Source organism: Cohnella pontilimi, from assembly GCF_005049045.1.
GTDB classification, from domain to species: domain Bacteria; phylum Bacillota; class Bacilli; order Paenibacillales; family Paenibacillaceae; genus Cohnella; species Cohnella pontilimi.
The window spans coordinates 57,672-173,014 of the sequence record NZ_SUPK01000003.1; the positions used below are offsets into that span (position 1 = coordinate 57,672).

Annotated in this window: 103 protein-coding genes, 5 tRNA genes and 1 pseudogene (2 of these 109 cut by a window edge); 21 read left to right on the forward strand and 88 right to left on the reverse strand. The window is 50.4% G+C overall.

All coding sequences use genetic code 11. The features are described from left to right. The 3 genes from E5161_RS07090 to E5161_RS07100 form a co-directional block, all read left to right on the forward strand. A protein-coding gene (locus E5161_RS07090) for a hypothetical protein (RefSeq protein ID WP_136777031.1) crosses the window boundary here: on the forward strand, positions 1-1,647 show its 3' portion. It extends 87 nt beyond the left edge of the window; the window shows 1,647 of its 1,734 coding nt (coding positions 88-1,734); its start codon lies beyond the left edge, outside the window; its stop codon occupies positions 1,645-1,647. Between the two features lie 119 nt (positions 1,648-1,766). After that, on the forward strand, positions 1,767-2,723 hold the full coding sequence (locus tag E5161_RS07095; RefSeq protein ID WP_169306604.1) for a phytanoyl-CoA dioxygenase family protein: 957 nt from the start codon (positions 1,767-1,769) through the stop codon (positions 2,721-2,723). Positions 2,724-2,762: 39 nt separating this feature from the next. Next, the gene (locus E5161_RS07100) at positions 2,763-5,180 is read left to right on the forward strand and encodes a penicillin acylase family protein (RefSeq protein ID WP_136777033.1); all 2,418 of its coding nucleotides are present in this window, start codon (positions 2,763-2,765) and stop codon (positions 5,178-5,180) included. Positions 5,181-5,230: 50 nt separating this feature from the next. Here E5161_RS07100 and E5161_RS07105 read toward each other — a convergent pair whose 3' ends face one another. The 5 genes from E5161_RS07105 to E5161_RS21275 all read right to left on the reverse strand — a co-directional run bounded on the left by E5161_RS07105 (position 5,231) and on the right by E5161_RS21275 (position 7,688). Next, positions 5,231-5,599, reverse strand: coding sequence for a GIY-YIG nuclease family protein (locus E5161_RS07105; RefSeq protein WP_246042138.1), 369 nt, complete (start codon positions 5,597-5,599; stop codon positions 5,231-5,233). A gap of 13 nt (positions 5,600-5,612) precedes the next feature. After that, positions 5,613-6,092: a DUF6530 family protein gene (locus tag E5161_RS07110; RefSeq protein ID WP_136777034.1), complete on the reverse strand. Its 480-nt coding sequence runs from the start codon at positions 6,090-6,092 to the stop codon at positions 5,613-5,615. A 121-nt stretch (positions 6,093-6,213) separates the two neighbouring features. Beyond that, positions 6,214-6,726 carry a hypothetical protein gene (locus tag E5161_RS07115; RefSeq protein ID WP_136777035.1) on the reverse strand — a complete coding sequence of 171 codons (513 nt, stop codon included), beginning with the start codon at positions 6,724-6,726 and terminating at the stop codon, positions 6,214-6,216. Next, the gene (locus E5161_RS07120; RefSeq protein ID WP_136777036.1) at positions 6,723-7,004 is read right to left on the reverse strand and encodes a hypothetical protein; all 282 of its coding nucleotides are present in this window, start codon (positions 7,002-7,004) and stop codon (positions 6,723-6,725) included. The genes E5161_RS07115 and E5161_RS07120 overlap by 4 nt, the downstream gene beginning before the upstream one ends. Before the next feature lie 204 nt (positions 7,005-7,208). Further along, a complete protein-coding gene (locus E5161_RS21275; protein ID WP_136777354.1) occupies positions 7,209-7,688 on the reverse strand; it encodes a CBO0543 family protein in 480 nt (159 codons plus the stop codon). Between the two features lie 176 nt (positions 7,689-7,864). Between E5161_RS21275 and E5161_RS07130 the strand changes: the two genes are divergently transcribed. Both E5161_RS07130 and E5161_RS07135 read left to right on the forward strand, forming a co-directional pair. Then, positions 7,865-8,992: an amidohydrolase family protein gene (locus E5161_RS07130; RefSeq protein ID WP_136777037.1), complete on the forward strand. Its 1,128-nt coding sequence runs from the start codon at positions 7,865-7,867 to the stop codon at positions 8,990-8,992. Further along, positions 8,989-9,402 (forward strand): Rieske (2Fe-2S) protein, encoded by a 414-nt coding sequence (locus E5161_RS07135; RefSeq protein ID WP_136777038.1) that lies wholly within the window; start codon positions 8,989-8,991, stop codon positions 9,400-9,402. The genes E5161_RS07130 and E5161_RS07135 overlap by 4 nt, the downstream gene beginning before the upstream one ends. 97 nt (positions 9,403-9,499) lie before the next feature. On the opposite strand, the gene E5161_RS07140 is transcribed toward E5161_RS07135, so the two are convergent. From E5161_RS07140 to E5161_RS07235, 20 genes are all read right to left on the reverse strand, one after another. Then, positions 9,500-11,257 carry a hypothetical protein gene (locus E5161_RS07140; protein WP_136777039.1) on the reverse strand — a complete coding sequence of 586 codons (1,758 nt, stop codon included), beginning with the start codon at positions 11,255-11,257 and terminating at the stop codon, positions 9,500-9,502. Positions 11,258-11,279: 22 nt separating this feature from the next. Then, entirely contained in the window at positions 11,280-12,398 is a 1,119-nt protein-coding gene (locus E5161_RS07145) for a hypothetical protein (RefSeq protein WP_136777040.1), read from the reverse strand. Further along, positions 12,395-13,756: a hypothetical protein gene (locus tag E5161_RS07150; protein ID WP_136777041.1), complete on the reverse strand. Its 1,362-nt coding sequence runs from the start codon at positions 13,754-13,756 to the stop codon at positions 12,395-12,397. The genes E5161_RS07145 and E5161_RS07150 overlap by 4 nt, the downstream gene beginning before the upstream one ends. A gap of 33 nt (positions 13,757-13,789) precedes the next feature. Beyond that, positions 13,790-14,266 carry a hypothetical protein gene (locus tag E5161_RS07155; protein ID WP_211246704.1) on the reverse strand — a complete coding sequence of 159 codons (477 nt, stop codon included), beginning with the start codon at positions 14,264-14,266 and terminating at the stop codon, positions 13,790-13,792. Between the two features lie 15 nt (positions 14,267-14,281). Further along, the gene (locus E5161_RS07160) at positions 14,282-16,216 is read right to left on the reverse strand and encodes a hypothetical protein (RefSeq protein WP_136777043.1); all 1,935 of its coding nucleotides are present in this window, start codon (positions 16,214-16,216) and stop codon (positions 14,282-14,284) included. Beyond that, a complete protein-coding gene (locus tag E5161_RS07165) occupies positions 16,213-17,757 on the reverse strand; it encodes a baseplate J/gp47 family protein (protein ID WP_136777044.1) in 1,545 nt (514 codons plus the stop codon). Before E5161_RS07165 ends, E5161_RS07160 begins: the two co-directional genes overlap by 4 nt. After that, complete coding sequence (locus E5161_RS07170; protein ID WP_136777045.1) at positions 17,738-18,199, reverse strand: GPW/gp25 family protein; 462 nt, start codon at positions 18,197-18,199, stop codon at positions 17,738-17,740. Before E5161_RS07170 ends, E5161_RS07165 begins: the two co-directional genes overlap by 20 nt. 34 nt (positions 18,200-18,233) lie before the next feature. After that, positions 18,234-18,620, reverse strand: a complete 387-nt coding sequence (locus tag E5161_RS07175; RefSeq protein WP_136777046.1) for a PAAR domain-containing protein — start codon at positions 18,618-18,620, stop codon at positions 18,234-18,236. A 35-nt stretch (positions 18,621-18,655) separates the two neighbouring features. Then, a complete protein-coding gene (locus E5161_RS07180; protein WP_136777047.1) occupies positions 18,656-19,354 on the reverse strand; it encodes a phage baseplate assembly protein V in 699 nt (232 codons plus the stop codon). A 3-nt stretch (positions 19,355-19,357) separates the two neighbouring features. Beyond that, positions 19,358-20,317: a hypothetical protein gene (locus E5161_RS07185; RefSeq protein ID WP_136777048.1), complete on the reverse strand. Its 960-nt coding sequence runs from the start codon at positions 20,315-20,317 to the stop codon at positions 19,358-19,360. Between the two features lie 12 nt (positions 20,318-20,329). Further along, a complete protein-coding gene (locus E5161_RS07190) occupies positions 20,330-20,917 on the reverse strand; it encodes a hypothetical protein (protein ID WP_136777049.1) in 588 nt (195 codons plus the stop codon). Positions 20,918-20,939: 22 nt separating this feature from the next. Further along, a complete protein-coding gene (locus E5161_RS07195) occupies positions 20,940-21,566 on the reverse strand; it encodes a DNA circularization N-terminal domain-containing protein (protein WP_136777050.1) in 627 nt (208 codons plus the stop codon). 3 nt (positions 21,567-21,569) lie between these two features. Further along, positions 21,570-22,673 carry a hypothetical protein gene (locus tag E5161_RS07200; protein WP_136777051.1) on the reverse strand — a complete coding sequence of 368 codons (1,104 nt, stop codon included), beginning with the start codon at positions 22,671-22,673 and terminating at the stop codon, positions 21,570-21,572. Beyond that, a complete protein-coding gene (locus E5161_RS07205; protein ID WP_136777052.1) occupies positions 22,654-23,508 on the reverse strand; it encodes a hypothetical protein in 855 nt (284 codons plus the stop codon). Before E5161_RS07205 ends, E5161_RS07200 begins: the two co-directional genes overlap by 20 nt. 3 nt (positions 23,509-23,511) lie before the next feature. After that, complete coding sequence (locus E5161_RS07210) at positions 23,512-23,898, reverse strand: hypothetical protein (RefSeq protein ID WP_136777053.1); 387 nt, start codon at positions 23,896-23,898, stop codon at positions 23,512-23,514. Between the two features lie 20 nt (positions 23,899-23,918). Then, positions 23,919-25,370: a phage tail sheath protein gene (locus E5161_RS07215; protein ID WP_136777054.1), complete on the reverse strand. Its 1,452-nt coding sequence runs from the start codon at positions 25,368-25,370 to the stop codon at positions 23,919-23,921. A 1,571-nt stretch (positions 25,371-26,941) separates the two neighbouring features. Beyond that, positions 26,942-27,487 (reverse strand): hypothetical protein, encoded by a 546-nt coding sequence (locus E5161_RS07220; RefSeq protein WP_136777055.1) that lies wholly within the window; start codon positions 27,485-27,487, stop codon positions 26,942-26,944. A 10-nt stretch (positions 27,488-27,497) separates the two neighbouring features. Further along, positions 27,498-28,973, reverse strand: coding sequence for a TolB-like translocation protein (locus tag E5161_RS07225; protein WP_136777056.1), 1,476 nt, complete (start codon positions 28,971-28,973; stop codon positions 27,498-27,500). Positions 28,974-29,297: 324 nt separating this feature from the next. After that, on the reverse strand, positions 29,298-30,227 hold the full coding sequence (locus E5161_RS07230; protein ID WP_136777057.1) for an ROK family protein: 930 nt from the start codon (positions 30,225-30,227) through the stop codon (positions 29,298-29,300). A gap of 14 nt (positions 30,228-30,241) precedes the next feature. Then, on the reverse strand, positions 30,242-31,993 hold the full coding sequence (locus tag E5161_RS07235) for a class I mannose-6-phosphate isomerase (RefSeq protein WP_136777058.1): 1,752 nt from the start codon (positions 31,991-31,993) through the stop codon (positions 30,242-30,244). 182 nt (positions 31,994-32,175) lie between these two features. Between E5161_RS07235 and E5161_RS07240 the strand changes: the two genes are divergently transcribed. Beyond that, a complete protein-coding gene (locus tag E5161_RS07240) occupies positions 32,176-33,081 on the forward strand; it encodes a helix-turn-helix transcriptional regulator (protein ID WP_136777059.1) in 906 nt (301 codons plus the stop codon). A gap of 56 nt (positions 33,082-33,137) precedes the next feature. Here the strand turns inward: E5161_RS07240 and E5161_RS07245 are convergent, their stop codons facing one another. From E5161_RS07245 to E5161_RS07320, 16 genes are all read right to left on the reverse strand, one after another. Continuing rightward, a complete protein-coding gene (locus tag E5161_RS07245) occupies positions 33,138-35,756 on the reverse strand; it encodes a glycoside hydrolase family 38 N-terminal domain-containing protein (RefSeq protein WP_136777060.1) in 2,619 nt (872 codons plus the stop codon). Between the two features lie 9 nt (positions 35,757-35,765). Then, positions 35,766-36,704, reverse strand: a complete 939-nt coding sequence (locus tag E5161_RS07250) for an ROK family protein (protein WP_169306606.1) — start codon at positions 36,702-36,704, stop codon at positions 35,766-35,768. Positions 36,705-37,003: 299 nt separating this feature from the next. Then, positions 37,004-37,759, reverse strand: coding sequence for an alpha/beta hydrolase (locus E5161_RS07255; RefSeq protein ID WP_136777062.1), 756 nt, complete (start codon positions 37,757-37,759; stop codon positions 37,004-37,006). Positions 37,760-37,774: 15 nt separating this feature from the next. Then, positions 37,775-41,512 (reverse strand): discoidin domain-containing protein, encoded by a 3,738-nt coding sequence (locus tag E5161_RS07260; RefSeq protein WP_169306607.1) that lies wholly within the window; start codon positions 41,510-41,512, stop codon positions 37,775-37,777. A gap of 201 nt (positions 41,513-41,713) precedes the next feature. Then, positions 41,714-42,547 (reverse strand): carbohydrate ABC transporter permease, encoded by an 834-nt coding sequence (locus tag E5161_RS07265; protein ID WP_136777064.1) that lies wholly within the window; start codon positions 42,545-42,547, stop codon positions 41,714-41,716. A 1-nt stretch (position 42,548) separates the two neighbouring features. Beyond that, positions 42,549-43,475 carry a carbohydrate ABC transporter permease gene (locus tag E5161_RS07270; RefSeq protein ID WP_169306608.1) on the reverse strand — a complete coding sequence of 309 codons (927 nt, stop codon included), beginning with the start codon at positions 43,473-43,475 and terminating at the stop codon, positions 42,549-42,551. Positions 43,476-43,593: 118 nt separating this feature from the next. Then, positions 43,594-44,898, reverse strand: a complete 1,305-nt coding sequence (locus tag E5161_RS07275) for an ABC transporter substrate-binding protein (RefSeq protein ID WP_169306609.1) — start codon at positions 44,896-44,898, stop codon at positions 43,594-43,596. A gap of 605 nt (positions 44,899-45,503) precedes the next feature. Beyond that, entirely contained in the window at positions 45,504-46,754 is a 1,251-nt protein-coding gene (locus E5161_RS07280) for an ABC transporter substrate-binding protein (protein WP_169306610.1), read from the reverse strand. A gap of 110 nt (positions 46,755-46,864) precedes the next feature. Continuing rightward, positions 46,865-48,490 (reverse strand): response regulator, encoded by a 1,626-nt coding sequence (locus tag E5161_RS07285; protein WP_136777068.1) that lies wholly within the window; start codon positions 48,488-48,490, stop codon positions 46,865-46,867. Next, positions 48,468-50,300, reverse strand: a complete 1,833-nt coding sequence (locus E5161_RS07290) for a sensor histidine kinase (protein WP_136777069.1) — start codon at positions 50,298-50,300, stop codon at positions 48,468-48,470. Before E5161_RS07290 ends, E5161_RS07285 begins: the two co-directional genes overlap by 23 nt. Positions 50,301-50,398: 98 nt before the next feature. Continuing rightward, a complete protein-coding gene (gene pgmB, locus E5161_RS07295; protein ID WP_136777070.1) occupies positions 50,399-51,064 on the reverse strand; it encodes a beta-phosphoglucomutase in 666 nt (221 codons plus the stop codon). Then, entirely contained in the window at positions 51,048-53,414 is a 2,367-nt protein-coding gene (locus tag E5161_RS07300) for a glycoside hydrolase family 65 protein (RefSeq protein WP_136777071.1), read from the reverse strand. The genes pgmB and E5161_RS07300 overlap by 17 nt, the downstream gene beginning before the upstream one ends. A gap of 36 nt (positions 53,415-53,450) precedes the next feature. Next, on the reverse strand, positions 53,451-54,263 hold the full coding sequence (locus tag E5161_RS07305; RefSeq protein WP_136777072.1) for a carbohydrate ABC transporter permease: 813 nt from the start codon (positions 54,261-54,263) through the stop codon (positions 53,451-53,453). Between the two features lie 3 nt (positions 54,264-54,266). Continuing rightward, the gene (locus E5161_RS07310) at positions 54,267-55,166 is read right to left on the reverse strand and encodes a carbohydrate ABC transporter permease (RefSeq protein WP_136777073.1); all 900 of its coding nucleotides are present in this window, start codon (positions 55,164-55,166) and stop codon (positions 54,267-54,269) included. 211 nt (positions 55,167-55,377) lie between these two features. Beyond that, positions 55,378-56,205, reverse strand: a complete 828-nt coding sequence (locus E5161_RS07315) for a phytanoyl-CoA dioxygenase family protein (RefSeq protein ID WP_136777074.1) — start codon at positions 56,203-56,205, stop codon at positions 55,378-55,380. Next, complete coding sequence (locus tag E5161_RS07320; RefSeq protein ID WP_211246705.1) at positions 56,202-57,056, reverse strand: sugar phosphate isomerase/epimerase family protein; 855 nt, start codon at positions 57,054-57,056, stop codon at positions 56,202-56,204. The genes E5161_RS07315 and E5161_RS07320 overlap by 4 nt, the downstream gene beginning before the upstream one ends. A 192-nt stretch (positions 57,057-57,248) precedes the next feature. Between E5161_RS07320 and E5161_RS07325 the strand changes: the two genes are divergently transcribed. Beyond that, positions 57,249-58,127 (forward strand): helix-turn-helix domain-containing protein, encoded by an 879-nt coding sequence (locus E5161_RS07325; RefSeq protein WP_246042139.1) that lies wholly within the window; start codon positions 57,249-57,251, stop codon positions 58,125-58,127. 91 nt (positions 58,128-58,218) lie between these two features. Here the strand turns inward: E5161_RS07325 and E5161_RS07330 are convergent, their stop codons facing one another. The 5 genes from E5161_RS07330 to E5161_RS07350 form a co-directional block, all read right to left on the reverse strand. Beyond that, entirely contained in the window at positions 58,219-58,710 is a 492-nt protein-coding gene (locus tag E5161_RS07330; protein WP_136777077.1) for a hypothetical protein, read from the reverse strand. 38 nt (positions 58,711-58,748) lie between these two features. Beyond that, positions 58,749-59,750: a hypothetical protein gene (locus tag E5161_RS07335; RefSeq protein ID WP_136777078.1), complete on the reverse strand. Its 1,002-nt coding sequence runs from the start codon at positions 59,748-59,750 to the stop codon at positions 58,749-58,751. Positions 59,751-59,828: 78 nt separating this feature from the next. Beyond that, a complete protein-coding gene (locus E5161_RS07340; protein ID WP_136777079.1) occupies positions 59,829-60,107 on the reverse strand; it encodes a hypothetical protein in 279 nt (92 codons plus the stop codon). After that, positions 60,094-60,669, reverse strand: a complete 576-nt coding sequence (gene lepB, locus E5161_RS07345) for a signal peptidase I (protein ID WP_211246706.1) — start codon at positions 60,667-60,669, stop codon at positions 60,094-60,096. Before lepB ends, E5161_RS07340 begins: the two co-directional genes overlap by 14 nt. Before the next feature lie 330 nt (positions 60,670-60,999). Next, a complete protein-coding gene (locus tag E5161_RS07350; RefSeq protein WP_246042140.1) occupies positions 61,000-61,878 on the reverse strand; it encodes an aldo/keto reductase in 879 nt (292 codons plus the stop codon). A gap of 180 nt (positions 61,879-62,058) precedes the next feature. Between E5161_RS07350 and E5161_RS07355 the strand changes: the two genes are divergently transcribed. Both E5161_RS07355 and E5161_RS07360 read left to right on the forward strand, forming a co-directional pair. Further along, a complete protein-coding gene (locus E5161_RS07355; protein ID WP_136777081.1) occupies positions 62,059-62,832 on the forward strand; it encodes an SDR family NAD(P)-dependent oxidoreductase in 774 nt (257 codons plus the stop codon). 954 nt (positions 62,833-63,786) lie between these two features. Then, positions 63,787-63,858, forward strand: coding sequence for a DUF1232 domain-containing protein (locus E5161_RS07360; protein ID WP_136777356.1), 72 nt, complete (start codon positions 63,787-63,789; stop codon positions 63,856-63,858). A 447-nt stretch (positions 63,859-64,305) separates the two neighbouring features. Here E5161_RS07360 and E5161_RS07365 read toward each other — a convergent pair whose 3' ends face one another. The 7 genes and pseudogenes from E5161_RS07365 to E5161_RS21080 form a co-directional block, all read right to left on the reverse strand. Further along, on the reverse strand, positions 64,306-68,346 hold the full coding sequence (locus E5161_RS07365; protein WP_136777082.1) for an FtsX-like permease family protein: 4,041 nt from the start codon (positions 68,344-68,346) through the stop codon (positions 64,306-64,308). After that, the gene (locus tag E5161_RS07370; RefSeq protein ID WP_342773848.1) at positions 68,343-69,035 is read right to left on the reverse strand and encodes an ABC transporter ATP-binding protein; all 693 of its coding nucleotides are present in this window, start codon (positions 69,033-69,035) and stop codon (positions 68,343-68,345) included. Before E5161_RS07370 ends, E5161_RS07365 begins: the two co-directional genes overlap by 4 nt. A gap of 54 nt (positions 69,036-69,089) precedes the next feature. Then, a complete protein-coding gene (locus tag E5161_RS07375; protein WP_136777083.1) occupies positions 69,090-69,656 on the reverse strand; it encodes a TlpA family protein disulfide reductase in 567 nt (188 codons plus the stop codon). Further along, complete coding sequence (locus E5161_RS21380) at positions 69,653-70,210, reverse strand: MauE/DoxX family redox-associated membrane protein (protein WP_136777084.1); 558 nt, start codon at positions 70,208-70,210, stop codon at positions 69,653-69,655. The genes E5161_RS07375 and E5161_RS21380 overlap by 4 nt, the downstream gene beginning before the upstream one ends. Continuing rightward, positions 70,210-72,018 (reverse strand): ABC transporter ATP-binding protein, encoded by a 1,809-nt coding sequence (locus E5161_RS07385; RefSeq protein ID WP_136777085.1) that lies wholly within the window; start codon positions 72,016-72,018, stop codon positions 70,210-70,212. Before E5161_RS07385 ends, E5161_RS21380 begins: the two co-directional genes overlap by 1 nt. A gap of 305 nt (positions 72,019-72,323) precedes the next feature. Then, positions 72,324-72,695, reverse strand: coding sequence for a hypothetical protein (locus tag E5161_RS07390; protein WP_136777086.1), 372 nt, complete (start codon positions 72,693-72,695; stop codon positions 72,324-72,326). Between the two features lie 734 nt (positions 72,696-73,429). Next, positions 73,430-73,603, reverse strand: a pseudogene (locus E5161_RS21080) (transposase); the annotation flags it as partial. A 43-nt stretch (positions 73,604-73,646) separates the two neighbouring features. Between E5161_RS21080 and E5161_RS21385 the strand changes: the two are divergent. Next, positions 73,647-73,883 carry a transposase gene (locus E5161_RS21385; RefSeq protein WP_425456468.1) on the forward strand — a complete coding sequence of 79 codons (237 nt, stop codon included), beginning with the start codon at positions 73,647-73,649 and terminating at the stop codon, positions 73,881-73,883. A 361-nt stretch (positions 73,884-74,244) separates the two neighbouring features. On the opposite strand, the gene E5161_RS21340 is transcribed toward E5161_RS21385, so the two are convergent. Next, positions 74,245-74,427 carry a helix-turn-helix domain-containing protein gene (locus E5161_RS21340; protein WP_342773849.1) on the reverse strand — a complete coding sequence of 61 codons (183 nt, stop codon included), beginning with the start codon at positions 74,425-74,427 and terminating at the stop codon, positions 74,245-74,247. 151 nt (positions 74,428-74,578) lie between these two features. Between E5161_RS21340 and E5161_RS07410 the strand changes: the two genes are divergently transcribed. The 5 genes from E5161_RS07410 to E5161_RS07430 all read left to right on the forward strand — a co-directional run bounded on the left by E5161_RS07410 (position 74,579) and on the right by E5161_RS07430 (position 79,341). Further along, positions 74,579-74,839 carry a hypothetical protein gene (locus E5161_RS07410; protein ID WP_136777088.1) on the forward strand — a complete coding sequence of 87 codons (261 nt, stop codon included), beginning with the start codon at positions 74,579-74,581 and terminating at the stop codon, positions 74,837-74,839. After that, positions 74,829-75,659 (forward strand): hypothetical protein, encoded by an 831-nt coding sequence (locus E5161_RS07415; protein WP_136777089.1) that lies wholly within the window; start codon positions 74,829-74,831, stop codon positions 75,657-75,659. The genes E5161_RS07410 and E5161_RS07415 overlap by 11 nt, the downstream gene beginning before the upstream one ends. Positions 75,660-75,776: 117 nt before the next feature. Next, the gene (locus E5161_RS07420; protein WP_136777090.1) at positions 75,777-77,273 is read left to right on the forward strand and encodes a tyrosine-type recombinase/integrase; all 1,497 of its coding nucleotides are present in this window, start codon (positions 75,777-75,779) and stop codon (positions 77,271-77,273) included. A gap of 14 nt (positions 77,274-77,287) precedes the next feature. Next, the gene (locus E5161_RS07425; protein ID WP_136777091.1) at positions 77,288-78,397 is read left to right on the forward strand and encodes a tyrosine-type recombinase/integrase; all 1,110 of its coding nucleotides are present in this window, start codon (positions 77,288-77,290) and stop codon (positions 78,395-78,397) included. An 11-nt stretch (positions 78,398-78,408) separates the two neighbouring features. Continuing rightward, complete coding sequence (locus E5161_RS07430; RefSeq protein ID WP_136777092.1) at positions 78,409-79,341, forward strand: tyrosine-type recombinase/integrase; 933 nt, start codon at positions 78,409-78,411, stop codon at positions 79,339-79,341. Positions 79,342-79,408: 67 nt separating this feature from the next. Here E5161_RS07430 and E5161_RS07435 read toward each other — a convergent pair whose 3' ends face one another. Next, positions 79,409-79,702, reverse strand: coding sequence for a hypothetical protein (locus tag E5161_RS07435; protein WP_136777093.1), 294 nt, complete (start codon positions 79,700-79,702; stop codon positions 79,409-79,411). Positions 79,703-79,910: 208 nt separating this feature from the next. Between E5161_RS07435 and E5161_RS07440 the strand changes: the two genes are divergently transcribed. After that, positions 79,911-81,074 carry a tyrosine-type recombinase/integrase gene (locus E5161_RS07440; RefSeq protein ID WP_136777094.1) on the forward strand — a complete coding sequence of 388 codons (1,164 nt, stop codon included), beginning with the start codon at positions 79,911-79,913 and terminating at the stop codon, positions 81,072-81,074. A gap of 204 nt (positions 81,075-81,278) precedes the next feature. Here the strand turns inward: E5161_RS07440 and E5161_RS07445 are convergent, their stop codons facing one another. The 4 genes from E5161_RS07445 to E5161_RS07460 all read right to left on the reverse strand — a co-directional run bounded on the left by E5161_RS07445 (position 81,279) and on the right by E5161_RS07460 (position 83,561). Beyond that, a complete protein-coding gene (locus E5161_RS07445; protein WP_136777095.1) occupies positions 81,279-81,458 on the reverse strand; it encodes a hypothetical protein in 180 nt (59 codons plus the stop codon). Positions 81,459-81,707: 249 nt separating this feature from the next. Further along, complete coding sequence (locus E5161_RS07450) at positions 81,708-82,292, reverse strand: DUF4238 domain-containing protein (RefSeq protein ID WP_136777096.1); 585 nt, start codon at positions 82,290-82,292, stop codon at positions 81,708-81,710. Next, complete coding sequence (locus tag E5161_RS07455; RefSeq protein WP_136777097.1) at positions 82,264-82,689, reverse strand: DUF4238 domain-containing protein; 426 nt, start codon at positions 82,687-82,689, stop codon at positions 82,264-82,266. Before E5161_RS07455 ends, E5161_RS07450 begins: the two co-directional genes overlap by 29 nt. A gap of 113 nt (positions 82,690-82,802) precedes the next feature. Next, entirely contained in the window at positions 82,803-83,561 is a 759-nt protein-coding gene (locus tag E5161_RS07460) for a hypothetical protein (RefSeq protein ID WP_136777098.1), read from the reverse strand. 506 nt (positions 83,562-84,067) lie between these two features. On the opposite strand from E5161_RS07460, the gene E5161_RS07465 reads away from it, so the two are divergent. Continuing rightward, complete coding sequence (locus E5161_RS07465; RefSeq protein WP_136777099.1) at positions 84,068-84,262, forward strand: hypothetical protein; 195 nt, start codon at positions 84,068-84,070, stop codon at positions 84,260-84,262. Between the two features lie 509 nt (positions 84,263-84,771). Here the strand turns inward: E5161_RS07465 and E5161_RS07470 are convergent. The 10 genes from E5161_RS07470 to E5161_RS07515 all read right to left on the reverse strand — a co-directional run bounded on the left by E5161_RS07470 (position 84,772) and on the right by E5161_RS07515 (position 94,709). Beyond that, positions 84,772-87,021 carry an N-6 DNA methylase gene (locus E5161_RS07470; RefSeq protein WP_136777100.1) on the reverse strand — a complete coding sequence of 750 codons (2,250 nt, stop codon included), beginning with the start codon at positions 87,019-87,021 and terminating at the stop codon, positions 84,772-84,774. Between the two features lie 4 nt (positions 87,022-87,025). Further along, the gene (gene hsdR, locus E5161_RS07475) at positions 87,026-89,377 is read right to left on the reverse strand and encodes an EcoAI/FtnUII family type I restriction enzme subunit R (RefSeq protein WP_136777101.1); all 2,352 of its coding nucleotides are present in this window, start codon (positions 89,375-89,377) and stop codon (positions 87,026-87,028) included. Further along, the gene (locus E5161_RS07480; protein ID WP_136777102.1) at positions 89,377-89,601 is read right to left on the reverse strand and encodes a helix-turn-helix domain-containing protein; all 225 of its coding nucleotides are present in this window, start codon (positions 89,599-89,601) and stop codon (positions 89,377-89,379) included. The genes hsdR and E5161_RS07480 overlap by 1 nt, the downstream gene beginning before the upstream one ends. Positions 89,602-90,110: 509 nt before the next feature. Next, the gene (locus E5161_RS07485) at positions 90,111-90,515 is read right to left on the reverse strand and encodes a hypothetical protein (RefSeq protein WP_136777103.1); all 405 of its coding nucleotides are present in this window, start codon (positions 90,513-90,515) and stop codon (positions 90,111-90,113) included. A 568-nt stretch (positions 90,516-91,083) separates the two neighbouring features. Beyond that, positions 91,084-91,968, reverse strand: coding sequence for a ComEC/Rec2 family competence protein (locus E5161_RS07490; RefSeq protein ID WP_136777104.1), 885 nt, complete (start codon positions 91,966-91,968; stop codon positions 91,084-91,086). Next, entirely contained in the window at positions 91,965-92,717 is a 753-nt protein-coding gene (locus E5161_RS07495; protein WP_136777105.1) for a hypothetical protein, read from the reverse strand. Before E5161_RS07495 ends, E5161_RS07490 begins: the two co-directional genes overlap by 4 nt. 280 nt (positions 92,718-92,997) lie before the next feature. Further along, positions 92,998-93,489, reverse strand: a complete 492-nt coding sequence (locus E5161_RS07500) for a hypothetical protein (RefSeq protein WP_136777106.1) — start codon at positions 93,487-93,489, stop codon at positions 92,998-93,000. 932 nt (positions 93,490-94,421) lie between these two features. After that, positions 94,422-94,507, reverse strand: a tRNA-Leu gene (locus tag E5161_RS07505). 48 nt (positions 94,508-94,555) lie between these two features. Then, positions 94,556-94,631 (reverse strand) — tRNA-Lys (locus E5161_RS07510). A gap of 3 nt (positions 94,632-94,634) precedes the next feature. Continuing rightward, a tRNA-Glu gene (locus tag E5161_RS07515) sits at positions 94,635-94,709 on the reverse strand. A 221-nt stretch (positions 94,710-94,930) separates the two neighbouring features. Here E5161_RS07515 and E5161_RS07520 point away from each other — a divergent pair. After that, positions 94,931-96,244, forward strand: a complete 1,314-nt coding sequence (locus tag E5161_RS07520; protein ID WP_136777107.1) for an NAD(P)/FAD-dependent oxidoreductase — start codon at positions 94,931-94,933, stop codon at positions 96,242-96,244. A gap of 84 nt (positions 96,245-96,328) precedes the next feature. On the opposite strand, the gene E5161_RS07525 is transcribed toward E5161_RS07520, so the two are convergent. The 3 genes from E5161_RS07525 to E5161_RS07535 all read right to left on the reverse strand — a co-directional run bounded on the left by E5161_RS07525 (position 96,329) and on the right by E5161_RS07535 (position 97,095). Beyond that, positions 96,329-96,417, reverse strand: a tRNA-Ser gene (locus E5161_RS07525). Positions 96,418-96,420: 3 nt separating this feature from the next. Beyond that, positions 96,421-96,496: transfer RNA gene (locus tag E5161_RS07530), tRNA-Asn, on the reverse strand. Between the two features lie 116 nt (positions 96,497-96,612). Beyond that, on the reverse strand, positions 96,613-97,095 hold the full coding sequence (locus tag E5161_RS07535) for a SprT family protein (RefSeq protein WP_136777108.1): 483 nt from the start codon (positions 97,093-97,095) through the stop codon (positions 96,613-96,615). Positions 97,096-97,273: 178 nt separating this feature from the next. Here E5161_RS07535 and cmpA point away from each other — a divergent pair, with 178 nt between their 5' ends. Next, positions 97,274-97,420, forward strand: coding sequence for a cortex morphogenetic protein CmpA (gene cmpA, locus E5161_RS07540; protein ID WP_136777109.1), 147 nt, complete (start codon positions 97,274-97,276; stop codon positions 97,418-97,420). 206 nt (positions 97,421-97,626) lie between these two features. Here cmpA and E5161_RS07545 read toward each other — a convergent pair whose 3' ends face one another. The 8 genes from E5161_RS07545 to E5161_RS07580 form a co-directional block, all read right to left on the reverse strand. Continuing rightward, a complete protein-coding gene (locus tag E5161_RS07545) occupies positions 97,627-98,283 on the reverse strand; it encodes a nitroreductase family protein (protein ID WP_136777110.1) in 657 nt (218 codons plus the stop codon). 165 nt (positions 98,284-98,448) lie between these two features. Next, positions 98,449-98,922, reverse strand: coding sequence for an Rrf2 family transcriptional regulator (locus E5161_RS07550; protein WP_136777111.1), 474 nt, complete (start codon positions 98,920-98,922; stop codon positions 98,449-98,451). A 110-nt stretch (positions 98,923-99,032) separates the two neighbouring features. Then, entirely contained in the window at positions 99,033-101,216 is a 2,184-nt protein-coding gene (locus E5161_RS07555; RefSeq protein ID WP_136777112.1) for a Tex family protein, read from the reverse strand. Positions 101,217-101,351: 135 nt separating this feature from the next. Continuing rightward, on the reverse strand, positions 101,352-101,702 hold the full coding sequence (locus E5161_RS07560) for a type II toxin-antitoxin system PemK/MazF family toxin (RefSeq protein WP_136777113.1): 351 nt from the start codon (positions 101,700-101,702) through the stop codon (positions 101,352-101,354). A 4-nt stretch (positions 101,703-101,706) separates the two neighbouring features. Beyond that, complete coding sequence (locus E5161_RS07565; RefSeq protein ID WP_136777114.1) at positions 101,707-101,988, reverse strand: CopG family ribbon-helix-helix protein; 282 nt, start codon at positions 101,986-101,988, stop codon at positions 101,707-101,709. A gap of 142 nt (positions 101,989-102,130) precedes the next feature. After that, entirely contained in the window at positions 102,131-103,312 is a 1,182-nt protein-coding gene (gene alr, locus E5161_RS07570; RefSeq protein ID WP_136777115.1) for an alanine racemase, read from the reverse strand. Between the two features lie 155 nt (positions 103,313-103,467). After that, positions 103,468-104,610 carry a LolA family protein gene (locus E5161_RS07575; RefSeq protein ID WP_136777116.1) on the reverse strand — a complete coding sequence of 381 codons (1,143 nt, stop codon included), beginning with the start codon at positions 104,608-104,610 and terminating at the stop codon, positions 103,468-103,470. Positions 104,611-104,760: 150 nt separating this feature from the next. Further along, a complete protein-coding gene (locus E5161_RS07580; protein ID WP_136777117.1) occupies positions 104,761-105,213 on the reverse strand; it encodes an SRPBCC family protein in 453 nt (150 codons plus the stop codon). A gap of 128 nt (positions 105,214-105,341) precedes the next feature. Between E5161_RS07580 and E5161_RS07585 the strand changes: the two genes are divergently transcribed. Both E5161_RS07585 and E5161_RS07590 read left to right on the forward strand, forming a co-directional pair. Beyond that, positions 105,342-106,163, forward strand: coding sequence for a helix-turn-helix domain-containing protein (locus tag E5161_RS07585; protein WP_136777118.1), 822 nt, complete (start codon positions 105,342-105,344; stop codon positions 106,161-106,163). Positions 106,164-106,251: 88 nt separating this feature from the next. Continuing rightward, entirely contained in the window at positions 106,252-108,180 is a 1,929-nt protein-coding gene (locus E5161_RS07590) for an ABC-F family ATP-binding cassette domain-containing protein (protein ID WP_136777119.1), read from the forward strand. Positions 108,181-108,230: 50 nt separating this feature from the next. Here E5161_RS07590 and E5161_RS07595 read toward each other — a convergent pair whose 3' ends face one another. The 8 genes from E5161_RS07595 to E5161_RS07630 all read right to left on the reverse strand — a co-directional run. Beyond that, entirely contained in the window at positions 108,231-109,010 is a 780-nt protein-coding gene (locus E5161_RS07595) for an SDR family oxidoreductase (RefSeq protein ID WP_169306612.1), read from the reverse strand. A gap of 64 nt (positions 109,011-109,074) precedes the next feature. Beyond that, the gene (locus E5161_RS07600) at positions 109,075-110,073 is read right to left on the reverse strand and encodes a C45 family autoproteolytic acyltransferase/hydrolase (protein WP_136777121.1); all 999 of its coding nucleotides are present in this window, start codon (positions 110,071-110,073) and stop codon (positions 109,075-109,077) included. 3 nt (positions 110,074-110,076) lie between these two features. Continuing rightward, complete coding sequence (locus tag E5161_RS07605) at positions 110,077-110,982, reverse strand: AraC family transcriptional regulator (protein WP_136777122.1); 906 nt, start codon at positions 110,980-110,982, stop codon at positions 110,077-110,079. A gap of 394 nt (positions 110,983-111,376) precedes the next feature. Beyond that, positions 111,377-112,465, reverse strand: coding sequence for a Gfo/Idh/MocA family protein (locus tag E5161_RS07610; protein WP_136777123.1), 1,089 nt, complete (start codon positions 112,463-112,465; stop codon positions 111,377-111,379). Continuing rightward, positions 112,462-113,457, reverse strand: a complete 996-nt coding sequence (locus E5161_RS07615) for an AraC family transcriptional regulator (protein WP_246042142.1) — start codon at positions 113,455-113,457, stop codon at positions 112,462-112,464. The genes E5161_RS07610 and E5161_RS07615 overlap by 4 nt, the downstream gene beginning before the upstream one ends. Further along, complete coding sequence (locus E5161_RS07620; protein WP_136777124.1) at positions 113,454-114,440, reverse strand: Gfo/Idh/MocA family protein; 987 nt, start codon at positions 114,438-114,440, stop codon at positions 113,454-113,456. Before E5161_RS07620 ends, E5161_RS07615 begins: the two co-directional genes overlap by 4 nt. A 157-nt stretch (positions 114,441-114,597) precedes the next feature. Then, positions 114,598-115,320: an amino acid ABC transporter ATP-binding protein gene (locus tag E5161_RS07625; RefSeq protein WP_136777125.1), complete on the reverse strand. Its 723-nt coding sequence runs from the start codon at positions 115,318-115,320 to the stop codon at positions 114,598-114,600. After that, positions 115,313-115,343, reverse strand: the final stretch of a protein-coding gene (locus tag E5161_RS07630) for an ABC transporter substrate-binding protein/permease (RefSeq protein WP_136777126.1). It continues 1,457 nt past the right edge of the window; only the last 31 of its 1,488 coding nucleotides appear in the window; the start codon falls outside the window, past its right edge; the stop codon is at positions 115,313-115,315. Before E5161_RS07630 ends, E5161_RS07625 begins: the two co-directional genes overlap by 8 nt.

The following is a 115,343-nucleotide window of genomic DNA, read 5'->3' on the forward strand; positions in this document are numbered from 1 at the left end:
GCCGTACGTACCGACTTTGATCCGTCGAAGGCGGGCTCAATGGGCCCTCCGATTATTCCTAACACTCCAGCCGACGGAAAAGCTGATCTGACGCTGGCGGATTACGTGAGTATTGTCGTCACCAACGCTGCGGGGAAAGAAGTCGCCCAATTTAATTCGGCCGGAGCAAACAGCGAGAAACTTCGCCTTACCGGTGACTCCTACATGGCCAACTGGAAAGTATCCGACCCGGGTCAATATCAGCTCACGATGTACGTCAACGGAATAGCATCGAAAAGTCTAGATCCTATTTCCGTTACCACTCAAGCTTACTTAACAAAAGATAAAACCGTCCCGATTAAAGTGCGCGTGCAAAATAACCCGATTATTCGAGCGCGCCAACTGAATCTGCAGGGCAAGCCGCCTGTTCAGATTGCCGGGGCTCTCAAGAAAGAGTTCAACCTAAAGCCGATCGACAGTGCAGAAATTCTTCTTTTGGAAGCCTTCACTTCCGTACATGCAGCACAGGCCCTTAAAGATGTCTATAATCAAAATGCTCAGCAAGCCGCGCAAATTCTCAAGGACTTAAACAGTTCCGCTGTGGATGTGGCAACAGCTCTTGTACAGGTATTCGCGGAGCAGCCCGGTTCCGTCGCTGTCATCCTGAAAAGTCTGAATTACTCGGCAAATGAAATCGCAGTCGCATTCTACTCTCTTGGAATCAGCGTGCAAGACATCATTCATGGACTCAAAGATGCAGGCTATGCCGTAGATCAAATTGCCGGCGCACTTTCCGCTGGACTTCAACTCGGCGACCAGCAAGTTACCGGAGATCTCAAGGAAGCCGGTTACAATGCAAACGAGATTACCTACGCTCTGTCCGTGGGGCTCGGTTTCGTCGATCAGCACGTCACGAATTTGTTGAAAAACTTCTTCAACGCTAATGAAATTGCGGGAGCGCTCAACACTGTCCTTCATGTAGCGGAAAAAGGGATCGTCGCTTTGCTGGACAATGCCGGATTCTCTCTCCCGACGATTGCAGGGGCCTTGCAGACTACTGGAACGGCGCCGCAAGCGATCGCCAAAGCTCTTAGGGATAACGGAATCCCTGTTGAGGATGTTGCGTCCGCCCTGCAAATAGGGCTGAACGTGTTACCGAAAACCGTGGCGGGTATTTTGCGTGATATCGGAATACCGGTTGAGGATATTGCACGTGCTCTGCAAGTCGGACTTCACCAATTACCGGAATCGATTGCCGCGACTTTGCGTGATATCGGCATCCCTGTTGACCTAATTGCGTACGCCCTACAAAAAGGACTTAACCTTGTGCCGGAAATCATCGCCACGACTTTACGCGATATAGGGGTACCCATTGACGATATTGCTTCGGCCCTTCAAAAAACGTTTAACTTCGTACCGAGCCAAATCGCCGGCATTTTGCATGATATGGGAATAGACCTGAAAGGCATCATCAACATCCTCAATCAGCTTTACAGCTATCTAACCATTCAAAGTATCATCCCCCTATTGGTTGGACTGCCTGGAGTTACCGGCGCGCTTCTAGCGTCAACTCTTCAACAACTCGGTTATGCGGCTGATTTTATCGGCGATTTGCTCGATGATTTCTTTGACGGCATCGGGGACATTCTGGATGACATTTTCGGTTGATGGACACAACTTCAGTTTGCATATTGAATATCAAAAGAGGGATGCGGCGTCCCTCTTTTCTTTCATTCTTTACAGCATTATAATGTAAGCGCAACCAAAGTATGAAAGGAGCGGAGAACATGCGGTCAACAACCTGGCGCCGGACAGTAACGGTCGAGGAATATGTAGATTACCACAAAAACGGATTTCTGATCGTGAAAGGGCTATTGCCGGAAAAAGATACGGAGAAATTGCAAATCGTAACCGATGATATTTATCACGGCCGCACAAACCTCGACCATCTCGACCACATCCATGATTGGATGACGGATGAGCAGAAAATGGAACGGTGGGCTTCGGCGAGGGTTCACCAGTTGCACCGGGAGACCGAGGCAGGCGAATGGGGGCTCTTGCACCCCCGTGTGCTGGATGTTCTGGAGGCGCTGATCGGACCGGATGTTCTCGCTTTGCAATCGATGCTCTTCTTCAATCCGCCGGGGAAAGGCGGACAAGGGTGGCACCAAGATTCTTACTATATCCAGACTCAGCCGGACACCTTAATCGGCGCATGGATTGCACTGGATCGTGCGGATCAAGAGAACGGCTGCCTGTGGGTCGCGCCAGGCTCCCATCATGAGCCGGTCTATCCTCCGCAGAAGCGGTGGGCGGACTATGTCCATGCGGATGAAAAACAAATTCAAGGCTTGTATACGGCCGAAAACGCCAGTCATACCGACGATTCCATCAACAATTTGTCCAACGTGGCCGCAAAATACGGCGAGGCGGTTCCGGTCGTTCTGGAACCGGGCGATGTGCTCTTTTTCCATTCCCATCTGCTGCACCGATCCTACCGCAACGAAACGAAAGACCGTTTCCGCCGTTCGTACGTCACCCATTATTGCAACGCCCGCTCGTGGGTTCCGTGGGACGGTTCCAACGCGAATCATATTTTGGCCCGCGGCCGATCGCATTTACCCTATGCGGCACCGAAATTCGGCACACCGGTGGAATTTACCCCCGAGGCGGAAGGCCTGTCGGATCAGGGAACCAAAATGGTCGCCATGCCGGACGGCGGGATGGGAAAAATCGAAATGTAGACCCGCCGATAAACAAATCCATTTTCGAGGAAAGTGACCATGGAAGAGACCCCGGTAACCCAGCCTGTACCTCAAAAGGCTCTCAAAAAGAAAAAACGGTGGCAGCGAGTATTATGGGGAAGTGCACTGGTTCTTCTGCTCTTAGTCGGAGCTGCAAGCGGATTTGCCTACTGGATCGTGCGCGGCAGCCTTCCGGTCATGAAGGGGACATTGGAGATCGCGGGACTGGAGCATCCGGTATCGGTCTGGCGAGATTCGAACGGTGTTCCGCACATAGAAGCTCATAATGAGCATGATTTATATATGGCGCAAGGCTTCGTCACGGCACAAGACCGGTTATTTCAGATGGATTTGAGCAGAAGGCAAGCATCCGGGCAGCTAAGCGAAGTGATCGGCGAACAGACCTTGGAACGCGACAAATTTTTTCGGGCGTTCGGCTTGAGGCGTGCGGCGGAAGCTTCGCTGGCGAAGTATTCCGCCGAGGCGAAAAATGTGTTGGCGTGGTATGCACAAGGCGTCAATGACTACATAAAAATGGCCAAAGACTCGGGCTCTCTCCCGGTGGAGTTTCGAATTTTGGGGTATACACCTACGGATTGGGGACCTGTCGATTCTCTTGCGATCGGTAAATATATGGCGTACGATCTCGGGGGTCATTGGCAGGGGCAAGTTTTCCGCTATCAGCTTTTGCAGAAGGTGTCGAAGGAGATGGCGCTTGAACTGTTCCCATCCTATCCGGAAGGCGGAGCAACCATCATCCAGGCGGCAAGGGACAATCCGGTGGACCTGCAGGCTACAGTCGCGGCCGCCGCAATCCCGGATCCGTTCAACGGAAGCAATAACTGGGTCATTTCGGCACAAAAGTCCGCGTCCGGTAAGCCCATGCTAGCCAATGACCCGCATTTGGGTCTAAGTACGCCGTCCATTTGGTATGAAACGCACCTGCAGGCTCCCGATCTTCAGGTGAGCGGCGTTATTTTCGCCGGCGTCCCCGGTATCATTGTCGGACACAATGAGCATATCGCGTGGGGAGTTACCAATGTCGGGCCGGACGTTCAGGATCTATATATCGAGAAAAGGAATCCGAACAATCCGAATGAATTCGAATATAGGGGCAAGTGGGAGTCCGCCAAGCTGTATCACGAACAAATCAAAGTGAAAGGCGCGCCCCCGGTTGACTATCCAGTCGCTGTCACCCGGCATGGTCCGATTATTTCGGAATTCGCAAATGATCATCAGCCTGATACGGCGCTGGCGTTACGGTGGACGGCGCTCGACGCGACAACAGAGCTTGAAGCGGTGCAGCGGTTCGGCAAAGCCCACAATTGGGACGAATTCAAAGAGGCGCTGACTTATTTCGATGCCCCCGCACAAAATTTCGTCTTTGCCTCGGATGACGGAACGATAGCCTACCGAGCGAACGGTAAAATTCCGATCCGGAAAAATGGGGACAGCCTGCTGCCTGTTCCCGGCTGGACGGATGAATATGAATGGACGGGATATATCCCCTGGGATGAATTGCCGACCACGGTAAACCCGCCTAAAGGGTACATCTCCACCGCGAACAATAAAGTGATCGACGACAGCTATCCTTACCATATTTCCAACAGCTGGGCGGAGCCATACCGGCAGACGCGCATTCAGCAAGTGCTGGACAGCAAGCAGGTTCTTCAGATCGAAGATCTGCAGAAGCTCCAATTCGATCGGCACAATTTATTGGCGGAGGAGTTTCTGCCGGGCCTGCTGTCAGCGGTTCAGAAAAAAGGCTCCCTTCGCCCGATCGACCAAGAGGCTTTCGATTTGTTGAAAGATTGGAACAAGCAGGATGATCCGGAACAAGGCGGACCTTTGGTATTCGCGCTTTGGATTTCACAACTCGAGGAAGTGATCTTCAAGCCTGAAGTGACGGATGAAATGATGAAAATGTTCGAAGACAAAGCAATCGTCCGGGACGAGCTTCTACGCAAGTCACTAGCAGGTAAGAAAGAACCGTGGATCGATACCAAAGGCGGAATCGAGGCAGTTGCCTTGCGCTCCTTCCAGTTGGCGGTTGATGAGGCGGCCGACCGTCAGGGCAAGAAGACGGCCAAGTGGCAATGGGGCAAGTTCCATCGGGTCGATTTCGCTCACCCGCTCGGCGCGGTTAAGCCGCTGGACTTGTTTTTTAATGCCAAAGCGGTTCCCATGGGCGGAAGCCGAGCCACCGTCGGCGCGGCCGGCTGGAACAATGAAACCGGAGAAGTCACGCACGGCGGCGCCTGGCGCACCGTCATCGATCTCGCGAATCCGAGAAAGTCGTTCAATGTCGTCGGGCCGGGTCAGTCAGGACATTTGCTGAGCCGCTGGTATCACGACCAGGTCGACGAATGGACGACGGGAAAGTACCACGAAACCAGTATGGACCCAGATGTTTACCGCAAGGACGGCTACCATTTACAGCTGTTACCGCGCGGCTGAGTAACAAACCTTGCTCCTGGACTAGGTGACCAACAAGCCGTCCGATTCCCTTATGGCGTCGGCGGCTTGTTATAGCCTTTGTCCCCGTAGGGCTGAAGCTTTGCAAACCACGGCTTCAATATTTTCTTTAGCTCCCATCGCATATCTGTCACTTCATCGACTGCCTTCTGCTCCAATACTTCATAGACGAAAACATCGGCGCCCATGTCTTTCCAATCTTTCTGCAGTTCAGCGTTGACGAATCTGCCCATATCCAGTTGGGCTTGGATACTCATCCATTTGTTTTTCAAATCGGGATAGCTTTTGATATAGATTTTGCCGTTTGCCTTGTTCGTGATTTGAATGACGCCCATATAAGTCTTCAACTGCTTGTAGGCTTCCAGCAACTCTTTGCGTCTGCTTCTATCCAGCTCCTTCACTCCCTCTCTCGTACTAATAACCCATATCCTTTAAAATTCTTGATAACGCGCGCAGCCGTTCCCCGATCAGCTCATCGTCATCACTCAGCGCCTGGCTGAACAGCTTGATGTCCTCCTTGATTTTGTCATTATCCGTACATACGGCCACAGTCATGGCATCCCCCTGCAAACCAACCCGGTCGATGATCGGCTCTTGAGGATCATAAAGATCTTGATATTTGTAGGCTTCGCGAAAATGTGCCATTGTCCGGCAAATCAGAATGGACAAATCAAGTACACGATGAAGCGGAAGCTCCTCCGATTGCCGCGACCATTTTTCCCCTGTGTATCTCCATACTTTAGCCGAAATATCGACTTTTCCCCGATCATTCCACTGTGCTAATCCAAGGGAAAGACCTTTGGCATCCGAGCTGCCGGCATATCGGCCATCCACCTGTTCATAATTTTCTGACACCACAACCGGTTTATGTTTTAACGTTGTCGGTATTTTCATTTTTTCGCTTCTCTCCGTTTACTAATTTACTAATTTACTAAAATACTAAATCATCATATCCTGTATCTCATCATTCGTCAATTTGTTGTTTGGTCTATCATGCTTAAAATAAAAAAAGCCGCTATCTTGCGGCTTCATCCCGCTCATTCGAGCGGACATTATGGTATCGATGAAAAAAGGCGATCCAACACGATTGAACAATCAAGTAAATTGGAAACGAATAAGCTAGTTTATATCCGTGCAGATAGTGGAATACACCCGTACGGACAGCCAACCATTCCAATCCCACAGCTGTCAAAGACCAGATGAGTATATAAAGAGGAATATGGGAAGGTTTGGGCCGGATACGATCGTAGATATAAAAAAACAAGTAGCTCATAGGTCCATAAGACAAGTACGATAAAAAATCCATAAACTGAAACGCGGATTTATCGTTTACATCGTAATAACTGACAGGTTCAACACTTAGGGAATGGTCAAAGAAAAAACCGCTGTAAACGCCGCACATAAAATAAACGATCGTGTTTTTTGTTGGAAACCGCTTCGGCAAGAAGATGACCAAGGCCATTCCCACACATAAACCGCCAATAATAAACCATTCGTTCGTATTGAACCGGTTGTCGTAAACGATCATGGCGCCTGCACTTCTTTCCGGTCCACACGGAGAATGAACCACGTCATGATTCTCGAAAACAAGATGTACCCGCTAAACATTACGACGGATTGTAACATGTTCCAATGTGGAGTTTTCATGATGCCGAGTCGTTCTTCTAACCCATGCATCGCAATTAACGAGAGCAGGATCACGAGAGCCATGGCCCATTTTAAATATTTCCACGGATATAACAAAATATTGGACGAAATGATGAGAACCAGCGGAATCATAATTAAACGGTACACCAGATCCGCCATTGATTTCTCAACACTTCTGTTCACTTCGATCCAATGGAGATTTAAATGAACAACCGTAAAGATGCTGAGCTCAAAAATTGTATTTATAAAGTACAAAAACACCATATCCAATTCGGACATTTTCTTGGGAATAAGCGAAAAGATAATCATTACACACCATGTGATGAATACGAATATCGCCAGTGCCATTTTTCCCACCCCAAGTTACCAGCTGTATCCTTTTCCACTTTTTCTGTATACCCAAAGAAAATAGACCCTGGAAATCAAGAAAGTCAAAAACAAGGTGATCCACGACCAATACGAATTCCAATTCAGATAGTCGATCAATTTGGTATTACGTTCAATGATGACTTCTATAATCGTCATAACAGTAGGGAATCCGATAATCCAACCTGCTTTCATCCACCTGTTCCCTGCCGGAAACTTCAAATTATAAACGACACACAAAGCTGGATAGATGAAATATTCGAACGAAAAGCTTGTAGCGTCAGCTTTGATAAACTCGCGGACCGGGTACTGAATAAGCCCCAACTCCACAACAAGCAGTCCAACGCTCCAAGTGATCGTCTGTAAGAAGAAGAAGATCACCGATGCCTCGCGAAGTTTGTCCTTGCGAACCGTAAATATGAGCAACAGTGCAGAAATTAGGTTAACGGATATGAGAATTATACGGTCAAGTATCACTTCGGACAATCAGTGGTTCCCCTTTTACAGGGACAACAGCCCCTGAAAATGTACCCTCCAACTTTTATAATGTTTGCCACTCGGACGTCGATTTATTCTGCCTGTAAGGGGCAGCCGATATTGACCGATTATCCTAATGGATTTAATATGATTAAAACTCTAGAAGGAGAAAAGCCATGGCAGCGAAGAATGAACAGCATGACATTATTGATTGCGATGTGCACCCCGTATTGACCGATTTCAATGAATTGATTCCCTACTTGGACGAATCGATCCAACAGTACATGAACATCGGCAAATTTTCTAAGGGAGCCTTGGACAAGCAAAACAGCGGTTCTTTTCGCTTCCCGGCATCTAATTACGCCAATCCGCTGCCCGTTCCTTTACGAGCGGATGCGTTTACGCCTGCAGGAGGTTTGCCGGGTTCGGATCCGCAATTCCTTGCCAAGGACTTGTTCGATCGGTTAGGCACGAAATACGGAATTCTGAATATCGGTCACGGTACGATGTCGGCTTTCCATAACGTAGAAGTAGCAGCGAAATATACGTCCGCGGTCAATGACTGGCTCTATGAAAAATGGGTAAAAAGCGATACCCGTTACCGGATGACCATGGAGGTCACACCGCTTGATCCGGAACTCGCAGTCAAAGAAATCGAACGGATCGGCAAACGGCCGGAGATTGTCGGTATCAACATGCATTGCGTAAACATTCCTCTTGGAAAACGGCATTATTGGCCCATATACGAAATTGCTGAAGCCTATAATCTTCCGATCATGCTGCATCCCGATACGGAAGGAACAGGAGAGTATGCGGCCCAATTTGGCGTGGGGCCAGCCTCCACTTACATGGAGTGGCACACGTCGCTGGGTCTAATTGGACAACGTAATGTGATTAGTCTGGTTTGCGACGGGGTTTTCGAACGCTTTCCGAACCTGAGAGTGAACTTCCTCGAATACGGGTTCTCCTGGGTCGCCGCTGTCATGTGGCGGATGGACAAGAACTGGAAGGCCCTGCGTCATGAAGTCCCTTGGGTGAAAAGGCTTCCCAGCGAATATATAAGAAGCAATATCCGATTCGGCACGCAGCCGATCGAGGAACCCAACCGTCCGAAAGATTTGGTCGAGCTGATTCAGATGATCCAGGCAGAGGACTTGCTGCTCTTCTGCAGCGATTATCCGCATTGGGACGGAGACGAACTCGACCGTGCGTTTCTGCATTTCCCCGAAGATTTGAAACGGAAAATTTACTATGAAAATCCTCTTCGTTCATTCCGGTTTGGAGAGGCGGGAGAGCGATCATGAGCTCCAAGATCAAACACCGGCTGGTCGTCAGCCCCTCTTCCGATCTTCAGGAAGGGCAGCGTCTGCTCATTGAAGTTAACGGTTCGGAAATCGGAATCATTCGTGCGGAAGGCAAATGTTACGCGTTTCGCAACGCCTGTCCCCATCAAGGAGTTCAGATGATTTACGGTTCAGTGACCGGCACGATGCTGCCGTCAGATCCCCATCAGTACGTATACGGTCAGCACAATGAAATCATCCGCTGCCCGCTTCATGGTTGGGAGTTTAATTTGCAGACGGGAAAAGCCGTCTTTTCGCCCAGCGTCTCCATGATCAAGTATGACGTGCAAGAAGAAGACGGCTCCATCGTGCTTTACCTCGATAAATCGCCGGAACGAGTCGTGAGAAAATCGTTTCACTGCGTTTTGTAAATGGTGTTCAAAAAGAAGGCATCCCCTGAAGCGGGGTAACCAGCTTCAGGGGATGCCTTCTATGCTTGCTGCGGCTATTCGTTCGTGTTTACAACTACTACTGCTTAATGGGATGGTACAGCTTAACTTCCGCCGTAAGACTGCCTTTCATGGAGGAAGTCACAACAAAAGCGAATTCCTGCCCGACCGGAGGTACCGGCAGATGAGGCCATTCCAGATCCGGCGCCGTTGCGGCAGGACCGGTGAAGAAAGCCTTCCGCTCCAATCCCGGCTGATGACTGGGGGAGATCCGCACGGCCGCGCCGTACTCTTCGGGCAACGGGACGAGTTCCAGGTCCATGACCCAGAATGATGCTTGACGATTGAAGTTCTGCTGCTCCCATGTACTTGAACGGGCCAAATTCCGAAAAAGCGATGCTCCCGTCTCTCCCGCTCTCGCAGGAACCCGTCCGGCCGCGCTTTCCCCCGCTCCCATGTGGCAGAGAAGCGTTCCTTCTGCTCGTCCTGCAGCGACGACGAACAACGACTGCGTCATGAGCGCCCCGTCCAAGTAAGCCGGCGGATCGAACGCCGCTCGGAACCAGAAGACTCCTTCCTTCAGAATATAGGACGCCGAATCCGCGGGCAGCGCCGTTACCGCCCGGGCGATCAGCTCGTCGCTTGGGGCCAAGGGATTACCGACGGCCTTCGCGATCCGAAGCTCGATTTTCTCTTCGGTTGTCGGTACCGAGGGCAAGCAAAGCCAAACGGCCGACACCTGCCGCAATTCCGTGATTTCCGGTCCTTCGGCAAGCAAGAAAGACTGGGCGACCTCCAGCTTTTCTCCCGTTCTGACGCAGAAGTCCCCCGGGGCATCTACCAAATTCCGACGTATGCCGCCAGCCAGTTTCCCCGACACCGCAAGCCGCACGTCTGCGATTTGTTTCTTGAACGGCCATGGGACGGGCACTCGTGCCGGATGAAAGGGGTTGAGAGGAATAGATATCGGTGCACTCGATTGATATCGGCCCCAGACGCCTTTGATTTCGATGTCCGCCAAGCCGTCGGTCATGGATGTTAATTTCAACTGGACGCGTACGAATCCGTCAGCCGATGGTTTCGCCCGCTGCCATGCGGCGTATATCTGGCCCGCCAAATCGCGTGAGACGACCGTTCCGTCTTCGGTCATTTCCGACGGAATGACCTGAACCGGGCTGTCGTCCACGATCGCGATCCCGATGCGGGCAGGCAAGCTTGGGGACCGGAGCAGCATCTTCATGCTGCCCGTCTTCGGTTTGGACACCCGGACGGAATCCGTTCGCCAGCCGACCTGCTTATAGCCGAAGTAGTCTTTCTTTTCGGACAGATTGGCGGGTACGTTGAGTTCCGAAGAATAATACCCGTTTTCTTTTTTCTCGAAAACCGCCGTTTGGCCTTTCTTCGCCGTTCGAATGGCCAATACATCGATAGGCGTCAAGGACGGCAGAAGAATCTCCGTTACCTGCTGGTCTCCTTTGTCGCTATCACCCGATCGAACGGAGCCCCAGTAAGATTCCGCCATGTTCCTTTCCAGTTTCCTGGCGGTTACCGCAACCGAGAAGGAGCTGAAATACAGGTCGCTCGAGCCTTGCAAGGTGAGAACGGACGGCAAATTCGCCTTTAAGGTCATGCCTTGGAATACGGTTTGCGGCGCGTCCAGGTTCAGATCGGCAGCCGTTACCCGACTGGGCGTATCATTCCATAGTTCTTCTTGATGCGCGAGGGAATACGCAATGGGGTCTGTAACTTGGAGGATGCCTTCGATGATCCCGTATTGCTGTTCGTTGTCCAGAACGGATTTATCCTTTTTAACGGAGGAAGCTTGATTGCCTGCCATCGGCCGTCACCTCGATCTTCGTTCATGCCGTCATAATCACTCCGAAAGGCACTGTCTCCCTTCGCTCCGGCTTCAGCAGCGCAGCGACCGGGAGGGCGAGCATCGCGATTCGCTCGGACAGGCTCTGGGAGCGCAACGCCTCGTTCAACAGGGCTTGCTCCGCCGCTTCGGGCGTTAGAAGCGCTTTGGCCGGCAAAGCGGAAAGCTCCGGATCCAACCGATAGGGCATCATGATCGATGCCGCCCTCCTCCGGAAAATCGCCATATCCGTTAATTGCACGAGTCTGATCCGCTCGGCTTCCCCGGCGGTGCGAAGCTTGGCGGCGATCTCGGCCATCCTTGCTGAGCCGAGCCGTTCCAGGTCGCCAAGCGCCAATAAGCCGTACTCGCCCAGTTCCGCGACTGCAGGGCCGGACAAGTCGGCAAAATAGTCCAGCGGGAGGGATTCCGCCAGAGCGTAGGTCGTCGTGTGGACCGGTACGTTGTCGGCGTCCAACTGATGCTCGATCTGCAATACGCGTCCACCGTTCAACGCAGCCGGGCTGAGCCGGAACGTGCAGACGGCCGCAAGCGGAATGTCCCACTGCCGCAGCCCTTGGCCGTTCGTCGGCTCGATCGCCGCTTCGCCCGGCTCTACCGAGATCCAGCTCAGCTGCGCTTTCCTGGTGCCCTGCGCCGCTGAAGTCCCGCCGGCCGGGCGGCGTCCCTGCGCATCGACCAACGCAGGCATCGCGCCGATATCCGGGGCCGGACCCGGTCGTTCGCGAAGCAGGGAGAGCAGGGTCATTGCCGCCAGATCCACCCGATGAAGGTGCGCTTCCGAAGGCGCGACTTCGCGGCCGGCGGCCGCGCCGAGCACGTTCTCCTCGCCGACCACGCGAAGCTTCATCCGCACGTCCATCTGCAGCGAAGCCCCTTGCGTGACCGGCGCCGGCCCCAGATCCCGATTTTCCCGAAGCGGAGTCAGCCCCTCCGCGCGAAGGGCTAGTCCCACCTCGCCGGCGCCGAGCGCGGCTTCTCCCGGAAGATCCGCGGCGCCCGCGAAAGTCCGAACCGGCCCGTACAGCCCGCACTGATCCTTCAACGAATCCAGCTGCCCCTTCATCCAGGCCAGCAAATGCTCCTCCATCGCCCGGATCATGGTACCGCCAACTCCCCGTGGATGACCAAGTTAAAGTTCGCTATGTCCTCGAGCTTGCTGTCCATTGTCATGAAAGTAAATTCCACGTAGCTCTCACTGCGATTCAATACCATCGGGATCAGCGGTTTCGGAATGTCCCTCGACTCCGGCGTGATCGAGACGACGTAGACCGAAGGGCTGCTGTAGGGATTGGAGAACGTAACCCGGACGCATGGGCGCCCTTTCGCGTCCTTCATGCGGATGACGGACTCCACGTTGCGGCTCGTTCCGGTCCAATAGCCCGCCGGAAGCAAATGCGGATTGTTGAGAAAATCGAACACTTTGTCCTTGCCCACGTTCAAGAGGGCGGCGGCGGAGACGTTTTCTATGCCGTAGTTGTAGAGCATTCTATCGATCGTCTTGACCGTGTCGGCGCTCGGTTCGATGCCGGGCTGGAACACGATCTGCTCCTTTTTGTCGTTGAACGCCACGTTGCCCCCGGTACCCGGATTCAAGACAATGGTGTCCTTTGCCAAATCTCCGACGTGCAGCGCGGCGGGATTGATCTCCATCGAGACGCGGCTGCGCTCGAGCAGATTGGCGGATGTCCCGAAATTCAAGGCGAGCGGCATATCCGTGCCTGCCTGAAGCTGCGACAATCCCGCTTCCTTCTTGGTTTCGGCCGCCATGAAGCTCATCTTCGCCATTCCCGCCTCTTCCGGTCCTTCTTCGGGCACGGAACCGGCACTGGCCGTCCCCATGACCCTCGTGTTCAAGGACATCGTCTTGAGCGGCTGCGATTTCGTAAGTACCGGAGTGCTGATCGTATCGATGATCTGATATCCCCCGTCGTCCCGCAGCCGCTTGACGTCCAGTCCGTATTCGCGGATCGGCGCGACGTCTTCCGTCAGCCATTTGTACCAATTGCCCGTATCGACCGGAAAAGCCAGACTTCCTTCCACGTAGGTGCAGTAGCAATAAGTCGTCGGTCCTTCTCGCGGCGCGTTCAGCAGCGCTTTGACCTCATCGGACAGCTTATCCTGCGTGACGTTGCCGTTCTTGATCGCGGCGGTCGTTACGGAATCTTCCGATAAATGCTTGGACCGGATTTCCTTGCCGCGGATCTCGCTCTCCCCGACGGAGCCGGACTCGAGATGGCCTTTGCCGATCGCGTTCGGGGCGATGTGGATGCCTTTGACCGCTTTGTCGGCAATGGCTTCCGATCCGATTCGCTTCCCTTCCAGGTCCCCTGCGTGCGTATGGTTCAAAATACGGCTCAGCAATTGCGTCTGCGCGAGGTTCAACTCCTCGGCGGTCAGCGGCTGGCCGGGTTGGAACGAGACCGGGATTTTCGCCCCGGCCGGCAGCGTGTCGCTCATCGACCGTGCCTCCTCTCAGCTGCGTTGCCGCGCTTATTCCGTAGCCTGGGCGAACGAAAGCATCCAGTTCATGGAGAGCACTTGACCTTTGCGAACCGGAGTGGCTTCCTTAAGCCGCACCCGATTGTAGAGCGTCTTGAATTCCGTGCCGTCCACGAGGCAGATGAGCTCCAGCCCCGCCTCCCGGATCTGCCGATCCTTGTCCGCCTCCTTGAAACTTCCCGACAGCACGACGTTCCCGCTGTCTGACTTGACCCGCTCGACTCTGAGAGGCTCGATTCCGTCCGGCTCGTACAGCTCGGTCAGATCCGGAGAATTCTCCTTCTCGCTAATGCCGGCGACGATGGCGAAGGAAGGTTCCTTCGCTTCACCCGACATCAGCTTGGCGATCAAGGCGCGTCCGCCGTCGACCACGGTATTGAAAGCTACGGTGCGCGAGACGAGCTCGTTGCCCGGATCGAAAACCTCGATCACCACTTTGCCTCGAATCCCAATCGCATCTTGCGTCATCACGACAGCTCCCTTCTATCTTTCGTCTTTGATTGCGAGTTCGACCTGGTCATGCAAAATCAGCTTTTCGATAAACGGATCGGCGATTGTCGGATTCCCATCCCCGAGATTTGTCACGTTCACCATGACCTCGTCCCTCGGCAGCAGCTTCTCTGCCAGCTCGAGATGGGCGGGTTCGATCTCGACGTCCACGATCTGCGACGTAACGGAATCCGCCAACAGCAGCTTTTCCGCCAGCTCGAGATGGGCAGGTTCGATCTCGACGTCCACGACCTGTGCGGTAACGGAATCTGCCAACAGCAGCTTCTCCGCCAGTTCGAGATGGGCAGGTTCGATCTCGACGTCCACGGCCTGTATGGCGGCTTCATCGGTCAATAACAGCTTTTCGGCCAGATCGACCAGGATCGGTCCGGTTACTTCCACCGCAACCTCATCCGACAGGCGCACGGCATCCGTCATGAGAACGGGCTTGCCGACTTTGATCATAACCGAATCCACGGGCAGCAGCGTCTCGGACAAGGCGGCTTTGCGGTTTCCGCCTTTCACGGCTGTTTCGAGCTTGTCCGCCGGCCGGATCGTCTCCCACAAGGAAAGGTTGGGAGACTGCTCTTTCGGGGGCGAAGGCATGACCATCTTCCCGAGATCGTCTTGGTCTACGTAAAGGACCCCCGCCAGCTTCAGCCGTTCGATCTGCTCGCGGAACCATATTTTGCGGCGGTCCTTCCATTGCTTCAGCCGATCCTTCTCCTTCGGGTCCGCTCCCTCCGCGTCCCAGAGCAGCTTCTCGTCGAATTGGACGGTGAACGTGGCCAGACGGCGGCCGATCCACCAGAAGGTGAGCTCGGCAGGCCCTGATGCCGCGTTCTGGGGCATGACGCGCAGTGTTGAATGCTCCAACGCTTCAGCCAGTTCCGGTGCCACACCGTCCATCTTTATGCCGCGCATCAGTCGCCAGCGCGAAGTCCCGATCGTCACCAGTGGTGGCCACGGAATGCCGTCGTCCGGTACGGGGCGCAGCGAGCCGGGAGGTCCAGGCACTTGAGGCATGTCAGCATCGCGGCGGTGCTCTGTATGCCACTTGAGCACGTGAAACGGCTTGGCCGCTTCGCCGCTCAGCAGCTCCGCCTCCCCGTCCCCGGTCAGCCCCCCCGTCCCGTATAGGAGGTTCGGCGCGGGCTGGCCTTCATGGAGAAGAGGCCCCGGCAGAGTCGAGGGTCCTGCTAAGTCCATGACCTTGTATTCATTCAAATCGACCCGGAGCGTAGCCCCGGGGGGAATAAACCGGTTGACAAGCACCAGCCGCCGCAAATCTTGATTCACGACGACCGGAAGCACGACGGGGTGGCTCCCGGCCTTGATATCGATGATCGGGTCCGGCCCCGTGCCTTCGATATATCGGCCTTTCTCGTCGATCGAGGGCAGCTCGCCATACATGTTGTTCTCGACAATCCACTTATAATCCGGCGCGTTCGCGTTTACATAGCGAGTCGTCAATGGCAGGTCGACGACCTTGGCGGAAATCCAAGGCTTCTGATCCGAGGTCCCTCGGCTATAATCGCCGGTCGTGGCGTAACGATCGCCTGCGGACGGCGGCCGCTTCCCGAGCAGATGAAGACCGTACGCCGCTCCAAATAGCTCCAGCATGCCGCCCGCTGTCGCCGCCCCTTGCAGATAGAGGCGGGCGAGCAGCCGGACGCGGGCGCGAAAGGCCTCGAGCTCTTCTTCCGGCCACGGCGCCAGCTCGAACAAAGCGGCAAGCCGTTCGGCATCGCCGAGGTCGTTCAGATGCTCCAGGAACCGGGAGTTCATCACCTGGAGCGCGGTCCGCTCCAATTCGCCAAGCGCAGACGACAGAGACCGGGTGAAGATGAATGCCGCACTCTCTTCGCCCGCCCGGCGGTAGGAGCTGGGAAGGTTCCGGAAGACGCGTTCTTCCGACTTATCCGTCATGTCGGATCCCTCCATGACGGGCCTTGCGGATCAGGCTGAAGTACGTCGTCCGGGCCGAGTTTGAACACCTGCCCGTCTTTCAAGGTCACTTCCCCTCCGGTGAAGCTGCCCTTGATCTCGAGCTTGATGCCGGCGCGGGGGATTTTATTGCCGTCCGGCACCCCTTGGGCGACATCGGCCGCCTCTTTCCAGGACAATTCGCGGTTACCGCCGGCCGCGTTTTTCTCCCTCAGCCAGTTCTCGATCGCGCGGGATACAGCCGACCTGACGGACTCTTTCGGCCGATCGGATACGGTCACTCCCGCGGCAAACTCGACGATCAGCCGCACGAGCAGCGTCGATTCTCCTTCGAAGGCGACGGCCACAGGCGGCCCGGTCCGATCGAGCACGAGCCTCTCGAGCTCCTTCATGTCCCGGTTCGGGATTTCGCCCCTCGCCGGATAAGGGGTCGACACATTGTTCTCCAAGAGGCGGACCTCGGAACCTTCGGCGATGTCGAGCACCCCGTCGATGTTCAGCATCTTGGCCAGCATCGGGTTCCACAGCAGCTTCTTGCCGATCGCCAGCGTACCGGCTGCGTCGGCGACGGCATCTTGGACGGCCCGGCGTATCGTTTCCCTTTTCTCCGGGGAGATATTGGACGACACCAGCTTCAGCTTCAAGCTGAACGACATCGGCGTTTCCGAGATTCCCCGAACCTTGACCCAGATGCCCGGCCCTTTCGACGCGTCGATCGCGCTCCGGACGGCTTCGTAGGTCTCCGTGTTGCTCAGGTCGCCGTCCGTCACGTCCACCGCCACTTCCAGTTCCCCGGGATGCAGGACCGGGAAGCCGGCGCTGTTCGAATCGCGGAAAACGACGCTGCTCACTTTGCCTGTCGCCAGTATCGCCCGCTCAATCGCCTTATAGGTCCCTCCGCCAGCCGCGTTGATCAATCCTTTTACCCGCTTGCGCAAGTCGGCGTCCGTCTCCTGGTATCCCCGGGGATTCGTCGAGCGGGGAATGACGACGGAGGCAATGCCCGCGAGTGAGGAGATCTGGGTCGTCTGCTCCAGATCGTCCTTGCTCAGCAGCACGGATTCGACCGGCTCGCCGGGGGGAACGTCGCAAGCGATCGGAACGGTGACGACGGACTGGCCTGCCTGAAGCTCGGCGTTCTGCGAAGTTCGGTAGGTCAATGCTTTGCGGCGCTTCGTCTCGATTAGAAGCTCGGTGTCTTTCGGGATCACGATGCGTCCGCGGACGCGGGGGTCCCGCTCGAACACGGCTTCGCCGATCGCTTGCATGCCTTCGATCCGTTGCTGCCCTAGAATGGCGACCAAGTGGTCCAGCGCTTCGCCCTCTGCCGTGTCGATATAACCCCATTCGTAAATCTTCTGAAGCCTTGCGTATGCTTCCGCCATCTCCAGGGCGAACGCTTCCGCCAAGGTGCGGACGACGCTTCCCGGATTCACGTCCGTCAGAACGCCGCCGTTCTTCAGTCGCCGAACCAGATCGTCTACGATCGTCTCATACGTTCGTTTATCTAAAGGCGGCTGCATCCGGTATCGCCTCCGTCTGCCCCGGATCAAGGGCGAAATTCGCGGACATCGCGATCGGATCGTTCTGACCTGCCGGCCGAACGGAAATCGCGATCATCAGCGTGCCGGGAGCCGTGGGATCGGCCTCAATCTCGAGGCGGCTCACTTCGGCGACGCGGGGCTCCCGGCGCAATGCTTCCCGAATATAAGCCCGCGCCAAGGCGATCGTCTCGGGCGTCGCCAGCCTTCCGATGAGCAGATGAAGCCTGCTGCCGTAATCCGGATGGCCGAGATGGGTCAAGTCGCCCATCGGAACGCCGAGTCTCATCCATAGCGCCTGCTCCAAGTTGTCTAGTTCGGCAACGGTTCCGAAGTCACCCCCGTGCGGCTGCACGTAGAGCGCGCTTCCCAGCGTCAGGCGGTGTGAGAGCTGTATGTCGGTGCCGAAGCCCGTTCTGTCCATTTTCACACCTCAAATGTCCCTATGGTATTGACGGTTATCCGATCATCACAGTGCCGGCGGCAATGACGGTCCCGACCGGAAGATCCGCCGGATCGTTGCACGTCAACGCGGTATCGCCTTGCCTGGCGGCAGGCATCCCGTTGATGAACACCGAGCCGCTGCCTGCCATGATTCGTCCTTTGTTGGCAGGGGGCTTCTGAAAAGGCCCGCCTTGCGGGATGTGCGGGGGCATGTTGTCCGCCGTCGAGCCCAGCATCGCCGCGGGCACCCCCCCGATGTTGACGTTACCCGACAGCCCGCCGGTCAGCATGCCCATGAAAGGGTGCGGCAGAGGCAAGGGCGTGCTGAAAGGAGGAATGAGCACGATATGGGTGTCGGTAGCCGCGACTTGATCGTTTTGCTTGGCGGCCGGCATTCCCATCTTCCTTCTCTCCTTTCCGAATTCGCTCGCAGATGTCAGTTCAGGTTCACGAGCGAACCTTTCAATTCGGCGATGCCATTGGCGTTCAGCTTCAGCGTGCCGCCGGCCTTGATCTCCACGTTGCCCGAGGCGGAAAAGGACAGGTTGCCGTTTCCATTGACCGTGACGTCTCCGCCGTCCGTGGCCGCGATCGTCGCGCCGGACGTCTTGAGCGTCGCTTCCCCCGCGTCGGAATCGATCGTCAGGGATAGCGGACCGACGGTTGCTTCCACCTTTTTGTCGGTCACCGTCAGCGTCACATCGGAAGGCAGCCGGACCGTCCAGTACCGGGAGCCGTTCTTGCCGCCTTTGGCCGCAACCTCGATCCGGTCGGATTCCCCGGCATCGGGCGGGAGGAAGGTGATCAATTGGCCTTGCTCGTACGAAGGCGGACGCAGCGCGTCGCTATAAAGGCGGCCGCCCACGATCGGCTGATCGGGATCGCCGCCGGCGAAGTGCACCAGCACGACGTCGCCGATGGCCGGAGGCGCGACCGTGCCCAGATGATCGGTTCCGATCGGAACCCCAGTCAGCACCAGGTCGCGCCCGCGCAGACGAACGTCGCAGCCGTAATTTTCGTTGTCCGAGGGACCGGAATGCCCTTTGACGGCTTCCACGACCCCAATATGGCTCGGGATCTGCCGCGCCAACTCGTCGCGAATCAGTTCCCGAAGCAAGCCTACGATGTCCGACACCGCTTACCCTCCGATTCCGTGAAGATCAAGCCTGGATACCAGGCCTGTCGCGGCGCCCCATCGCAGCTCGACGCCGACGACCCTCGCCGGGCCGTCCCCCTCGCCGAAACCGGAGAGGAGAATGACTTCCCCGAGATCAGCCGGGGGAGCAGCGGCTATCGTCAACGTCCGCCGCTTCCGGGCTTCTGCCAGCCGCATCTTCTCGTAGGCAAAAGCTTGGGCCGCGTCCGCCGCCGTCTTGATCCCGGGCATGTGCACGGGCGGCTTGGCGTCGCCTGCCGTGATCCCCGACAAGGATTGAAGCACCCACGAATGCGCGTCGCTGCCGCGCAGGCCGAGCGCGCCGTCGCCGGACACCGCCCCGCCGGCCGGCTCATCCGGATCGTCGTCCGCGCGGAATCCGATGACGGAATCCTGGGGACGGAGGATGACGCCGCCGGGCACCGGCAGCGGCATCCTCACGCGAAGCTTGCCTTCGACATCCGTGCCCGCCATCATGCCCGACATCCGCGCCAGACGGAGAATGTGGTCCATCGCGCTCTGATTGCTCATCATGGCGTAAGACGGCAGCAAGGCACCGGGACCTTCCACGGAAGCCTCGACCCCCGCTTTTTTACAAAGCTCGGTTATCGCTTGCCGTGCGTTGCCGGACGCGATCGACTCGTCGATCCGCAGCCGCGTGAGCGGCCCCGTCGCTTCTTCGACGATCAGCCGGGTCCCATCCGGCCATTGCCGCGAACGCAGCACCCGCCCGGTAAAAAGCCGGCGGACCGGTCCCGCGCCGGAGCCGCCTTCGATCAGCACCTTATCGCCTGCGGCGGGCGGTTCCGCAGCGGACGAGCATTCCAATTCGGCTTGGCCGGCCGGCCAGGCCGCGGAACGGCACATCCTGAGGTACGAGAGCGGCAACGGCGGAGCGCCCGGAAGCCCGGCCAAGCTCCTGACGTGTACGATCGGGCGCATCTCGCACTTCCTTTAAACCGTTTTCAAGGTTCTTCCGAGCAATTCGATCGATGCTGCCGCGAAAGCCGTGAAGTCCACGATACCCTCTCCAAGTGCGGCAAGATCGGCGATTTTATTCAGGGGTCCCATGATCTCGTCCGTCTGGGGCGTGGATCCCGTAACGGCCCCGACGACGCCGGCGATCGCAGGGATAAACCCGAAGTTGCCGGCAGCCGCAGGCTGAAAGTCATAGGCGGGATCTGACGAATGGGCGCCGTTCAAGCGCTTGAACGCGTCGAGCCGGGACTGCACGCCGAGTTCGTCGGCCTGCTTCTGAATTTCCTGGAGGACTTTCTCCAACCCAGTCATTGCGGTTGTGATCGCTTGCGAGACCGCACCGGTCGGCACGTCTTTGAGAAGTGCACCGATCGTCGTTTTCAGATCGGCGTAGACTGTCAGACCTCTCATATAGCCTGGAATATCTGCCACCGCGTTGCTTCCCCAGATTTGGTTCTCGTCGAATGCGCCGCCCGTGATAACCTCGTTCATATGCACAAGAGCCGCGTTTACATCCTTCAGCTTGTCCGGGAGTGCGTTTTTCGTCGCCGTACGATCTGCCATATTAATAACTCCTCCTTTTGTTTTAGCCGGTGTACGCTTTAATGACGCTGCCGGCAGCGCTTAACAATTCTTCGAGTCCTTTCAGGCCTTGGGCCAATTCCAAGGCATTCTCCGCCAAGGCGGCCGCGTCCTTGACGGCGTCCATTCCTTGCTCGATGGCGGCGGCCGCCCCTTCGAGCGTGCCTAGAAGCGCCGCCGCTTCTCCCATGGCTGCTGATGCCGCGGCGTCGACCGCCGAAGCGATGTCCTCCAGCGCTCCGGCGTCGAAGCCCGAAATCGGCGGCGGGGGCGGCACGTAACGAATAAGCTCCAGCTGGTACTCGTAATAGTGGACGCGGCCCGGAGGCTGGAGCACCCGGAGCGCAACGACCATCACCTGCTCGATGTTCGAGGCGACCGCCGCGCTGGCCGCGAAATCCTGCGGCTCGCCGGACTGCATGGCCATGCGCAGCTGCTCGAGCCGGCCGTCGGCTTCTTCGCCCACCGCGACGCCGGTCAAGCGAATGCGGGCGGCAGCCATCCCCATATCCTGCACGAGGTCGCCGTCTTCTCCAGGCCAGCCATGAACGACGAGCTTGCGGCTCTCGTCGATGACGATGCCGGTCACGAGATCGAGCTCCAGATCGCCGATTACAACCGCTTCCGCCATCGCTTACCGCTCCTTCAGCACCAAGCCGTGTCTTAACGCATCAGTCCGCAGGATGTCCGCGAGCAACTCGCGCAGCCGCGTCTCCTCCAGCAGGTCCGATAAGCCCGGTCCGGATCGCTCCGGCACCGCCGATCGCATTCGGCCATCGGCATCGTACGCTGCCGAGGAGGTGGACCATGCCGCTTGCCCTTCCGACAGGAAGGCCGCGTCCGGAATCGAGACGTTCAAGGCGGGCTCATGCCGGGATTCGCTCCGCGGCGACATCGGCCGTTCGTTATCGATATCGGCCGACCGATGAAAAGGGATAGCAGGTGGGCTCGCCTGCCCGTGCCATTCCCCATCGCCCTTCGGCGTCCGCCAACTAGCCTGCGCCCCTAACGAAGGCCGCCGATCATCGTGACCGGCGAGCTCGCGTAAATACGCGGATGTCGGTCCGAACGGCGCAGCCGGTTGCGTCGTAAAGCTTTCGATCCGTCCCGGCAGTCCGGATAACCGAGGAGCGCCTTCCTCACGAGCGGGCGCCGTGAATACGCGCGGGTCCGAATGACGGCTCATCGCCGCCAACGACTGTGCCGCAAAGGCAGCTCCCGCTCCCGGGACCGCGCTATTCGTCCAAGCGCCTTCCCTGCCGGTCGCCTGCCCATCACGCGACGAGGGAAGGTCTGCCTTAAAACCGTCCGCACCCGTCGTTTCCGCGAGCAGCGTCCCGTCCATCGCTGACCTAACCTGCTCTCGCTCGGCAACCGGGGACCGGAGGAAGCCGTATCCCGGATTCATGTCCGCGGGCAACGTCTCGCCGTGACCGCCAACCCGCCTCGCCGAACCGACGTGACCGCGGACGATGCGCTCGCTTCGCCGCGCTCTCCTTCCGGCGGTTTCAACCAGCTTCTCGACCGGCCCGTTCGAAGCCGGCGGCTCCAGTTCGACCGCAAGCTCAAGCGGCTGCGGCTCGACGTCGGGTCCGTGCTCCTCCTGGTTCCGCGTTCCGCCGCGCCCGAGCAGCCGAACCGCCTTAAGCCTTCGTTCCTCCGCACTCGGCATCGTCCATTCGAAAAACCGCCGCAGCTCCTCGCCCAAATGCGGAAATTCATTCTTCGAGGATAACAATCCGTGTCACCCCCGTATCCGACGACGATGACGGCAGGCTATTGACGCCTGTGCCTTCCGAATGAGCAGCCGCCGCGGCTTGGCGTTCCAATACCCGCAAGCCGGCCAGCAAGCTCTCGCCCATCCGGGCGTTCATCGGCTCGATCTGCTCCGGACTCCAGCGGAAAGCGCGGCACAGCCGGATCATAGCCAAGTCAGGATGGTCGATGCCCGACCGCAGGCAAGCCGCCGCCGTATCCTCGTAATCGGGGTCGACCCCGTTCAACCGGTCCAGCTCGCGCATGACGGTCTCTCCGAGGGGAACCGGCCATTCCGCCGGATCTGCGCCTTCTCCGCCATCTTCCCACGTGACGCAGGCGGCAATCATGAGTTTCTCGTACAGGCCGAGATCCAGCCGGACCCGGCCTTCTTGCAGCTGCAGCGATCTGCGCAGCGCGTCGTTCCGCTCCCCGAACGTCCACGGCTTGAGCAGAAGCCTCATTCCGTCCGCTCGGATCTTCGTCCCCCGGCCACACGGCTCCACAGACAGCCGAAGCGCCTCCCGCTGCCCGGCGATCATCGCCAGCGCAGCAGCCAACAGCTTGTCGCCATCCGGGGCAGGCAGCTCTCGAAGGTCCTTGCGGGTAATCGCACTGCCCTCAGCCGCGCGCACGCAGACCAACAAGCATTCCTCGAGCAGAAGCCGCGGATCCGCCGGTCCTTGCCGGTCCGAAGAAGCCCGATCCAACGCCGCCTGCCATTCCGTCCATCGTGGAGCCTCGACGATGAAGATTCGGCCGTCCGCTTCCACCTCGGTCCGGGAGAGAACCGGCGCATCATTTTCGAACTGCCGCATGACTTACTGCTCCCGCGTCGACGAGAACTGATAGATGACCTCGACGACGCCGCCGGCGGACAAGCCGAAGCTCTTGCCGTGCAGCTGGCACTCGTCCAGGGTGATCAGCTTCGTCCCTTCGCCTTCGGGCGTATCGTATTTGATCGAGGCCATGATCTGGAACGAGCCCTTCGAGACAAGGAGCTGCTCCAGCTCGTCGCTGGCGGATCGCACCCGCAAAGTGCCGTTAATCTTGGTCATGCCGTACACGATTCCGACCCGCTCGTCCGTCCCGATCGCCGAAACGTCCGAATAGGACTTCACGGTCTGGAAGGCGATCTCTTGAAGTCCTTCGAGCGCCTTGCCGTTGACGAGCACATTGCTGCGGTTAGCCGTAAGAATCGTCGCCAAGTCTCACACCTCCTTGTACGCTAGAACGCTTGAACCTTGAGTGTGGCGTAAATGTAGTCGATGGCGCGAACGGGACGAATCGCCGTGTCGATTCGCACGATGCCGGCGGCAAAATCGTCCGGAAGAGACTCCACGGAAACGGCGAACGCCGGAAGAGGGTTTTTGCCGGTCGACTTGACGATCGCTCCCTCTTTTTCCATGCGTGTGAACGCTTCGTTGATCCGCTGCCGCAGAGCCAAGCGCTGCTCCTCGGTGTTCAGCAGCCCGATGAAGTCTTGCGCGATATTTTGCACTTGACGGACGGCACGGTCCGCTACGCGGGTGACGTTGATCTGCTCGCTGTCGGTCGAGATTCCCTTGACGACGGCGATGCCTTTGCGCGGCAATTCGTCCACGGCGCAGACACCGGAGCTGATCAAGGCAATCAGGTTACTGTCGGTAAAATCGAACGTCAGCTCGCTGACTCCGCCCAGCGTCTTGAACGTCGGCGACTCGAAATATCGCAGGCCGGCGATCATGCCGATCACGGATCCCAAATAACCATTCGGCGCCACCAAGACGAACCGGTTGCTCGGCAGACGCGAGGCCATCTTCTGGGCAGTCCGGATATCCGGATCCTTTTTCGCCTCCGACTCGTTCTCCACGAGCTGTCCGAAGCCGATCCGGTTGCGGGCGATCTTGCTCATCCGCTCGCAATGCGAGAGCACTTCGGCGTATACGGCCGTCGCCTTGTCAGCGTTCGTATAGCGATGGCTCACCGTGACCATGTCGATTTCGGCGAAAGCCTCCAGTCTCTCCAACTCTCGGATATAATCGGCCGGTTCCGGGTCGCTGCCATGCGTCAGCTTGACTTGAGCCGCTTGAGGGTTGTTGTTCGTCGGAAGCACCTTCGTCGGAAGACTCGAGAACGGCTTGAGCGCTGCACGAAGAAATGCGCTTTCCTCGTTAATGACTTTGACGAAGTACCGGTCATGGTCATTACGGCCGGACAAGTTCCGGAACGTCTCCGCCGGCTTGTCGTCCTTGTTCTTGAAGGGGTAAAAAACCTGCACCTCAACCAGCTCGTCCGCGCCGTCTCCGACGGGCGTCGTGAAAGCCCGCACCGCGATCCGGTTGCCCCATTCGCCGCCGGCTCTTGCGCTGAACTCCACCTTGGCGGTAGCCGCCCCGGCCGTCACGCCGATTTCCGCCTTCGCCTTGACGGCCTTGTCATCCGGAATGTTCGCCACGACGACCTGATTGAGACCCGCCGCGAACGCCTGCTGCACCTCCGGCATCGCCGCCAGGCTGCCCGCTCCGAAGCCCCTCTCCTTGTCCCTGAACTCTTGCAGGGATCCGAACGCTTGAAGGGTCTCACCCCTCCGGTCAATCTCCGTGCACCCGACGATTCCGAGCACTCCGGTGGCGCCGAGCGGCCTCGGCACCAGCTCTCGGATCACCCTGATTTCCACACCGGGAATGATCAGACTCATACCCTCGCTCCTTTGCTGGGAGTTGCGTTTCTCCCGGACTAGGTCGACTCTTTTGAAGTGGTTATGAATCTTGTTGCATGTTGCTACAGTATGTATCCACAAGCAATATTATGGATATGCATGGTTGATATTTCCAATATGTCTTCATGCTTAATTCGCGCGCGGGACGGGTTGATGTTTTTTTGCCACGAGTCTTAAGGATTCGGCTTTTTTAGACGAATTTGCGAGTCATTATGACAGCGGCAAGAGGGGAGAGAGTAGTTAGTTGGGAGCAGATTTGCCGATGGGGAGGCCGACTAAAGATCTATCACACGAAATGAGAAATAGGGAAAGCCAAAATCAAAAAACATCAACTTGAGATGAGACATGAAAAACGGCCGTTCAGGAGCCTAATCCTGAACGGCCGTTTTCGCTTTGTCTTTCAATCGAACTCTGCAACAATGGGAAGATGGTCGGAGGCAAGCGTTTCGACGACCTCGGTGCCAAGAAGACCAGACCGCTAGAATAAAAAATGTAATCTCCTCTAACATAAGGTCGGTCGGCCGGAAAGGTATACTCGTCATGGCGCCCGGCGAAACAGCAGCGTGCTGCTATTTGCCAGTTGTTCGTCACCTGATCGACGAAACTAAGTAGCAGCGTGCTACTATGTGCCGGTTGTTCGTCACCTGGTCGACGAAATAAGTAGCAGCGTGCTACTATGTGCCGGTTGTTCGTCACCTGATCGACGAAATAAGTAGCAGCGTGCTACTATGTGCCGGTTGTTCGTCACCTGGTCGACGAAATAAGTAGCAGCGTGCTACTATGTGCCGCCGACCCTACCATGTACATCCCTAAGTCACTCACACTATCTTACAACGGCGCCCGTCCCGACCACGCTCATCTCTTAGTCAGACACACTAACTTACAGCGGCACCCGATCCGACCACGCTTCGGAGAGATCGTCAAGCTAACAAAGGTACGGTCATAATCGTAAAAATATTAGGAGGTGTTCACTATTAGGACAGTACAGAAATACAGGAGCTAAAACGGTGGGTCTAATCCTGGCTGTTATTCTGTTGATCCTTGATGTCGCTTATATCATCTTGCGAATTCAGGATTATTATTTGATCTTACTACAATCCACTGATCATACTAATCCGATCGCTTTAAATATTTTAACTCTTTGTCTGATTGCATTATTAACAAAACGAAACTGGATATTCACTTTGCCTATATGCCTTATTCCATTTCTTTTATTCGTAATTTATTTAATACCAATACACGAGCCGAAATTTGAATATTTGGAAGCGCCAAATAAAACGGAGACGTTAATAATAAAACATTGTAGCGCTTCTTTGGGGGAAACTTCCTACGTTTATGTATTTTATAAACAGGTGGATAACAACGGACTGATAATGAAAAAAAAGTGAATCAAGACCTCAGTTTTATGGTCCCTGCAAGAGAAAAGATCAACAACGACAACCAAGTCTTAGATATGGATAATGCTAAATGGATAACAGAATAGAAAGTGGTTTTCCCATCAAGAGACGGAGAAAAGGAGATTGTGGTGGAATAACGGTACTCTCGTAAAATCAGGCATTTGTTATGAAACCGTTAAAGATCCAAGAATCTTCTCCCTTAACAAAATACAACTCGATTGTTGAATGGCTATCGTCCCAATAATAAGCAAATCCAACAATGATCTCACTTTCTCCATTCATGTAAGTAGAGAAACGGTATTCCAAATTGCCTAACTCTATTGGTTTCAAAAGCTTTGGGGCGATGATCTTTCCGCCATATGGAAAGTAAACTCTGTTTTCGAACTTACTAAACGTGACATTTGGGGCTGATATGGATTTAAGGTAGTCAAAATCTTTTTGTCCCATCGCATGAATAATTTTAAAAGATAAATTTAATGTCGATGACAGATTAACAATGTACCGCTCGTTGGAATTCTGATCATCACTGATTTTTGCTTTAAGAGTATCATTCTCTGCGCGAATTCTTTGAAGCTCCATTTCCTTACTTTCTTGAGTGGTTGGTCGGGGCACATTCGATTCCATTGATTTATAACTTTGGTAGGCCGATATCATAAGTAGGATGAGGATCGGTAAAAGGAACGCTGGATTCATCTTCATTGTGTTCCACCTATTTCGTTTTTAGCTTCAACGAAGTGGTATACACATTTTTGCTGGCTTCTTCAATATAGAACAACTTACCGTTCTCGACTGCTGCGCTGCTCACGACATCGGAGGTTTTGAAAATGGCCTCGCCGTTCAGATCATAAACGATCAACGTGTAAGGAGTATTAGCTTCTTTAACGAAAATGCACAAGGCATAACCATTATCTTCAGTCAACGACGCAAGTTTGGAGCCGGGATTTAAGCGTTCCTCAGGTCCGCCTTCTATAGGCAATCGGTAGAGATCACCGTCATTGTTTAAATACACCGTTTTGCCGACAATCGCAAAATTTGTTGCTTTGAGGTCGCTCACCCGTGTAGTCTCGTTGGTTTCCAGATTGACTTTGTAGAGCCGGCTGAAGTCAGTGTCCTTCGCCGTATTGAAGGCAATCACATAAAGGTCGTGATTGATCAAATGTAGATTACCACTGCCGCCTCCACCAGCGGTTCCATTCGGATGCACTTCCCAAACCCAGCCATACAGATAGGCAGGATCGCCTGCCGGGGTTGGATTCTGGTTTCCAATTTGAACACTCAAATTATTCGGATATGGCGGAACTCCAAGGTTCACTTTTATCTTCGTGTCTCCAAACGTTCGGAACTCCATGTACCCGGACTCCACTTCTTCAAATTTCCCCCTACTGTTCAGCCTCCAATATTCATCGTGTCCCATGACGGCTCCACCTTGATGGTAGAACAACCATAGATCTCCGTCTTCCACACATAATTCGCCATGAACGCGGGTTTTGCCGTCACCTTCACTCCAAAACGGCAGTTGATAAATCACCTCGGATTTACCGGTCTTCCCGATTGGAGTCTTCAAAACCTTACCATCCGCCCCCAATGTATATTTGTTCCCTTTATAGACGATCGCACCGTCTGCCGTCCTTCCAGGTAATGCAGTTGCTTTTGTGACTTGCGGATTGGTGGATACAATGGATAAACCAGACTTGGAGTCGAACTTATAAGTCCATCCGAGTTCTTTTACGGCGTAGTTCCATGTAAGCGGGAAATACGTAACATTTCGGAAAGATAGTAATGGAAATTGCCCTTGATCGGTGTGAGGAATAACTCTTCCGTTCAACTTAAAATCAGTTGTGCGGAGGGTTCCGGTTTGCGTCTTCTTGTTTTTGGCGGAGCCCCGAAAATCCCGATAAGCGGCGGTTACGCCGGTTTTCTTGATTTCCAGCCCTTTCGTAGGGTCCCAAGTCGCCTCAACCCCAAGAAACCGGGTGTCATAATATGTAGCCGGAAAATAGGTCATGTCGTTATAAACGATGAGCGGATACTGCCGATAGGCGTTCTCGATTTTTATCCCGTTCAAGTAGATATTGAAGCTCGGCAAAGTCACCTTCACCTCGCTGGGTGATGCAAAAATCGTTTGCGGAATGATCAAGGCAACCAGCATCAATGTCGATAGAAGAGCTGCAGCCTTCTTTTTCATTTGCAAATTCCCTCCTCACTTTCGGTGTTCCATACTCGCAAGCAAATTAACTAATTTTACTAATTGTAACGTCCTGCAATTAAAAAAGTTGCTCATAGGGGGTAATAAACGAACATCAAATCCTGGTTAGATAAACAAAAAAGGCGACAGATCGTTGATGATCTTCGCCTTGAATTCTGCAATTATATTGCCGTCCGTCTCTGCACGTCGAAGGATAAGTTGCTGCCACATTTCGGCATTTTCAGTCCTTCACTCCTGTTGCCTCGATGCCGTTTTCATTAGGTACCACGGGGAAGACAACTATTAAAACGGTGGGAAGCAGGCTCACCGGCATGAGAGCAAATGAGACAACCCTAACAAAACGGATGTTTCCGGATCCGCCGCCACGACGAACCGGGGGATTCCCCAAGGGGTCCAAGCCGAGGCAAGAATGCGTTTCGTCACCTGTGGGAGAATATGGTCCGCGGACTTCATAAGCCCTCCGCTTAATATGACCGTCTCCGGATCGTAGGCGTGGATCAGGTTCACAATGCCCGCACTCCAATGCTCGATAAGGCTCTCCACGAGACGGACCGCCCAGTCTTCTAACCGTTGAGCCGCCTGGATCACGTCCTCGTAGCCCAACGAATCCTCCGCAAGCACGCTGTCCGCAAACCCCGGATAGCGGCCCGCCCGCGCCCGCAAGGCCCAATGGCTGGCTTGTGCTTCGAGACATCCCGTATTGCCGCAGGTACAGGCTTCCCCATGAATGTCAGTAGTGAGATGTCCGCCCAGAATCCCGGCCTGGTAATGGCGGCCTCGGACGACCTTACCCTCCATCATGGCTGCCGTGCCGATCCCCGTCCCGAAAATAACCATGATCGCGTCCCTGCAACCGCGAGCCGCACCGTGCACCACTTCGCCGATCAAAGCCGCTCGGGCATCGTTTTCCATAATGAAAGGCAGGCCGAACACCTTTTCTACCCACCCGCCGAAATCGAAACCGACCGCGTCTTTGTATTTTTCGGGAATGGAGAGCAACTGCCGCCGGTCCGCATCCACGATGCCCGGGAGGGCCAAGCCGACCCCCCGGCAATTCTCGAGCGTGGCTCCCGTTTCTTCAAACAACGTTTTCACGGCCTGCTCCACGGCAGGTAAACGCGGGGACAACCCCTGTTCTGAATAGGCCGGGATGGCGGTTTTGGCCGCGAGTTTTCCTTCTTCGATCAATCCGATTTTGATGTTGGTTCCGCCGAAATCAATCGTAATATGCATGGGAGGTTCCTCGCTTACCGGTTCGTACACGTTCTGACGTAGGCTTTAATCGTACCAAGCCGCGTTCCTTGGCTTCGGGAAGTCGGTGCGATCGTGTAGGGTCCTACGCTTGCCGGAACGATGAACGTTTCAGCATACCGGATGATGAATGGAGCGAACTCTCCGGACGGGCTTTCCACTACCGCTTCTTCCCCTTCGACCAGGTTCAGCATATGGAAGACGCCGTTCGTATTGTGCGGCACCTTAGCCGTGAACCAGTGCCGCCGAGTCTCGATGAATTCAAGCTCATGCATTCCCGTTCTCTCTTCGACCCAACCATCACCTTCTGCCACTCGTTCCGTCCGGTCGACCAAGTTCCGCTCCACCCATCCGGTCGTACGATCCCATTGGATGTTGCGTTTGCCGTGCTCGATATGCACCGGGCGCGGCTTGCCATCGAGTCCGAGCCTATCCCAATCCCACAACTTAAACGTGAAAATATACGGAGTCGCGCTAATCTCCAGCACCATCGCGTCCGTTCCAGAGCAATGGACCGTTCCGGCGGGAATCAGAAAATGGTCGTGCTTGCGCGCCGGGAACGTATTGGTGTATTTGTCCGCGGGAAACGAGACTTCTCCCTGCTGCGCCTGTTCGAGGTCCGCCATCATGCTTCCCGGATCTATGCCTTCCTTCAGTCCGAGGTATACAACCGCGCCTTCTTTGGCATCTAGGATGTAATAGCTCTCGTCCTGCGTGTAGCTCATTCCGAATTGCTCCCGGATGTAATCGGTCAGCGGGTGAACCTGCAAGCTTAGGTTCTGGCCGCCGATCGTGTCCAGGAAATCGAACCGGATCGGGAATTCCGCCCCGAACCGGGCATATACCTGTTCGCCCAACAGCGCCTTCGGCTCGAAAAAAACCACGTTGATGGAAGGCAGCTCGACCCGGATGTCCCCGTATTGGAAATACAGGCTGTTCTCTTCAGGCACGCCGTCGAACCCCCAGGCGTACGGGTTCTCACGGGGCTCCAACCCGATTTTTTCTTCGAGCCAGTGTCCTCCCCATACGCCGGGGTCGAAATACGGCACGAGCCGAAAAGGCCGGCGCACCGTTTCCCGGAGCCCTGCGAACAGGGCCTTGCCCGTCACCATTCGGGGATCATCCTTGCGGTTCGTATCCAGGTAATAGTCCACATGGTCCAGCAAGGATCGTTTCAACCGGTCCGCCGTCCGCCATTCGACGAAAAATCCCCGTTTGTATTTCCGCAGGATATCCTCGTCCTCGTTGTTCGCCCGCCAGTTCCCGAGTTCTTTGCTGCGGTAGCGCTGCTGAATCTCCCAGCGCGCCAGATCGGCGTAGACGAGCACGTCTCCCTTCGTCAAGAGAGTCGCTCCGAAGCCGATGACCAGAATGACGCCTTCTTGCACTTCTTCGATCTGTTCTGCCAGAAACTCTAGCTTCTTGCCATCGTATAGTTCATCTACGTGAAATGGAGCCATGTATCCGAATACGCGGTCGTCCGTGAGATAACGCTCAAGCTTCGCCTGAAGCAATTCCGCACTGAGTGCCGCATCCTCTGCCCTGATCACCCTCGCGGGACGGAGCGGGCTGAACCCTGCTGCGATCTCCTCGATGCGGACACCCGGATAACACTCGACGACAACGACCGTTCTTGTCCGGCCCGCGGCATGCTCCGCTAACCGACCGGCTATGGAGGCGTAACCCGCCCACGCTTCGCGTTCCCAGCCGTCAATCGCTATAATCGGTTCCTTATCGTATGATGACATGATTCCAACCTCCTGTTCTGTGCGTACTGTAGTTCATATTAGGGGAACGCCTTTTGGAAGTCTTTTCAGAGAAGAGACGCCATTTTATAAAAACTGGACAGAAACCGGTCATGCCTGCTTTCTTTCATTGAATTCGCACGAGTTCTCCATTAACATGGAGAGTATACGGATGGTGTTCAAAAGTGGAATTCACCCAGCAGGAACTCAACCAGTACAATACGATTTTGAACGACTATGCCGCCAATTTGAGCGGTACCGATCTGTCCTTCTACGTCCACTATTGGGGCGGCGAAAGGAAGCTGTATACGAACCACGTGCACAAGCATTCCTTCTATGAAATCTGTTATGTTATCGACGGAGAGGGCTTCTACGAGGAAGGCTCGCATCGGCTGCCGATCGGCCCGGGCACACTGTTCATGTCGCGTCCCCACCTGAAGCATCAGATCGTCAGCGACGAAGGGCTGTATATTCTGTTTGTCGCCTTCGAACTGATTTCTTCGGAGTCGTCCGAGGAAGGCATACAGCGCTTTCAAAGCCTGGAGAAATCCCAGGTGTTTTTGCAGCCGAATGCGGAGAACCTTCCTCCGGTCCTGATGTGGTTCGCCTTGTTGAAGCAAGTATCGGCGCCTAGGCATTTCTTCGACGACGGCGTTCTCTCATTGGCATGCGCCTTAATCACTTCATTCGAGAACGTCTTTACCGATCGACGCACGGCGGGTAAAACTTCGACCGGAACCGCTCAGCCTTCCTCCTCGACGCTTGTGCACCGGGCCAAATTGTATATCCGGGACAACCTATCGCAGGAATTGAAGTTGTCCCAGGTGGCCGATTACTTGCACGTATCCCCGCGCCACCTGTCGCGTCTTTTCGGCGAGGAGCTGGGGCAATCTTATTCGACCTATGTTCGCCGGGAACGGATCCGGCAAGCGGTGCTGCTGCTCACCACGACCGAATGGTCCATTAAGCGGATCGCGGAAGAAACCGGCTTCGATACCGTGCACTATTTCACCACAGTGTTCAAGGCCGAGATGGGCGAGCCGCCCGGCCAATTCCTTAAGAAGTTGAAGGAACATACTGATATGTTCTGAGCAATACTATGCAAAAACGCCCATGCCGAAGCATGGGCGTTTTCTGTTGCATTCGGTTATCGCTGCAAGACCATTCGTACGGTAATCAAGCCTCCCGAAGGCAGAACCCCATGTACTGCACCTTCGGAAACCTTCAGCTCTTCGGCGTTTTCCTCCAGGATATTGGCACGGTAAGCCCGCATCACCCTGGCTCCCGGCACGCGGATCGTATAGGGAACGGCTTGCCTTCCCAGCCATCCCCGGCTGTCCTGCAGCCGCACGATGATGCCGTCTCCGTCTTCGGCCGGTTTGACATATGTGGTCGAGACTCCCTCGCCCGACACCTCCAGCAGCGTGCCTTCGGCCTCTTCCGCGCAGAGATAGGCTGGGAAGAGCTGCACCGGATGCGAGGCTTCGATGCCTAGCCGGCTCATCTCCTCCGGCTGGAAAGCTCCGGCGAACGGAGTGATCACATACTTCAGCGTAATCGGACCGGGCTGGCTAGCCCGGAAATTCGTATCCCAGTAGTTGTTGAGCGGCCAAGCCAGCAATAGCGGATTCGCTTCGCGAACGATCTTCTCGCTCTCGCGGCCGAAATTGAAATCACCAATCTGTACAAGCGGCGCGTCCGGGCAGGCGAGCGTGACGCCGCGTTTTCCGTCGTGCACCGAGACTGCCTGGTCAACGGTCACCCAGTCCCGGCATACGCCGGGCAGCTGGTCGTCATCCAAGCGGACGAGCGTGCCCGCTGTGTCAAACACCGCTTCCCAACCGGCGTCCAAACGCAGCGGGAACGCGAAGAACAGCGACTCTGGCAGCCGGTCGTCCGTCTTGTCCAATTCTGCCAACATCTCGATGCAGGGACGATCGCGGAACAGGGTAATGCGCTGTTCGAGCTTACGGACGCCCGGCGCTTCCCATGCCAGCGTGAGCGTCACCCCGCTGTTGTGTTCGCTTGCCGAGCAGGACAGCAGCTTCTCCGGGCCACGCCGGTCGGCTTTCCATTCGTGTTTCCAACAACTGATGCTGTTGTTGCATTTGTCGAGTTCCCGCAGGAACAGCGTTTCCCGGTGGCGGTCGTTGCGAAGCGGATCCGGCGTTTCACGCACGTATTGGAACCAGGTCCAATCACTGTCCGGGTCGATTAAAGACCAGTCCGAAACCTTGTCGTACAGCTCCGTGATCCGGCCCGACTTCGGCTCGTATGCCATCCGGTAGTAAGGCGTCTCGATTCGCCCGTCCGCGACGGTCACCGTTTGCACCTCCGGCGCGGCGCTGCGGGTCAGCGTTGCCGTCGGCACCCGCTTCCAGCTGAAAGGCGGAAGCGTAACCCGGCCGGCGGACGGATGCATCCAGTCCGTATCTAGGTTGTTGCGGTGCACGTGAAAACGTCCGCCGGCGGTATGTCGGCCTTCGTGGAACCAATAGTCCGGCAGTCGTACATCCACCGTCTGCTCCGTCGGCGTCGGATTTACCAGCAGCACGCCCTCCGGCTTGCTGGACTGCAGGGGGTTGTCCGCGAAGCGCTCCATCTCGCTATTCAGCAGGTAGCCGCTCAGGCTGTTCGCCAGATGGGCGAAGTGGGCTTTGTGACCCCATAATACTTTCGTAAATTGCGCATCGGGATCGGTGATCGAAATATTGGCACCCCAAGTATGCTCGTCATATAACTGCACCTGTTCCCATGCCTCGTCATACAAGTCCTTTTCTGTTTTCTTCACGGGTACGTCGCGGAAGGCCGCGAGGAACTCTGCGCTTTTCAGCGCGATTTTAGACCGGCGGTTCATCCGGGTCTCGTCCGCGGAGCTGGCCGCCCCGAAGTTCCAATAGTCGGTCCAATCGCCCGGATGGGCGGACACCAGATCGTCCGGCAGCGTTCTTAACCGTTCCAGCAGCATCTCCGGCGTCACCATTCGGATCTTCGGGCCGAGGCCCTGGGCGTTCCACGTGCGGAGCATGCCGAGCAGCTCCTGGTCGGGCGGCGTGTTGTCGAACATTGGAATGTTAGTCGCCGACAGGTAGATGAAGTCGTACGGATAATTCTCGCTTTCCAGCCGGGCCAAGTAACGGTCCAGGCCCGCCTTCATCTTACCCATGTCATTCTCCCACAGCTCGCCAAACTGTGTGAACAGCGAGTAATGCTCGCCATGGAAAGTGAGCAACTCCCTGTTGTCCGGCGTCACCCAGCGGAACGCTTTCGGGCGCCGGAACGGAATGCCCCCGAAATGGGTATTGATTCCCGTGGTGTACAGCTCGATACCGGCGTCCAGCAATACTTGCCCGAACGTCCAGGGCTGGCCGTTGATATCGTGGTTGATGGCCGTACGGATCGGTACCCCGAACCGTTCGCGCAGCACCCTTACCGGATATAGTGAACGCATCATTTCTTCGGCGGTGCAAAGCGGCGTGCTGTGCATGTTAACCGCCGTCAGGCAAATCTGCCCACTCTTGACGAAAGCCGCAAAACGCTCAATCTGCCGGCTGCTCGCCGTCTGCAGCCACCGGATGACAGGCGCAGTCGCTTCGCATGTCCAATAGAAACGGGCGTCCTCTTGAAGGCTCGCCGTCTGTTCGCACAAGTCGACGGCCTGATCGATATAGGATTTCTGCAACTCCCACAGCACCGGCTGAGGATGGGTATATCCGACATCCAAATGACTATGGTGATAGACGAGGATTTCACGGATCTTGGACAAATGACTCCCTCATTTCGTCGCATTATAAGGCTGCTTCAGCAGCCTGGACACGCCGGCGAACGTGCTGATGGACGTTTCGTCGGTCACTTCTAACTGAACAGGAAAATCGCGTAGCACCTCGCGCGTGCTGCCAATGAACAACTCCCGGCTCTTCACGATTTGACCCCCGATCACGACCGCTTCCGGCTGAAACGACTTCAGGAACGGCAGCAGCATTTCCCCGACCATCTCGCCGAACCGGCGGAAGACGGCGATCGCCCTCTGATCCCCGGCTTTGGCCAGCTCGGCGGCATTCTTAACGTCCAGCGAATCGCTGTCCAGCCCGGATTCCCTCATAAGGCGGACGATGCCGCGCTTGGAAATGTAATCGTCCACGACCGACTCCCGGAACGGCTGATTGTAGATCCATCCGTTGTCGGGCACGTCCTTGCGGTGCTTGACCAACTCACCGTTCTCCAGGAACGCCGAACCGGCGCCGGTGCCGATTGTGAGGCAGATCACCTTCGCGAAGCGGCCTGCCTTGCCCGTATCGTATTCCCCCAGGGCGAACAGGTTGGCATCGTTCTCGAACACGATGCGAAAGCTCGGCGCCCGCTTCCCGGCGAACGAGCTCTCCTGGGCTAAGCGGTGAGACAGCTCTTCCCGAAGGTTCACGCCGTAAATGTCCTCGAACTTATCCACGGCCCGAATGTAGCTGATGCCCCGCTCATAATCGAATGGACCTGGAAACGCATAACCGATGCCCTCGATCTGGAACGTCCGGGCTATAATCCGGTTGGCCTGCTGCTTGACCAAATCAACGAGATGCCCCAGCAGTTCCTCCTTCTTTTCTTTGGATCTCGAAGGATAAATCATATAAGTGCCGGGAACGAGCTGTCCGGATTCGTTCATGACCGCAGCTTTGATGAACAGCCCGCCGACATCGAAAACGATCGCATATTTTTTCATTTGCCGCTTCTCCCATCCACTAGACAATCTGCCGAATCCGGATGAACCTTGGACGGTAGATGCTACCGTGCGCCTCGTGTGCATCCCAGCTTGTCGTATTTACGTTGTAGCTTGCCAGCAGCTCGTCCGGAGCCAAATCCGTCTACAGCGGCATCTTCATTTTACGCCGGGCGTGAACTAGCGTCTTTTTGTTTAGGCGTCGCGTTTTTACAATATCGGGACATCGCCCGGCGGCAGCGGCAATAAGCAAAGAATCGCAAGTCCCGCGATAGCCGGAACTTGCGATTCTTGCGCCTGCCTTAACGGCCGGGAATGGGCAGCCAGTCCAGCGCCCGCTGGATGCCGGCATCCCAATAACCCCATTCGTGAGATCCAGGCCCTTCCTCGTAATACAGATCAAAGCCCAGTTTTCGGGCATGATCCCGGAACCGGAGGTTCGCTCCGTACAGGAAATCTTCCGTTCCGCAGCATTGGAACAGCTTCGGCGCCGGAGCCGATCCAGCCGCCAACGTCTCTGCCGCGTGGAACAAGTTGTCCTGGGAGTTCCGAAGAGCCTCATCGCTGCCGAAGATGCGTTCGAATTCCGCAGGCGTCAGCACCGGTCCGTCCTCCCGTAAGTGAGCCGCGTCCAACGCACCCGACAAGCTCACGCCCGCTGCGAACCGATCGGGACAACGCAAGGCCAGCTTGAACGCGCCATAACCGCCCATCGACAGCCCTGCGGCATAATTCCTCTCCCGGTCCTCCGACAACGGAAACCAGGATCGAGCCAGCGACGGAACCTCTTCGCTGATAAACGTCCAGTACGGCAGTCCGTGCTTCATATCGGTATAGAAGCTGCGGTGCACGTTCGGTATCACGACCGCAAGCCCGTGCGCTTCTGCATACCGTTCTACGGAAGTCCGGCGGAGCCAGTTCGTATGATCATCCGACAGTCCGTGGAGCAAATAGAGCGTTGGAAACCGGGTTTTCGGCGGACCGTCCGGGAGAATGACGTTCATTGCCGTGTGTAGCCCGAGCGTACTCGAAAAAAAGCTGCATTCAAATCTTGCCATCGTTTTCTCCTCCGGTCACGGGGTCGCCTGCTTGTAAAATCTGACCTCGCTCAGACCGAAAGTGCTCTTGATGCCGAAGGCCCCTTCGAATACGCCGCCATAATTCCCGGGATTCGAATCCGTTGCGCTGTTGGGCGTAATTCTGACGTAACGGGCATTCACCCCGCCGAAATCGACCACTTCGCCGCCGACGAGATTCGTCGCGTGCAGCGCCGATGTTCCGTTCGGCGCCTCAGCGAACCGGTACCGATAGCCGGCACCGCCCAGCGTCGTCCAACTCGTTCCGTCCACGGAATACTCCACAGCCGCGTATTGAATGCCGCTTCCGTTTTTCAACCAACCGGTGCCGTCGTCTTCGTTGTAGTTCCAAACTAACATCTCGCCGAGGCTGTAAGTGCCGCCAAGATCGAATTGGATCCAATTGTTGCTGTCGTCCGCGTCATCCGTCGTCCTCCAGACCGCGGCATAATTATTGTTATGGGTGTTGTTTTTGCCGCTGGGGCCGGACATGCCGGAGCCATTCATGACTTGCGATGCCGTCATGCCGAATGCGGATTCCTCGCTGCCCGCCGTGGCCGTGACTCCTTCGATGAAACCGCCGTTTACCGCGATCACGTACTCACGGGAAGTACGCCGATCTTCCGCCGTCACCTTCAGCACGTTGCCGTCTTCTACCGGCGTCGTTCCGGTCAGCAGCGTTCCGCCGCTTGACGCGTAAACTTCGTACGTTTGAGCGGAACCGTCCGAGGAATATACAGCCGCCGTTACGGCTGCCACTGTCGTACCCGCATCCACGTGGATCATGCCGGAATCAAACCCCGTCACTCCGGCTCCTGCGGTAACGCCGATCCCCGTGTGGTCGCTGAGATCCGCGTTCACTTGAATCGTGTAAGAGGCAGTTGCGGTGCCGTCGGCGGATGTCACCGTGAGCACGTTTCCGGCGGCAAGCACGGCCGTACCGTCCGTGAGCTTGCTGCCCCCAGTCGCCGCATACGCTTCGTACGTTTGGGCGGAGCCGTCCGCGGAACGGATGGCTGCAATCGCGCCATCAACCGTCGTCCCGTACGCCACATGGATTTCTCCGTCCGCAATTTGGGTGATCACCCGATCCTTGCCGGCTTTCACACCGATTCCCGTATCCTTACCGGTATAAATCTGGCGCATGTTGAGAAAACGGGGATGATACATTTCGCCATTGTTGTAATGCACGTTGCCGCCGTCTTGAGTAGAATTCACGTTATAAGTAATCAGCAGCTCGCCGGGTTTGGAGATATTCGGGTGAGCTTTGGCGTTGTAGATATATGTTTCGGAAGCACTCGATTTGTCTTCCGGTGCATAGTAGAGCGTGGTTGCCGGTCCGAACGGTCCGAACGGCGTATCGCTGATGCTTTCTTTCACCAGGCCGTGATCCGCGCTGAATAGACCGGTCGAATACACGAGCCGGTACTTGCCGTCGTTCGGTCCCCCGATGATCGGCGTCACGCTGAGCTCCGGCGATACGTCAACGCTTCCATCCGAGATGATCTTGGCCTGGCTGATATCGCTTGTCCATCCGCTATTTCCGTAGAACTTCCATTTGCTTTCATCCTCGAAATCTTCCGGCAGCACCCGCGCAACGAGCAGACCTCTGACTCCGAAGACGGTCTGGTAACCATAGATGTAAATATAACCGTCGGGAGCCGGCGCCCCGGCCTCCGCCGTATTCGCCATAAATCCCGCACCGAATTGGTTTTCTTGTGACAGGATATTCGGACTTCCGTCAGGCTTGGTTCCCCATTGAAATTCGGTATGGTAGAGCAGCGACGTGTCGACCTGCGAATGATCAGCCAAGTCGAGCTGTCCATTGCGGAGCGGAACCTTGATCATCGTAACGCCCACAACTTTGAACTGCCAGCCCGGAGGCTGCGTCGGGTCCGGCGCCACGTTCATGCCGGAAATGTAAATGTTGTCGTTCAAATAGAGGCCGTCCTGCAGCCAATACCAGCCGTCCGGGGAGGCTTTCGGCGTTTGCGGCACGAACAGCCCGCTCGAGGTCTGCCCGTTCTCATTCGTTCCCCAGATGAATTGCATGTTCGCCGGGTCGGGTTTTCCGCCCGTCAGTACTCCTAACGTATTGTTAGTGAAATCCGCCGTGTTCCGGTATTTCGAAACCGGATTGACGCTGCCCACGAAAGTGTCGCTGAACAGGAACAAGGTTTTCGTTTGATCCGCATTGCCCGGCGCGTCATAGCCGTTATACGCGATCGTAAAGATGCCGTCGGAACCTGTCCAGCCCGATGTCCGGGTAACGAGCGATGTCCAGTCGCGCGCCGGCTCGACGATGGTTCCGGGTGCGCTGTAGAATCTCACCTGGCTGAGGCCGAATAAAGCTTCGCTGCCCCAGTTACCGTCGCCCGCTGCGGCATTTGGCACGATCTTCACGTACCTCGCAGCGGCTGCGCCGAATTCGACGGCTCCACCGCCTACGAGATCCGTCGGTCCTTGCGCCGCCTTTCCGGAAGCCTTCTCGAACTGGTACGATCCGAGCGTCTTCCACGTTCTGCCGTCTGTGGAATATTGGACTGAGGCGTTTTTGATCCCGTATTTTCCGTCTTTCGCGTTGTAGTTCCAGACATGCATAGCGCTCAGCGGATACGTGCCTCCCAGATCGAACTGAATCCAGTTGTTCGCGCCGGGATTCGGCGCAGTGAGCCACATTTCTCCGAATTTGTTGCTATGGGTGTCCGAAATGCTGGATGCACCGGACATGCCATAGTTATTTACGGTATTGATAGCCGGGGTGGCCGCCGAATTCACGCTGCCGGCCGCAACGTCCAGGACCGTTACATTCTGACCGCTGGCCGTGACATGGCTTGCATAGCGATAGAAGCGAAGTTGACTCAGCCCGAATGCGGCCCCGCCCCAGTTGCCGTTGCCGAATGCCGCATTCGGAATGATCTTGACGTAGCGGGCCGCGAGCCCGCCAAAATCCAGCGTCGCATCTGCTCTCTGGGACTCCGACCCGGAAGCCTTCGCGAACTGCTGCGTAACACCTTTGCCGCCCAGGACGGACCATTGGCTGCCATCGGCGGAGTAGAGCACTTGCGCGTTTTTGATTCCTTTATCCGCAGCTCCGGGCTGATTGTAATTCCAAACCAGCATCTTCCCAAGCGGATAGACCTCGCCGAAATCGACTTGAATCCAGTTGCGGTTGCCCGGATTGTCCATTGTCAACCACATGGTAGCCCCGTTCGCATCGTTGTCATGGGAATCCGATTCACCATAATAGCCTGACATTCCGGTGTTGTTTGTCGCATTTACAGCTTTGCCCAGCAAAGTTTCGCTGCCCGACGTCGTCGCGACCGGCGTCAGCACGAACGAGTCTCCGACGGGGTTTACGGTAATGGCGTATTCTGCCGTCGAGGTACCATTCGCCGCCGTGACCTTCAATACGTTGGTGGTCATCAGCACGGTCGATCCCACAGTGAACCTCTCGCCGCCTTTTTCCTTGTATACTTCATAGGTTTGGGCGGAGCTGTCCGCGGCTTGCAATGCCTCGATCAATTGACTGACATTCGTGCTGTAAGTCACTTGAACGGTCCCTGGCCATATCCCCTTGACCACGGCCTCCTGCCCGGGTTTCACGCGAATCCCGGTGTCTGCCGAAGCCCATTGTGTCTCCGCGTTCGTATTCCGCGCAGAAACGGCGGCCGCATTGGTGAACAGCAGAGTTGCCGCCATACACCCCGCGATCCATATCTTGCGATTCATCATCCTATCTTTCCCCCTCATCCTCCAAATAGTAAACGCTTACATACAGTTTATAGATTTCTTCCCGATTCCGTCTTTTCAACACGTAGTCACTTTTTTACAAAATCGAGACATCTATGAAATATGTGCCACATAACAAAACCCGGCCCTGGAAGCTCTAAAGCCTTCCCGGCCGGGTGATGGGTGACAAAGTTCAGCCTAGCCTTATCCTTTCACACCGCCCGAAGCGACTCCGTCGAGGATTTTTTCGGAGAAAATCATGAACAGGATCAAAATCGGCACCGTGGCGATGACAGAAGCCGTCAGCGCTTTGTCCATAGACAGCATAAGGTTGCTCGTATATTTCATGACGATAAGAGGCACGGTCTTATGCTGGTCGTCCTGCAGGAAAATAAGCGGCATGAAGAACTGGTTCCAAATTTGCACCGACATGACGATGCATATGCTGAAAACGACGGGACTTGCCAGAGGAAACATGATCCGGTAGAACGTTTTCCATTCCGAAGCACCGTCCAGAATTGCCGATTCGTATATCTCTCCCGGCATTTTCGCGAAGAAGTCCGTCAGCAGCAGAACCGGCATGGAAATGCCTGCGGACATGACCAGTATGACGGAAGCGTACGAATTCAGCAGCGACAGATCCTTCATGAGCAGAAATAAGGGGAGTACGCCCAGAGAGGCTGGAAACATAAGCCCCAACAGAAAATACATCTGCACCGCGTTTTTGAATTTGAATTTGTACCGTCCGAGCGCATAGGCGACCATGGAGGCCAGCAGAACGATCAAAACCAGCGTCGCAACGAGAATGAATGCGCTGTTCAGGAAATAATGGTGAAATTTCTGCTCGGTGAACATTTTCAGGTAAGTGCCGAACCCGAGCGATTTGGGCAAGCCGAACGTATTCGACAGCAGATCGCCTTTTTGCCGCAGCGAATTGTAAACCAGATACCCGAGCACGAAAACGGTGAAGCAAGAGTAAATCCACAGCAGTAAAGAAGCAAAGGTTGCCGACTTCTTCTTCTCGGACACTCCGTTCATCTTATGCTTCCTCCCTGCGGCGATACGTTAGCCAGACTTGGAACATTGAAATCACGAAAATAAGGACGAACAGTACGCACGCAACCGTCGAGCCAAGGCCCATCGCATTCTCGCTGATGTTGCCTCCGAGCGGATTGTTGGATTCCCCGAACGCAATGCGGTAAAACATGAGGGCCATCACGTCCACGTTATGGTCGACGCCGCCGGAAACGCCACCGAGAATAAAGCTGAAATCGAAGATCGTCATCGACACGATATACGTAATGAGCACCATATTCAAGATCGTGACCTTCATCTGCGGCAGAATGATGACGAACAGCCGCTTCCAGAATCCGGCCCCATCCAGGTATCCGGCTTCCAGCGACTCCTTCGAGATCATCTTCATGGCTCCAAGGAAGAAAATCATGCCGACGCCGAAGCCCGACCACGATATCATGAGCCATACGATGTAGATGCCGTATTGCGGCAATCCCAGCCAGGGGCGCACGTATTCGCCGAGGCCGACCATCTCCAGCACTTTATTGAAGACGCCTACGTTGCTGTCAAGAAGCAGCGTGAAAATAAAAACGATAACCGGGGTCGAAATGAATTGCGGGGAAAATACCGCCACGCGGAAATACTTATACCCCTTGACTTGATTGTGGATCAGGTATGCGGCTATGATCTGAACGGGAATGACGACGAGGACGGTGAGCGCGAAAATCCGGAGGCTGTTAAGCATCGCGTTCCAGAATTGCGACATGAGCTCCGTACTGGTGAACAATTCCACGTAATTGTCAAATCCAATAAACGTTTTGGGACCGATCCCGTTCCAGCGGAAGAAACTGATGCTTCCCGCCGCCACGATGGGGTAGACGACAAACAGAGAATAGATCAGGAACCCGGGAAGCAGGAATAGCAAATACGGCCTTTTCTTGATGAAAGACATTGCCTTACCCCACCTTCTTTGAAAACAAGCATGCGAATGAGAATCTTTTCTGCGTGGTGAAACAATGGCCGTCATGCCGACGATATTACTACCGTCAGCATGACGTCCTTCAAAGCTTTCATTTTTTGGCCAATTCATGCTGCAGAATCTGCGTTGCTTGCGCACCGGTGATTTTCTTCGTCATAAGCTTCGGCAAAATTTCCGACAGCAACAGGTCCTGCGGCTTTGATTTTTCCGTTGCTGCAGCGGAGAAAGAATGGTAAATGTTTTTGCCGATTTTGTCGAATGCAGAGAACTCGGCTACGATTTCGTCCTTCGGCTTGATGTCCTTCACGATTGGAATGTTTCCGTTGGAGTCTTCCATGATTTGCGCCGCCTCCGCGCTGCTCAGGAATTTCACGTATTCGGCCGCTTCTTTCGGGTGTTTACTCGTGGCGGACACGGCATAAGTTGTAGAGTTGTTCATGCCCTCCTGGGCGTACCGGACGCCGTCCTTGCCCGGCATCGCGAAGCGACCGATGTTCAGGCCCGTTTGCGCGTAGATATTGTTGCTCCACGTACCATCATAGATCATGGCCGTCTTGCCGTTCGTGAAAGCTAGTTGGGCCGCTTTGCCGTCCATCGCGACGAAATCTTTGCCGTAATACCCTTTCTCCACAAATGAGCGATAGGTATCAAACAGTTCCGTCATACGCGTCTCGTCGATCGGTTTGCCCTCGTACAGGTTAATCATGTCCTCGTTGATGATCGCGGGAGCCATTTCCTGGATCGGCCAGTAACGGTCGAAGTCGCCGTTGCCGCCGACCGCGATCGGAGTTACCTTGTTGCTGACGAGGGTGTCCAGTACTTTAATAAATTCATCCCACGTCTTCGGCGCCTGCAGGCCATACTTGTCGAAAATGTCCTTGTTGTAATAGACCATAGCGTAGTCGAAGAAGGACGGAGCAGAACTGTAGATTTTCCCGTCTACCTTGGTGTAGTTGATCGCTTCCTCTGGAAAACGGCTGGTGTCGATAACGTTGTATTCGTCGAGCGGGATGATTTGCTTGTTCCTCGCCATCTCCGCCGTTTTCGTCGACTTGTTGCCTTGGACGAAGAACGCGTCCGGCAATGTATTCGCTTGCAAAGCGACGTTCAGCGAATCTTCGCTTTGAGCGAATTCATAGTCGATTTTAATGTTCGGGTTTTTCGCCATGAAAGCTTCGTTGATTTTTTTGAACGGTTCTTCGTAGACAGCCTGGTTCGCCAAATCTCCCCATACCTTCAAGGTAACCTTCTCCCCGGACGCCGCAGAGCTGGCCGCAGGGCTGGAAGCGTTGTCAGATCCAGCCGCGTTGTTACCGCCGTCACCTTTGGAACAGCCGGCCGCCGCGAGCGCCACCGTCAAGATCAAAGCCAGGAGAAACCCTTTACGTTTGACCATTTCCATTACATCCCCTTTTATCGGAACGTCTAGTTACCCTGTAATTATAGCTCGCCAGAAATTGGGCGGTCTTTGCAGAATCGCGACATGGATTGATAAATAGGAGACATCCATTCAAAGAATCGGAGTCTCAAGCTTTAGAACTCCTCTATCTATGGAAATCTTTCGTTTACACAGTCTCGTGAGCTTTTTCTTCTCGTATCGTTATGCAACTTCATTTCGCCAAATTACAGCAAAGAATTCGCCTTGAAACTACTTCTAACGCTATTTAGCCAAAGTGGAGAGCTGTTTTGCGGAGGCGTGTGCTCGAAATGGCTCTGTAATTTCGCAAAATTTAGTTGCAGCATCGTCGTACACCGGCATCGTGTTTTTAGCTTGGCAAAATGAAACTACAGTCCACCTCCCCCGCGTATCCTCTGCGTACTTAGACGTGATCCAGCCAAACGGTAGGACTTAGGATAAGAATTTACGAATCCGAGCCGATCCCTTAAGTGGTTTCCTATAATGACTTTGGAAAAGGAGGCTTTTCGATAGCGCTCCATCCTAAAATACAATAAAAAACCGGAGTGAATAAATCACTCCGGCCCCTTGTTTCACTTCGATTATTATTGTCCGTATTTCGTTTGCAGCTCGTTCAGCAGCTCTTCTACCGATTTCTTGCCGCCTTTGAAAATAATCTCTTCGACGCCCTTCACAAGATCCGCGTTGAAATTCTTCGTGTCTTTCGGATAAGCGAACGGCATGCCGGCTTTCTCCATGTTGTCGAATACCGGCTTCAGCTCCGGATACTTCTCCAAATACTTCGGCAACAAAGACGACACAGCAGGAGAATAACCAACTGTTTCAATCGCATCCAATTGCGACTCGTCGCGGAGCGCGTATTTGATAACCTTCATCGCTTCCAGCTTGTGCTGGCTTCCTTGCAGGATAGACAAACCGTGGGAATAAGCGCTTTGAGCGTCAACCGTACCTTTAGGCATCGGCAGCGCGATCATTTGCATGTTCGGGTTCGCTTCTTTCAAGTAACCAACATACCAAGGACCGGCTGTAGACATGGCACCTTTTTCTTTCGCGAACACTTCTCCATCCCATGGAGCGCCTACTTCAATCGGTGCGATAGCCACTTTCTCTTTCAAGAACAGATCCGTGAAGAACTGTACTCCTTTGATGTTCTCCGGCGAGTTGATTGTTTTTCCGAAATTCCAATCTCCGCCGAAAGCATGCACGTACTGCGTAATGTGGAAAGGATCAATGTTGCCGACGATCCCCTTCATTCCATCTTTCGTCATCGCTTTGGCAAGCGTGAGAAGTTCATCCATCGTCTCCGGGTTTTTTGTGATGCCCGATTTATCAAACAGTGCTTTGTTGATCGCTAACATCGATGTAGAAGAGTCATACGGAATTCCGTAAAGCTTGCCATTATCCGACCAGCCTTTGTAGAGGGAAGCGGTAATCCGGCTTTTGTCGAAACCCGCTTGGCCAATCCAATCATCAAGAGGCTCGAGAACGCCTTTGGCGATATACTCGTAATTGCCTTCATCCGACATCGCGATGATATCAGGACCTACGCCCGCTGCGATTGCGGCCGGAACCGCTTTCCAAAACTCGTCGCTGGTAGGATATTGCTGCAATTTCACTTTGATTTCGGGATATTCCTTCTCTATGCCATTCACCATGAATTCGAAGTTTTTCTGCTCGGCTGCGTTAGCCCAATAAGCCATCGTAACTTCAACCGGAGCATTCTTCGCATCCTGAGACGACGAAGCTCCCTGATCCGTATTCGATTTCGATCCACAAGCGGAGACCACCATCACAAGCAAGACGGTGCAAAGCAGATAAAGCCATGACTTCTTCATGTTACTACCCCTCATGCTACATATATTCGCCTACACATCCGGCGTACTTAAATCATAAGAAGTTGGCGATGGCCGAAACATAGAGGATATTTACATTCTGTCGACGATTTTTACCTGGCCGGTCCCTCTAATCGTGTTTTTAGATATTCGTTCGGAGGTTGACCGTACACTTTCTTGAAAGCGACATAATAATTATCCACGCTTTTAAACCCGACTTTTTCCGCGACCTCGTAGGTTTTGAGCTTGCCGGCCGACAAATACTCGAGCGATTTTTTCACTCTATATTGATTGATGTAAGGAATGAGCATGTACGATGTCTGCTCTTTGAATAACCGGCTCAAATAGCTGCTGTTGAGTCCGACGTGTTGGGCCAATTTTTCCAAAGTGAGATCTTGATCATAGTAACTATGAATATAGGCCAGTACCTTCTGGATTTTAACATTCGTTGAAATGTCCATTTCCTGCCGTTTTCCGCGAATGTAGGTCAGCTCAGAAATTAAAAGCTGCATGACTTGGCCTAGGTTCTCTGCCCCCAGGATCTCTTCGACCGAAGGTAGACCACGGCTTTCGGAACTCCTGTACGCTTCCGGGCACATCTCCATAAGCGAGTAGTGCAAGCTGACGCTTAGGTCGTGAGCTTCCTTCTTGCTGATATCCCGGTTTCTCATAATCGTAACGTATAAAGTATGAAGACTTGCCTCAGCCGCCTCCCATCTGGCCGCTTCGACATGTGCTCGAAATTGTTTGACTTGCTCATCGTAAATACGTTCATGAACCGTACTATTCCCGAACTTATTTTCATAGAACGCGACGCCCGCTTCGCCTTGAAAAAACAGTTCATCCGATGCCCGAAGCGCTTCTTCGTAAGCTGCGGGCACCTTGATCAACTGGCTGTGCAGAGCACTTACGCTGAAGCTTACGCTAATGTTCATAAATTGCTTAAGCGCCGTTGTAACCGATCGGATCAAATGCCACTGCTGCTCGTATACATCATTCAAGCTGCGTACACCGGAATACGATTTAAGGATGGCGAATTGGTTGCCGCTCACTTGAAAAAATTCCAATTCTTCGAATTTAAGAAAAATTTCGCTCAAAATATTGTGGATCGAAAACCGGACCAAATGATCCAGCGGCTTGGAATACCGCTGCTGAACCGTCTCGAAGTTATCGATGAATAGAAGAAAGCAACAGACGTTAGGCTGTTTAAGGCGAATACCTAACTGAGTCGTTTTCTGTTCGATTTCCCAGCCATGCCTTACGGCGCCTTCGATCCACCCCTTGCAGAACAATGCTTTCAACTCCGGCTTACTGCGCTCTTCATTCCGAAGTAAATGCTCGATTTGATCCGATTGCTTCCGCTCCTCTTCTATAAGACTTCGTACACGATTTAACGTCTCGAACACAAGCTCCGGGTATAGGCTTGGCTTGTGAATGTAATCTGCGGCACCGAGCAGCATGGCTTGACGAACGTAATCGAATTCATTGTGACTGCTAAGAATGATAACTTTGCATGGATCGGATTTGGCGTTCAAATGACGCAGCACCTCCAAACCATCCATAATCGGCATGCGGATGTCCAGAAATACGATGTCTGGTCTCAACTCCACGATTTTATCGATCGCTTCCTGTCCATTACGGGCCTCGCCGACCAAACGATACCCATGTCCCTCCCAATCCATGAACGATTTGAAATTCATTCGGACGAAATTCTCGTCATCCACGATTAATACTTTCATCCGCCTTGTCCCTTTCTCCGTTAACTTGAACCTCTGAATCCAGAACGGGAACCCGGATTCGCACGGTTGTGCCTGATCCCCATTCACTATGGATATCAACTCCGTAATCCGTTCCGAAGTGCATTTGGATCCGCTTGAATACGTTAGAAATGCCTATAGAGTTGATCTTATGAGAACCCTTTTCCACATGATGGAGCAACTCTTGCATCCTTTCCTTCTTCATGCCGATTCCATCGTCCCGAATGGCAAACACAACCGCGTCCTCTATCCGTTCCACTTCAACGGTCAACTTGTAAGTACGGGTTTTTTCTACAAATCCGTGGAATACGGAGTTCTCTACGAACGGCTGCACAATAAACTTTAAAGTCCGGTAAGAAAGTACTTCCTCGGAGACGCGGCATTCGAATTCGAACGCATTGTAATAGCGCATTTGCAAGAGCTGCATATAGTAGCGAATGAAAGTCATTTCCTCTTCAATCGTGACATACTCTTCCGTATTCCTCGTCGAGAACGTCAGAATCCGAATTAATGCGTCCAACACTTCTGTAATGTTATCGGCGCGTTGCGCCTGTGACATCCATTTGATCATCGTTAGCGTGTTATACATGAAGTGCGGGTTGATCTGATTCTGCAGCGCGTTAAGCTCAGCATTGCGTTTCTTATGCTCCTCGGCTTTAATCTGAACGATCAGCCCCTTGATTTCCCTAGTCATTTTGTTGAAGGCGTTGCCCAATTGACCGATCTCGTCTCGGCTGTCCGGCACAACCGTCATGTGGAATTCCCAAAGCTCCACCCTCCGCATCTTCCGGCTCAGTCTAACGATCGGTGTAGAAATTCTCCGCGATAAGAGATAGGCGACAAAGAAAGCCACTACACTCAGCAGCACCAGTGTATATAAAGTTAATCTTCGAATCTGATTCACTTCGCTGAAGAGGGTTTTTTTGTGAATGATACTGTAAAACTTCCAGCCGCTTATCGAAGAAGTATCGCTCATGATATAATAGTCGCCTTTGCCTCCTCCTTCACCGGGAGTGGCGGAAAGCTTCGGATTATAGCGTTCTAACAAAGAATCGAAAGATTGACCGATTTCTCTCCTGTCTGTCGAGAATAATACCGTGTCGTTCTCGTCCACGATCACCTGCTCGACATCGGAGCTAAACTTTAGCCCTTTGTACAGGTTGCTCAGCACTTCGCTCCTCAAATTAATGATAAAAACTCCAAGCTTGCGATTGGAGTTGGAATCTACGATAACCCTGCCAATGGACACAACATCCTTCACAGGCGAGCTGACTTGTTTCTCTTTATGCAAACCAATGACGACAGGCGCTCCTCCGTTATCGATGATTCTTTTGTACCAATTTTCTTCTACCGGAGAGTAGTCGTAATTGTAGATCACCTGGTAACCTCTCCGATAAACGTAGCCTCCGGACTGCGGGTAGATGACCAACGAATCGATATCGTTATTGAACATGAACAGATCCTTGAAGAAGGTATCGTTCACGTATCGGTAGTCCTGGCTTCGTTCGAACATTTCGTACTCTACGGTTGAGTAGTCCTTCGACAAAATGTCGAGAAGTCGTTGATCGTAAAATGGCATCTCCGATATTTTGAGCATGTTCTTGAGAAAGGTGTCGCTGTTGGATATAATCTGTTGATTCAAATCTTTGAATGAATTGACGATTCTTTTTTCGAATGAGGACATAAAGAGCGTAAATGAGATCATGCTGATAATACCCAACGGTAAGACAATGAGGAGCACGTAGGTCGAAAATAACTTCTGACGAATACTCCAATCCTTCATTCTTTTCATCTGTTATTCCTCATGCTCCCCAGTCACCCGATGTCGAATTTTGTCGTTTATTCACAGTATAGGCGCACGCACGGCAGCTATCAATGACTTAGATATTGTTAATTTTCTATTCGGTCGAGAATATTTTCCAATTTTAAGCATGAGGTGTCCGGCACGATGTAATCGGCCTCGCGAAGCACCTTCTCGGAACCGATTCCGACCGCGTACATGCCGGCTCGCTTGACCGCTTGCACGCCCGCTTCGGCATCCTCCACACCCACGCATTCCGAAGGTGCAACCCCCAGCTCGGCAGCCGCCTGAAGATAAATATCCGGATGAGGTTTCCCTTGAGGCACGGCCGCCGGATCCACGATTGCTTGGAAGTAATGACCGATCCCTAGCCTTTCTATAATAAACGGCGCATTCCGGCTCGCCGAAGCGAGAGCGATTCCCATCCCCGCCTCGGCGATAGCCTCCAGAAGCTTTCCAATGCCCGGAAGCAGTGCTTCCGGGCTGATTGTTTGGATCAGTTCCTTATAGTGGTCGTTCTTACGGGCCGCTAACGCTTCCTTCTCGGCAGTGGGTAAGTTAACTTCCGGCTTTCGGTTGAGAATCAACTCCAACGACTCCATCCGGGAAACGCCTTTGAGAAGCTCGTTGTATTCCTTGTCAAACGGAATGTTCAACTCACTTGCGAGCCTGCTCCACGCTTCGTAATGGAATTCCGCCGAATCCGTAATGACGCCGTCCAAGTCGAATACGAACGCCTTAATTCGCGTATTCAACCGCTGCACCCCCTTCTGAAAGGTCCAGCCTCAGCGTTTTCTTAAACGTATGAACGTTTCCCCGTACCTCCAGAGTCACCCACTCGTTCCGATTTGTCGTGTTCGTAATTTGCAGCACATTTTTGTCGATTCGAACGCTGAGCTTATCCCCTTGCCAATAAATCGGGAATTCCAATGTCTCCCAAGCCGCAGGCAGGCAAGGATCGATTCGCAATTTTCCGTCTAAAGAACGAACGCCGCCGAAGCCGAGCACAACCGATTTCCAAATGCCTCCAATTGAAGCCGTATGAATGCCTTCATCCGAAGATTTCATGTTCGTTCCCAGATCGATGCGTGCCGCTTGCTCGAACATGCGATAAGCTAGCTCTCTATCTCCCACATCGCAAGCAAGCACACAATGCGTGGACAAGCTGAGCGACGAGTCATGCACGGTTAACGGCTCGAAATAGTTCCAATTCGCCTGTTTAACCCGCTTGGGGAATTGATTTTCCAGCAAATAGAACAGCACGAGAAGATCCGCCTGCTTCGACACCTGCATCTGACTGACCTGATCCATGTTATAGTCATCCAGGATAAGACCGACCTGAGCTTGATTCCGATATTTGCTAAGATCGATGGTTTTCAATTGCAGGTAGGTGTCATCTTGCGGAATGACCTCATCGATCTGACGGGGCTGCGGCAAATAAATTCGAGCCGCCTTCTCAGCCCAATGATTTGGGGATTCGGCAAGGCCTATGCGCTCGATTATCTTCTCCCATTGTTCCTTATCGGCTTGCAATAGCTCTTCATGGCAGCGGATGGCCGTCAACAGGTTCCAATGCGCCATATAGTTCGTAAACGCGTTGTTGTTTACGTGCTCCTTGTATTCATCGGGCCCGATGACATCGTTAATATGGTACCGGCCGCTGGGTTCATCCCATTCGAGCCGGCTCGCCCAGAAGTTCGCGGTTTCCATGATGATTTCATATCCGCAGCGGATCATGAATTCGCGGTCTCCCGTCGTTCGGTAATATTGCCATACCCCGTACGCCACGTCGCTCGTAATATGCTGTTCGATCAACCCCGTCCAGATCCGGGTAGGCGTTCCGGTCACGACATCGACGGGTCCCCACTCGGGGGTCTCTTCTTCCCCCGTTCCAGCCGATTCCCAGGGATACATCGCGCCTTGAAATCCACGTCTCTTCGCATTGAGCCTAGCACCGCCGAGCGTATGGTATCGATATTCCAGCAATTTCCGCGCTTGCGAGGGATCCGTGAACAGGAAGTACGGAAGAATGAAAACTTCCGTATCCCAGAATACATGCCCTTTGTAGCCTTCTCCCGTTAAACCTTTCGCCCCTATGGAAATACGGCTGTCGTGAGAGGGTGTCATGATGGCGAGATGGTACTGGGCAAACCGGATCGCTAGCTGATCGAAACCCTGATCCGTCGTCATCTTGATCGGAACAGCTTCCCATTTTTCTTCCCATTTCCGCGCGCTTTCGGCGAAGAGAGTTTCGTACCCCTTTTCCGCTTCTTGCTTCAAATGCGACAAAGAGGCTTTTTTCAGCTGTTCCAAGTCCTGGCATTGGTTATCGACGTCGTTGCTCGTGTGGATACTGCACGTTTTCTCCAATACGAGCCTCTCGTCTTGTTGCAGCGATACTTTCATCTCCGTTCCCAAGTATCTTCTCTTGATAGAGTGCTTCGAGATTGGAGACACCGGGCTTCCGTCTATCCAAAGACGGTGAGTACAATTAAACGCAAAATCGATACTCGTTTCGGTCGTCGTCGCGGTCATCTGCAGATAAACCCCGTCTGAAATCTTCTTATCTCCTTCGTGAAAATGCTGCGCTCCGGAATTCGTCATGGTGCCGTCGATGCCGGATTTTATGACAACGTCCGCCTTTCCCGTCAGAGGCATGATTTCTACCCTCATGCCGATCAGATGCAAATCTTGCATAGAGACGAAGCGGCGGAACAGCAATTCGTACTTCTCCTGCTTAGCGCTCTCCCAGACGATACGGCGGGTCAATTCCCCGTTCTTCAAATTGAGCGTTCGGCTATACTCATGGATTGTCCCTTTCTCCAAATGGAACCGTTCCCCGTTCAGCATGAGTTCCAGCGCCAAGAAGTCCGCCGTATTCGGAAGTTCCGTTACTTCCTTGTCGTCAAATCGGTTAAATGTCCCCGCGACGAAGCTGTTTCTCGTTTGTCCCGGATAAGACTCTTCCGTGCACGCCCGCATCCCCAGATAGCCGTTCCCGAGGGCGAAAATCGATTCATACTTGGCCAAATCGCGCACATCGAATTCCTTCTCCGCCACGATCCAATTGGCCCATTCTCCTCGACCCGTCGTATATTCAATCATGCTTTAACTCTCCTCGCTTTCGCATCCTGCCCGCCATTACCCTTTAAGTCCCGTAGTCGCAATGCTCTGTACCAGGTTCCGCTGGAAAATCAGGAACACGATAATGATCGGAAGCGTTAGAAGAACGACGCCCGTCATGGTCAAGTTCGGCCACTCGAAATAACGGTTTTTCAGCGTGTTTAAGCCAACCGTCAAGACATACCATCGGCTGTCGTTTACGAGCGTCACCGGCCACACGAACGAATTCCAGGTTCCCGTAAAGCTGAAGATGATCTGTGTGCCGATCGCTCCCTTAGACAAGGGGAGAATAATACGGAAGAACGTGCCGATCTTGGTCACTCCGTCGACTTCCGCCGCTTCTTCCAACTCTTTGGGGATCGAGAGGAAAAACTGGCGCATCAGAAACACCAGGAATCCTTGGAACAGGAAAGGCAAGATCAGGCCTTCGTAACTATTAAGCCACCCTAGCTTGACGATCATAGAATAGATCGGAATGATCGTGACTTGATACGGAACCATCATCATCCCGACGATGAGGAAAAAGACGACGCCCCTGCCCGGATATTTCAATCGCGCAAGCGAATATGCTGCCGTCGTGTTGATGAGTAAATTGCCGACCAGAATGCCCAAAGTAACGATAATGGAGTTCATGTACCAAATCCGGATATCGGAATTCAGCAGAATATCGGAATAGTTAGACAGAGTAAGCCGGCTAATCGAAACGAGCTTACCGATATCCGCTTTAGACAATAGTGAAGTATAGATAGCGTATCCGAACGGCACGACGAAGAAGAGTGAACATAACGTAAGTAACGTATAACGCAGCCACTGGGTTTTGTTGTTGTTCATTTGCTAGATTTCCTCCCGCGTGAACCGTTTCTGAATCATGGTCGCTATGACGATCAGGACAAAAATAATAAAAGCCGCGGCGCTTCCGTAACCGGCACGGTTATAACTGAATGCCTGGCTGTAGAAATAAACGACGATCGTGCTCGTGGCACCCGCCGGACTCCCCAGAGAACCGTTGCGGGCTAAAGCGTACGGCTGATCGAAAACTTGCATGACGTAAATAATGCCCGACGTAAGCACCAGGAAGGTCGTCGGCTTGAGCATGGGCACCGTTATTTTCCAAAACTGCTGCCATCCGTTGGCGCCATCGACGGTGCTGGACTCATATACGTCCGCAGGAATCGTCTGCAAGCCTCCCAGATAGACCACTACATAAAATCCGACATACGTCCAGACGGTTAAGATCGTGAGAAACGGCAGCGCATAGGTCATGCTCGCGTACCAGGATACGTCTTGCAGTCCGAACAAATGGAAAAACCGGGTCGCGATTCCTTCCCGCTGCATGAACAAATACATGAACACGGTCGTAACCGCAACTGTCGATGTAATATAAGGCACGTAATAGAGTGTCCGAAAAACACCCCTCAGCCGAATCACCTTATTCAGCCCCACCGCGATGACCAGCGCGATCAGCGTTTGCGCGGGAACGGCAATCACCGTGAGCCAAGCGGAATTGCGAAGGGCGTTCCAGAAATCCGGATCGTGCAGGATGGCCTTATAATTATCCAACCCTATAAAATGGGCTGCGGATGGATTCAGGAAGCTGACGTCCTGCAAGCTGTAGAGAAACGAGCGGAGCAGGGGATAGTAGAACCAGATTCCCATCAAGAGCAAGATGGGAGCAACGAACAAGTAGCCGACAAAAATAGGCGAGCTGGCCAACCGGGAAACGCGTTGTCTCATTGTTGCTCCTCCTTCCCTTTCCTTATTCGTGTGTATTGCATTGGACAATTCCTTTCCCTCCTAAGTATCTTTATCTGTTTCTATCATATGAGGGCGGTGCAATGTCTGAAACGGAGGATATTTACAAGACACCGAGGATTTTTACATTGCTTGTGTTATCCAAATGAAAAACCCTAAGGTCACAGGACCTTAGGGGTGCGGGGTGCCTTCATCATTTTGAGCTGTATACCACCGGATTAAGGGGACTGGCAGCCAAATCTCCGGGTTTTAAACCGGGAAACCAAGTCGCTAAATCATTGCGGCGCGCATTGCTGTCAGGTTCGGCAACCGTGATTCCATCCGCATAATAGATGACCGTCATGACTTTACGCATATGATCTGTCGGATTGCCGGGCGCGCTGTGAAGGGTCCATCCGGAATGGAAGGTCGCATCGCCCGCGGCCAAGGCGCCGTAATTGACTTCCTCCATGCCTCTTCCCTTGATAAATCCGCCAAGCGTACGATGGGATTCATCTGAAATCTGCAATTTGTTGATATACCCCAGATGATGGGATTCGGAAGCAAATGTCATAGAGCCAATCTCTTCCGAGACAGGAACTAACGGCATCCACATGGTGATCGTTTTGTCGGTGTCAAGCGGCCAATAGATTTGGTCTTGATGCCAAGGGGTGTGACCACCGCCGGGCTCTTTGTACAAAGCCTGATCATGGTAGACACGCACGGCCTCGACTCCCATAAGATCGGCAGCGATTTTGGCGAATCTCTTGGCCAACGTAAACCGGGCGATATCTTCGTTATGCTTCCAGAGATTGCCGATCTGAATGAATGCCTTACCGTAAGTGTCTCGCTCTTCTAAAGGTTTGTCTTGATTGTTTAACTTCCTGACCCATGAGCTGATCAACGGCTCGTATGCTTCAATTTCCTGTTGGGACGCTACATTTCGGATGACCGCATGGCCTTTTTTCTGATAATCCGCAATTTGTTCTGCTGTCAGAATACGTTCATCATCAAGTGATGGCAATTGTCCTGAAATCGTCATTTTGGATTCCCTCTTTTCGCATGATTGTCTACATCCATCCATACCTGCTCGACCAGTTGTTTGAGTATAAGCGTCTGCTCCCACCGGTCGCTGATTTCTTCCCACGAGTAACCCGGCACAAATCGGGGAGTGACCGAATAATGATGACCGATCTCGCAAACGAACGGCAGCACGTCACCTTTACCCGCCTTGGCAAGCCACTCGTGCATTCCTCGTTTCCACCAGCCTGTGAATGGACCTACCATAGGATGATCGGCATTTTTCCCCATATCAATCTGAATCTGTTGTCCGTTGCTCACACGTCCATGAATGCTTCCCGTGCGCTGTAACAACTCCTGAAAATACGGATCGGCCGTGTCGAATTCATACATTTCTCCTGCCAAGACATAATGAGACAGATCTATTGTAAGCCTCAAATCAGATATTTGGCGCACGTATTCCACCGTTCTCTGCAAGTCCTGCGTGATTCGTCCCCGGTGCGTTTCTACAAAAAAAGGCATGTTATAACGATCCGCCACTTCCAAGAGCTCTTCCAATCTTGTGACAGCAGCTGCCCCAGTCGTGAACGCATCGGCAACTTGCGCGTTGACGTAGAGAACGTCATAATCCGAGGCTTGTTCTAACAATTGCCTCAATTCTTCACCTGTTGCAGGAAAAGATTCCAATCCGAAACTAAAATGATATTCATCCATTAGCCTTGCCCACAATCCACGTTCTTCTTTGGAAGGCAGGCTGCCGAAAATCCCATGGAAACCCGCTGCGGCAATTTGTTCAAATTTCTTCTCCAGTGACCATTCCCGATTATGATCACCATACTGTTTCAGCGACCACATGGATTGTTGAATGATCATTTTCGGCGGAGAATCGCTTCGGTCGTTCGCGAATAAAGGCATTCTTTTCTCGTTTCACCTGCCTTACTGATCTTTAGGTTTTCCTTTTCCTCTTTAATCATATTTGCTAGTATGAAAATAATCTTTGTTAGAACCACCGTAGTTTTTTGTCAAAAACAACTTTCCTGCACGGGAATTGGGGATGAAAATCGGGTGACATTGCCAACTATTACGGAATTAACCTACACCAAACCGATCGTTCCTTATTTCAGAGAAGGAGATATGGCTGTTCGCAGGCCGTGGATATCTCCCGAACGAAGACTGCTGGATTATTGCCTGATTTTTATCCAAAAAGGGAAATGCCGATTCATCGTGGATAAAGAGGTTTACCACCCGAAAGTCGGCGACTTTTGCTTGATTCAACCAGGAAGTCTCGTCTATCTGGAGGGCTTGACGGATACCGTTACGCCCTTTCTCCATTTCGATATTTTCTTCCAACCTAATCGTGAAAAGAGCTTTCCGACAAGACCCGGACAAATCGACTTGACCCCTTATCTTTCTTATCTTCAGCCGAGGATAAACGATTTTTCCGGAATTCATATTCCCGTAAGATTAAAGCCTAGCCAAAGAATCCGCTTTTTAGAGGTTTTTCTTAAGCTGGTGGAACTTTGGCCCAAGAGGGATCCCTCTTCTCACTGGTTAGTCCAACAGATGGGGACCGAATTGATTGTTACCATTCTGACAGACCACTATCAGCTTCACGGCCGCGAAGCGCAGAGAGAGTTAGATTGGGTTACTTCGTACTTCTCTTTGCATTTACAAGAACAATTGTCGATCGAAACGTTGGCGAAAAGGGCAAATATGTCGGCATCCTGGTTCAGCACTGTATTCAAGAGAGAGTATGGCGTATCACCGCACCAATTTTTACTTGAAATGCGGATTAAGCACGCTGAAGAGTTATTGCAGAGAACAAATTTCACGCAAGAGGAAATCGCCGATTTTTGCGGTTTTGCCGACATACACCACTTCTCGAAAACATTTAAGAAAAAGACGGGTATGTCACCAGGCGTATGGCGAAAACACCAAAAATGAAATATTCATCAGGATACCTTGATCAAAAAACCCTTGCTCCGCAAGGGTTTTTCGTCTGGTTTATTCGGCAAGAACGTACTCTCCCATAAAATCAGGCATTTGTTATGAAACCGTTAAAGAGCCAAGAAGCCTCTCCCTTAATGAAATACAAATCGATTGTTGAATGGCTATCGCCCTGATAATAAGCAAATCCAACAATGAACTCATTTTCTCCATTTATGTAAGTAGAGAAACGGTATTCCAAATTGCCTAACGCTATTGGTTTCAAAAGTGTAGGGGCGACCATCTTTCCGCCATATGGAAAGTAAACTCTGTTTTCGAACTTACTAAATCTTACATCTGGGGCTGATACGGATTTAAGGTAGTCAAAATCTTTCTTTCCCATTGCATGAATAATTTTAAAGGATAAATTTAATGTTGCTTTAAGAGCATCATTCTCTGCCCGAATTCGTTGAAGCTCCACTTCCTTACTTTCTTGATGGGTTGGTTGGGGTACATTCGATTCCATTGATTTATAACTTTGGCAGGCCGAGATCATAAGTAGGATAAGGACAGGTAAAAGGAAAGCTTGACTAATCTTCATTGTGGTCCACCCATTTGAATAGCACTCCTTTTTAATACCTACGTGTCACTTATCAGATCACGTATTGTAAAGGATTTCAATACTTTCCCCTTTAACACAAAATTAATTTGTTCCTCACCTACGATGACTCGCGAATATGCTTTATCCCCCAACAACACGGTTTTTGCCCAATGTCTCAATAACCTGTCCCTTTGTAATTCGTTTTTGGGAAGGAAGTCATTTTCGAGTTGAATCCCAAATGTAAATTGATCTTTATTTTGGTCTGTAACGCTGTCATAAAACACTTCATTTCCTTCTTTGTCTGCATAACCCACAAAATACTGCAATTTACTTTGGTCAATAAGCTTATATCGGTTCACCTCAAATAGTTCTTTAAAAAAAGCTTGCGAATAGAAGTAAATTGAATAAATATCTGTATGTTGATGAAAGTAACTGCCCTTAAAAGATTCCTTGGTAGAATCGTCTTCAAGTGGCGAGAAGATAATTAATGCATGGTCTTCATAATTTTGATCAATGGAGATAGGTTTTCTAAATACCGTTTCTTCAATAACTAGGTGCTGTTTATCCATAACCTTTTGTGTATAAGTGCTGATAATTCTGGTTCCAGTTTTATAAGGGAGTTTAACAATTAAGTCCAAATTTGCACTGGATGTAATATCATAGGAATACCTTTCAACAATTTCCCCGCCTAGCCGAATCGATTCATTTCTTATCCAATCGTCAACCTCTTTCAATGGCCGAGTTAACTCGAACTCATGCAAAATATAAGTTGCATCAGCATCAGAATGACTCAGTTCCCTCAAGGGTCGAAACCAAGACGGTAAGTCATAATCCTTGAATGTTGCATTTTCAACAATTGATGGTTTCGGTGATGAGTCTGGCGTGTTTTGAGGAGAAAGCACATCGGGTGAGGTGGTGGGATCTTCTACTTCATCTTTCAACGGCACTTGAGTAGGTGATGGGGCAACGAGTGAATTATCTTGGTCAGCACAACCCGTTAACGCTATCAATAAAACACAGATTAATGCTGCTTTATACATCTTCAGATCCCCCCTTAATTACCTGCCAAAAACGCCAGTTCCAAATTTACGCATCGTAACATACGCCGAAAGCGTATTTTACGGACCCGTTCCTGTCTCCGTAACCCTCCAGCCCAACCAATTGCTCTTTACTTGAAAAAAAGACTGGGACAATGTGTCTACTCTGTATAAGTAATCACTATTCTTGTGAACGTCAGCAGTAAAGGCTTTGATCGGATGAAAACCAAGAAGCATATGTTTTCGAACTGCAAGCTCAGGTGTGGGAGATGGAAAGAAAAACACGTAAATTACCAGCATAAAACCAATAATAATCATCCATATTTCTCTTTTCCTTGACGCCGCTTCACTGTTTTTCATAGCCAACCACCTTCCCCAGTATATCCTCTTTCAGAAAAGGTCCCGCCGTTTGGCTGTCATTAAAACCTCTCCATCGGACATCGGCCAAGATGTAATATTCGCCGTCTTTCAGTGTCACAGGCTCCCATGAATCACCGTATTCGAGCGTAGAATCATTGCCGTAAAATGCGTCCAACTTTTTGTCATTGATATAAACTTGACCCTTTTCAATGCGTACCGTTTCCTCAGGCAGACCTACGACCCTTGCAATGTCGGTGTCTTGGTTTGAATAGTTCTTTGTTTTAAATACTACGATATCCCCACGAGTAATTTCGTTTTGCTGGTAATATTTCATGTCCGCCATTACTTTACTTTTCAAAGCAAATGGGTGTGGCCCGTCGTATCCTATTGGGGCAACCATTCCGTCTGTTTTGACTTCCACTTCGATTAACGAGGGATCGACCTTCTCGATGACCTCAATTTTCTTTTCCGTCACGGTATCGCTGATGGTTTCGGTGCAGCCGCTTAGAATGAATGCAACAATTACGAGAAAGCCGACAACGGTTAGTTTTCGTGTCAACATAGCACCTCTTCCCTTTTCCAGCTCCTTCTTCTGATGTGTTTTTAATACCATTATTATACATCATGAAATGATTACGCGTTTTGGCGTCCGTTATTCATTTTGAAAAAGTGTCCCCATTTTGTACCCATTGATGAAATTAGATTCTTAGCTCAGTAAAGTAACAGCTATTGGAAAATAAAAAAACCCTTGCTCCGCAAGGGTTTCTCAACGTCTAAGTATGGTGCGGTCGAGAGGACTCGAACCTCCACGGTATTGCTACCGCCAGCCGCCGTTCATGACAGCATTCATGACCATAATGCCGACCGAACTGCCCTGCGCGGATAGCATGCTTCAGAATTGGCCGAAAGGAGAACCGTATTCGCCGGCGATAGCCATCAGCTTTTCCTGCTCTTCCTGATTCAACTTACGGTATCGATTGGCGGCTTCGACGATCCCCGGCAGAAGGCGGATGTCGCCTGCGCTCGCGAACCCGGTTATGCCGGGTTGGGAGAGCACGAAGGAGACGCAGCGATCGGTAAGCGACTGCTCATCGAAAGGCTCATACCACGTCGCGTATTTCTTCTCCGTGCCTTCCGCCCACTCCCCTTTTGCAACGGCTTTAATGACCATCAATCCGGAATTTTGACGCGCCGTCTCTGCCACCAGCTCATCGAAGATACGCCGGTAATCCGGGTTCTGATATAAAATAAAGTTGAGCGGCGTCAGTACTGTTTCAAACGGAAAGCGTCGCAGTGCCTCCAGATGAACGGCCGGCGCGATATGACCGTGTCCGGTGATCCCGATATGCTTGACCATGCCCTGTTCCTTCGCCCAAATGGCGGCTTCGAGCGCTCCACCTTTGGCGGTAACTGCGTCGAGCTCTTCATAGCTCGTCACGGCGTGAAGCTGGATCAAGTCCACCTGATCGGTTTGAAGCCGGATTAACGACTGCTCGATTTGCCGCATGGCCGGCTCTTTCTGACGTTCTCCGGTTTTGGTCGCAAGAAAGATATCCTTGCGGATCTTCGGCATCCAAGGACCCATCCGCAGTTCAGCATCGCCGTAGCTGGCTGCCGTGTCGAAATGATTAATTCCCACATCCAGTGCGTACTGAATCGATTCGTCTACTTGCTCCTGGGTAACATTGCTCAGGCTGGCCGCTCCGTAAATGACAACCGTGCTTTCCTGATCAATCCGCCCCAGCTTGCGACGTTCCAATTTGTTTTCCATCAATTGATCGTCTCCTTCCAATTCGGCTTTATGTAATCGCTTACAAATAGAATATCGCTCATAAGAAAGTTTACACGAGATTAATACACCCAAATTTTTGTCGTGTCAATAGAATTATTTTCTGCGACAAATGCAAAGGCTAAAGCTAAGAATCCATCATCAACAAAGGGAGGATTTATTATGGGTAAATTTGATGGAAAAGTTATCATTATTACAGGCGCAGCTGGCGGAATTGGCAAAGTAACTGCTAAGAAACTGGCAGCAGAAGGCGCTAATCTGGCTCTTGTTGATTTGAAACTGGATGCCGTAAAGCAAGTGATAGCTGAACTAGCGCTTGATGATTCGAGAGCAATCGCATTGCAAGCCAATGTAGCTAAGGAAGAGGAAGTTAAGGCGTATGTCGATGCCACGGTTAATCATTTTGGCAAAATCGACGGTTTTTTTAACAATGCAGGCGTCGAAGGTATTACTGCGAATGTAGAAGATTATCCAACAGATACATTTGAACTAGTATTGAACGTTAACGTTAAGGGTTCATTCTTTGGACTGAAATATGTTGTACCCGTCATGAAAAAGCAAGGATACGGGAGCATCGTCAATACGGCTTCAGGAGCCGGCTTGATCGGGTCGCCAGGCTTTGTTGGCTACAATAGCTCTAAACATGCTGTAATCGGTATGACTCGAGTTGTTGCGCTGGAAGCGGCCCCACACGGAGTAAGAGTTAATGCTGTCGCTCCTGGTGTAATTAATACGCGTATGATGCGACAAATTGAAAAAAATACAGTACCTCAAGATGAAGAAGGTGCTAAAAAAGCATTCAGTGCCGCGGTTCCAATGGGTAGATATGGCGAGCCGGAAGAAGTCGCAAATGTCGTTTTATTTCTGCTGTCAGATGATGCATCTTACGTATCGCAATCGATCTACACCGTCGATGGCGGACAAATTAACCAGTAAAACTCCAGGTGAAGTTGATTTTTGACGCACAAGGCATCCAACGAACCGGAATAACCGCTTCGTTGGATGCTCTATTATTTGCTACCACGGAGCTACCTTGGAGCACAAATTCGTCTTCTATCATACACGAACTATGCTACCCCAAAAAACAAAAAAATCCCTTACGCATCAAGGGATTTCAGCTTCTTAAGTATGGTGCGGTCGAGAGGACTCGAACCTCCACGAGATTGCTCCCGCCAGCCCCTCAAGCTGGTCGAAGGCGTATTTTCTGGTGGGATTGAATCCGACGAATGTTGATACAGTGGGCTTTTTTGTGAACTCAATCTGATTAAATTGGACTGAGTCAGTTCCTTTATGTCCCCGTTTGTCCCCAAAATGTCCCCATGAGGTGAATTTCGCTTTCTGACCAGTTCCACTACATGTCACGTATGCGGAACATGTCGCCTTAGGATTTAACCTGTTACAATCTGCAGAGACCTTGATCTGATGGGCTTTTCGCCAGTAGCTTCCGCTCAAGCAGGCTACCTTCCAATCGTTTCTGTTGATGTTTTACATCAATTTTACATCAATCAACCCCTTGGCTCCGGCTCAAATTGGGGACGAAATTACTCTATGGACTCGCGGTTCTACGAAACCTGACTGACGTACAACCGTCCACTTCATCATTGCCGCATTAATCCTCACCGTTCACCACACATACCGACACGCCGCGCTTAAAAGTTGGTGCGATTAGATTCAGCAGGGGTTTTGTTAATCAGCGTCGCCATCCGCCGACTCCCGATCGAAAGCAGCACGATTTCAGAATGCCGTCCATGTTCATCTATAAGATATCGGCTTCTAACTGACCAGTTAGGAAATAATCGATTATTCGCGACCTTCTCTAAGGTTGATTTTCTAAAAAACAAAGGTGCAATATATCTTGCATAAAAATTATTAGTATTCAAATCAAGTGCAATTGGATACTTGATCTTACCTATTGATGCGCTCCCAGATTTCATCCCAGTAGCCGGATACGTTGATGATTAAGACGTGTTGCTTTTTGCGGCAGCCCGAGTGATTATGTGTATACTGACACGACAAGGCAACCACACTTCATCAAATCGAATCCCAAATGGAAAGTAACGCGACTAATTATGGTAGATCATTTATCGAACAATTTAACTTATCTTATCTAGTTGCTATCTATACGTTCGCCTCCGTACAGCCCAAACATAAGAAAACGACGAAAACGAACTCGGCGAAAACTTGGCTTGGAGACTCATCCGGCCATGGTCGCCTCGAATTGGATTGTTGTGCCTCATGCCGTCCGTTTGCCTCTGGATTCACCCCGCCTAACGGCGGGCACCCTTGCCTTTGGCTATGGTAGGCGTTCGCCAGCCCCATTCTGGACTTTCACCACATAGATGACGCCCATGCCGGGCGTACAAACGAAAAGCCCATCGAGTTGCTCCGATGGGGCTTCCTGACATTCGTTTAATCCTTTGTCTGGTGATCTACAGCAATTATCCAATCTTTAAAAAAAGAGTTATCCTCCATTACAAAATAAGCCATAATGAAGCGGAGAAATTCTTCGGTGTTTATTTGTTTATATTTATAGTTGCTCCAATAATCATGTAAAAATTTTATCCCCGTGTATTCACCGCCTTGCTTCTCAATTAGAGATTTAAAATTCATAATCGGTTTTGCGTAAAGGCTTGGGATAATATCCGTTTCTTCGTACTGGGAAAGTGGAAGATTTGAAGGTTTAGCGTTTGGCTTATCAAACTTCTGCGCAAAAGAGTAATCATGTAAGTACAACGAGGTGGCGAATTCGGCCATACTCTCATCCAACCAACCGTCATGGTAAGGGTCATTGCTGATAACACCGTAAAACCACTGATGTGCGAGTTCATGCACAAGAGCATGCTCAAGAGTCTTTGCGTCTGCACTTAAGCCGACTGTAACCACACCAGGGTATTCCATTGAAACAAAATTACCCAATATCACATCAAGTTGTTTATGAGGATAGGGACCGATGTTTTGGTTAAAAAAGTCAAGAGCCTTTGTGGACGCATTCAGTACCTGGTCTACAGTCTCTTTATCAGCATCTCTTCCCCACACGCGTATTTCAATTTCGTCTAAATTTTTGAAATTATAAACTAGATCTTTTGTAACTGCTACGAACAACTCTTTAACGTTTTTGACCACAATTTTTCCAGATGATTTTGATTCATCATCTATATCAGAAGAACTGATGATTCTGTATTCTTTTGGCAGTTTATACGTAAGATCAAAGTCGCTGAACCCCGTATGATAAGATTCGCTCAACGGAGTATAATCTTCCTTATTCCACCCATGATTGTAGGTAGCAAGCATTGGATACCACTGGGCCAACATATAGCTGCCGTCCTGCTTTGTAAAGCGAATGCCATTATCAGGCACTACGAAATCATAGGAAACTTTGACAACAACTTTCCCAGCTGGCGACAGTTTTTGTGCGAGATGTAAGGTTAAGGTATCACCAGTAAGCGAATATTGTACATTTTCGCCATTAAGCTTTACTTCATGCATCAATAAACTCGCAGAATCCCTGTATGTCTTCGTATTATTATTGTCAGTAAATATGTTAGGAATCATGTAAAAAACGATTTTTTCCCAAACCTCACTAGAGTTGTTTTCTACGGTGATAGTACCATCAATGGAGAATTTACCATTTTCGGCTAAACTAAGCTGTAAATCATAGACAGACTTGTTCCCAGTCGGTACGCCACGAGGAACAAATCCAGCTGGCGTACCAATTTTAGTTGGTAGTGTTTCAGGTTGAACTGGTGGCTTCTGTCTACTGAGATTTGATGACTGTTGAGTAGCGAATATTTGTATCGTCGAAATTGCCGAAATAATCATTAATATTGTAATAAAGATTATAACTATTTGCTTTAATCGTATTTCTGTTTTACTATCGGTTAAATAATTGCCATTTATACCCTGAATAGGGTGAGTTCGAATAGCCATTTTTGCTGGCGGCAAAGAACCCAGCACTGCTGTAAAAAGTGGCACAGCTCCTAATAAAATGAGAAACCACAGATCACCAGTTGGGAATTTATGGTAAACAAATTGTATTATTGTAATCCCTAATAACAGGGCCAAAAATCCAGCCACACAACCTGTGATAAAACCTTCCAATAAAACTAATTTTCTAATAGCGTAATTTGGCCAACCTAAAGTTTTTAATAGTGAAATCTCTGGCTTACGTTCGTTTACATTTTGCCAAATGATTTCCGCTGTTATCAAAATTGAAATGAGTAAGCAAATAGTTATGGCTAAATAATGAGAGGTTCCAATCTCTGCAGCAGTATACTCTCCAAGCCAGGTAGTGTAAAAAACACCTTTCAACCGATAGGTTACAAATAAGAAAAAGAACAATAAACTTGTCGGCATCGTAATCGAGATAATTGATAGTATATTCCGTTTGAGTTTAGCCTTAAATTGAGCAAAAGCAAGTTTAAATATGCTATTCACTTTGATTAAACGCGAATTATTGTTAATGATTTCGCCTGCTCTAAGCGCCTCACTAGGTTGAATTCTTCTCAACAGGAACACGGTGACTAAGTTTCCGATTAGGTAAAAAACTACTCCAAAGATACCCATTGTGATAAACCGTGTAATTGAAGGCTGGGACTTCCCAACAAGTAAAAAGAATCCTTGTGTTGCCCAGCTAACGCTCGCCGTAATAATGCCCAAAATCATAGCTTCCAATATCATCAACCGAGCGATATGCGAATGGCGCCAGCCTAAGGACAACAAAAGAGCATATTGACTTTTCCGAACCAATAATGATATGACATTGGTCGCTATAACGTAAATAAACGCAACAAGCATTACTAGCCAAATCAACACAGAAAATCCAACCTTAACTTCCTGCATTAATTGAAACGAAGAACCTAGTTTAATCCATTGCTGTTCCACCCATGCTGAATCCTGCCGTGCACCACTTTTAGGAACATGTATGAGTACAGGTTGGGGTGCTGAGCCCAGTGTTATATCGGTCGCTAGACCCGTTCTTTCTCTAATTTGACTTGCAATCTTCTCAAGTTTGTGTTTATTTGTATCTGATATATTATGTACATCTGCGACCTTAATTCGTATGACGGAAATCGGTTTATCCCCCAATATTTTTGCTGCAGCTTCCAAAGTAGTAAGCATTGTTGGAGGACTAGTTAATAAACCAAGTGGGTTATTATTGGGTTTAATAACTGGTTGAGGATTTATCGGGTTACCAGCATCATTTAGTACTTGTTTTGTATATGGAATTTTGTAAGCATCAATTGGAAATTGAGCAAGCATTTCTTTATTGATATCGAGTTTTGTCGGATCATATATACCGACATACGTTGGTAAAAGAATCAGAGCATTTTGTGTGATTTTTTTGTAAGGGCGATAAGATTCCGGAAATAATTCTTGTAAAATAGGGTTATTTAACGGGAAAGTTTTAAGCTCATATGAATATGGCCATCTATCTGAGTACGGACCTTTAATAGGATTAAATTGAAGGGAAGTTGCATGTTGCAATAGATAAAGCCCATTGTTTTTCAGAGTTGAAGGATTTTCTTCTAATATTTTTTTTGCTTGATTAGCAGTAAAGACGTATGTCTGGCTTGAGACCACGCGGAGTCGATCGAGATAATTGCTACCATTCTCATTCTTTAACTGTTCGAGAGTTTTTTTTGTTTGTAGTACGTTGTTATATGGCAGGTCTAACTTTTCGTATCGGAAAGTATATTTTTTATCAACAAAGATCTGATTACTCAGAAGGATTGGCAAGTTGATTTTTACGTCGTTAGAATTTTCTTCATTTTGTATATAGCTTCTATCCGATGATTGAAAGTAACGCGAATTCCAATTAGGTACAGAAATCAAGGTGCTGTCCAAACCTACTAATTTCGATTCCTGTTCAGGATCTATTCCTGCTAAAAGTGAATAATCACTTGAACTGAATGTTGCTAGGTCACCATTAAATAACCTAATACCATATTTCATTAACTCAGAAGAATCGGACATATTACCAATCGAAAAATACAATTTCCACAATTCAACATTCTGCTGCCCCGTTCCAACATTTATAGTTGTTGTGGCAGTCGATCTATATATACCAGTCTCTTTTATTTTTGGTCTCTCTGGGAATGTGACGCCTAGCCGAGAATAACCAATAATGGAAATTGGCGCAGCTACAGTTATTTCTGGAATACTTTTAATTTCTTCTAACTGTTGCAAGCTTATGCCACCAGTTATTCCACTTTGAAAATTAGGTTCAAATAAGCTGTTCTTTGGATCAGTCGGTTTGGTGTTTGAAGGTCGTACTAAAATATCATAAGGTACCTGCCACCTATTCTCGAATGTATTTACAATTGTTCCTTTGTTGGATTCCGTAAGATTAAAAAGACTACTAAGACCGAAAGATACGATAAAAACACCAACCAGAATGATGATAAACCTATGTTTATTTCGCCACCAAAGGCTCCATAAAAGTCTCATCATATCGATACACCCTGTGCAGAATCACTAATTATGGTACCATCTTTCATCTCGATGATACGGTCTCCCATTGATGACAGAAATTTATCATGAGTCACCATTAGTACACCACAATTGCTCTCTCGTTTTATTGCGTGCAAGAGTTCATATACATTTTCACCGGTTCTCGAATCAAGGTTACCCGTAGGTTCATCCGCTATTAACCACCTTGGCTTATTGATGAGCGCTCTAGCAATTGCCACGCGTTGCTGTTCTCCCCCTGACATTTGCGACGGAAGCAGTTGCATTTTATCACTAAGGCCAACATGCTCTAAAAGCTCAGTAGCTCTTGCTTTTTTGTCGAAAGAGACCTTTCTAGGAAAAAGAGGCGCCATCACATTTTCGACAGCTGACAATGATGGAATTAAATTATAGTTTTGAAAAATGAATCCAATGTTATAAAAGCGAAAATCGGCAAGCTTATTATCTTTTAGTAAAGAAATATCAAGCCCCTCAAATATAATCCTTCCCTGAGAAGGAAAATCGAGAGTCGCAATTAGATTTAGCAAAGTAGATTTTCCAGATCCAGATGCCCCCACAATCGTGGTAAAATGATTCCTTTGGATGGTTAGGTGAATGGAGTGCAATATTTTCGTTTTTATACCATCACCTGCCACGGATTTTTCAATGTTCAGTAGTTGAATTGTACTCATAGTCATCTCCATGAATTCAGCCATCAAATTTGTCATCACTACGTTGCCGAAAAACTAAGCGCCTTGTTTTTCAACCTCATTTCTTGCGATATTCTGTATTAAGCTATTTAACTTTTCAGCATTGTTTAGGGATTCTACCAATAATATGTCACCGTTTTGATCAATAAATACTACTGTGGGCACAACTTCAATTTTATATTTCGAGTAAAGATTATTTGATTCACAAAAATGAAAACCCGAAAATTCTTTTAAGCGATCTTCATCTAATTTTGACTCTGTAACGACAATAAATCTAAACTGGTTTGAAAAAAGTCTAAAAATGTTTGGTAAGCTTAAGTAAATTTGTTTACATGTATTGCACGATTGTTTAGTAAAGAGCATCATCGTTATTTTTGAATCATTGTCTGCTAATTTTATCAGATTGCCATTTTGATCAATTGCTCTAAAGATTGGTGCAGGATCCCCTTTCTGCAATGAGATACTAGAGAGACCGTTAGGATTCACTCTGAAGTTACTCAAAAATTCTTTTACATATTTAGTCAAGAAAAACATTATAAATAATTCCACGCAAACAATTATCCATAAGGCAACATTGGAAATAGTCAACAGATCAATATTCATTGTGTAGTCTCCTTTAACATTTTAACTTTTTTATTTATCGCAAGAATATTTAAACAGCAGTTGTATATGAACATGGATATGTATGTCAATATGATGGTACTTACGTATATATCTAATGATAAAAGACTGATATTTGTTATCTTCAAGCTTCCACTTATTAATAACACAGCTAGAATTACTAATACGAAATTTCTAACCACTAGACTCCAGGATATGTTGTGGTTTCCTAAAATGCCCCCACAACCACATGAAATATCAACTCTATTTCTAAGTAAATTAGCAATTATCGCCAAAGTATATAAAATCAGTAGGCCTAAACACATAAAACTAGCTAAATTTGCCCATTGATTAATTAGGAATAAGGCACCAGTAAAAATCTCAGATAATATCAAAACCGTTAAAATAAATCCTATAAATTGAATAAATTTCCTTGGTGTAAGTTTATAATTCTTAACAATTCGAACATGCTCATCATAGTTGAACAGTTTCGTGATAGCTGAACTTATAAATATGTACGAGAGAATACACCGAATAATAACTTCAATAATATTCATTATGCCACTCCTGACTTATCTTTCTCATACCACTTAGCTTGCGCCATAAACATGGAGTAATATTCCTTTTCTTTCTTCATTAATTCTTCGTGTGTGCCCTGTTCTACTAATCGCCCTGCTTTCATAACAAGTATTTTGTCTGCAATTCGGCTCACAGCTAATCTATGTGAAATAAATATAGCTGTTTTTTCGGAAACAAGGGCTTCAAATGAATTAAATATATCTAGTTCAGCGAGTGGATCCATAGACGATGTAGGCTCATCCAATACAATGATCTGCCCGTCACTGAATAATGCTCGAGAGAGTGCAATCTTTTGCCATTGTCCACCTGATAAATCAATTCCCTCTGTTAGTACGTTGCCCAATTTTGTTTCGTACTGGTCGGGCAAGACATTAATATACTCATGGATACCCGTTAATTGTGAAACTCGACTAATTTCATCTAAATTACTAATTGCATCAACATTGCCAATAGCAATATTTTCTCTAATAGAAAAATGATATTTGATAAAATCTTGAAATATCACAGTGATATTTTTTCTTAGATCTGCTTTGCTAATTTCATTAATATCGATACCATTGATGTAAATTGAGCCGTAAGATACTGGGTATAATCCTATGAGGCATTTTATCAATGTCGTTTTTCCCGATCCATTCGCACCAACAATTGCTACTTTTTCACCTGGCTTTATCTCAAAACTAACATTTTCAAGAACTGGCGTTTTTCCTTGGCCATACGAGAAAGATAACTTATCCACAACAATACCTTTGGTCAGAGGTTGCGACAGTGTTTTGATGTCGCGCTGTGTGCTCTTTTCCTGATCGTTCTTCATAAAGTTTTGAAAGTCACTAACATACATATTTGATTCATATATTTTTGAAAATATTGAATTCAATTCGTTAAATGAATGTTGTAGGTTTTGAACAGATTGTATGATGGCAAAGAAATCTCCAATACTAAAAGTGATAAAATTAGCTCGTGTCATGAGAAGCAAAGTGCTTGTTGCCAACAGGTAAATTAAAGCAGAATTTATCTCTACACCTAATTTTAGCATCGTTTGTTTCGTTTGCACTTTCAATATTTCACTGGCTCTATTTAAGTATTTCTCCGACCATTTATTTAATAGATGGTTTGCTAATCCGAATATACGAATTTCTTTAACATTTTCTCGAGCAGTAAGAAGGTATTTGAGATAATTAATTTCACGAAATAGAGGCGTTTGATATAGATTTGTAAAAAACCTAACTCGGACTAACTTAAACTGCATTACAATTAAAGGGATACAAGAAACAATTGCTAGCAACACTAGCGACCAATGTATTGTTGTAAGGTAGCAAATAAAAGTGACACAAGATATGGTTTGTTTAAGCGTAGCAAAAATATTTTGAACCGGTAAAATAATCTTATTGCCCACACTTCCTTGTAATCGTGAAAAATGATTATGATAATCTGGAATATCGAAATTAGAGATCGGATCATTTGCAACCTTCTTAATTAGCAAATATTCCAAGTCATGATCTAATCTACTTTGAGTTTTCTGAGTATAGAATTCATTCATGAACCTTATAGCAGCAGCTAATAAATTAATAAGTACAAATAGCAATAACATCCAAATTGCGTGAAGATACAAATCTGATTGAGAGGTTCTAAGCGCTTTTGCAACCAAATCAAAAATACTCTTTGTTATCCAAACAAGAATAAACGGTACAAAGCCCTCGAACAGAGCGGCAATAGCAGTCAATGCTACCCATATTTTACCAGTTCGATTCCTTAATATAAACGAAAAAGATTTCTTTAACGAATCCATTTATGTCATCACCTAATGGAAAGTTTGGGGTATAAACTGTATAAGCTGGCTTATAGGTGAAATAGCAGGAGATGTTTAATCTCCTGCTATTTCGGAAAGCTTACGTGCAGCACCATTTAATTACTTTAGAGCATTCTGAATGATCGATGTTGTCATAGGTATACTCCACATAAGTGTTTCTTTTGTCTACAGCGCAGTTTGTCTCATAAATCCAGGTGCAATACGCAGATTTATACACGTTTGAACAAGGAATGTATTCCGGCTTCACCATTTTTCTCACCTCCTTTCTTGAAAAAGATAGTATTTCAATTAGCTATTAGCCTTCTGAAATTGATATCCATATTTGTAACAATACCTTGACTGTTAAGCGTTAAGAACATTGGTACACCAGTAATACCAAGTTCCATCATCTTGGATTTAGTTGTTTCAAAAATGTCTATTTCCTTCCCGTAAAGCGCTCTCATTTTATTGAATCCATTATTCTCATCAACTACCAATGATAAGAGTCTAGTATTTTGAATATTTTGTTTAATACTCAATAAAGTATCCATACCTTCGTAGCAAGCAACGCAGCTAGTCGAACCAACCATTAAAATAAATTTATCGTTTGCGCCTTTAAGGGGTATATTCAATAGATCAAACCAATTTTGCCCAATAGCATTTTGTGCAATAGCCATGGGTTTATCGCTGTTTACGACCTCTACCCTTTTGGGAGTAAACGAAATCTCTATCTCTGTGCTTAATTTGACTAAGTTGTGGTAAACTAGAGTGAGTAAAGTTAAACAGATAATTGATGATCCGATTACTATAATCAGAGTAATCACCCGCATCTTTAATAAGATGTATTTCCATTGAATATTTACCGAATTTCGAGCTGGTCATATAATCAAATCCCAGTTTAACCCTACATCATATATAATTTCGTTAAATATGTCAATAACAGTTCACTAAGTTGAATTATTATTGACACCTAAATATTACCATGTATTTTTTTCCCAAAGAATAGTCTTGCATTCCTATTTTCTCTTATATTTTGTCTACTTTTGGAATTAAATTGCTAATAATTGTTGTTTCTATCTTTTTTTGTATATTAAAATTTTACCGTTCGTGACTATCCAACTTTACTGTGGTAGTGGAAAAACTAAGAGAGTCCTGAGAGTTTTGGTTATCATAAGCTCTTATGGATAAACATAGCTAGGTTTTGGGGCTACATGATCAGTTTCGATAAACTTACCTAAACTGTGTTCCGTTAGCATAAAAAATGGGCTGTCCCAAAAGGTAAGGAATTGTCTTGAAGCATAGGGATTACCTCAGAGAATTCGAGTTTCAAGCATAAAAAACAGTCGGTCGGGGCTTATGCCTGACCGACTGCTTATATATTCTGGCTTAAAACTGCACGCTTCAGTAGATTAAGGGTCTTCTTGCTTTTTCCGTTGCGGCTGTTGCTTGTCTGCTTGCTCTGGATGTCATGCTCTTAATAGCCTAGATGCGTGTCCATCTCCGCTTCGAGCATTTCGTGCAACGTCTCGGCAAACAAGTACTTCAAGACGTTCTGAGTATCCTGTGCAGTAACAAGCCTTATAATGCTATATAGAAACTAGAAAGCCAAAAAGGAGTATCTTTGTTGTATGAAGCCAACGAGAAGGAAGTTCACTCCCGAGGAAAAGGCCCGTCTAGTGCTGGAAATTCTGAAAGAAGAAAAATTTGTTTCACATCTCGCAGCAGAACATGGAATCCACGCCAATGCCCTTACCCGGTGGAAAACAGAAGCAGTATATTCTGCGTCGGATGACATCAGACAGTCCAAGTGCTTCATTCTTCTTCCGTTCCTCGCCCTTCCACTATCATTAGCGCGACGGCAGTAGCCGTGATAACACGGTGATGTAATCGTTGATCGTCTTCTCTAGCAGTTTGCTCAACTCTTTGCAGAGGGAGTTTTTCTGCCGCACTAGATAAAAGAACTTCTCCCTCCAGACCGACGTTCGGTTTCTGCTCAAAATCGGCGAGAAATGTCTCGTCCAGGATGGAAATGTTCGGATTCTCCAGTCTCGCTTTTTCGAACAGATCGACAGCCTCTTCTCTGGCGCCGATGATGGCGAAACCTCCTTTCCCACATAAAAAAGACTTGGCCTATTAAATTAGCCAAGTGCCCGGTTTTGCATCAATTTTTCACTCACAATGGGTCTCGCATTTATTCCACGATATTGTTCTGTCGGTAAGCTATCCTCATCCATAATCAGAAGAAGACGAATTGTTTTTTAGCCATTCAACGATGGACTCCATATAAAAAAGAATTCTTCTTCGAACCCTGATATGCGGGATCTGCTTTTCTCGTACCATGGTGTACACGGTGTCTGTCGAAACCCCCAACAACTCGGAAATGTCATTTACAGAGAGTACAGTCTTCATCAATAATCAACCTCACTTTCCTCTGAATCTGCTCCTTGTCCCCCTGGTTGTTTGGTAATATACTCTTCATATGGGAGAGCAAGACTAGGGGGTAATATAAAGATTACTTATGGACGCTACGTCTGCCCATTGGCCCTCTTAGGAGCAGCTGATGCAGCAGCAACGCTTACATAATCAGGTTGGAGATAACACTTTGAAACCGTTATGGTTCAAAGTGTTTTTTATTTTGGTTCCCGGCAATGGCAATTGGCACGCACCCTGCATGAAACCCATTTTCGGAGGTGTGTCCACCATAGAAACAAGCCTGTCCATCTTGATGCCCTGGCTTAAAATTCTCAGGTCAACTGAGATTTTCTCCACGGGCTGCCACATCGCACTATTATGGTTGGTGGTGATGTCGCATGACCATTGACCAGAAGCATTATCAGCTCTTTCGGATAGAGCCGCTGCGAATTGTAAATGATTACCTCAATGCAGCACAAAGAGCTAATGTCAGAGAGGCAGAACTTTCTGTAAAAAGAGAAGCAGTCAAGAAGCTGTCTTACAGAGATCTGCTTATCGTGCAAAGCTCCTCTGAACTCTGGCATCAGCTTATGGGCAGCCTTGACGTTCAGATGCGACGGTGGGTATGTAAAAACTTATACAAATTATCAGAACCAAAGCTTATGAAGGAGCTTAAGTTTTCAAAAGCAGCTGCACACAATCTTTTTGATGACACCGACTGGCCCGAAAGGCCACGGCCATTTCAGCTCGGTGTCCTCTTTAACCATCCATGGCAGCTTGTAAATGAGAAAAACCCCGATGCATTTTCATACTCTGAGTCAGCAGAGTACTTCATCACCGGGGCTGCAAAAAGGACTAACATTCAGGAACTCGCTGCCCAAAGAGCCCAAGTAATCAGCATTGCGGGATTCGTAATAACCGATCCTCAGGAGTTATTCCCGCAAGAGTCTTCTCCTGTAACGGGACGCTGGGTTACAACTTATCCTGAAATGGATTACTTTGAATTTCATCTTAGCCGCGAGCCTCTTCTGGATAAAAATACTCAGAAGAAGATCCTAAATGTTTTTCCTGTTGCTAACGACGTCATCACGACATACACGCCATTTCGACCAAACAAACGGTCGTTATGGGTCATGATGCCAAAAGCAGGACGAATGAATGAGTACCACGGCATTCTAAACGAACTTATAGAATACCGGGATGCAACGGTCCATCATCGCCTGAAGTAACTTCACTAAGAGCCACCTTCTTCGGAGGGTGGCTCTCTCAGTTGAACTGAGTGTTTGCAGCCTGCCTCGATTACATGTCCATCCTAGTGCTACAAGCGAATCGAGGAGGCAGTAAATATGGAAAAAGATGAGCTAAATAAATCGGCGAACCCGCGCCAGACCAGTAAAAATGCTGATGACAAAGCACAAGAATCTTTTCGGCAGAATGCTTCTTTTGCCGAAAAGATTCTCGCGGAAGAGGGTATTTTCTCTTGCCAGGGTGGCGAACATGATATTAGAAAACTCGCCCGGGAGAGGATTGAAGGGATGCTAAATGCTGAACACTTGCTTCCCTTGCCGCTTGAAGAAAAACAGCATGTGGGAAGATCGGGAATCAACCAGTGGATTTGGGATCACAAAATTTCCAAGGACATTGCCCCAGACATTTTAAAAGAATATCTGGAAAGCTGCATCAGCAATAACCCTTGGTATTTTTATGTGAAGCTAAAGGCCATGACGGAATTGCAGGTTGAAATGTGCCGTTTTCACAAGTTGCCGGCACTTAGCCTTACAAGCGATCACTTCTTACAATCTGAAGCGCTGCAGCACTTGGCTGCTCGCTTTGCGACCTCCAAGGTAAAAAAACTCATCGTTGGTTTCCTTCAAGAACGAAGCGAAGCCCTGGGTTTACTGGAAGAGAAGGCGCCGCTCACCCACGTTCGGCGCCAAGGCAAAAAAGTTCATCCTAGAGCGCACGAGTATTTTGAGCAGCTGGTGAAGGAGGGTATAAGCAAAGATACGCAGCGCCACTTTCTGGAACATGCTCATCATTTGTTTAGTTGGCTGTCTAAAAACATGCGGGATTTTAACGGGATCGAGGCAGATGAGATCCCCATTTTTCAAATAACAGCCACGCATCTTGAGGAGTTCCGCGCCTATCTGCTTAAAAAAGTACGTGAAGGAACCTACAGCAAAATCACTTTTTGCCACTGCATCTACCTGCTGAGGTCGTTTTTCCGCTTCTTAAGTCGGAAGTACGGATTTCCCGCACCCATTCGCCGGTTTAAGGCCATCACCGCTCCGAGATATAAACAGCGAGATTTGCCGTCGGATGAGGAAATTAAGTTGTTTTTTGAGGCGGTAGACACGTATTCCGATGAGCCCATCATTGAACGAATCGGATACAGCCTGATGCTCTTTCTCGGGCTTCGGTTAAACGAAACGGCGCAATTAACCTGGAAGGATATCAACATCAGCACCGGGACAATTTCCATTCTAAGTAAGGGCGGAAAACCTCACCTTCTGCCTCTCCCCAAAAGAGTTCTGGAGGATCTTAAAAGCGCGCAACGTCAGCAGCCTTCAGGAAAATACCTTTTGGGTACGAACCTTAAGACCATCGCCCTTCGGCTGTATCGCAATTTTAAGCTCTACAGCCTTATTGCCGGATGGACATATCCAGGCGGGGTTCATTTCTTCCGTCACATTTTCATTTCAAGATTAGGCGGACAAAATATTCTCCCGCAAGCCATTAAAGAACTTTCTCGTGTGGTTGAACTTAACACGGTGAGCCTCTACATGCATTTGGCTCAGCAGAAAGACCGATTACTCACCGAAATTAACAAGCTTCAGTACTAAAGGTGGGAATAGCAGTGCCTTTATATGATGAAGAGGTTCAGCGGGAACTTCATTTGGAAAAGGGGATTCAGGGGCTGGCAGAAAAATTCGGCCCCTATGAGCTCCAGCAGGCCCTATTCCGGCTCGACCTCATGCCCAAACAAAGTCAAAATGACTTGCTTAAACAACATGTATCGCTCAGTGAAGCTGTCGCGCACTACTTTAGCTGTGATGCCTTTCTTGATTTGGCCCGTTCCTCTCAAGACGTATACCGCTACGAGATGAATCTGTTCGTCAAGTATTGTCATCACATAAAAGGACTAGATCCTGAAATCAAGGAGGTCTCTTCTGCGCTGTTCCTGCAAGACTATTTATCGGGAATTAAAAAGCAAAACACCAGAAGCAAAAAAGCTGCGTTCCTTCGCAGCTTTCTGAGGGAAACCAATGAACATTATTTCAATCGGGGAATTGAAAAAATAAAAAGAACGCTCTCCATTGAAGCCGACAAAAACCGTCTCCCTCGGGCCTTTACAAAAGAGCAGCTTGATGAACTGTTAGTGCTTGTGCGGCTGGGACGTGAAGCGCATCGTAATTTCACCATTTTATGGACCTTCTTGGGCTCGGGTATCAGGTTAAACGAACTTTGCTGTCTGCAAGTCGGTGATGTTAACGTGATGCGCCAAGAGATTCTCGTTCGGGGGAAAGGAAAGAAAGGCTTTAAACAACCCAGTAAAATTACGAAATCCGCGCTAGATGTCCTGTGTGCCTATATTCATTTTCGGTACAATGGCATTCAAAATGAGCCTGATTATAAAGAGCGCTACATTTTTTCTGATGATAAGGGGATGTCGCCCCTTCATCATAGTACCGTTCAGAAAATGATGGCGTCCCTGATTGATGAGTGCATAACCATAACAGCGGAGGAAAAAGGAAATTATCAGCTTTCCGTACACTCGCTTCGCCATTCATTTGCCCTGTATCTACTTCAGTCGGGGGTCACCATATACGACATCAAAGACCTTATGCGTCATAATTGGCTCACTTCGACCGAAGTGTATCTTAAGGTTTTTGACAACATGCTCGTTACCGCTATCGATAAGCATCCACTCGGCAATTTAAAAGCCAGTGATTTCTTTGGACATTAGGAGGGCTTGCATTGGAAGGTATTTTGTTTGAATCACATTATTTTCGCCATTGGCAGGACAACGTCAATATAAGTTCAGGATCTAAACAAGTATATATCATCCGTCTGAAACTATTTCAGGATTACCTTGAAAGCCAGGGTTTTGAAGGTAAACTGGACTTCGATAAATTTCATGGAAGCCGGGATTACCCCGATCGATTCCTCCCCATCCAGGAAAGCTTTATCGATCGGTTTGTTCATTTCATGCAGGAAGCCGGAAAACCTGATTCCTCGTTGTCCATTACTGTTAGCGCGCTGAAAAACTTTTTTGGTTATTTAAGCGACATGGAGTTAATTTGCCGCAATCCGATGGAGGATTATCCATTACCCAGATACCAAAGACCGATCAAAAACAGTGCTTTGTCGAAAGAAGAGTGTCTTGCGCTGCTTCACGCAGCGATCAAGAAGGATCCTTTTTTCAGGCAGGATTTTGTGATGATATGGTTCATGCTAATCACTGGACTTCGAATTACTGAAGTCAGGCTGCTGCGCAGGTCCAAAGTTGACCTTGATAACCGTATGGTTATCATAAACGAGGGGCAAAAAACGGACAGTAATTCAGTTAGCATCTCGTTATCACTGGCTTTAGAGTTACAGCGGTATGTAAATCACCCCAGTTATTTAAAGTGGGAAAAGCAAGGAAGCGAATATTTGTTCAACCGGAAAGGCAAAGCTTTTCCGTATCAATACTTGCTTAGAAAGATAAAAAAGCTTTGTAAAGAAGCAGGCTTATCGAAAGTGGTCACCCCTCATGACTTGCGAAGAACAGCCGGGTATCTGATGCAAGCCGGAGGCATGAATCTCATTGAAGTTCAAAGACAACTTAGACATCGTATTTTAGCAACAACCCTGCGCTATATCCCCCCACTTGAGGATTTGGCAAGAATATTGGAAGAAACGAGTTAAAGGTCACAAGCACCAAACGGCTCATCATGATATTTGATGGGCTTTTTATTTTCTCGCCTTTCTGCAGTTACGGATTGTTACCCCGATCATCACGATACTGATCCTTGAGTAATTGGATTTTATGGTAATACTCAGCTATTTCATCAGTAATGAAATGACACTGACCAAGTTTTTGACAAATAATCTTTTTGCCATTGTATCGAATGACGATGGTTTGATCCTTCGGTGAAATTGAAATTACTTCAACGATGAACTCCCTCTGCTGAAACCAACGCCCTCCTATCGCTTCACCAGCGCTATAAGCTTCGTCCCAAAACATAATTCCTTGACTAGTCACCATTGCAAAACCAATGGAAGCCAACTGAAGTCACCACCTGTTGTTAATTAGAACGTATGTTCCCATTCCATTATTCCCACTCGACTAGAAAAAACACATTTCGTGTGCGGCGTTACTCTAAGTCAATAGTCGACTCATTTGACTGTCTGGACAGAATTAGTCGTTTTACTGGTTTGAAGCTAGCAGAAATCGAGAAAACTAGTATGGAGTTGAAACTTAAAGAGGTGATCATATGGCGAGCCTTGAAAAGCGAGGCCCAAATTCTTGGCGCTTCACCGTCGAGCTTGGCTTTGATGCAGAGGGAAAAAGGATTCGTCATCGGAAGTCGGTCTCGGGATTTACGAAAAGGGAAGCAGAGATTGAGCTCGCAAAGTTCATTACCGAGGTTAAATCAGGAAACTACTTCGAACCGGAAAAGATGGTCCTTAGTAAATTCATTGAGGACTGGAAGGTAAAATACGCGGAGAAACAATTAGAGGCTTTGACTTATCGGAACTATATGTTTCACATCAAAAACCATATCCTCCCGTTTTTCGGTCACATGAGATTGGATCAGGTCAAGGCGCTGCACGTTGTGTCGTTTCTCACCTCTCTCTCGTCTCCCACTGCTCGGAAAGACGGGCAAGACAAACTCTTATCCAGCAGCACGATTCAATACATCTACAGGGTGCTTCGGAACATCTTTAACGTTGCCGTTGAGTGGCGGGTCATCAACCATAATCCGGTCGCAGACGTAAAGAAGCCCAAAGTAACTCTGAAAGAAGTTAATGTTTTCAGCGAGGAAGAGGTGGCATCCGTCTTTACAGCCTTAGAATCGGAACCACTAGAATGGCGATTATTGATTACGCTAGCCCTAACTTTGGGAATGAGGCGCGGAGAGCTCCTGGCGTTAGAGTGGCCTCAAGTTGACCTTGAAAATGCGTATCTGGACGTTAAGCAGTCGTTCTCCCTCACACAAAAAGGCAACCCTTTGCTTAAGGTCCCCAAAACCAAAAGCTCTTTGCGCCGCATATCAATACCCAGCAGTTTGATTCCTGACCTTAAAATCTTTCGGGAGAAAATGGCTGCAGAGCGAGAATTATTAGGCGACGAATGGCTCGGCGGGGACCACTGGTTTGTGTTTACCACAACGAACGGAAAAGCGATTTATTACTCCTACGCTTCCCAGTGGTGGAGGAACTTCACTACCCGACATAATATCCGTTACATTCGATTTCACGATCTTCGGCACACATCAGCCACTCTTCTCATCAACCAGGGAGTCCACGCCAAGGTAATTAGCAGCCGGCTCGGCCATGCCAATATTTCCACGACGATGAATATTTACGGGCATGTATTACAGAGCGCTGATCACTCAGCCGCCGAAAAATTAAATGCCTTGCTGCCTAAAAGGTAAGAAGCGATCACTCCCTACGGCAAAAATCTTTACTCCGGAAGGAAACTACCGGTTACGTGCGGCCACCCATGAAGGCGGCTGGGCTGAAGGAGCCAAAGTTGCTTAAAGGCCTTGTAAAGGTAGTGGAACTATTCATACGGTCTCGGTAACTGGGGGGAAGCGAGTGGAGTGGCGACACAATGGGTCACGAGGGGGCGGACTTCTTTATGCGCCCTGCGTCCGCCTAACCTCACGGATCCCATCAATCGGCACAAATCGGATCTCTTCCCGTAGCCGGTCCCTGATCTTAACCTGCGGACACTCATACATCAGGTATCCCTCCTCCCCATCGAAGTTGTAAGCCACAAATTTCCCCCAGTCGAAGTTGCCATCTTCAAATTCCACCTCAATTGTCTCTCCCGCTTTCAATGCTCGGTTTTGCACGCTAATCCCCTTTCCACACGCAAAAAAGCACCCGAAGAACGCGGCGGTTGCCGCATCCTCCGGGTGCTTCCCGGTGTCACCGTTTTTTTCATTGTACTAGTAATTGCTGGGCTTGTCGAGCACCTTCCAAGGATCTGTGTAGACTCAAGGATTCGTGTTTGCTTTGTATAAACACCCAAGTCAAGATCTAGCGTTTTAGGAGTCAGTAGATCATTTGGCCTTTGCATGTTTCCGGTCCTCGGTGATAAGACGCTTAAAATCGGCAACATCCGAGATTCGCTTTTCGCGGGAATACCAGACGAAATTTTCCTTACTCGAGTAGATGAACCGAGTGCCACGAGTGGTGCATGTATTCAGCCAGGCCAGATCAAGCCGGCGGCTCAATTCGAACTTGCGTGGCATAAATGCCTCAAACTGGCCGAGCAACATAACCCGGCTGCTTAACGGTACACTCACTTCCGTATCCCGCAAACCATGGCCTGGAGAGTTAAAGATCCCACTTTCTTTGTTCGTAAGCCAATGTAGACTTACCGGATCATCGGAGCAAACGAAATCGCCGAGCGTGCTCAGACTGTATGTAACCGTCCAATTCCTTGCCGCCAGCGGTTGCAGCACGACATCCATTGCATGAAGCATATCGATCATCTGCATATTGTTGTCAAAGGAGACTGTATAACGTTCCTCTTCTGTAAATGATCGCAGTTGCTCATACGTTACATTATCAGGGAACTCTTCCCCTTCTCGCAGTAATTTTCCGAGGATCGATTTATATTGCTCTTCCGAAGACACCGCCATGTTTAACGTGAATCTTGGCGAGTTGCTCTCTGAATGAGGCATATTTCTCTTTCTGTGAGGGCGTTCGAACAGCCAGCAAAGCGATGTAGTTCATCAGGTAGTTATAGTCGTCGCCGGTTGGCATATGAAGTGTCTCACAGATCGCTTTGATGACCGGGGCTGTTTTCGTCTCCAGATCCATAAAGACGTCCTCGATCACGTCGGGCGTCGTATCCGGCAGATCGACACTGTACAAATCCTTCGCAAATGCAACAATCTTCGGCTTCAATTCCCGCTGATCCCCGGTTTTCGTATCGAACATGTAGAAAGTGCTGTCCTTTGTGCCTTTTTTCGTAAAGCCGGCAAGGTGAAATACAGGCACATAATGATGATTGGTCTTTACGCCATTCTTGCCCATGCTTCACCTTCCGGAATACCGTCTATTGCATACTCTTGAATCGATGTGGGGGTTTAGCGGTTGAGGTGTGGGGTAAGCAAAAAGCTGCAGCTTGCTTCTTTGTAATATACCCGTTATACCTGGTGCTCAGCTCCTCTATACGATTGTTCATATTCCCACCTGTGAGACTTATATTTTTTATGGAATGTCTTATACAGATCATTAGTGTACCCGTTTAATTGATGAATGCCATTATGAATTACTTCTAAATCTCGGTTAGCCGTAGGCACACCTTGGAAAAGGTTCACATGGTTATCAACAGTGTCCTCGATTTTTGCAAGCAATTCCAGCACATCTATTGAAATATTCGCCTGTATGCTTATAAGATCATCAATGATTCTCTTCAAATCTTTATGTACAAAATCAATCATCAAAAAGTAGTTATTAAACTCAAACGGAAGCCTGGGAATTGCACAGCGTTGATGCGGATTTACGCTTAAGCAGTATTGCTTTATTTCTTCTAAACTAGGATTGTAATTTTCAACGGTTTTTTGACTAGCTTGTACAATGGTATCCATCAAGTCATGATTTAGTCTTACAATATCGGCGATTTTATTATGAATGTATACATATAGCTTTACCTTTGCTCTTTCTTTTTCCAAATGAATATTCAGAAAGTAAAAAACAAAACCAGTAATATAAGCAAAGCATAACTTGTACAACATTTCTCCCCATATCGCAGCTGTTGTGAACCATTCAGGTATACGAAATAACACTGAATCAAATAAAATAATTGCCACAAAACAAACGATAAGGATCACGAGTAATTCCTTACGAACAGTTGTTACACGGTTTTTAAAAATCTTTAGTTTATCATTAAGCTCTTTCCACATTCGTCGGACCGGTCTCCCAATTGGAAATGTCGAATCATTTGAAATATACCATAATTTCCCTCAAGAAGATACGACAATAATTTAGTTACCAATTAGTATGCATGTATATGATACACTTTTAAATCTATTTCAGGCACTTGCCTCCACCAAAAATGGGTTCAGACGTTTATTATATAGCGTTACTTTACTACTAATCATTTTCTCGCGAAGCCCGGACTAAACCAACGCGACCAAGTCGAAATGTGTATATCCTCTTTGAAACAACTATTGTGCTTTTTCCGTAATTTTCTTATATTCGATCTGTGCGAAGGCGATTCATTTCATGGAAAAGAAACAGAAGTATTTTTGGGGTATATCGAAACAAGATGAGTTTATTAACTGAAACGTAAACGCAGCCACTTTTCTGGAATTAATTTAGAAACTATGAGAAGACTGAGAATAGTGGTTTATTGGTTTCTGGAACAGGCTAACTACTCATTCGATCAAAATGGACGGGGGAAGAATTAATGAAAATCGAAGATAAGGCAAGAATCGAAGGCGTAATACTAGGTAAGTTGGAAGACATCGATACGTTTGAAAATGAACTCAACGATTGGCTAAAAACTAAAAGCCTTCGATTTGGAGGGATAATCACAGACGAATGGGAAATGAATTATGACGATGAACTTCAACGGCGTAGAACACAAAAAGATAAGAAATAAACGAAAAAGAGCCTCGGAGGAAAATCTCCGGGCTTCTTTTCTTTCTTAAAACAATATGAACTATGGCGCTTTTGGATTTTACCCTTATGCGCTCATCCCTTGTAATACCCCTGCTTATGACCGTCATCATGATCTTATTTTCCACTTCAATTGCCGTCAGTAAACTGTACTCTCCGAGATTAGCGTTCTTTAGATCATCTTCATTCGGACTTTTTCCCTCGTACGTGACGATCCACTATGAGGTAGCCCAGCGGTGCCCATTCGGCATGGCAAATGGCAAGCTCGCATGTGGATAAATAGTTGAGCTCCTCCTTTCCAGCCGTATGTAACAGGCAGTCCAAACCTACTGGATATATCGTAAAGAATGGGGCTACTCAGATACGGCATGGAGATTTTTATATTTCCCTTAGTATCCGTCGTCTCTATTTCGCCAAAGCTATATCACCATCGAGTATTGCCAGAATGCTTTTATCTCTGAGCAATTCGAACATGCACTTTTTTACCTCATTTCAGTTTCTCACCAGAGGCATGATTTCTTCTAATTTGGCAACAATGCGCTGCTGCTCGGCAAGAGGCGGGATCGGAATTACCATCTTCTTTAAGTGGCTTGGCCCATAATGCTTAATAGTTCCGCCTGCCTTTTGTTCATTAACTTGCTTCATATAACAAGGGGATTTGATAAACCATTTAAAGTAATTCTTGTCGATTCCACCATACATCTTGAATCTAATCAAACCTGTATACGGAATAGAGCCAACACATTCTTCATTTACTTCTGCTATTTTATCCATAGAAGCGCTTGAGCTGATTACTATATCCCCTAAATCAAGTCTGAAGTGCGACCACTTTGATACAACCATATCTTCGTCTAAGTAGTTGCATCCTTCTAATGAGACGATGTCAGTTTGCATTCCAGCTATCCTTATTAGTGGAACACCAGTGATTCTAAAATCCACAGCCATTATACCAGGGCCCTCTTGAAACAACGACATGTCTGAAATGAACATCCAATTCCATGAATCTGGAATCTCAAATGGAATATAATCATTGTTAGTAATTGCACCACGGAATGCTTCTTTTTTGTATTTTCCTTCCTTTATAGAACGAGCTTTATCATCCCTACATAATGGAAGAAGTTCATCCGCTGTGCCTTCCTCTGGGCGCTGCTCGACAAGTTTACCTTGAATCGCCAGCTGCAGGATGGATTTCTGCATATCGGTGGGAAAACGCTTATTTATATCTTCCAGCTTGCTCCACGCCTGTTCATAGCGGTCGGTGTACGGCAGCCGCTTTGTCCCTCCAAGAATAGCCGTGATATCAGCAAGTACCCGGTCAATCTCGGCATTCAAAGATGCCCTCTGCTCCTCGTACCGCAGAATTAAATCCATCGGGTTAAGAACCTCTTCTTCCTCATGTGGATAGCCACACTGATCGAGGTTATACCCCAACCCCTCGGAAAGCTGCTGGACTGTGTATTTTTTTGCCTTGTCAAAGCCGTCTACGCTGAGTTCCTGCCGATTATCCCACCATTCGACTACCGGTGCGAAATGCTCTAGTTTCATAGGCTTTGTTTTGGAGAAGTGCTTATAACCCTCCGGCTTATCCAAACGGTAGTACCATGTCTCCGTGGTAGGCTTTGTTCGGTCGAAGAACAGAATGTTCGTGGTGATAGGGGTATATGGAGAGAACACGCTACCCGGCAGACGGATAATAGTGTGCAGATTAAATTCAGAAAGCAGTTTCTTCTTGATGGCAACCTTGGCATTGTCTGTGCCGAACATAAAACCATCCGGCAGGATAACAGCCGCGCGGCCGTTTTTCTTCAAGCGGTACATGATAACAGACATAAACAGATCTGCCGTTTCACTGCTGGCAAGGTCGGATGGAAAATGGTTCTTAACCGCTGCCTTTTCGCTGCCGCCATACGGAGGATTCATCAAAATTACGTCAAACTGATCGTCTTCCGTATAATCCAGTACATTACGCAGCAGAGAGTTGTCATGATAGATTTTCGGTACGTCCAGACCGTGGAGCAGCATATTCGTGATGCAAAGTATGTACGGAAACTGCTTCTTCTCAATGCCATAGATGGAATTATCATAATCAGCCTGGTCATCCGTGTTCTGAATTAGTGGAGCCAGTTCTTTCAGCCAGCTTGTGATGAAGCCGCCGGTGCCGCAGGCAAAATCCGCCATCTTCTCACCGATTTTTGGCTGAATCATTTTTGCCATGAATTCCGTTACCGCACGAGGTGTATAAAACTCACCGGCAGAGCCTGCACTCTGCAATTCGCGCAAGATGGATTCATAGATTTCACCGAATGCATGGCTTTCCTCATAGTCACTAAAGTCCAGTTCGTCAATGACGTTGATAATCTGACGAAGCAGGACGCCGTCTTTCATATAGTTGTTGGCATCTTCAAAGGTCGTCTTTACAATGGACTTTTTGATGGGGGTGTCCGGGGTGACATTCAGACCCTTGAGCGTGGGAAACAAAGTGTTGTTGACAAAGTTCAGTAGCGTATTACCGGTCATGGCTTTGCCACTCTTGTCATCAACGGCCCAACTGCTCCAACGGCATTCTTCCGGGATAATGGACTGATAATCGTCCTCATCCATTTCCCAGTCCTGCTCCTTGGAGTCATATACCTTTAAAAAGAGCATCCACGCAATCTGTTCGATGCGTTGGGCGTCTCCGTTAATACCGGCATCGTTGCGCATGATGTCACGGATTCTCTTCACAAAATTTGATAAACTCATAAAATTAACCTACCTTATAAAGTTCTTTTTCCAGTTCCCGGATGGCTTTCAAATATCCTTCTTTTCCGCCGAAGTACTGAGCAATCTTTGAAGGCTTTCCAAATTTAAGGAATGGGTCAAGCTTCAAAATTTCTGTTTTCTCAATCTCATAAATTCCTGTATTCATATACTTGTCAAGGAGCGCTTCCAGGACGTCACGAGCCACACCTTTAAACCTACTAAGGAAATCACGTTTTTTCACGTTGTTAGCACGTTCAATCCGGGTCAGAGGCTTCTGGCTAAACGCGACATGGCATATGAAATCAAAATCGTCCACATCGGACATATTCTGATCAGCCTTCATGACTTCTAAATCGATGCCGCGCTCCAATAGCAAATCACGTATGCTTTCTTTCTTCTCCTCGGCAGACCACTGTTGTATGAAATTATCAAGAGAAGCGTATGTACCGAGAATGTTGGATTTGGTATAGTCCACAATGCTTTCCTGACGGAGCAGTTTTCCGTTGGCGTCATAAACCGAAACAGTCTTGCCTATCACCTTGACCGTACAGCCGTGTTCATCAACGATTGGCTTTTCTTTCGGATCAGGGCCGGGGCCGGGAAGTGTTACAGGGCCTGTTCCACCAGGCTTTGTGCCACCTTTGCCGTAATCATCATCCTGCTCAATAGGACCGTCCCAATCAGGGTCTGCAAACAGGCGCGTGACATTGCGGAAATCCATGACCATAAAGTGCGTTTTACCTTCCTTCTCACGGAGCCGAGTGCCGCGACCAATGATCTGCTTGAACTCGGTCATAGAGCCAATCATTTGGTCGAGGACAATCAGCTTGGTCATCTTGCAGTCTGCGCCGGTGGAGAGAAGTTTCGATGTGGTCGCTATCACAGGGTACAGAGCAGAAACAGAGATGAAATAATCCAATTTGTTCTTGCCATATACATCGCTCCCGGTAATGCGTACAACATAATCCGGGTTCTTCTGAACCATATCAGAGTTGAGGTTGGTCAGCGCAATCCGCATCCGCTCGGCGTGCTCCTCCGTTGCGCAGAACACAATGGTTTTCTGCATTCTGTCCGTACTTTTCATATATTCCGTAATTTCGCGGGCAACCTCATATGTGCGATCTTCAATGATGATGTTGTAATCAAAGTCGCTGTTAGTGTAGATTCGGTCTTCAATTTCTTTGCCGTTCTTATCCAACTGTCCTTTATATGGACGCCAGCCTTCGCCTATGTTGGTACGGATGTTGATTACCTTGAACGGAGCAAGGAAACCGTCCTCAATACCATCACGCAAACTGTAGGAGTAAATCGGCTCACCGAAATAATCGATGTTGGAAATGTATTTTGTTTCCTTTGGCGTAGCGGTCATACCGATCTGCGTGGCCGAGGAGAAGTAATCGAGTATCTTACGCCAGTTGCTGTCCTTCTTTGCGGAACCCCGGTGACACTCATCCACGATGATGAGGTCGAAGAAGTCCTTCTGGAAAAGAGACGCAAATCGCATGACGGGATCGTCATCCGGAGCACTGTCATCGTTGTCATCATTTCCAGCAAGCTGCTGGTACAACGAGAAATAGACTTCATGAGAAGTGATGGTGATGGGGTCATCTTTCGTAAAATTAATTTTATGGATTGTCTTTTCAAGCGGAGCAAAATCCTGCTGAATGGACTGGTCAACAAGAATATTACGGTCAGCAAGATACAGCACCTTTTTCTTCATGCCACTTTTCAGCAAACGGTAGACGATTTGAAATGCCGTGTAGGTTTTTCCAGTACCGGTAGCCATAACAAGAAGAAGGCGCTGCTGCCCCTTGGCAATAGCGTCCACAGTGCGGTTGACTGCATTACGCTGATAATAGCGCGGAGTATAAGTTGTCTGGCTTGTATAATATGGCTGAGAGATGATGTGTTTTTGCTGATTATTAAGACCGCTACCACCATTGGCTTCTGCCTGGTATCTGGAGATCAGTTCATCGGGAGAAGGAAACTCAGACAAAGAAATCTGTCGTTCCTGTCCAGTCAGAAAGTCGTGCTCATAAAAAGCATCACCATTAGAACTGTACGCAAACGGCACATCAAGCATCTGCGCATAGGTCATGGCTTGCTGCAAACCGAAGGATACCGTATGATTGTTATCTTTGGCTTCAACTATAGCAATCGGGTTGTTGACATTGATATAAAGAACATAGTCTGCCTTTTTCGGCTTTTCACGGAACACAAGATTACCTTTGAGGTTGATTTTACCGTCTGTAATCTTGGTTTCCATCGTAATATGGTCAACGTTCCATTTTGCGGTTATTGCCGGAGTGATATAGCGGAGCTTGATGTCTTCTTCAGTCATCTGTTTTTTGTCCATCACAAAATATCGCTCCTTTCCTCATCCGGTATGTAGTCCACAACGTCACCGTAATTACAGCCAAGTGTACTGCAAATCTTATCCAGAACATTTAGCATTACTGGCTCGTCTCGGCGTAGCTTGGTCATGGTGTTCGGAGACACGCCTGATGCTTTACGCAAGTCTGCCTTGCTCATTTTTTTATCAACAAGCAATTTCCAAAGTTTATTGTACGAAACAGCCATAATAAGCCTCCTATACAACATTACGAAATATTATATCATTTAGTCTGAATATTTCGTAAGGTCTTGCGAGAACTTCGCAAAAGGAGAAAGTCAGCAAAAAAGAAAGACTACGCAAAAGCAGCCTTAAAACCTTAGGTTCAGTCTTTACTTTCAAGTCTCCGCTTGAATAGAGTCGGTCAATAATTTACTTGTTTCAGGCAAATCCCTTTCCCATTCGGCGGTTCCTTCTGAGACATCATTCCCGTTAGCTACATAGAAGCCCCTAATCTAACTTCAAAATGGGGAATGAGATAACGCCAAGCCGGTATCGGCGGTCTAATTGAATTCAAAGAAGGTGCGAAATATCCACGATTTGGGAATCACGAGAGTTAAGTGGGTGGAAAGAGGAAAATCCCTCCACCAATAGTGCACTGGAGGTGAGAGCTCCGTCCATCATAATTTTTTCAGGTATTCTTTTAATATCATCCATGAAGTGTCACCGCTTCCGTTGGATCTGTATTCTTTCAAAATTATTTTAATTTACTATCAATCCTTGTCAGTAATTGAATAACTTCAGAAAATCCAATAAACAAGCATCCAGTAATAATGCCTGAAAACATATAAGCAAGAACATTCTCTTTGTCAGGTATTTGTATGAGACCTGAAATCACACCACCTATAATTGTGAGCCAGCCGATAATATTAATTATTTCACCAACGGTATTTTTCTTTATCTCATTTCGTGGTGGGTCTTGACTGATGTAATTTTCCTTACCGTCCCACTCAAAAGAACCTTCAGAAACCTCCACTTTGCCTAGAAACGGAAGTTCACCTACACGCACGCTTTCTCTTAGATGTTTTATCGAGGCTAGTTCTTTAGTGACTTGTTCAGTTAGAGACCAGTCGTTCTTTTCTCTTTTAACGTATATTTTCAAAAAGAGACATCCCCCATCAAATGAATACTTTGCAAAAAAAGCCTCAGAGCGGTGCTACCGCTTGAGGCTTTTTTACCTGTGCTTCCGGATTATTTCCATAATATCACAATTCAGATCTATTGTCTATAATGTCGATTTTTGAATGTTTGTAGTTCTTAAAGTGCTCGATAAAAGTGTTATTCGGTTCTTTCTTCAATTGAGCCGCCAACAACTTCCAAGAAGCCAGCAGCGCATGACTCTAATGGAAGTAAAACGTTGCAAAAAAATAAAGCTTAGTATTAGTTTGCCACGGTGGCAATTTATTGAGTTAAGTAACAGTAGTTGTAGCTTAACTTAAATAATTGCCAAGTGAAGAAAACCCGCGGAGCTACTTTGTGTCCGCGGGTTTTCCTTCATTAACATTATCTATAGTCATTGTCAATTTGAACTTTTGGCTATCAATTGCTTACCTAAAATAACTTTTGGCAAGGTAGCCCGAATGTCAGTTGCACCCGGCACTCAAGTTATTGAGGTCATCCCCATATTCCTTGACTGGTTCCCACGAAGTAACTTACGGCCACTCCGCATTTCAAAGATTGAGAGTACCAATGTAGTTCAAATGCTTGTGCTGGGTCATACGCTCGTCATCGAGGAAATCCACATAGTATTTAAATTCCGAAACGTATACATGTACTTTCTTATAGCCACAATCAAACATAATATCACCGGCAGAATTTTGAGTGATGGTGTTATACCCTTGATAATAATTTAAGTATTCTGATGATGCTTCTCCGATTACGATTATTTTGGGCTTCATCTTCTCTAGTAACGCACCTGGAATCTTACCGCTATTCCGTCCATGATGAGGAGCGAATAAAATATCTACCTCAGGCCAATCCACATGTTCCTGAATCTTTTCCATGAAGTCTGTTTCCAGATCACCCATCCAAAGGGCCTTTACACCGTCTTCTAGATAATATTTTATGATTGCCGAAATATTATTAGGGCTTTTGCCTTGTTTCGCATTATCTAAAGCCTTTATATAATCGATGTTATTCAGATCCGGCCAAAGAATATTTATTCCCGAGCTGCCGCGTTCATCATCCCCTATATTCATCCACTTACGGCTGCAATCCTTATATATATGAAATGCTACCGATGAATTTCGCAGTTCGCAGTATTTTTGAAAATCAACACTTGGGTCGGCCTTTGTTGCCTCATTCATTACACAATAAAAATTTTCTATCCCCATTTTCTCCTCTAGGTATGTAAGGCCAAGAATGTGATCCTCGTCGGGATGAGTGGAAATGAATCTTTTTATCCCTTTATCCCTGGACTCCGTAATCAGTTCACCTACTATTAGATCCTTTTTCTCATCATCAAGACAACAATCAATAATAGTGAAGTTATCACTATTGTGCTGAATGTAGAATGTGTCGCCGTCTCCAACTGAGAATGATTTTATTATACTCATTTGGATCCTCCCGACTTATTAGTATTTAGCTCGTCGCAAACCTCGAGTAGTGTCCGAGCATAAGCCATTGCAGTCGTATGAACAACGTGCTTCGTCACTACGATTAATACAGTAGTAATGGCAATGCTGTAGATGATAGTGATCCAATACAATGGTGGAACGTTGTCTAATCTAAGTTCATAACGCGAGTAAATGTATGCCGAAGTGCTAAGCAACACCAGCACGTTAAAAGGAATGGCAAATGGCCGTAAAGCCCAAAAGTTTCGAACCCCCCCATAGTTAATGTTTTCGTGAAAGAGTAAGGAATATTTATTGGTGTCCCGTGTTTGGGTGATTAGCCATTTAACCGCCGACTGATATATCTCGTCGGCTTTTTTTGGATCCTCCATCTCCTCCTCTTTAGTTGGCATACTGAGATTCGGTACGTTTTTACTAAGAAAGTCGTGGTATCTTGCCTTTGTGTACGAATCAAAATAAGTATCCCTATGCCTTAAATGCCTAGTCGTCGGCAATCCTTCCCATGATGCTATTAGTTCTTTTTCTTTCTCTTTTCCTATTTTTCTAACAACTTTGGTCAAAAAAGACAATGCCAACACCAAAAATATTAAACCTGCTGTGATATTTGGGAGCACTCGCAGCTCTTCGATCAAACAATATGCCGCAATGTAGAACGGAGAAATGATGACTAAAACCGGGAACAGGCGGGTGTTTCGCTCGTATCGGTTAAAAATTAGTTTTACGATATTCATGAATAGCCCCTTAAAAGTGACAAAGTTGTGAGGATTTAGATCAATGATAAGAGATAAGAGAGCTGATGTAAACAAGAAAATCACGAACACACGTTTGCTATTCCCGCAACTTTGGCTTAAGCTCAAGTCATAACCACTGGCTTAGCCGATGGCTTCCATCAGCCCTATAAGGGCATGGTGCAAGCAAGCGCCTCGGTACTGTTATTCATGACCTTGTCCTCCTTGGACATAAAAAAATAGGGAGGCGTGACGTTAGTCGCTCTCCCTAGAAATGCATTTATTAGTCGTGTTCATCAATGTATTCCTTAAAGTGTCCCCATGCTTCGGCTTCTGGGTTTATCTCTCGATCTTCATCATAGTAATCTCTTTCATTATAGTAATTCTCGTCGCCTGGCTTATAAAACCAAGGCATCGCCTCTTCTTCAGCAGATACTTGGTCATTTTCATTGTTATCATGCGACCTAATTACGGATCTGGTTGAGAGTTGTATTAAATCAGCAATTATAAATAGCCCGTTGTTGTAAGTATCGTCATCGAATCGGTCTTGAAATCCGGAATAACTATCAAGGATTAAGTTATGAAAATATTCCATCTCATTATCGTGTGGCATCATTCCTGTAATTAATGAGTTGAATAATACTTTTACATTTTTTTCTTTAACATATTGAATAACTTGATGCTTTTCTATTGTCTTGCCCTTACGAATTGCTTCTATTATTGAAATGTTAGTCCGCGTTAGCATATCAAGATGTCTTTGATGTTGAAACTCCATCTTTACTCCTCCATTAACGTTTTAATTTACAATTCGACACCAGGAGGGGATTCCCTTTAAATTCCCTTTAATATGCTGAATCAATGAGGTTGGAAGTGTTTTAGGAACTTTATCTTGCGATTATTGGAATTATTCTCAACGGCTTAAAGATAAAGATCATATATTCTGCCCGATCGCAAAACAGGCTGCCGTTGTTGTGTTCGGCAGCCTATTGTCGTTTACTATTGTACACATTCGAATAACAGCATCCAGTATGTAATCAGTACCGCTGTCTGGCTCTCCTTCTACCTAATTTATTTAACTCGGTAAAAATGCACCCGCAACTTCTAGTACGACCTGTTTTCAGATTGACCTTGAAAACCAGTTTTAACTTGCCACAGGTGCATTTACAGAGATACTTGTGATTCGAGTCACGTCGACGCGCATATAAAGAAATGACCGTTAAACGTTCAAATGTTCTACCAAAGTACGAATCGACTTTTTGCGCTTCTCCGGAGGTCATAAACCCATCCTGGTATTTCCTCATCGGTTGAGGGATTTGCTTTGGGTGGTGGGTACATATGTTATTCGCCATTTATTTGACCAACCCTGCCAACCACGCCTTATCAGTAGTCCCGCCACCTAGCCCCGGTTTTTTTTATGGATGAAAACCCAAAGCATACTGCTTCCGCACATATCGGTGATCGCGTACGGCACATCATTGAATTCACATACATGAACAGACGTAATGCTCCCTTAATGTCTCAGGTATTCGATGACGTTCTTTGTCGGGAAAATACCGCGCCAGCTTAGCTCGCCAGTGTCCAGACTTGCTTGTTCAAATGTCCCCATTATGTCCCCATTAATGATGTTAGATCCTTCCTTCAACAAAGTAAGTGCAATTACATAACAAAAAAATCCCATGCACCGCAAGGGATTTCACTTCCTAAGTATGGTGCGGTCGAGAGGACTCGAACCTCCACGGTATTGCTACCGCCAGCCCCTCAAGCTGGTGCGTCTGCCATTCCGCCACGACCGCATATGTTACTTATGATTTCCGCCCCAACCGGTGAGTATGGGACAAAAATGGTGAGCCATGAAGGACTCGAACCTTCGACACCCTGATTAAAAGTCAGGTGCTCTACCAACTGAGCTAATGGCTCGCATGGTGACCCGTAGGGGATTCGAACCCCTGTTACCTCCGTGAAAGGGAGGTGTCTTAACCGCTTGACCAACGGGCCTCACGGGCTTCTGAAACTAGTCGCTTCAAGCTTTCCCGTTTCAGACGACAAAATTGATTATATCTGAATCCCACCGGGAAGGCAAGCATTTTGATGGACTTTTTTGCCCGCCAATTCCTGTAAGTTGGTATCGGCACAGCCTGCACACTTCTTGCTAAAGTTTCAACCCCGTTTCAATTCGGTTAAACAGGTATAGCGGCAACGAATAGGAGGCTAACGCTATGAGCATCAGACATGGAATCACCCACGCGAGACAGCCTCGCAAACTGCATGACGGCACTTTATACTGGCCGAAAACGATGCCGCACATACCCGCTTATCCGATGCTTCGCCGGCGCGAGGAAACCGAGGTTGCCATCGTCGGCGGGGGCTTGACCGGCGCGATCTGCGCCGCGATGCTGGCCCGCAGCGGCATTCCCTGCGTGCTGATCGAAGGCAAACAAGTCGCATCGGGAAGCACGGCGGCAAATACCGGACTCATACAATTTTGCAGCGATATTATGCTGAGCGAGCTGATGGGCAGAATCGGCGAGAAGAATGCCGTGATGTTTTACCACGCCTGCCGCAAAGCTTTGGTCACCCTCGCCCAGCTGTCGTCTGACACCGGCGAAGACACAGGTTTTTATACGCGAAGCAGCCTGTATTGCGCTTCATGCGAGGATGATGTAGCCAAGCTGATTCGCGAATATACGATGCTCCGGAAGTACGATTTTCCGGTGAGCTGGGGAATTCCGGCGCGTGTCGGAGGCAAAATCTCCGAAGTGAAAGCCGGCGCACTGACGACCCACGGAGATGCGGAAATCAATCCGCTCCGGCTGACGCATGCCCTGCTCGCCTACGCGGTGCGTCTAGGCGCCCGAGTTTACGAAAATACCGGTGTTCTGGAAGTCGGAAGGATGAACGGCCGGTTTACGCTGTTGTGCCAAGAAGGCGAAATTCTCGCCCGGCGTGTGGTCAAGGCCACCGGTTATTTGCCGGGAATCGTGACACCGAGCTCCGCCGGCGCTCCGATCCTGAAGCGGTCATTCGCGCTGGCCACTGTTCCGGGCCAAGTCCCGGATGAATGGCCGGATCATTATATGATGTGGGAAACCGCACGCCCTTATTTCTACTTCCGCACAACGCCGGACGGACGAATATTGGCTGGAGGTTCGGACGACAGCCTGTACGATCCGACCTGCGACGGGAAGCTGCTCACCAACCGCACCAACGGTCTGTTGGCGCAGCTCGGCGAATTGTTTCCCGGTCACGAGTGGCAAGTCGAAGACGCATGGTGCGGCACGTTCGGCGAATCCTCCGATGATCTGCCTTTCCTTGGCGAACATCCGGATCAGCCGGGCATCCATCATGCGCTGAGCACCGGAGGCAACGGAACCATTTACAGCGTCATTGCCGCGTCCTTGCTCCAGGACCGGATATTGGGACGAGACAATCGTTTGTCTTCGCTCCTCTCGCCCGGCCGACGCACGGTGGATGCATCATATATGCCGCATATTCCTAACAGTCCCGACCATTCCGCTTCGTTATTCGCATAACCTGGCGGCATACCAAAAAGAGCCCTTCGGCGCAGTGGCCTCCGGGCTCTTCCTTACAATGTCACTTGTTGTCATGAATGATGATGGCGGAGAGAGAGGGATTCGAACCCTCGCGGCTGTTACACCCTAACGCTTTAGCAAAGCGCCCCCTTCGGCCTCTTGGGTACCTCTCCATATGGCTCCCCGAACTGGACTCGAACCAGTGACAACACGATTAACAGTCGTGTGCTCTACCAACTGAGCTATCAGGGAACATTCAAAAGTGACAGTAATAAATTTAACATGAGACCAAAATGAAGTCAAGCATTCGCGGCGCGTTTTTTACTGCCATTTTATAGTTGGGAATAACAGGTTAAATCCTGCGTCCCTCATGGCTTGGCGGCGTGGACGGCGACATCTTTCTGGAGCAGCTTAAGGCGGCCCCTGCAGCGTCCGCAAGCATATTTGCGGGGATCCGTCCTCCGCTTTCGCGGATAGGTCATCCCGCAATCCCGGCAGACGAGCAAGTACTTTACAGGCAGCGTCCGCGCGGCTCCCGGCAGCGGACGGCAGTGACGCGTGGCGCCGACTTTCGCGAGCAGCTCTTTGAAATCTGCGTCGCGGTGCTTGTATCCTTTGCCCTGCAAATGCAAATGATAATGGCACAACTCGTGCTTGATGATCGCCTCGGTCTCTTCCCGCCCATGAACGGCGAGCTGATGAGGACTGATTTCGATATGATGGCTTTTGGTGAAATAGCGCCCGCCGGTGGTGCGCAGCCGTGCATTGAAAACCGCTTGATGCCGAAAAGGGAGTCCGAAAAACGCGAGCGATACTTTTTCCACCCAGGCTTGCAGTTCTTGATTATCCATGGCCGGATCTCCTCCCCTTCATCGCATGGCTTCGCATGATTGCATTGTAGGCTTGGTCCACGCTGCACTGTCAAGAAGAAATTGATGACAGCGGCAAGCGCGGACCTGCACGGTGATACGCCGCTCTCCATATGCTAATACTACATTACAGGAAACGACGACGGGAGGTTGACGTTCTATGCCGCAGTGGCTCAGCAATCAGCTGATGAGAGCGTTCCAGAAAAAAGACCGCCGGCAGATTCGTCTGCTTAACGACTGCTGGTACTATTATCGCGCCAAACCCGACAAAACGAAAAATACCGGGGATGCCGGTTGGATGAATTGACGGCCGATGAAAAGAGCCTTCGCAAGAACCGTTGTCAGACGGTTGTTGCGAAGGCTCTTTGTATAAATCCCCCAAAAGTGACGTATTGCTTCCTGCCCGGGGTCCCCAAAAAGTAATCGGAAAATACTTCGAAGGCTTACGTCACTTTTTGGGGAGAAAGTCAGGGGGGACCCCCGTTCAAATCTTAGATCCCCCAAAAGTGACGATTAATTGTTCACTTCGTTCCAGAACGTCACGTCTTCGATCGGCAAGCGAGTCGTCCCGTGCGCGGTCTTAGCGGCTTTGCCGATCGGGATCAGCATGACCGGTACATAGCGGTCGCCCAGGCCGAATGCTTCGGCGAATTTCTCCCGGTTATAGCCGCCCATCGGAACGGTGTCGTAGCCTTTGGCCTTCGCGACCAACATCAGCTGCATGGCAGCGAGAGAGGCGTCGACCACGGCTACCTCGCGGCTCATTGCCGGCGGAAGCGACGAATACAAGTTCACCGAGTTTTGGGTAAACGTCTTCGCGAGTTCCTCCGCCATGTAGCCGGCTTTCACCGCCTGGCCGTAAATTTGCTCGGCGTTGCGGTATGCTTCTTTATCGCCAAGAATGGCAACAACGGCAGACGCGTCCACGACTTGCTGCTGATTGTTGGCGATCGGCAGCAATTTCTGCTTCTGCTCCGGCGTGTCGATCACCAGAAAGCGGGTGTGCTGCATGTTGGACGAAGAAGGAGCCAGCATCGTCAGCGAGAGAATTTCTTTCAGCTCCTCGCGAGGGATGACGACCTTCGGGTCATATACGCGAACCGAGTGGCGCTCCCGAACCACGTTCAAAAATGCCTCTTCATGCGCTGTTGTAATCGTGGATACACTCATGAAATTTCCTCCTTGATGATCCGTACCTCGTTGTGTGATTTTACTGAGTATCTCCATACACAGTTTAAACCATGCGATTGTCAACTGAGTGAAAAATCACACAGTTAGTACCAAAGAAAAACGGCCCATAACTGTAACCGTGACTTGTACAGTATACGACCGTCTTCAGGAGATGTCAACTTGTGGGTTTACGCCCGACAACGCTTGCGTTTTGTCCGATAAATCGGCGATGGTATACCTTCTTAGCACTTCCCGAAGGCTGCGGTCCATCTCTTGCGTCAACTCTTGAAAAGCCGCCTTCATCTCCTGCCCGAACGGGTGAGAGCCGGTCGTCTCTTTGATCCCGTAACACAACGGATCGCCGACCTGCAGGGCGGTGTACACTTCTTCCAAAGTGAGGGTCCGCGGATCTCTCTTGAGCCGGTAACCGCCTTCGCGGCCTTCCCGGGTCTCCAATAAGCCTTCCTTTGCCAGAACGGCCAATATTCTTCGCAGCAGCGTCGCTTCCGATTGGAGATATCCCGCAAGCTCGGCGCTCGGGCACGTTTGGATATGTTCTTTCGATAGAATGACCAGCGCCTGCAAAGCCAGGCCGAACCATTTGGGATGATAATTCCCGATACACTTCTCGACTTGCATGATCGGATCTCCTTCCTCGCCGGCTTTGGAAGATCGAAGCGGATTTCCCTGCATTTTACCATGAAAATCCGGACCCGCCAAGGCGAATCCGGGTGTTGAACCTGAGCAAATTATTGAGGCTTGCGCATCGTCAGGCTAACTCGGCCTTTCTTCAGATCCGTACCGATCACCCACACGTTCACCGTATCCCCGACGGCCACCACTTCCGTGGGATGTTTCACGAATTTCTCGCTCAGCTGCGAGATGTGCACGAGACCGTCATTTTTGATGCCAATATCGACGAAAGCGCCGAAATCCACCACATTGCGGACGGTGCCCTGCAGCTCCATGCCGGGCTTCAAATCTTCGATGTCGAGCACATCGGTATGGAAAATGGGCGGAGGCAGCTCCTCCCGCGGATCGCGTCCGGGGCGCATAAGACTGTCCACAATGTCGCGGAGTGTAGGTACGCCTACTTCCAGCTTGGCGGCCACTTGTTCGACTTGGAGCTGCCGCAGCTTGTCCTTGAGCGGCTCCGTGCCGATGGCCGTCCGGTCCAATCCCAATTCCCGCAGCAGACGTTCGACCACCTCATAGGATTCGGGGTGAATCGGGGTCCGGTCGAGCGGGTTGCCGCCGTCCGTAATGCGCAGGAACCCGACGCATTGCTCGAACGTTTTGGCGCCCAGCCGCGGTACCTTTTGCAGCTGCTTGCGATCCGCGAACTTGCCCAGCTCTTCTCTGGCTTTCACGATATTGCGGGCCAGCGTGCCGTTAATGCCGGATACGTACGACAGCAAGGATGGTGAAGCGGTGTTCACATCCACGCCTACATGGTTAACCGCCGACTCCACGACGCCGGACAGGCTTTCATCCAGCCTCTTCTGCGACACGTCGTGTTGGTACTGGCCAACGCCGATCGCTTTGGGCTCGATTTTCACGAGCTCCGCCAGTGGATCCTGCAGCCGGCGGGCGATCGATACCGCGCTCCGCTCGGCGACGTCCAGGTCCGGGAATTCCTCCTGCGCCAGCTTGGACGCGGAATACACACTGGCGCCCGCCTCGTTCACAATCAAGTATTGCAGCTCACGCTCGGGCATTGCTTTGATGATCCCCGCGACGAATTGCTCGGTCTCCCGGGATGCGGTTCCGTTGCCGACCACGATTAATTGAACACCGTACTGCTGGATGATGCGGCGGAATGTCGCTTCCGCTTCGGCTTTTTTGTTGTGAGGTGGAGTCGGGTAGGTGACGCCCACCTCGAGAAGCTTGCCGGTTTCATCCACCACCGCCAGCTTGCAGCCGGTTCGGTAAGCCGGGTCGACACCGAGCACCACGCGGCCTTTCACCGGCGGCTGGAGCAGCAGATTGCGCAAGTTTTCCGAGAAGATACCGATGGCGTGCTCCTCCGCCTTCTCCGTCAGCTCGCCGCGCAGCTCCCGCTCAATGGACGGCGCAATCAGGCGTTTGTACGCGTCTTCCGCCGCTGCGGCCAAAACATCCCGAGCCACCGACGGGCCTTTGATCACGCGCCGGTGCAGCTCCTCCACGACACGCTCGGTCGGAACGTCAATCGAGATGCCGAGCACATCCTCCCGTTCGCCGCGGTTAATCGCCAGCACACGATGCGGAGGAAGCCGTTTCACCGGTTCGTTGTACTGGTAATACATCTCATACACAGACTCGGCTTCCGGATCTTTCGCTTTGCTGTGCAGCACGCCGTTGTCCCAGGTGAACTTGCGGACCCAGCGGCGAATATCGGCATCGTCGGCGAGCATTTCGGCGATGATGTCCGACGCGCCTTGGACCGCCTCCTCGGCGTCATTTACACCTTTGTCCGCATCTATGTATTTGGACGCTTCTGCATGCAGGTCGCCTTGGCGAGGCTGCGAGATCAGCCACTGTGCGAGCGGTTCTAGACCTTTTTCCTTGGCGACGCTTGCTCTCGTTTTGCGTTTCTGCCGGTATGGCCGGTAAAGGTCCTCGATCTCCTGCAGCTTCACCGCTTTGCGGATGGCCGCTTCAAGTTCAGGCGTCAGCTTATCCTGTTCGGCGATGAGGCGGATCACTTCGGCTTTGCGATCTTCCAGACCTTTGAGGTAATTCCGCCGGTCCTCGATCGCACGCAGCTGATTCTCGTCCAGTTCGCCGGTCATTTCTTTCCGGTATCGCGCAATAAAAGGAATGGTGTTCCCTTCATCCAGCAGCGATGCCACCGTCCGCACCTGATTCGGCGACAAACCCAGTTCTCCGGCGATTTGCCGGATCATCCGTTCCGCCAATTCGCGGGCCGCTTTATCTACAGTTTCCGTCATCTTCGTTTCGTTCCTCCTTGGCTTTGAGGCAAACAAAGGAGCGCCTCCGGCAGGAAGCGCCCGTTATCACATCCATTATGACTTGACGATTATCGGGAAGCAAGAAACAAAAAACGCCCGAACCGGGCGTTATGGTTAAAAATCGATCAAGCCGACGCTGATTTGCAACGCTTCGTTCACCTTCAGCATCGTATCTTCGTCCAAATGCGTGATTTTGTCCGTGAGCCGCTGCTTGTCGATCGTGCGAATTTGTTCGAGCAGGATGACGGAGTCTTTCTCCATCCCGTGCGTCTTCGCTTCGATCTCCACATGCGTCGGCAGCTTCGCTTTTTGGATTTGTGCCGTAATGGCCGCCACGATGACCGTTGGACTGAACCTGTTGCCGATATCGTTCTGGATTACCAGCACGGGGCGTACGCCGCCCTGTTCGGAGCCGACCACCGGTGATAAATCGGCATAAAATACATCCCCGCGTTTGACGATCACAAGGTTACACCCCGCTTACGAGGCGCCCGAGCGTGCTTTCCGCATCTTCTTCCGCGTGGAAGGCTTCTGATGCCATGTTCAGATTGATCTTTGCCATTTCCAAATACCCGCGTTGCATGGCGTCGCGGATCATCCGTTTCTTCCGGTCGACAAGATAGTGCTTCATCGCCTGGCGGATGATTTCGCTCCGGTTCGTATTCTCCTTCGCTACCACGAAGTCCACTTCCCGCAGCAGATGATCCGGCAAACTGATCATGATGCGTTTTGTATGTTGGTAATTGGCCACCGAACAGCACCCCCAAAGATTTTCCAGACCCGAGCCTAATTTCCAGTATGCATGTCACAGATACATTCTATACGACCTATGCCGTTACCATTCGCGGTCGGACGGCGATTTCCTTCCGGACCGCGCAAAAAACGCTTCCCATCTAACCTAGCAACGGATTGACAATCGAAACGATTTGCCCGTTCTTCACGTAAACGCGCGGAACCCGGGCTGACAGCATGCATGTCAGCTCGTAGTTGATCGTCCCCAGCTTGGCGGCGACTTCTTCTATACGAATGGCTGCGTCTCCTTGCCGGCCGATCAGGACCACTTCTTCCCCGATCGACAGTGGATCGGCTCCTGCTTGCCGCGCATCGTCCAGCCGAACCATACACTGGTCCATGCAGATCGTGCCGACTACCGGCACGCGATGTCCACGCACAAGCACTTCGGCTTTTCCGCTCAGCATGCGGCTGAAACCATCCGCGTAACCGACCGGCAGCGTGCCGATCGTCTCTTCCCGGTGTGTGAAATACCGCGTTCCGTAGCTGATTCCTTCATCGGCGGCCAGCGTCTTCACGTGGACAAGCTTCGTCTTCAGCGACAGAATCGGCTCCAGCTCGATCGAATCCCGGTTGACTTCGTCACTCGGATAAAGACCGTACATGCTGATGCCGAGCCTTAACATGCCGCCCACGTGTTCCGGCAAATCGATTCCGGCTGCGCTGTTGCCTGCGTGAATAATGGACAGCGGCAGCTGATGCCGCCGAACATAATCCACCACACCGCCAAAACGCTCCACTTGCATCATGGTATAAGATTTATTCGTCTCGTCTGCGCGCGCGTAGTGGGTGAACATGCCTTCCACTTCGAGCTGCGGAAGACGACAAGCCCGTTCGAGAAACGATTTGGCCGCGCTGCCTGGCAACAACCCTAGCCGTCCCATGCCGGAATCGATTTTGATATGGGCTTTCAGCTTCTTGCCTTGTGCCGGCAAATCTTCCACGGCATTCAGCATTTCTTCCCGATACAGGGTCACGGTAATATCGTGTTCGCGCGCTGCAGGCAATCCTTCCGGCGGCGTATAGCCCAATACGAGAATGGGCGCGCGAATGCCCGCCTTCCGGAGTTGAAGCGCTTCATCGAGGAAAGCGACGCCGAAGTAATCCGCGCCGGCCGCTTCCGCTTCACGCGCCGTTTCCACCGCTCCGTGCCCATATGCGTTCGCTTTTACGGACGCAAGCAGCTTCGTACCTGCGGGCAAACCGCTACGAAATTTCCTTATATTGCGTGAAAGGGCATCGAGGGAAATTTCAGCCACGGTCGGCCTGTAATAGCAGTCCACGTTCCGATCACCTTCCCCGCTGCATACTGCGATAAAATAATGTTAACGGTCGGGGGAGAGGCTGTCAATCGAGAAGGGACAGGCAACGTTTTCCTGTCAGGACGCCGCCGGCGGACGAAGAGCCGGCGACGGCCGCCGGCTCCCGCTTCATCCTGTTATTTGCCGGAAGCTTCCTCCATGGATTGAGCCAATATCGCCATGCTGTCATCCGGAAGATCCGCCGTCGTCAGCCGGTATTCCATGCCGCGGTAGCTCCAGGTCAGCGTGCGGACATCCCCTTCCGTCAGGAAGCCCATCGTGAAGCCAAGATCCAGAGATTTGCTCTCGGAACGAGAGGCCATCCGGTCTTTCGACGGCATTTCGACGATCGTGAAATTATAGGTGCCGCCGTACCGGAGCATGTAACCGTCCTTCTCGCCGAGCTTGACCTCTTTTTCATCGAGCAGCTCGACGCCTTCCGGCAGCGCCTCAGGGTCCGGTTGTGTAAAGACGGGCTTCTCCTGCACCGCCGGCGGAGCCGTCGTCTCATCCGCAGGTGTCTTGGACGCATCGTGGCTTGGCTGCCCGGAAGTGGGATCTTCTCCATCCGCCCGCCCGTCCGTTGCTTGTACGCCGTCTTGGGCGGTATCATCCGTGCCTGACGTCTGCGAATTCGGTTTTTGCTCCATATTGCGGTTCATATCAAAGGCGGAGTTATCGAACTTTTTATCGAATTCGAATTGATCGAACGTAACTTCCACCATCACCTTATTGTTCGTATCCGTGACTTCCACATGACGCGGCTTGAAGTTGTCCTTGGCCAGCCAAATCTTCTGGCGGGCGAACGAACCGTTCTGATAGTTGCCGGCCATCACATCGAATACGTAGTCATTCTTATCGGTCGTGAACTTGCGGGTTTCATCCCTCACAATGCTCTTCACGAGGGTCTGGTAGAGATACACTTGTCCTTGATTTTCCGGCCAGTCACTTTGGAACCGGTAGCTCTTATTGAGGCTGGGTGTGAGCACGAATACCCCTTCGTCATTGCGGAGCACGATCTGTGTAATATCGCGCTTCTCGTTCGTTAACGCGATCCGGTAGAAACTCGGTTTCTGGTACCACACTTCCACCTTGTAGTTGAGCGGCTGCTGACCGGTATGAAGGGTCATGGTGCCGCTCCCTTGATAACTTTCCATTTTGGTCATGACTTTGTCCAGGTCCTTCACGATCGACGTCGCGTCCTTGCTTCCGCATCCCGACAGGATGGCGGTAAAAAGCAAGGCGGCGGCAGCGATCCACGGGATCCGTCGACGACGCATGAGCTCCACCCCTCTGCACATTGGTTTATTCATGCTTCATGTCTATGAGGGGACTTGACCGATTATGCAGACTAGCATGACAAGCTGCATTGGAAATGGATGAAGGGACCCTCAGGGGGTCCCTCCGTCATGTGTGACCTATTTCAATTATCACCAGCCGAAATCGAGCGTCTTCCCCGTCTCCGCGTAGGTTTTCACGTTGCTCAGAATCATCGGCCAGCTTTGTTTCGTGCTTTCGTAGGAAGGATGCCCTTCCGGCCACCGGTCGTTCACGAGCGTCAGTTTGGTGCATGAGCCTACGGACTCTAAACTCATCGTGACGCGGGTTTCCAACTCGGCGTGATTCTCGCGGTACGACGGACCGGGGTGCTCCGTATAGCTCATCCGTTTGTTCGGCTCAAACTCGAGCACGGTGCCGTAGACGTGAACCGTCTCCTCTCCGTCGTTGCCGGGACCGACATATTCGTACGGGGATCCGATTTCAAATGTCGATCGCAAAACGCTCCCGAAAAAGATCGCTTTCGTTCCTTCCGGCGTGACGAAGATTTTCCAGACGTCTTCCGGCTTCGCGTCAATATAGAGTACATAGCTAAGTTCGTCCATCTTTTACCTCCATATAATCGTGATGGCATTGCGTGAAACCTGTACCGCTGATACTCTCCATAATAGAACATGTTTGACAGCCGGTATTGTAAAAACGCGACAGATATTCTGGTATCCGGAGGTTCGCGATGAATCGGAAGGTTGGAAAGTCCGACAAAGGAATCTTGAAAGCGGACGCGGCAAAACAGTTGTTTACGCTGGACCGTTACGAGCCGTCCCCTGACCTCAGCGCGTATATCGAGCATTATTGGATAGTCCGGTGGGACTTGCGCGGGCGGGAGCCGTACCGGCAGGTGATCTTGTCGTACCCCAACGTCAACCTTGCGTTCGAGAAGGAACGAGGCGGAATCTTCGCGGGGGTGTACGGCGTACCTATCTCCGCTTACACCCGTCATTTGCAGGATCAAGGCCATGTGATTGCAGCCAAATTCAAACCCGGCGGGTTTTATCCGTTCTGGAAACAACCCGTTGCTCGACTCCACGGGCTTACCGTTCCTTGCGGCGAGCTGTTCGATTCGGATCTCATCGAGTCATTCGGCAGAGACATATTTGCCGCGATAGACGGACAGCAGATGATCGAACTGCTGGAAACGTTTCTTCGGCAGCGGAATCCGGAGCCCGACGACAACGTGAACTTACTCTCACGCATTGTGCAAACCGTTATCGACGACCGGGACATCGCCAAGGTCGAAGACATTGTGGTGCGCTTCGGCATCAACAAGCGATCCCTGCAGCGTTTGTTCAACCGCTACGTCGGAGTTACCCCCAAATGGGTCATACAGCGTTTTCGTCTGCAGGAGGCGGCGGAACGTTTGGAAAAAGGAGAAGTATCCGGTTGGCCGGAACTGGCGGTTGATTTGGGATACTACGACCAAGCTCATTTCATCAAAGAATTCAAAGCGGTCATCGGCCAATCTCCGGAAGAGTATATGAGGGAGCTCGGCAATTAAAACGCCCCCGCATCAGGGTCCGCATGCCGAATGTGTTATGATACGGGTTAGTAAATACGGCATTTTATCAAAAAGAGGTTGGCTGAATATGCATCTGTTATCGGTGGAAAATGTATCGAAATCCTACGGGGATAAAATATTATTCGAGGATATCACGTTCGGCGTGGAAGATGGAGATAAAATCGGCGTCATCGGCGTGAACGGCACCGGCAAGTCGACGCTGCTCAAGGTGATCGCCGGTATGGAACCGGCCGATTCCGGCCAAGTGACCGCCGGCAGCCGTGTGCGGATCCGCATGCTGGCACAGGATCCCGTGTTCCGGCCCGGCGAGACGGCGCTGGAGCATGTGCTGGGCGGCGATTCGCCGCAGCTTCGGGCCGTGCGCGATTATACCGCGGCTTTGGCTGCGCTGGAGCTCAACGCCTCGGATGAATCGCTGCAGAAGCAGCTGGTGAAGGCGAACCAGCGCATGGACGAGCTGGACGCGTGGCAGCTGGAAAGCGACGCGAAGACGGCGCTGTCCAAGCTCGGCATCCGCGATTACGATACGGTGACCGACACCATGTCGGGCGGCCAGCGCAAGCGGGTGGCGATGGCCGGCGCGCTGCTGCAGCCGTCTGATGTGCTGATCCTGGATGAGCCGACGAACCATATCGACAACGAATCGGTGGCTTGGCTGGAAAGCATGCTGCAAAAAAGAAAAGGCGCACTCATCATGATTACGCACGACCGATACTTCCTCGACCGCGTCAGCAACCGCATTCTCGAGTTGGATCGCGGCCGTGCCTACTTCTACGAGGCGAATTACAGCCGGTTTCTGGAACTGAAGCTCGAACGCGAGGAGCGGGAGTCGGCTTCGGAGGCGAAGCGGCGCAATTTACTGCGCAATGAACTGGCCTGGATTCGCCGCGGCGCGCAGGCGCGCTCGACGAAGCAGAAGGCGCGGATCGACCGGTTCGAACAGTTGAGCGCACAAACGCCCAAAGCAGCCGACGGCAAACTGGATCTTTCCGTGGCCTCGACGCGGCTCGGCAAAAAGATCGTGGAACTGGATTCGGTCACAAAACGTTTCGACGACCGGGTGGTTGTGCGCAATTTCAGTTATACCGCAGTACCGGGGGATCGAGTCGGCATTGTCGGGCCGAACGGCAGCGGAAAATCTACCCTGCTGAACCTGATCGCCGGACGGCTTCAGCCGGACGAAGGCAGCGTTACGCTTGGGCCGACGGTGAAGCTTGGCCGGTTTACGCAGGAGCACGAAGAGATGGACGAAGCTTTGCGTGTTATCGAATATATTCGGGAAGGCGCGGAGCAAGTCCGCACGGCGGAAGGAGAGTCCGTCTCGGCGGGACAAATGCTGGAGCGGTTCCTGTTCCCGCCCGAGAAGCAGTGGACGCAGATCGCCAAGCTGTCCGGCGGTGAGAAGCGCAGGCTGCAGCTGCTTCGGGTGCTGATGGAAGCGCCCAATGTATTGCTGCTGGACGAACCGACGAACGACTTGGATATTACCACGCTGACCGTACTGGAAGATTACTTGGACGAGTTTCCGGGGGTTGTGTTTACTGTTTCTCACGACCGTTATTTTCTGGATCGGATCGCCGAGAGAATTTTCGCTTTCGAAGGCGACGGCGTGATCGCTAAGCATACCGGGAACTATTCCGATTATCGGGAGTTCCGGGACAAGAACGCGGGGGAAGGGTCGACAGCCGCCAAAGCGCCGGACCGTGCGGAATCTGCCAAGGAATCCGCGGGCGGAAGCGAATCTCGGGAGCGCACGCTCCGCATGTCGTACAAGGATCAAAAAGATTTCGAGCAGATCGACGGCTGGATTGCGGAAACCGAAGAACAGCTCAAAAAGGCGGCCGAACAAATGGAAGCCGCCGGCAGCGACTCCGTCCGGCTTCAAGAGCTGGTCACGCAGCAGCGGGAGCTGGAGGAGAAGCTCGACGGATTATTGGAACGGTGGACGGAACTGAATGAGCTGGCGGAACAAATTGCGGCCCAGCGTAAGAGCTGAGCTGGCGGAACAAATTGCGGCCCAGCGTAAGAGCTGAGCCGCCGTTCACGTCACATGCTCCGCATGAGACCTCCGTCCACGGAGATTTGCTGGCCGGTGATGTAGCCCGCTTCCTCGGACACGAGAAAAGCGATCAGCGCCGCGGCCTCCTCGGGTTGTCCGACACGGCCCTGCGGAATGCCGGTCTCCTCACGCTTTCTGATTTCACTTATCGGAACACCCTGTCTCTCTGCGGACTTGGTCCAAACGTTATGAAGCCGGTCCGTGAGAATGCTGCCCGGATGAACGCCGTTCACGGTAACCCCGTACGGCGCCAGCTCGAACGAGGCAGCCTTAGCTGCATTGACAATCGCCGCATTAACGAGCCCGAAGTTGAACGTGTTCACTTCGGGCTCTTTCCACATGTTCCCGACTACATTGACGATCCGGCCCCAGCGGTTCGCCATCATGCGCTGCGAGGCTTGCTTCATGTTGTCCAGGTACGGAATCAGCTTTTTGGCGATCCCGTCTTCGATGTCCCGGATCTCGTGATGAAGGAAGGAAGCCGGCTCGGCCCCTGGTATGCTGTTAACGAGGATGTCCAGCCGGCCGCATTCGCTGTCGATTTGCTCGAACAGCCGGGCGCGGGAGGCCGCGTCGGTCATATCGCAGGCGATGGCCAGCGAATCGCTGCGGATCTCCCGCAGTTCGGCGTGCGCGTCCGACAGTTTGGCGCCTTCCCGCGACACGATCACAACCCGGCAGCCGTTCCCGGCCAGCCGAACCGCGGCCGCCCGGCCGATTCCGGCGCTGCCTCCCACGATCAAAGCCACTCTCATCAAATCCGCCATTTGGTCATCCGCTCCTTTTTTCATGCTGCATGTAATGTCATTGTAATCGGAGCGTGACCGGAACTCAAAAAGCGAAGTATTCCTGGTACTCGTTCCGGCAAGGAGCGCCTAGGCAGTAAAAGATCCGGCGATTCTTCGGTTCCGCGATACATGACCAGAATGTGGCGAGTCCGTCTTCATGACCGCACAGCGGTGCTTCGTGATCACGGAATGCCTCGCGCATCAGATCGGCATGATCGCCATCCATATACCCGGTTATCCGTGCTGCATATTGCTCCAGCTTGCGGTACCTGGCGCCGGAATTCGGCCATTCTCTCATGTAAGGGACCATGCCGGCATCAACGAAATGGTTCGTTACGAGGAGCACGTCGCCATCCATCCGCCGAACCGCTCTTTTTGCCGGGTGAACCTCCGCCACGAAAGCGTCATCGGCATCCGTGACCAAATAACTTTTCGGTTCCTTGACCGGCAAACTCATCAACGCTTCCTGCGCTTCCTTCGTATCCGAGCACTTTTCGAGCAAATACCGGACGATCAGATGAAAGCTCAACCCCGGTTGCGCAGGATCAGGGTGCGGACCCGCTCCGTTGAAGCTGACGTACAACCCCTTCTCGTTCAAGCCGTCGAATCTTCCGCCAACCAGTCCTTCATGCATGCCGATATGGGCATATCCTTCTTCAGGACGCGTAAAAATGAGATGGCGACGGTTTTCCCAATAGAAGAAGTCGTAGTTCCTCCCGACCAACAGACCTTGCGGCGTTCGAACCGCGATTCCGCTGCAACCGCCGGTGACCCCGAGCGTGTAATGCCAGAGCAGCTCCTCTTCTGCGACTCCCGCTCCCTCCGCGTATCCACGAAACTCTTCGGTCATCTCAGGGTAAACATCGTTCACTACATTTCGGCATTTTTCCGCGAATCTCATTTTTTCCGCCGACCAGCCGTTCATCGGTCCGATGGATTTATCCGCACGCCGCGCGGTTTCAAATCCGATCGCATAATGAGAGCCTTCCGCTCGGAACACCTGATAGTCCGCTTTCCGCTCTTCCTCCAAATTCACATCCATCGGTCAATCTGCCTTTTTCTTAACCGGAATGTAGATGTCCATTTGAACGAGATCGTGCTTTTGCGAATTTGACCGCTCGTCGTACCACTCGAACTCCACTTCGCCCGAGTGTTCATATCCGGAGTGCGGAAACCATTCATTGAAAACGCTCATCCATGTCGACTGAATGGACGCCGGGAACTGGTCCCGCGGCACAAGCGGCGTGGTGAACACTGCGTAAGTCGCTTCCGGGATCTCGCGGCAGACGAGGTCGTCCGGAACCCCTTCAAAATGCTCTGCTTCCATCCCGATCACATACAGGAACGTGCCTTTCTCCATGTCGAAGTCCGTGCATACGCCCAATTCCACCGGATTCTCCCGATGCACCGCGTTCGGAATCCGCTCCCAGCCTTTATTCGCAATGTAACGCTGCCAAAATGCCGGAATGTCCTCGTGGTTTTTTCCTTCTTGCGTACACGTTTCAAGTGCGTGGCCGATAAGCTTAAACGCCGGTTTGGTCACGATGCGATACTCCATACGAATACCTCCCAAATAAGGATTGAATCTTCTGCTGTTCACGTCGGCTCTCGGATACACGGGCGTGCGGATGCCTCGCTGACGGTATTCGGCCGGCGTCATGCCGAACATTTTTTTGAAAGCGCGCGTGAACGTTTCGTGGGATTGAAAGCCGTGGTCGAGCGCCACATCCAAAATTCGCTTGTCCAGATCCGCCATATCCCTCGCCGCTCGAACCAGCCTTCTTTTCCGCACGTACTCCATCACCGGATCTCCCACCATGGTTTGAAACACCCGATGAAAATGAAAGTCGGAAAAGCCTGCGATGCTTGCCAGTTCGGTGAGGGTAAGCGGCTCGGTCAAGCGGTTTTCGATGTGTTCGATCGTCCTTTGAATGCGCACATAGTAGCTCATCCCGCTTTCACCCCCGTCGCTTTCTGTCCTCAATCTACCATGGATGACCAAGGCGGTCTTGACGTTTTTTGCTGTGGATTTCTAACGGTCTGGCTTTTCCTTACGCACCCTTAGATACTGTAACTATAAATCACGAAATTACAGTAATAAACTCACCCCAAAAATACTCCACAGTTATATTTTGCGAAATTAGAGAGCCATTTGGTAGATTCATGGCTGCGGAAAGCTTCTGTAATTTCGCGAAATGTCGTTAGAGCGCAAAATTCCCCTCACGCCTGCTCTGTAATTTCGCAAAATGAAGCTACAGAACAACGGGCTGCGATGATCTCACACAACTTAACCAAAACACAAAAGCCAACCGAAGATCGGTTGGCTCTTGCTGCGATACCGCTAATCACACGTTATGCGGCAGCTCTACGGACACCTCGCGGCGCTGTTCCGCCGAGCGGAGCACACCGTCGATGATCGCCTGCTGGATCAAAATCTGTTCCGCCGGAATCGGCGCGGGACGTCCGTCGCGGACCGCTTCGGCGAAATCGTGCACTTTCGCTTGGAACAGATTGACAGAGTGCGAGATGAGCGGAATCGGCGTCTCCGTATGCCCGCCGAAGTCGTCGTGGAACATCGTCATCGATCCGATGCTGCCGTCCCACACCCCGGACCAGGGGCCCGTGCCGAACGGCGTCACTTTGATCCCCGCGTCGCTGCCCAGGAACATTGTGGCGCCGAGCGTATCCATATGCATTGCCCACGAGATTTTGAACGACAGCACCAAGTCGTTTTCGAACCGGACCATCGCCACGCCGAAATCTTCCACTTCAAAACGGTCGGCTTCCGGATGATACAGCGGATTGCGGCCGAAATGGTTCGACGTGAACGCCGAAACGGTCAGCGGCCGCGGGTGGCCAAGCGTGTTCAGCGCCATGTCGAGCGAATAACAGCCGATATCGGCCATCGCTCCCGCGCCGGCCAAATCTTTGCGGATGAACGTGCCGCCCGGCATGCCGCGGCGTCGTCCTCCCCCTGTTTCCACGTAATAAACATTGCCGAGACGGCCCGATTGCACGATTTCCTGCAGCCGTTTCATATTCGGGTCGTATCGCGGCTGGAATCCGATCGTCAGCATGTTGCCGGTCTCGCGCGAAGCCTTAACCATATCGAGTGCTTCATTCAGCGTGACGGACATCGGCTTCTCGAGCAGCACCTGCTTTCCTGCCCGCAAAGCGTCCACCGACGTGCGGTGATGAGAGGCGTTCGGCGTACATATGCTGACGCCGTCCAAATCCAGCTTCAGCATCTCGGTATGGCTGTCGAACGTCTGCGCGTCCGTAAGTCCCAGATTTTCCGCAAACTGCTGCGCGCGCCCCGGGACAACATCCGCAACGGCGACCACATCCACATACGGTAATTTTTGATAAGCTTCCACATGAAAACGGGCGATCCCGCCGCTGCCGATAATGCCGATTTTGAGCCTTTTGGTCATGACCGTACTTCCTCCCGTCGGGCTTGCCCGGACGCTCCGTTACTACCGCCGTTCGTGCGCCGGTATGTCGCCGGTGTCATCCCGAATTTGTTTTTGAATACCGAAAATAAATAGTTGGGTGTTAAAAAACCATGATCCAGCGCAATCGCTTCGACGGCCCGGTCGGTCCGGGTCAGATCGGCGCAGACCGCGGCAAGCCGCACATCTTCCACATAATCCCGGAATGTGGTTTGGCCCACACTTTTAAAAATGCGCTGCAGCTGGCGGGGACTCACATTCACCCGCTCCGCCACTTCCTCTAAGGAGAGCGGCAAACCTTCATTGTCGAGAATGTACTGGGAAGCGAGCTGGAACCGGTGATCGTTCATATCCCGCTTCGGAATTGCCGGGGCCGGGGCCGATGCCGCGTACACGCGGGCGGTTCGGAGCAAAATCTGCACGATGGCCTGTTTTAAGAGCGTATAGAAACCAGGCGGCTGTTCCTCCCATATCCGGTAAGCTTCCAAAAACGCTGCCATCGCGTTGTAAGTATCCCACGCGGGTTCAAGGGGCAGCGTCCGAAGCGTTTCCACACATTCTTCCGCTTCGCGCCTTTCCAAACGTTCCCCGAAATCTTCGTCACCTTCGGCGGCCGGAGACAGAGGAACGATCTCGCAATGAAGACAGAGCTCGTGCATCGGATCTTCTTTATCCGATTCTTGCTGATGAATGACGTCAGGACCGGTCAGGTAGAACAACCCTTCATGGAGATCGAACGGTTTATCGCCCACAACCACCTTGCCCTTGCCTTTCGGGATGAAATGAAATTCGAACTCGGAATGTTTATGAAAAGGAATGACGTAACCCGGTTGAAACACCGTCAAATGGCAGCGCAGTACACGAATGCCGTAATCTCCCCACCGGAACCTGAGATCCAGTCTGTCCAGCGCATCGGGCTTGCCGAACATGCGGGAATAAGGAAACGGTTTGCCGGACGGTTTCCGATCGGTCACGCCAACTCGTCCAATCGTACCGAACGCTTCTCGGCTGCAGAACGGATAGCGGCTTCCATAAGACGAGTTAAATCTACCGCCATCGCAATATTGTCGGTCGCTTCGGTTCCGTTCTGGATGTGTTCGACCCACTGGTCGAAAGCCATCGGACGGTTGGCCGGCAGCTCAATGCTTTCCCAGCCTTGCCCGCGCTTGTTGCTGCGCAGCTGCAATTGGGCTTCCGGGAAACCGAACAGCAGGCTGCCTTCCGTGCCGTGCAGCTCGATGCTGAAAGGCGAGTGGCTGTTCACAAAGCCCGCTTCGACGATGCCCACAGCGCCGTCCGCGTATTGCAGCATGGCCACCGCGTTGTCTTCCACTTCCTTGCCCGTTATGTAACCGTACGTGGCGCTCACCGCCTCCGGCTCGCCGAGGAACCGCCGGACCAAATACATCGGATGGCAGCCCAGATCGATCAATGCGCCGCCCCGGCATTGTTCCAGCGAGTAAAAATGCTCCGGCAGCCAACCCGCAGTAGCCCCATTGTGCGATAACCGTGCCCTGGCTAAAGTCAGCCGGCCAAGCAGTCCTTCCGACAGCACGTTCTCGATCGCCTCGGTGTATCCCTCGTACAATCTGGGAAGCGAAACGGTGAGTTTTACGCCCGCGTCCCTTACGGCCGCAATAATATCCCGCACCTCCGCGTATGTAGCCGCTACCACTTTTTCCGTGAAAATATGTTTGCCGGCTTGCGCGGCCTTGACCATCACTTCTCGATGAATGTTCGTGGGGGCGTCGACAACGACCGCATCGATGTCCTGCCGCGCCAGCATCTCGTCCAGCGAAGCATAGAACGGCACCCCATACTTGGCTGCCTTCTCTTGTCCGCGCTCGGGCAACTCGTCCCATATTGCGGCGATCTCGGTGTCGGGATGCTTCAATACTTGTTTCGTATAATCTTCCGCGTGCACATGCCAATAGCTGATCATACCGATTCGGATCAATCGGCTCACCCCTCACTTTAAATATGCGACACAAGCAAAACATAGCATAGTTAATCACCAGTAATAAATACACTTTTGTGTCATTCTGGCTATAAATTTGCGACATAAGAACAAGCGCCCTGTAGAGGGCGCCGGTAACGGCCGTGAGGCACGAGAGCTATAACACCTTGCTGAGAAACTCCCTTGTGCGCGGGTGCTGCGGGGCTTCGAACACTTCTCGGGGAGCGCCTTGCTCGACGATCTGACCGTTATCCACGAACAGCAAGCGATCGCCGACTTCACGGGCGAAGCCCATCTCATGCGTGACGATCACCATGGTCATGCCGTCTCGGGCGAGCGACTTCATCACGTCGAGCACTTCGCCCACCATTTCCGGGTCGAGCGCCGAAGTCGGCTCATCGAACAGCATCACGTGAGGTCGCATCGCCAGCGCTCTGGCAATCGCGACACGCTGCTTCTGCCCGCCGGACAAGCGGATCGGATAGGCATCCCGCTTGTCCCCCAGTCCGACCCGGCGGAGCAGCTCCATTGCGGTACGAGTCGCTTCCTCCCTCGGCGTGTTTCGTACCCGGACCGGCGCGATCGTGATATTTTCGAGTACGGTTTTGTGCGGGAACAAATGAAACTGCTGAAACACCATGCCCATGTTTTGCCGCACCGCATCGATATCGACACCGCGTCCTGTAATCGGCCGGCCTTCAAATTCAATCGTGCCGGACGTCGGCGTCTCCAGCAGATTGAGACAGCGAAGGAACGTACTTTTGCCGGATCCGCTCGGTCCGATGACCACCACAACTTCCCCTTTGGCGATATCGGCGTCGATGCCTTTCAGTACCTCTGTTTTTCCGAATGTTTTATGTAAACTCCTCACTTTAATCACTGACCCGAAGCCTCCTCTCGCCT

Excerpts from the sequence above, each read along its gene's own strand:
- E5161_RS07095 (WP_169306604.1), top strand. The coding sequence starts at position 1,767 with ATGCGGTCAACAACCTGGCGCCGGACAGTAACGGTCGAGGAATATGTA.
- E5161_RS07520 (WP_136777107.1), top strand. The coding sequence starts at position 94,931 with ATGAGCATCAGACATGGAATCACCCACGCGAGACAGCCTCGCAAACTG.
- E5161_RS07310 (WP_136777073.1), bottom strand. The coding sequence starts at position 55,166 with ATGAGACAACGCGTTTCCCGGTTGGCCAGCTCGCCTATTTTTGTCGGC.
- E5161_RS07535 (WP_136777108.1), bottom strand. The coding sequence starts at position 97,095 with ATGGATAATCAAGAACTGCAAGCCTGGGTGGAAAAAGTATCGCTCGCG.
- E5161_RS07385 (WP_136777085.1), bottom strand. The coding sequence starts at position 72,018 with ATGGATTCGTTAAAGAAATCTTTTTCGTTTATATTAAGGAATCGAACT.
- E5161_RS07225 (WP_136777056.1), bottom strand. The coding sequence starts at position 28,973 with ATGAAAAAGAAGGCTGCAGCTCTTCTATCGACATTGATGCTGGTTGCC.
- E5161_RS07420 (WP_136777090.1), top strand. The coding sequence starts at position 75,777 with ATGGAAAAAGATGAGCTAAATAAATCGGCGAACCCGCGCCAGACCAGT.
- E5161_RS07275 (WP_169306609.1), bottom strand. The coding sequence starts at position 44,898 with ATGGTCAAACGTAAAGGGTTTCTCCTGGCTTTGATCTTGACGGTGGCG.
- E5161_RS07465 (WP_136777099.1), top strand. The coding sequence starts at position 84,068 with ATGAAAATCGAAGATAAGGCAAGAATCGAAGGCGTAATACTAGGTAAG.
- E5161_RS07340 (WP_136777079.1), bottom strand. The coding sequence starts at position 60,107 with ATGAAAAACAGTGAAGCGGCGTCAAGGAAAAGAGAAATATGGATGATT.
- E5161_RS07320 (WP_211246705.1), bottom strand. The coding sequence starts at position 57,056 with ATGATCATTCAACAATCCATGTGGTCGCTGAAACAGTATGGTGATCAT.
- E5161_RS21380 (WP_136777084.1), bottom strand. The coding sequence starts at position 70,210 with ATGAATATTATTGAAGTTATTATTCGGTGTATTCTCTCGTACATATTT.
- E5161_RS07585 (WP_136777118.1), top strand. The coding sequence starts at position 105,342 with ATGAATCGGAAGGTTGGAAAGTCCGACAAAGGAATCTTGAAAGCGGAC.
- E5161_RS07330 (WP_136777077.1), bottom strand. The coding sequence starts at position 58,710 with ATGAAGATTAGTCAAGCTTTCCTTTTACCTGTCCTTATCCTACTTATG.
- E5161_RS07335 (WP_136777078.1), bottom strand. The coding sequence starts at position 59,750 with ATGTATAAAGCAGCATTAATCTGTGTTTTATTGATAGCGTTAACGGGT.
- E5161_RS07315 (WP_136777074.1), bottom strand. The coding sequence starts at position 56,205 with ATGACGATTTCAGGACAATTGCCATCACTTGATGATGAACGTATTCTG.
- E5161_RS07450 (WP_136777096.1), bottom strand. The coding sequence starts at position 82,292 with ATGGCGGTGTCTTCGGAAGAGCAATATAAATCGATCCTCGGAAAATTA.
- E5161_RS07285 (WP_136777068.1), bottom strand. The coding sequence starts at position 48,490 with ATGAAAGTATTAATCGTGGATGACGAGAATTTCGTCCGAATGAATTTC.
- hsdR (WP_136777101.1), bottom strand. The coding sequence starts at position 89,377 with ATGGACAAAAAACAGATGACTGAAGAAGACATCAAGCTCCGCTATATC.
- E5161_RS07590 (WP_136777119.1), top strand. The coding sequence starts at position 106,252 with ATGCATCTGTTATCGGTGGAAAATGTATCGAAATCCTACGGGGATAAA.
- E5161_RS07120 (WP_136777036.1), bottom strand. The coding sequence starts at position 7,004 with ATGGCGGATCTGGTGTACCGTTTAATTATGATTCCGCTGGTTCTCATC.
- E5161_RS07190 (WP_136777049.1), bottom strand. The coding sequence starts at position 20,917 with ATGGCAGATCGTACGGCGACGAAAAACGCACTCCCGGACAAGCTGAAG.
- E5161_RS07545 (WP_136777110.1), bottom strand. The coding sequence starts at position 98,283 with ATGAGTGTATCCACGATTACAACAGCGCATGAAGAGGCATTTTTGAAC.
- E5161_RS07270 (WP_169306608.1), bottom strand. The coding sequence starts at position 43,475 with ATGTCTTTCATCAAGAAAAGGCCGTATTTGCTATTCCTGCTTCCCGGG.
- E5161_RS07415 (WP_136777089.1), top strand. The coding sequence starts at position 74,829 with ATGACCATTGACCAGAAGCATTATCAGCTCTTTCGGATAGAGCCGCTG.
- E5161_RS07490 (WP_136777104.1), bottom strand. The coding sequence starts at position 91,968 with ATGAGTATAATAAAATCATTCTCAGTTGGAGACGGCGACACATTCTAC.
- E5161_RS07150 (WP_136777041.1), bottom strand. The coding sequence starts at position 13,756 with ATGAGCGACACGCTGCCGGCCGGGGCGAAAATCCCGGTCTCGTTCCAA.
- E5161_RS07195 (WP_136777050.1), bottom strand. The coding sequence starts at position 21,566 with ATGGCGGAAGCGGTTGTAATCGGCGATCTGGAGCTCGATCTCGTGACC.
- E5161_RS07365 (WP_136777082.1), bottom strand. The coding sequence starts at position 68,346 with ATGATGAGACTTTTATGGAGCCTTTGGTGGCGAAATAAACATAGGTTT.
- E5161_RS07500 (WP_136777106.1), bottom strand. The coding sequence starts at position 93,489 with ATGGAGTTTCAACATCAAAGACATCTTGATATGCTAACGCGGACTAAC.
- E5161_RS21385 (WP_425456468.1), top strand. The coding sequence starts at position 73,647 with ATGAAGCCAACGAGAAGGAAGTTCACTCCCGAGGAAAAGGCCCGTCTA.
- E5161_RS07205 (WP_136777052.1), bottom strand. The coding sequence starts at position 23,508 with ATGCGGCAGTTCGAAAATGATGCGCCGGTTCTCTCCCGGACCGAGGTG.
- E5161_RS07145 (WP_136777040.1), bottom strand. The coding sequence starts at position 12,398 with ATGATCCGGGCGATGGAGGAGCATTTGCTGGCCTGGATGAAGGGGCAG.
- E5161_RS07600 (WP_136777121.1), bottom strand. The coding sequence starts at position 110,073 with ATGGATGTGAATTTGGAGGAAGAGCGGAAAGCGGACTATCAGGTGTTC.
- E5161_RS07595 (WP_169306612.1), bottom strand. The coding sequence starts at position 109,010 with ATGGCGGATTTGATGAGAGTGGCTTTGATCGTGGGAGGCAGCGCCGGA.
- E5161_RS07495 (WP_136777105.1), bottom strand. The coding sequence starts at position 92,717 with ATGAATATCGTAAAACTAATTTTTAACCGATACGAGCGAAACACCCGC.
- cmpA (WP_136777109.1), top strand. The coding sequence starts at position 97,274 with ATGCCGCAGTGGCTCAGCAATCAGCTGATGAGAGCGTTCCAGAAAAAA.
- E5161_RS07605 (WP_136777122.1), bottom strand. The coding sequence starts at position 110,982 with ATGAGCTACTATGTGCGCATTCAAAGGACGATCGAACACATCGAAAAC.
- E5161_RS07390 (WP_136777086.1), bottom strand. The coding sequence starts at position 72,695 with ATGGCTATTGCACAAAATGCTATTGGGCAAAATTGGTTTGATCTATTG.
- E5161_RS07185 (WP_136777048.1), bottom strand. The coding sequence starts at position 20,317 with ATGCGCCCGATCGTACACGTCAGGAGCTTGGCCGGGCTTCCGGGCGCT.
- E5161_RS07280 (WP_169306610.1), bottom strand. The coding sequence starts at position 46,754 with ATGAAGAAGTCATGGCTTTATCTGCTTTGCACCGTCTTGCTTGTGATG.
- E5161_RS07610 (WP_136777123.1), bottom strand. The coding sequence starts at position 112,465 with ATGACCAAAAGGCTCAAAATCGGCATTATCGGCAGCGGCGGGATCGCC.
- E5161_RS07580 (WP_136777117.1), bottom strand. The coding sequence starts at position 105,213 with ATGGACGAACTTAGCTATGTACTCTATATTGACGCGAAGCCGGAAGAC.
- E5161_RS07300 (WP_136777071.1), bottom strand. The coding sequence starts at position 53,414 with ATGATTGAATATACGACGGGTCGAGGAGAATGGGCCAATTGGATCGTG.
- E5161_RS07375 (WP_136777083.1), bottom strand. The coding sequence starts at position 69,656 with ATGAATATTGATCTGTTGACTATTTCCAATGTTGCCTTATGGATAATT.
- E5161_RS07575 (WP_136777116.1), bottom strand. The coding sequence starts at position 104,610 with ATGCGTCGTCGACGGATCCCGTGGATCGCTGCCGCCGCCTTGCTTTTT.
- E5161_RS07220 (WP_136777055.1), bottom strand. The coding sequence starts at position 27,487 with ATGAAGATGAATCCAGCGTTCCTTTTACCGATCCTCATCCTACTTATG.
- E5161_RS07155 (WP_211246704.1), bottom strand. The coding sequence starts at position 14,266 with ATGACGCAAGATGCGATTGGGATTCGAGGCAAAGTGGTGATCGAGGTT.
- E5161_RS07410 (WP_136777088.1), top strand. The coding sequence starts at position 74,579 with ATGCAGCAGCAACGCTTACATAATCAGGTTGGAGATAACACTTTGAAA.
- E5161_RS07305 (WP_136777072.1), bottom strand. The coding sequence starts at position 54,263 with ATGAACAACAACAAAACCCAGTGGCTGCGTTATACGTTACTTACGTTA.
- E5161_RS07265 (WP_136777064.1), bottom strand. The coding sequence starts at position 42,547 with ATGAACGGAGTGTCCGAGAAGAAGAAGTCGGCAACCTTTGCTTCTTTA.
- E5161_RS07290 (WP_136777069.1), bottom strand. The coding sequence starts at position 50,300 with ATGAAAAGAATGAAGGATTGGAGTATTCGTCAGAAGTTATTTTCGACC.
- E5161_RS07175 (WP_136777046.1), bottom strand. The coding sequence starts at position 18,620 with ATGGGAATGCCGGCCGCCAAGCAAAACGATCAAGTCGCGGCTACCGAC.
- E5161_RS07355 (WP_136777081.1), top strand. The coding sequence starts at position 62,059 with ATGGGTAAATTTGATGGAAAAGTTATCATTATTACAGGCGCAGCTGGC.
- E5161_RS07215 (WP_136777054.1), bottom strand. The coding sequence starts at position 25,370 with ATGAGTCTGATCATTCCCGGTGTGGAAATCAGGGTGATCCGAGAGCTG.
- E5161_RS07255 (WP_136777062.1), bottom strand. The coding sequence starts at position 37,759 with ATGGCAAGATTTGAATGCAGCTTTTTTTCGAGTACGCTCGGGCTACAC.
- E5161_RS07370 (WP_342773848.1), bottom strand. The coding sequence starts at position 69,035 with ATGAGTACAATTCAACTACTGAACATTGAAAAATCCGTGGCAGGTGAT.
- E5161_RS07480 (WP_136777102.1), bottom strand. The coding sequence starts at position 89,601 with ATGGCTGTTTCGTACAATAAACTTTGGAAATTGCTTGTTGATAAAAAA.
- E5161_RS07470 (WP_136777100.1), bottom strand. The coding sequence starts at position 87,021 with ATGAGTTTATCAAATTTTGTGAAGAGAATCCGTGACATCATGCGCAAC.
- E5161_RS07135 (WP_136777038.1), top strand. The coding sequence starts at position 8,989 with ATGAGCTCCAAGATCAAACACCGGCTGGTCGTCAGCCCCTCTTCCGAT.
- E5161_RS07550 (WP_136777111.1), bottom strand. The coding sequence starts at position 98,922 with ATGCAAGTCGAGAAGTGTATCGGGAATTATCATCCCAAATGGTTCGGC.
- E5161_RS07130 (WP_136777037.1), top strand. The coding sequence starts at position 7,865 with ATGGCAGCGAAGAATGAACAGCATGACATTATTGATTGCGATGTGCAC.
- E5161_RS07455 (WP_136777097.1), bottom strand. The coding sequence starts at position 82,689 with ATGGGCAAGAATGGCGTAAAGACCAATCATCATTATGTGCCTGTATTT.
- E5161_RS07140 (WP_136777039.1), bottom strand. The coding sequence starts at position 11,257 with ATGGCAGGCAATCAAGCTTCCTCCGTTAAAAAGGATAAATCCGTTCTG.
- E5161_RS07235 (WP_136777058.1), bottom strand. The coding sequence starts at position 31,993 with ATGTCATCATACGATAAGGAACCGATTATAGCGATTGACGGCTGGGAA.
- E5161_RS07115 (WP_136777035.1), bottom strand. The coding sequence starts at position 6,726 with ATGATCGTTTACGACAACCGGTTCAATACGAACGAATGGTTTATTATT.
- E5161_RS07160 (WP_136777043.1), bottom strand. The coding sequence starts at position 16,216 with ATGACGGATAAGTCGGAAGAACGCGTCTTCCGGAACCTTCCCAGCTCC.
- lepB (WP_211246706.1), bottom strand. The coding sequence starts at position 60,669 with ATGTTGACACGAAAACTAACCGTTGTCGGCTTTCTCGTAATTGTTGCA.
- E5161_RS21340 (WP_342773849.1), bottom strand. The coding sequence starts at position 74,427 with ATGAAGACTGTACTCTCTGTAAATGACATTTCCGAGTTGTTGGGGGTT.
- E5161_RS07460 (WP_136777098.1), bottom strand. The coding sequence starts at position 83,561 with ATGTGGAAAGAGCTTAATGATAAACTAAAGATTTTTAAAAACCGTGTA.
- E5161_RS07350 (WP_246042140.1), bottom strand. The coding sequence starts at position 61,878 with ATGGAAAACAAATTGGAACGTCGCAAGCTGGGGCGGATTGATCAGGAA.
- E5161_RS07100 (WP_136777033.1), top strand. The coding sequence starts at position 2,763 with ATGGAAGAGACCCCGGTAACCCAGCCTGTACCTCAAAAGGCTCTCAAA.
- E5161_RS07440 (WP_136777094.1), top strand. The coding sequence starts at position 79,911 with ATGGCGAGCCTTGAAAAGCGAGGCCCAAATTCTTGGCGCTTCACCGTC.
- E5161_RS07230 (WP_136777057.1), bottom strand. The coding sequence starts at position 30,227 with ATGCATATTACGATTGATTTCGGCGGAACCAACATCAAAATCGGATTG.
- E5161_RS07165 (WP_136777044.1), bottom strand. The coding sequence starts at position 17,757 with ATGCAGCCGCCTTTAGATAAACGAACGTATGAGACGATCGTAGACGAT.
- E5161_RS07110 (WP_136777034.1), bottom strand. The coding sequence starts at position 6,092 with ATGAAAATACCGACAACGTTAAAACATAAACCGGTTGTGGTGTCAGAA.
- E5161_RS07260 (WP_169306607.1), bottom strand. The coding sequence starts at position 41,512 with ATGATGAATCGCAAGATATGGATCGCGGGGTGTATGGCGGCAACTCTG.
- E5161_RS07555 (WP_136777112.1), bottom strand. The coding sequence starts at position 101,216 with ATGACGGAAACTGTAGATAAAGCGGCCCGCGAATTGGCGGAACGGATG.
- E5161_RS07250 (WP_169306606.1), bottom strand. The coding sequence starts at position 36,704 with ATGAAAAAATATGCGATCGTTTTCGATGTCGGCGGGCTGTTCATCAAA.
- E5161_RS07170 (WP_136777045.1), bottom strand. The coding sequence starts at position 18,199 with ATGGACAGAACGGGCTTCGGCACCGACATACAGCTCTCACACCGCCTG.